The 113,058-nt window shown below is 72.8% G+C and carries 102 protein-coding genes and 1 riboswitch (1 of these 103 only partly in view); of the genes, 66 read left to right on the top strand and 36 right to left on the bottom strand.

Annotated elements, in window-relative coordinates; translation table 11 throughout:
- Positions 1-413: 413 nt before the first annotated feature.
- Positions 414-872, bottom strand: a complete 459-nt coding sequence (locus ACFZBT_RS25380; protein ID WP_391107451.1) for an ATP-binding protein — start codon at positions 870-872, stop codon at positions 414-416.
- Positions 873-1,085: 213 nt separating this feature from the next.
- On the opposite strand from ACFZBT_RS25380, the gene ACFZBT_RS25385 reads away from it, so the two are divergent.
- Both ACFZBT_RS25385 and ACFZBT_RS25390 read left to right on the top strand, forming a co-directional pair.
- Positions 1,086-1,946: a Scr1 family TA system antitoxin-like transcriptional regulator gene (locus ACFZBT_RS25385; protein WP_391107454.1), complete on the top strand. Its 861-nt coding sequence runs from the start codon at positions 1,086-1,088 to the stop codon at positions 1,944-1,946.
- A 9-nt stretch (positions 1,947-1,955) separates the two neighbouring features.
- A complete protein-coding gene (locus ACFZBT_RS25390) occupies positions 1,956-2,186 on the top strand; it encodes a DUF397 domain-containing protein (protein ID WP_382824689.1) in 231 nt (76 codons plus the stop codon).
- An 81-nt stretch (positions 2,187-2,267) separates the two neighbouring features.
- On the opposite strand, the gene ACFZBT_RS25395 is transcribed toward ACFZBT_RS25390, so the two are convergent.
- Positions 2,268-3,395, bottom strand: a complete 1,128-nt coding sequence (locus ACFZBT_RS25395) for an aminotransferase class I/II-fold pyridoxal phosphate-dependent enzyme (protein ID WP_391107459.1) — start codon at positions 3,393-3,395, stop codon at positions 2,268-2,270.
- Positions 3,396-3,546: 151 nt separating this feature from the next.
- On the opposite strand from ACFZBT_RS25395, the gene bioB reads away from it, so the two are divergent.
- The 6 genes from bioB to ACFZBT_RS25425 all read left to right on the top strand — a co-directional run bounded on the left by bioB (position 3,547) and on the right by ACFZBT_RS25425 (position 9,429).
- The gene (gene bioB / locus ACFZBT_RS25400) at positions 3,547-4,719 is read left to right on the top strand and encodes a biotin synthase BioB (protein WP_391107462.1); all 1,173 of its coding nucleotides are present in this window, start codon (positions 3,547-3,549) and stop codon (positions 4,717-4,719) included.
- Positions 4,712-6,007, top strand: coding sequence for an adenosylmethionine--8-amino-7-oxononanoate transaminase (locus ACFZBT_RS25405; RefSeq protein WP_391107465.1), 1,296 nt, complete (start codon positions 4,712-4,714; stop codon positions 6,005-6,007). The genes bioB and ACFZBT_RS25405 overlap by 8 nt, the downstream gene beginning before the upstream one ends.
- Position 6,008: 1 nt before the next feature.
- Positions 6,009-6,734, top strand: a complete 726-nt coding sequence (gene bioD / locus ACFZBT_RS25410; RefSeq protein WP_391107467.1) for a dethiobiotin synthase — start codon at positions 6,009-6,011, stop codon at positions 6,732-6,734.
- 54 nt (positions 6,735-6,788) lie between these two features.
- Positions 6,789-7,718: a class A beta-lactamase gene (gene bla / locus ACFZBT_RS25415; RefSeq protein ID WP_391107470.1), complete on the top strand. Its 930-nt coding sequence runs from the start codon at positions 6,789-6,791 to the stop codon at positions 7,716-7,718.
- Positions 7,719-7,729: 11 nt separating this feature from the next.
- Positions 7,730-8,659, top strand: a complete 930-nt coding sequence (locus ACFZBT_RS25420) for an endonuclease/exonuclease/phosphatase family protein (RefSeq protein ID WP_391107473.1) — start codon at positions 7,730-7,732, stop codon at positions 8,657-8,659.
- A gap of 95 nt (positions 8,660-8,754) precedes the next feature.
- The gene (locus ACFZBT_RS25425) at positions 8,755-9,429 is read left to right on the top strand and encodes a methyltransferase domain-containing protein (RefSeq protein WP_391107476.1); all 675 of its coding nucleotides are present in this window, start codon (positions 8,755-8,757) and stop codon (positions 9,427-9,429) included.
- Here the strand turns inward: ACFZBT_RS25425 and ACFZBT_RS25430 are convergent, their stop codons facing one another.
- Together ACFZBT_RS25430 and ACFZBT_RS25435 are read right to left on the bottom strand one after the other, a co-directional pair.
- Positions 9,430-9,804 carry a fic family toxin-antitoxin system, toxin component gene (locus ACFZBT_RS25430; protein ID WP_391107479.1) on the bottom strand — a complete coding sequence of 125 codons (375 nt, stop codon included), beginning with the start codon at positions 9,802-9,804 and terminating at the stop codon, positions 9,430-9,432.
- Positions 9,805-9,809: 5 nt separating this feature from the next.
- The gene (locus ACFZBT_RS25435) at positions 9,810-10,049 is read right to left on the bottom strand and encodes a toxin-antitoxin system HicB family antitoxin (RefSeq protein WP_184599608.1); all 240 of its coding nucleotides are present in this window, start codon (positions 10,047-10,049) and stop codon (positions 9,810-9,812) included.
- 122 nt (positions 10,050-10,171) lie between these two features.
- Here ACFZBT_RS25435 and ACFZBT_RS25440 point away from each other — a divergent pair, with 122 nt between their 5' ends.
- The 3 genes from ACFZBT_RS25440 to ACFZBT_RS25450 are packed head-to-tail and all read left to right on the top strand — an operon-like array spanning position 10,172 to position 14,528.
- Positions 10,172-11,011, top strand: a complete 840-nt coding sequence (locus ACFZBT_RS25440; protein WP_391107483.1) for an ATP-binding cassette domain-containing protein — start codon at positions 10,172-10,174, stop codon at positions 11,009-11,011.
- A gap of 3 nt (positions 11,012-11,014) precedes the next feature.
- A complete protein-coding gene (locus tag ACFZBT_RS25445; protein ID WP_391107486.1) occupies positions 11,015-13,582 on the top strand; it encodes an FtsX-like permease family protein in 2,568 nt (855 codons plus the stop codon).
- A gap of 46 nt (positions 13,583-13,628) precedes the next feature.
- Positions 13,629-14,528, top strand: coding sequence for a TIGR03621 family F420-dependent LLM class oxidoreductase (locus tag ACFZBT_RS25450; protein ID WP_391107489.1), 900 nt, complete (start codon positions 13,629-13,631; stop codon positions 14,526-14,528).
- On the opposite strand, the gene ACFZBT_RS25455 is transcribed toward ACFZBT_RS25450, so the two are convergent.
- Complete coding sequence (locus ACFZBT_RS25455; protein ID WP_391107492.1) at positions 14,525-15,085, bottom strand: dihydrofolate reductase family protein; 561 nt, start codon at positions 15,083-15,085, stop codon at positions 14,525-14,527. The two genes, ACFZBT_RS25450 and ACFZBT_RS25455, sit on opposite strands and share 4 nt — an antisense overlap.
- Positions 15,086-15,461: 376 nt before the next feature.
- Between ACFZBT_RS25455 and ACFZBT_RS25460 the strand changes: the two genes are divergently transcribed.
- The 21 genes from ACFZBT_RS25460 to ACFZBT_RS25560 all read left to right on the top strand — a co-directional run bounded on the left by ACFZBT_RS25460 (position 15,462) and on the right by ACFZBT_RS25560 (position 42,856).
- Entirely contained in the window at positions 15,462-16,940 is a 1,479-nt protein-coding gene (locus tag ACFZBT_RS25460) for an exopolysaccharide biosynthesis polyprenyl glycosylphosphotransferase (protein WP_391107495.1), read from the top strand.
- Between the two features lie 73 nt (positions 16,941-17,013).
- Positions 17,014-18,339 (top strand): nucleotide sugar dehydrogenase, encoded by a 1,326-nt coding sequence (locus ACFZBT_RS25465; protein WP_391107498.1) that lies wholly within the window; start codon positions 17,014-17,016, stop codon positions 18,337-18,339.
- Positions 18,329-19,594 (top strand): glycosyltransferase, encoded by a 1,266-nt coding sequence (locus ACFZBT_RS25470; protein ID WP_391107501.1) that lies wholly within the window; start codon positions 18,329-18,331, stop codon positions 19,592-19,594. Before ACFZBT_RS25465 ends, ACFZBT_RS25470 begins: the two co-directional genes overlap by 11 nt.
- A gap of 10 nt (positions 19,595-19,604) precedes the next feature.
- Complete coding sequence (locus tag ACFZBT_RS25475) at positions 19,605-20,969, top strand: Wzz/FepE/Etk N-terminal domain-containing protein (RefSeq protein WP_391107504.1); 1,365 nt, start codon at positions 19,605-19,607, stop codon at positions 20,967-20,969.
- Positions 20,966-22,492, top strand: a complete 1,527-nt coding sequence (locus tag ACFZBT_RS25480; RefSeq protein WP_391107507.1) for a Wzz/FepE/Etk N-terminal domain-containing protein — start codon at positions 20,966-20,968, stop codon at positions 22,490-22,492. Before ACFZBT_RS25475 ends, ACFZBT_RS25480 begins: the two co-directional genes overlap by 4 nt.
- Before the next feature lie 3 nt (positions 22,493-22,495).
- Positions 22,496-24,412: an asparagine synthase (glutamine-hydrolyzing) gene (gene asnB, locus ACFZBT_RS25485; RefSeq protein ID WP_391107510.1), complete on the top strand. Its 1,917-nt coding sequence runs from the start codon at positions 22,496-22,498 to the stop codon at positions 24,410-24,412.
- Positions 24,409-26,580 (top strand): Gfo/Idh/MocA family oxidoreductase, encoded by a 2,172-nt coding sequence (locus tag ACFZBT_RS25490; RefSeq protein ID WP_391107513.1) that lies wholly within the window; start codon positions 24,409-24,411, stop codon positions 26,578-26,580. The genes asnB (ACFZBT_RS25485) and ACFZBT_RS25490 overlap by 4 nt, the downstream gene beginning before the upstream one ends.
- Positions 26,577-28,532 carry a heparinase II/III family protein gene (locus tag ACFZBT_RS25495; protein ID WP_391107516.1) on the top strand — a complete coding sequence of 652 codons (1,956 nt, stop codon included), beginning with the start codon at positions 26,577-26,579 and terminating at the stop codon, positions 28,530-28,532. Before ACFZBT_RS25490 ends, ACFZBT_RS25495 begins: the two co-directional genes overlap by 4 nt.
- Positions 28,533-28,540: 8 nt before the next feature.
- The gene (locus ACFZBT_RS25500) at positions 28,541-30,079 is read left to right on the top strand and encodes a right-handed parallel beta-helix repeat-containing protein (protein ID WP_391107519.1); all 1,539 of its coding nucleotides are present in this window, start codon (positions 28,541-28,543) and stop codon (positions 30,077-30,079) included.
- 1 nt (position 30,080) lies between these two features.
- The gene (locus tag ACFZBT_RS25505; RefSeq protein WP_391107521.1) at positions 30,081-31,313 is read left to right on the top strand and encodes an O-antigen ligase domain-containing protein; all 1,233 of its coding nucleotides are present in this window, start codon (positions 30,081-30,083) and stop codon (positions 31,311-31,313) included.
- 2 nt (positions 31,314-31,315) lie between these two features.
- Positions 31,316-32,560: a glycosyltransferase gene (locus tag ACFZBT_RS25510; RefSeq protein WP_391107524.1), complete on the top strand. Its 1,245-nt coding sequence runs from the start codon at positions 31,316-31,318 to the stop codon at positions 32,558-32,560.
- Entirely contained in the window at positions 32,561-33,796 is a 1,236-nt protein-coding gene (locus tag ACFZBT_RS25515; protein WP_391107527.1) for a methyltransferase domain-containing protein, read from the top strand.
- Positions 33,793-34,587: a glucose-1-phosphate cytidylyltransferase gene (locus tag ACFZBT_RS25520; RefSeq protein ID WP_391107529.1), complete on the top strand. Its 795-nt coding sequence runs from the start codon at positions 33,793-33,795 to the stop codon at positions 34,585-34,587. Before ACFZBT_RS25515 ends, ACFZBT_RS25520 begins: the two co-directional genes overlap by 4 nt.
- Positions 34,584-35,231 (top strand): PIG-L family deacetylase, encoded by a 648-nt coding sequence (locus ACFZBT_RS25525; protein WP_391107532.1) that lies wholly within the window; start codon positions 34,584-34,586, stop codon positions 35,229-35,231. The genes ACFZBT_RS25520 and ACFZBT_RS25525 overlap by 4 nt, the downstream gene beginning before the upstream one ends.
- 3 nt (positions 35,232-35,234) lie before the next feature.
- Complete coding sequence (locus ACFZBT_RS25530) at positions 35,235-36,260, top strand: NAD-dependent epimerase/dehydratase family protein (RefSeq protein ID WP_391107535.1); 1,026 nt, start codon at positions 35,235-35,237, stop codon at positions 36,258-36,260.
- Positions 36,248-37,531 carry a DUF4910 domain-containing protein gene (locus ACFZBT_RS25535; RefSeq protein ID WP_391107538.1) on the top strand — a complete coding sequence of 428 codons (1,284 nt, stop codon included), beginning with the start codon at positions 36,248-36,250 and terminating at the stop codon, positions 37,529-37,531. Before ACFZBT_RS25530 ends, ACFZBT_RS25535 begins: the two co-directional genes overlap by 13 nt.
- Before the next feature lie 5 nt (positions 37,532-37,536).
- A complete protein-coding gene (locus tag ACFZBT_RS25540; RefSeq protein ID WP_391107874.1) occupies positions 37,537-38,826 on the top strand; it encodes a hypothetical protein in 1,290 nt (429 codons plus the stop codon).
- Positions 38,823-39,770: a glycosyltransferase gene (locus ACFZBT_RS25545; protein ID WP_391107541.1), complete on the top strand. Its 948-nt coding sequence runs from the start codon at positions 38,823-38,825 to the stop codon at positions 39,768-39,770. Before ACFZBT_RS25540 ends, ACFZBT_RS25545 begins: the two co-directional genes overlap by 4 nt.
- Positions 39,767-40,975, top strand: coding sequence for a polysaccharide pyruvyl transferase family protein (locus tag ACFZBT_RS25550; protein WP_391107544.1), 1,209 nt, complete (start codon positions 39,767-39,769; stop codon positions 40,973-40,975). The genes ACFZBT_RS25545 and ACFZBT_RS25550 overlap by 4 nt, the downstream gene beginning before the upstream one ends.
- Complete coding sequence (gene rfbC / locus ACFZBT_RS25555) at positions 40,972-41,523, top strand: dTDP-4-dehydrorhamnose 3,5-epimerase (RefSeq protein ID WP_391107547.1); 552 nt, start codon at positions 40,972-40,974, stop codon at positions 41,521-41,523. The genes ACFZBT_RS25550 and rfbC overlap by 4 nt, the downstream gene beginning before the upstream one ends.
- Before the next feature lie 7 nt (positions 41,524-41,530).
- On the top strand, positions 41,531-42,856 hold the full coding sequence (locus ACFZBT_RS25560) for a glutamate-1-semialdehyde 2,1-aminomutase (protein WP_391107550.1): 1,326 nt from the start codon (positions 41,531-41,533) through the stop codon (positions 42,854-42,856).
- A gap of 13 nt (positions 42,857-42,869) precedes the next feature.
- Here ACFZBT_RS25560 and ACFZBT_RS25565 read toward each other — a convergent pair whose 3' ends face one another.
- On the bottom strand, positions 42,870-43,532 hold the full coding sequence (locus ACFZBT_RS25565; protein WP_391107554.1) for a phosphatase PAP2 family protein: 663 nt from the start codon (positions 43,530-43,532) through the stop codon (positions 42,870-42,872).
- A gap of 159 nt (positions 43,533-43,691) precedes the next feature.
- Between ACFZBT_RS25565 and ACFZBT_RS25570 the strand changes: the two genes are divergently transcribed.
- Complete coding sequence (locus tag ACFZBT_RS25570) at positions 43,692-44,117, top strand: GNAT family N-acetyltransferase (protein ID WP_391107556.1); 426 nt, start codon at positions 43,692-43,694, stop codon at positions 44,115-44,117.
- A gap of 29 nt (positions 44,118-44,146) precedes the next feature.
- Here the strand turns inward: ACFZBT_RS25570 and ACFZBT_RS25575 are convergent, their stop codons facing one another.
- The 3 genes from ACFZBT_RS25575 to ACFZBT_RS25585 are packed head-to-tail and all read right to left on the bottom strand — an operon-like array spanning position 44,147 to position 46,338.
- Positions 44,147-44,692, bottom strand: a complete 546-nt coding sequence (locus ACFZBT_RS25575; protein WP_391107877.1) for a TetR/AcrR family transcriptional regulator C-terminal ligand-binding domain-containing protein — start codon at positions 44,690-44,692, stop codon at positions 44,147-44,149.
- A gap of 58 nt (positions 44,693-44,750) precedes the next feature.
- Positions 44,751-46,142, bottom strand: coding sequence for an amidase family protein (locus ACFZBT_RS25580; RefSeq protein ID WP_391107559.1), 1,392 nt, complete (start codon positions 46,140-46,142; stop codon positions 44,751-44,753).
- Entirely contained in the window at positions 46,129-46,338 is a 210-nt protein-coding gene (locus ACFZBT_RS25585) for a hypothetical protein (RefSeq protein WP_391107561.1), read from the bottom strand. Before ACFZBT_RS25585 ends, ACFZBT_RS25580 begins: the two co-directional genes overlap by 14 nt.
- Positions 46,339-46,459: 121 nt before the next feature.
- Here ACFZBT_RS25585 and ACFZBT_RS25590 point away from each other — a divergent pair, with 121 nt between their 5' ends.
- From ACFZBT_RS25590 to mug, 6 genes are all read left to right on the top strand, one after another.
- Positions 46,460-47,341 carry an MBL fold metallo-hydrolase gene (locus ACFZBT_RS25590; RefSeq protein WP_391107564.1) on the top strand — a complete coding sequence of 294 codons (882 nt, stop codon included), beginning with the start codon at positions 46,460-46,462 and terminating at the stop codon, positions 47,339-47,341.
- 156 nt (positions 47,342-47,497) lie between these two features.
- Positions 47,498-48,838, top strand: coding sequence for a CNNM domain-containing protein (locus ACFZBT_RS25595; RefSeq protein ID WP_391107567.1), 1,341 nt, complete (start codon positions 47,498-47,500; stop codon positions 48,836-48,838).
- Entirely contained in the window at positions 48,835-49,848 is a 1,014-nt protein-coding gene (locus ACFZBT_RS25600) for a CNNM domain-containing protein (protein ID WP_391107570.1), read from the top strand. Before ACFZBT_RS25595 ends, ACFZBT_RS25600 begins: the two co-directional genes overlap by 4 nt.
- A 60-nt stretch (positions 49,849-49,908) precedes the next feature.
- Complete coding sequence (locus ACFZBT_RS25605) at positions 49,909-50,682, top strand: GDSL-type esterase/lipase family protein (RefSeq protein ID WP_391107572.1); 774 nt, start codon at positions 49,909-49,911, stop codon at positions 50,680-50,682.
- Positions 50,683-50,788: 106 nt separating this feature from the next.
- Positions 50,789-52,231: an adenylosuccinate lyase gene (gene purB, locus ACFZBT_RS25610; protein WP_391107575.1), complete on the top strand. Its 1,443-nt coding sequence runs from the start codon at positions 50,789-50,791 to the stop codon at positions 52,229-52,231.
- Positions 52,232-52,239: 8 nt separating this feature from the next.
- Positions 52,240-52,785 (top strand): G/U mismatch-specific DNA glycosylase, encoded by a 546-nt coding sequence (gene mug / locus ACFZBT_RS25615; protein WP_391107578.1) that lies wholly within the window; start codon positions 52,240-52,242, stop codon positions 52,783-52,785.
- A 4-nt stretch (positions 52,786-52,789) separates the two neighbouring features.
- Here the strand turns inward: mug and ACFZBT_RS25620 are convergent, their stop codons facing one another.
- From ACFZBT_RS25620 to ACFZBT_RS25630, 3 genes are all read right to left on the bottom strand, one after another.
- Complete coding sequence (locus ACFZBT_RS25620; protein ID WP_391107581.1) at positions 52,790-53,221, bottom strand: hypothetical protein; 432 nt, start codon at positions 53,219-53,221, stop codon at positions 52,790-52,792.
- 68 nt (positions 53,222-53,289) lie between these two features.
- Complete coding sequence (locus tag ACFZBT_RS25625) at positions 53,290-54,018, bottom strand: ABC transporter permease (RefSeq protein WP_391107584.1); 729 nt, start codon at positions 54,016-54,018, stop codon at positions 53,290-53,292.
- A 3-nt stretch (positions 54,019-54,021) separates the two neighbouring features.
- Positions 54,022-54,942, bottom strand: coding sequence for an ATP-binding cassette domain-containing protein (locus ACFZBT_RS25630; RefSeq protein ID WP_391107587.1), 921 nt, complete (start codon positions 54,940-54,942; stop codon positions 54,022-54,024).
- Positions 54,943-55,050: 108 nt separating this feature from the next.
- On the opposite strand from ACFZBT_RS25630, the gene ACFZBT_RS25635 reads away from it, so the two are divergent.
- The 3 genes from ACFZBT_RS25635 (at position 55,051) to ACFZBT_RS25645 (ending at position 58,140) form a co-directional block, all read left to right on the top strand.
- Positions 55,051-56,226 carry a histidine kinase gene (locus ACFZBT_RS25635; protein WP_391107591.1) on the top strand — a complete coding sequence of 392 codons (1,176 nt, stop codon included), beginning with the start codon at positions 55,051-55,053 and terminating at the stop codon, positions 56,224-56,226.
- A 14-nt stretch (positions 56,227-56,240) separates the two neighbouring features.
- Positions 56,241-56,903 carry a response regulator gene (locus ACFZBT_RS25640; RefSeq protein WP_391107594.1) on the top strand — a complete coding sequence of 221 codons (663 nt, stop codon included), beginning with the start codon at positions 56,241-56,243 and terminating at the stop codon, positions 56,901-56,903.
- 88 nt (positions 56,904-56,991) lie between these two features.
- Positions 56,992-58,140 carry an ROK family protein gene (locus ACFZBT_RS25645; RefSeq protein ID WP_391107597.1) on the top strand — a complete coding sequence of 383 codons (1,149 nt, stop codon included), beginning with the start codon at positions 56,992-56,994 and terminating at the stop codon, positions 58,138-58,140.
- Between the two features lie 88 nt (positions 58,141-58,228).
- Here ACFZBT_RS25645 and ACFZBT_RS25650 read toward each other — a convergent pair whose 3' ends face one another.
- Together ACFZBT_RS25650 and sigJ are read right to left on the bottom strand one after the other, a co-directional pair.
- Positions 58,229-58,990, bottom strand: coding sequence for a UTRA domain-containing protein (locus tag ACFZBT_RS25650; RefSeq protein ID WP_391107601.1), 762 nt, complete (start codon positions 58,988-58,990; stop codon positions 58,229-58,231).
- A gap of 168 nt (positions 58,991-59,158) precedes the next feature.
- Positions 59,159-60,046, bottom strand: coding sequence for an RNA polymerase sigma factor SigJ (gene sigJ, locus ACFZBT_RS25655; RefSeq protein ID WP_391107604.1), 888 nt, complete (start codon positions 60,044-60,046; stop codon positions 59,159-59,161).
- Positions 60,047-60,156: 110 nt separating this feature from the next.
- Here sigJ and ACFZBT_RS25660 point away from each other — a divergent pair, with 110 nt between their 5' ends.
- The 5 genes from ACFZBT_RS25660 (at position 60,157) to ACFZBT_RS25680 (ending at position 66,334) form a co-directional block, all read left to right on the top strand.
- Positions 60,157-60,810 (top strand): NAD(P)-binding domain-containing protein, encoded by a 654-nt coding sequence (locus tag ACFZBT_RS25660; protein WP_391107607.1) that lies wholly within the window; start codon positions 60,157-60,159, stop codon positions 60,808-60,810.
- A gap of 107 nt (positions 60,811-60,917) precedes the next feature.
- Positions 60,918-61,748: an alpha/beta fold hydrolase gene (locus tag ACFZBT_RS25665; RefSeq protein WP_391107609.1), complete on the top strand. Its 831-nt coding sequence runs from the start codon at positions 60,918-60,920 to the stop codon at positions 61,746-61,748.
- A 48-nt stretch (positions 61,749-61,796) separates the two neighbouring features.
- Positions 61,797-63,236 (top strand): aminotransferase class I/II-fold pyridoxal phosphate-dependent enzyme, encoded by a 1,440-nt coding sequence (locus ACFZBT_RS25670; protein ID WP_391107612.1) that lies wholly within the window; start codon positions 61,797-61,799, stop codon positions 63,234-63,236.
- Positions 63,237-63,374: 138 nt separating this feature from the next.
- Positions 63,375-64,949, top strand: coding sequence for an alkaline phosphatase D family protein (locus ACFZBT_RS25675; protein WP_391107615.1), 1,575 nt, complete (start codon positions 63,375-63,377; stop codon positions 64,947-64,949).
- A 188-nt stretch (positions 64,950-65,137) separates the two neighbouring features.
- Positions 65,138-66,334, top strand: a complete 1,197-nt coding sequence (locus ACFZBT_RS25680) for a GNAT family N-acetyltransferase (protein ID WP_391107880.1) — start codon at positions 65,138-65,140, stop codon at positions 66,332-66,334.
- Here ACFZBT_RS25680 and ACFZBT_RS25685 read toward each other — a convergent pair.
- Positions 66,323-67,543, bottom strand: a complete 1,221-nt coding sequence (locus tag ACFZBT_RS25685) for a PLP-dependent transferase (protein ID WP_391107618.1) — start codon at positions 67,541-67,543, stop codon at positions 66,323-66,325. The genes ACFZBT_RS25680 and ACFZBT_RS25685 overlap by 12 nt on opposite strands.
- A gap of 59 nt (positions 67,544-67,602) precedes the next feature.
- On the opposite strand from ACFZBT_RS25685, the gene ACFZBT_RS25690 reads away from it, so the two are divergent.
- Positions 67,603-68,094: an AsnC family transcriptional regulator gene (locus tag ACFZBT_RS25690; protein ID WP_391107621.1), complete on the top strand. Its 492-nt coding sequence runs from the start codon at positions 67,603-67,605 to the stop codon at positions 68,092-68,094.
- A gap of 31 nt (positions 68,095-68,125) precedes the next feature.
- Positions 68,126-69,817: a DUF885 family protein gene (locus ACFZBT_RS25695; protein ID WP_391107624.1), complete on the top strand. Its 1,692-nt coding sequence runs from the start codon at positions 68,126-68,128 to the stop codon at positions 69,815-69,817.
- Positions 69,818-69,832: 15 nt separating this feature from the next.
- Here the strand turns inward: ACFZBT_RS25695 and ACFZBT_RS25700 are convergent, their stop codons facing one another.
- The 5 genes from ACFZBT_RS25700 to asnB (ACFZBT_RS25720) all read right to left on the bottom strand — a co-directional run bounded on the left by ACFZBT_RS25700 (position 69,833) and on the right by asnB (ACFZBT_RS25720) (position 77,795).
- On the bottom strand, positions 69,833-70,666 hold the full coding sequence (locus ACFZBT_RS25700; protein WP_391107627.1) for an SDR family oxidoreductase: 834 nt from the start codon (positions 70,664-70,666) through the stop codon (positions 69,833-69,835).
- 151 nt (positions 70,667-70,817) lie between these two features.
- Entirely contained in the window at positions 70,818-71,336 is a 519-nt protein-coding gene (locus ACFZBT_RS25705; RefSeq protein ID WP_391107630.1) for an Imm21 family immunity protein, read from the bottom strand.
- Between the two features lie 269 nt (positions 71,337-71,605).
- Positions 71,606-74,599 carry an AAA family ATPase gene (locus tag ACFZBT_RS25710; RefSeq protein WP_391107634.1) on the bottom strand — a complete coding sequence of 998 codons (2,994 nt, stop codon included), beginning with the start codon at positions 74,597-74,599 and terminating at the stop codon, positions 71,606-71,608.
- Complete coding sequence (locus ACFZBT_RS25715) at positions 74,596-75,759, bottom strand: exonuclease SbcCD subunit D C-terminal domain-containing protein (protein ID WP_391107636.1); 1,164 nt, start codon at positions 75,757-75,759, stop codon at positions 74,596-74,598. The genes ACFZBT_RS25710 and ACFZBT_RS25715 overlap by 4 nt, the downstream gene beginning before the upstream one ends.
- Before the next feature lie 182 nt (positions 75,760-75,941).
- Positions 75,942-77,795 (bottom strand): asparagine synthase (glutamine-hydrolyzing), encoded by a 1,854-nt coding sequence (gene asnB, locus ACFZBT_RS25720; protein ID WP_391107639.1) that lies wholly within the window; start codon positions 77,793-77,795, stop codon positions 75,942-75,944.
- Positions 77,796-78,488: 693 nt separating this feature from the next.
- On the opposite strand from asnB (ACFZBT_RS25720), the gene ACFZBT_RS25725 reads away from it, so the two are divergent.
- From ACFZBT_RS25725 to ACFZBT_RS25770, 10 genes are all read left to right on the top strand, one after another.
- Positions 78,489-79,586 carry a phenylacetate--CoA ligase family protein gene (locus ACFZBT_RS25725; RefSeq protein ID WP_391107642.1) on the top strand — a complete coding sequence of 366 codons (1,098 nt, stop codon included), beginning with the start codon at positions 78,489-78,491 and terminating at the stop codon, positions 79,584-79,586.
- Positions 79,583-81,355, top strand: a complete 1,773-nt coding sequence (locus tag ACFZBT_RS25730) for a prenyltransferase/squalene oxidase repeat-containing protein (RefSeq protein ID WP_391107645.1) — start codon at positions 79,583-79,585, stop codon at positions 81,353-81,355. The genes ACFZBT_RS25725 and ACFZBT_RS25730 overlap by 4 nt, the downstream gene beginning before the upstream one ends.
- A 20-nt stretch (positions 81,356-81,375) precedes the next feature.
- Complete coding sequence (locus tag ACFZBT_RS25735) at positions 81,376-81,810, top strand: hypothetical protein (protein WP_391107647.1); 435 nt, start codon at positions 81,376-81,378, stop codon at positions 81,808-81,810.
- Between the two features lie 64 nt (positions 81,811-81,874).
- Positions 81,875-82,174, top strand: coding sequence for an acyl carrier protein (locus ACFZBT_RS25740; RefSeq protein ID WP_391107650.1), 300 nt, complete (start codon positions 81,875-81,877; stop codon positions 82,172-82,174).
- A gap of 2 nt (positions 82,175-82,176) precedes the next feature.
- Positions 82,177-83,196 (top strand): acyl-CoA synthetase, encoded by a 1,020-nt coding sequence (locus ACFZBT_RS25745; RefSeq protein WP_391107653.1) that lies wholly within the window; start codon positions 82,177-82,179, stop codon positions 83,194-83,196.
- A complete protein-coding gene (locus ACFZBT_RS25750; protein ID WP_391107656.1) occupies positions 83,189-84,583 on the top strand; it encodes an amidase family protein in 1,395 nt (464 codons plus the stop codon). The genes ACFZBT_RS25745 and ACFZBT_RS25750 overlap by 8 nt, the downstream gene beginning before the upstream one ends.
- A 47-nt stretch (positions 84,584-84,630) precedes the next feature.
- Positions 84,631-86,202: an aromatic amino acid lyase gene (locus ACFZBT_RS25755; RefSeq protein ID WP_391107659.1), complete on the top strand. Its 1,572-nt coding sequence runs from the start codon at positions 84,631-84,633 to the stop codon at positions 86,200-86,202.
- 22 nt (positions 86,203-86,224) lie between these two features.
- On the top strand, positions 86,225-87,412 hold the full coding sequence (locus ACFZBT_RS25760) for a 3-deoxy-7-phosphoheptulonate synthase (RefSeq protein WP_391107662.1): 1,188 nt from the start codon (positions 86,225-86,227) through the stop codon (positions 87,410-87,412).
- 95 nt (positions 87,413-87,507) lie between these two features.
- Complete coding sequence (locus ACFZBT_RS25765; protein ID WP_391107665.1) at positions 87,508-88,500, top strand: aldo/keto reductase; 993 nt, start codon at positions 87,508-87,510, stop codon at positions 88,498-88,500.
- A gap of 161 nt (positions 88,501-88,661) precedes the next feature.
- Positions 88,662-89,405: an SDR family oxidoreductase gene (locus ACFZBT_RS25770; RefSeq protein ID WP_391107668.1), complete on the top strand. Its 744-nt coding sequence runs from the start codon at positions 88,662-88,664 to the stop codon at positions 89,403-89,405.
- 50 nt (positions 89,406-89,455) lie between these two features.
- On the opposite strand, the gene ACFZBT_RS25775 is transcribed toward ACFZBT_RS25770, so the two are convergent.
- The gene (locus ACFZBT_RS25775; RefSeq protein ID WP_391107671.1) at positions 89,456-90,031 is read right to left on the bottom strand and encodes a MarR family transcriptional regulator; all 576 of its coding nucleotides are present in this window, start codon (positions 90,029-90,031) and stop codon (positions 89,456-89,458) included.
- 93 nt (positions 90,032-90,124) lie between these two features.
- Between ACFZBT_RS25775 and ACFZBT_RS25780 the strand changes: the two genes are divergently transcribed.
- Complete coding sequence (locus ACFZBT_RS25780) at positions 90,125-91,747, top strand: MFS transporter (protein WP_391107674.1); 1,623 nt, start codon at positions 90,125-90,127, stop codon at positions 91,745-91,747.
- Between the two features lie 144 nt (positions 91,748-91,891).
- Here the strand turns inward: ACFZBT_RS25780 and ACFZBT_RS25785 are convergent, their stop codons facing one another.
- From ACFZBT_RS25785 to ACFZBT_RS25810, 6 genes are all read right to left on the bottom strand, one after another.
- The gene (locus ACFZBT_RS25785; RefSeq protein ID WP_391107677.1) at positions 91,892-92,518 is read right to left on the bottom strand and encodes a YigZ family protein; all 627 of its coding nucleotides are present in this window, start codon (positions 92,516-92,518) and stop codon (positions 91,892-91,894) included.
- Between the two features lie 48 nt (positions 92,519-92,566).
- Positions 92,567-93,112 (bottom strand): histidine phosphatase family protein, encoded by a 546-nt coding sequence (locus ACFZBT_RS25790; RefSeq protein ID WP_391107680.1) that lies wholly within the window; start codon positions 93,110-93,112, stop codon positions 92,567-92,569.
- A complete protein-coding gene (locus ACFZBT_RS25795; protein ID WP_391107682.1) occupies positions 93,109-93,861 on the bottom strand; it encodes a hypothetical protein in 753 nt (250 codons plus the stop codon). Before ACFZBT_RS25795 ends, ACFZBT_RS25790 begins: the two co-directional genes overlap by 4 nt.
- A gap of 112 nt (positions 93,862-93,973) precedes the next feature.
- The gene (locus ACFZBT_RS25800; RefSeq protein ID WP_391107685.1) at positions 93,974-94,789 is read right to left on the bottom strand and encodes an ATP-binding cassette domain-containing protein; all 816 of its coding nucleotides are present in this window, start codon (positions 94,787-94,789) and stop codon (positions 93,974-93,976) included.
- A complete protein-coding gene (locus ACFZBT_RS25805; RefSeq protein ID WP_391107883.1) occupies positions 94,786-95,751 on the bottom strand; it encodes an iron chelate uptake ABC transporter family permease subunit in 966 nt (321 codons plus the stop codon). The genes ACFZBT_RS25800 and ACFZBT_RS25805 overlap by 4 nt, the downstream gene beginning before the upstream one ends.
- Positions 95,752-95,795: 44 nt before the next feature.
- Positions 95,796-96,755, bottom strand: coding sequence for an ABC transporter substrate-binding protein (locus ACFZBT_RS25810; RefSeq protein WP_391107885.1), 960 nt, complete (start codon positions 96,753-96,755; stop codon positions 95,796-95,798).
- 126 nt (positions 96,756-96,881) lie between these two features.
- A riboswitch (cobalamin riboswitch) is annotated at positions 96,882-97,072 on the bottom strand.
- A gap of 81 nt (positions 97,073-97,153) precedes the next feature.
- Between ACFZBT_RS25810 and ACFZBT_RS25815 the strand changes: the two genes are divergently transcribed.
- Entirely contained in the window at positions 97,154-97,561 is a 408-nt protein-coding gene (locus ACFZBT_RS25815; RefSeq protein ID WP_382487129.1) for a CoA-binding protein, read from the top strand.
- A 36-nt stretch (positions 97,562-97,597) separates the two neighbouring features.
- On the top strand, positions 97,598-98,821 hold the full coding sequence (locus ACFZBT_RS25820; RefSeq protein ID WP_391107688.1) for a 4-hydroxybenzoate 3-monooxygenase: 1,224 nt from the start codon (positions 97,598-97,600) through the stop codon (positions 98,819-98,821).
- A 1-nt stretch (position 98,822) separates the two neighbouring features.
- On the opposite strand, the gene ACFZBT_RS25825 is transcribed toward ACFZBT_RS25820, so the two are convergent.
- Positions 98,823-99,182: a metalloregulator ArsR/SmtB family transcription factor gene (locus ACFZBT_RS25825; RefSeq protein ID WP_391107691.1), complete on the bottom strand. Its 360-nt coding sequence runs from the start codon at positions 99,180-99,182 to the stop codon at positions 98,823-98,825.
- A gap of 62 nt (positions 99,183-99,244) precedes the next feature.
- Here ACFZBT_RS25825 and ACFZBT_RS25830 point away from each other — a divergent pair, with 62 nt between their 5' ends.
- Entirely contained in the window at positions 99,245-100,279 is a 1,035-nt protein-coding gene (locus ACFZBT_RS25830; protein WP_391107693.1) for a cation diffusion facilitator family transporter, read from the top strand.
- A 1-nt stretch (position 100,280) separates the two neighbouring features.
- Here ACFZBT_RS25830 and ACFZBT_RS25835 read toward each other — a convergent pair whose 3' ends face one another.
- Together ACFZBT_RS25835 and ACFZBT_RS25840 are read right to left on the bottom strand one after the other, a co-directional pair.
- Positions 100,281-100,838, bottom strand: coding sequence for a YbaK/EbsC family protein (locus ACFZBT_RS25835; RefSeq protein ID WP_391107696.1), 558 nt, complete (start codon positions 100,836-100,838; stop codon positions 100,281-100,283).
- A gap of 42 nt (positions 100,839-100,880) precedes the next feature.
- Entirely contained in the window at positions 100,881-101,453 is a 573-nt protein-coding gene (locus ACFZBT_RS25840) for a cupin domain-containing protein (RefSeq protein WP_391107699.1), read from the bottom strand.
- Positions 101,454-101,550: 97 nt separating this feature from the next.
- On the opposite strand from ACFZBT_RS25840, the gene ACFZBT_RS25845 reads away from it, so the two are divergent.
- Entirely contained in the window at positions 101,551-102,408 is an 858-nt protein-coding gene (locus tag ACFZBT_RS25845; protein ID WP_391107702.1) for an EamA family transporter, read from the top strand.
- A 2-nt stretch (positions 102,409-102,410) separates the two neighbouring features.
- Here the strand turns inward: ACFZBT_RS25845 and ACFZBT_RS25850 are convergent, their stop codons facing one another.
- Positions 102,411-103,208, bottom strand: a complete 798-nt coding sequence (locus ACFZBT_RS25850; RefSeq protein WP_391107705.1) for a DapH/DapD/GlmU-related protein — start codon at positions 103,206-103,208, stop codon at positions 102,411-102,413.
- Positions 103,209-103,320: 112 nt separating this feature from the next.
- On the opposite strand from ACFZBT_RS25850, the gene ACFZBT_RS25855 reads away from it, so the two are divergent.
- Complete coding sequence (locus tag ACFZBT_RS25855; protein WP_391107888.1) at positions 103,321-103,848, top strand: DapH/DapD/GlmU-related protein; 528 nt, start codon at positions 103,321-103,323, stop codon at positions 103,846-103,848.
- Between the two features lie 53 nt (positions 103,849-103,901).
- Here the strand turns inward: ACFZBT_RS25855 and ACFZBT_RS25860 are convergent, their stop codons facing one another.
- The 4 genes from ACFZBT_RS25860 to ACFZBT_RS25875 form a co-directional block, all read right to left on the bottom strand.
- On the bottom strand, positions 103,902-104,540 hold the full coding sequence (locus ACFZBT_RS25860) for a VTT domain-containing protein (protein WP_391107708.1): 639 nt from the start codon (positions 104,538-104,540) through the stop codon (positions 103,902-103,904).
- A gap of 71 nt (positions 104,541-104,611) precedes the next feature.
- Positions 104,612-106,996: a phosphoketolase gene (locus ACFZBT_RS25865; protein ID WP_391107711.1), complete on the bottom strand. Its 2,385-nt coding sequence runs from the start codon at positions 106,994-106,996 to the stop codon at positions 104,612-104,614.
- A gap of 112 nt (positions 106,997-107,108) precedes the next feature.
- Positions 107,109-109,592: a glycoside hydrolase family 3 C-terminal domain-containing protein gene (locus tag ACFZBT_RS25870; protein ID WP_391107714.1), complete on the bottom strand. Its 2,484-nt coding sequence runs from the start codon at positions 109,590-109,592 to the stop codon at positions 107,109-107,111.
- Positions 109,593-109,680: 88 nt separating this feature from the next.
- On the bottom strand, positions 109,681-111,429 hold the full coding sequence (locus ACFZBT_RS25875) for a ricin-type beta-trefoil lectin domain protein (RefSeq protein WP_391107717.1): 1,749 nt from the start codon (positions 111,427-111,429) through the stop codon (positions 109,681-109,683).
- Between the two features lie 476 nt (positions 111,430-111,905).
- Here ACFZBT_RS25875 and galU point away from each other — a divergent pair, with 476 nt between their 5' ends.
- Positions 111,906-112,871, top strand: coding sequence for a UTP--glucose-1-phosphate uridylyltransferase GalU (galU, locus tag ACFZBT_RS25880; RefSeq protein ID WP_391107720.1), 966 nt, complete (start codon positions 111,906-111,908; stop codon positions 112,869-112,871).
- A 66-nt stretch (positions 112,872-112,937) separates the two neighbouring features.
- On the opposite strand, the gene ACFZBT_RS25885 is transcribed toward galU, so the two are convergent.
- Positions 112,938-113,058 carry the 3' end of a DUF4442 domain-containing protein gene (locus ACFZBT_RS25885; protein ID WP_391107723.1) on the bottom strand. The gene runs 332 nt beyond the window's last position, so the window shows 121 of its 453 coding nt (coding positions 333-453); its start codon lies beyond the right edge, outside the window; it ends in the stop codon at positions 112,938-112,940.

Genomic DNA, 113,058 nt, shown 5'->3' on the forward strand with positions numbered 1-113,058 from the left:
GCTGCGGAGACGGCCTCGGGCCGGGCTGGTGGGGCGGGGGGGGGGGGGGGGGGGGGGGGGGGGGGGGGGGGCGGGGGGGGGGGGGGGGGGGGGGCGCCGGGGGGGGGGGGGGGGGCGGCGGCCCCCCCCCCCCCCCCCCCCCACGCCGGGAGCGTGACTTCGTCGAGCTGCTCCGGGAACTGCGGGTCACTCAGACGGGCGTACAGATCCCGTCCAGCGGCTGCGCGGAACGGGAGCCCGCTGTCGAGGAGGCGGCGCCCCGGGACTTCGTAGGGATCCCCGCACCGCGTCGGGGAGGAGCCTCGCGCCGGGAGGCGTCGCTGCGGCGCCGGTGACAGGCCTGGCGGGGAGGGTGAGGCACGGACCTCTCGCAGCCGGTGAGTGGGCGCGCGCTCGGGGCCGGCGCGCCGAGGCTACGGCTCCTGCTGTCCCGCCGCCGTCATGGGCTGGGCCGGGACGGTCCACGGGAGTTCGACCGAGATGGTCTTGCCGCCCTCGCGGGTGGGGCGGATCCTGAGCCTGCCGCCGCATTCGGCGGTCAGCCAGCGGATGATGACCAGGCCGCGGCCGTTGTCCTGCTGGACCGCGGCGGGGAGCCGCCTGGGGAAACGCGGGTGACTGTCCGTGACACCGATACATAGCCGTTCGTCGCGGTCGAGCACGACGTCCACCGTGAAGGTGGGCGACTGCCCGAAGGTGTGCTGGACGGCGTTGGTGGCGAGCTCGGAGATGATGAGCCGGACGGTGTCGGACACCTCGGTGTCCGCCGGCAGGCCCCACTCCGCGAGCGTGTCCACCACGTAGACACGCGCTGCGGAGACCGAGGCGGGATCGCTCGGCAGAGTGACGGATGATTCCAAATGGTCTGCCATGGCGACGTCGTCCCTTTCCCGCGGGACCGCAGCCCGACACGGAGCGGACGGTTCGAGTACGGTCCCGGACTGGTGCTTCGCCGCCAGAGTGCCACCAGAACACCCGCGAAGGGCGGCGATCCACCAAGATATGCATATATCTGTCGCCCAAAGCGGTGAACTCTACGACGCGAGACCGTATTCGGGTGGCTCGGAAGGAGTAAGGAGAAGCGCATGCAGCACGGTCCCGCGGTGCGCCGCCGGAAACTGGGCGCCGAACTGCGCGCGCTGCGCACCTCGGCGGGTCTCACCAGCGGTGAGGCGGCCCGTCTTGTGGGCTGGCACCAGTCCAAGGTGAGCCGGATCGAGACGGGCACGAGCGGGGTGAAACCGGCCGATGTGCGGTTACTTCTCGACGCCTATGGTGTCGGCGACTCCCAACTCCGCGAGCTGCTCCTGGTGTTGGCGGAGTCCGACGACGGGAGCGGTCGGCACCACTGGTGGCACGCCTACCGCGGGGTGCTGCCGCCGACCTACCGGGACTTCATCAGCCTGGAGTCCCAGGCCACGGCGATGCGCACGCTGGAGACCACCGTCGTCCCGGGGCTGCTCCAGACGCCCGAGTACGCGCGTGCGGTGACGAAGGCCGCGGTGGAGGGGCTGTCGGAGGACCGGCTCGACACGCTGGTGGAGGTGCGGCTGGCCCGGCAGGACGTGCTGCGCGCGGATCCGCCGCTGGAACTGAGCGCCGTCCTGGACGAGGCCGTGCTGCGGCGGGAGGTGGGCGGGCCCGGGGTGATGGCCCGGCAGCTGGAACGGCTGGTCGAGGCGGCACGCCTGCCCCAAGTGCGGCTCCAGGTACTGCCGTTCGCCGCCGGGGCGCACATCGGGGTCACCGGCCCTTTCGTTGTTTTCTCATTTTCGAGCACTTCTGATCTGAACGTAGTTGTTCTCGACCACTTGACGAGTAGCCTCTACCTCGAACGGAAAGAAGACCTCCAGGCCTACACGGAGGCCTTCAACGCCCTTCAGATCCACGCCCTTTCGCCCGAGGACTCGTTGGATTACATCGCCGGGACAGCCGCCGGCGCGTAAGGAGGCACCATGCGTGCACTGCCTCGTCATGTCCCCTCAAGCATCGAGCTGCACGGTGTGCGGTGGCTGCGCAGCAGCTACAGCACCGGCGCGAACAACTGCGTCGAGACCGCGTGTCCGGACACCCCGCCCTGGGCCGGACTGCTCGCCGTGCGCGACTCCAAGGACCCGGCCGGGCCCGCGCTGCTCTTCTCGTCGAGGAGCTGGGCGGAGTTCACGGCAGCGGTCGACCACATCTGACCGAATCTGATCAGCCGGACATCGTTCAGTCCGGCATTGTTCAGACCGTCATCGTGCGGCGCCCGGCCGTGTCACGCCGACTCATGGCCGCGTCTCGCCGATCAGCCGTACAGCGCGTTCGATCTGTTCCCCGGTCAGGTCCGCGCGGGCGGTCAGCCTGAGTCGTGAGATGCCGTCGGGCACGGAAGGAGGACGGAAGCAGCCCACGGCCAGGCCCTCCGCGCGGCACCGGGCCGCCCAGCGCACGGCGTCCTCGGGAGAGGGCGCGCGCACCGAGACCACCGCGGCGTCCGGACGTACCGCTTCCAGACCCGTGGCGGTCAGGCGTGCGTGCAGTTCCCCCGCCACCGCACGGGCCCGTGCCGCCCGTTCCGGTTCGCGGCGCAGCAGTCGCAGGGCCGCGAGCGCCGCCCCCGCCGCCGCGGGGGCGAGTCCGGTGTCGAAGATGAACGTCCGCGCCGCGTTGACCAAGTGGTCGATCACCCGGGCGGGGCCGAGGACGGCTCCGCCCTGGCTGCCGAGCGACTTGGACAGTGTGACCGTGACGACGACGTCGACGGCGCCCGCGAGCCCCGCCGCGTGCGGGGCGCCTCGGCCGCCGTCGCCCAGGACGCCCAGGCCGTGGGCGTCGTCCACCACCAGCCCGGCCCCGTGCTCGCGGCAGGCCTCGGCGAGTGCCGCGAGCGGGGCCGCGTCGCCGTCGACCGAGAAGACCGTGTCGGACACCGTGATCGCCGCGCCCTCGTGCGCGGAGAGCGCCTTGCGCACGGCGTCCGGCTCGGCGTGCGCCACCACCTGGGTCGTGCCGCGCGCCAGCCGGCAGCCGTCGATGAGCGAGGCGTGGTTGCCCGCGTCGGAGACGATCAGAGAGCCATGCGGGGCCAGTGCGGTGACCGCCGCGAGGTTGGCCGCGTAGCCGGAGGAGAAGACGAGGGCCGCCTCGGCACCGCAGAATTCGGCCAGTTCCCGTTCCAGTTCCGCGTGCAGTTCGGTGCTGCCCGTGACGAGCCGGGAGCCGGTCGAACCGCCGCCCCAGACCCGCGCGGCACGGGCCGCGCCCTCGGTGACCTCGGGGTGCCGGGCCAGCCCCAGGTAGTCGTTGCTCGCCAGGTCGAGGAGCGGTGAGGCGGCCGGACGGGGGCGCAGAGTCCGTACGAGTCCGGCGCGGCGGCGCACCCGCGCCTGCTCGTCGATCCAGCCGAACGCCATGAGTGGTCCTCCGGGAGAATTTGTAGGCAGTGCACAGACACTAGCCGGACCACCAGCAGGTCAGTATGTGGCAATACCCACACCTCGAAGCGACTCTGTTGTACGAACTCTCCTTGGCCCGGAGCGGGTGCGTAGGACAGGATCGGCTCTCATGGACCTGCTGAACACGCTGGTGGACAAGGGGCTTCGGCGCGAGCTGCCGACCCGCGAAGAGGCACTGGCCGTCCTCGCGACGTCCGACGACGACCTGCTCGATGTGGTGGCCGCGGCCGGGAGGGTGCGCCGGCACTGGTTCGGCCGACGGGTGAAACTCAACTATCTCGTCAACCTGAAGTCCGGCCTGTGTCCCGAGGACTGCTCCTACTGTTCGCAGCGGCTCGGCTCGCAGGCGGGGATCCTGAAGTACACCTGGCTCAAACCCGACCAGGCCTCCGACGCGGCGGCGGCGGGTGTGGCCGGGGGCGCCAAGCGCGTGTGCCTGGTGGCGAGCGGGCGCGGTCCGACCGACCGGGACGTGGACCGGGTCTCCGACACGATCAAGGCGATCAAGGAGAACAACGAGGGCGTCGAGGTGTGCGCCTGTCTCGGGCTGCTCTCCGACGGGCAGGCCGAGCGGCTGCGCGAGGCGGGCGCCGACGCCTACAACCACAACCTCAACACGTCCGAGGCGACGTACGGGGAGATCACGACCACGCACACCTACGCCGACCGGGTGGACACGGTCGGCAAGGCGCACGCGGCGGGCCTGTCGGCCTGCTCCGGGCTGATCGCCGGCATGGGCGAGAGCGACGAGGACCTCGTGGACGTCGTCTACTCGCTCCGCGAGCTGGATCCGGACTCGGTTCCCGTCAACTTCCTGATCCCGGTCGAGGGCACCCCGCTGGCCAAGGAGTGGAACCTCACCCCGCAGCGCTGCCTCAGGATTCTGGCGATGGTGCGTTTCGTGTGCCCGGACGTCGAGGTGCGCATCGCGGGCGGGCGGGAGGTCCATCTGCGCTCGATGCAGCCGGTCGCCCTGCACCTGGCCAACTCGATCTTCCTCGGCGACTACCTGACCACCGAGGGCCAGGCGGGCAAGGCCGACCTGGAGATGATCGCGGACGCCGGCTTCGAGGTGGAGGGCACCGACCAGGTGACGCTGCCCGAGCACCGGTCCGGCGGCTGCCACGACGGCGGCGGGGTCTGCGGCTCCGAGAGTTCCGGAGGCTGCGGCTCCGACGCCGCCCCGGCGGCATCCGAGCCCCGTACGGCCGCCGATGCCCGGACCGACCTGGTCGCCGTCCGCCGCCGGGGCGCCGGAACGGACCTCGCGCCCAATGCCTGAGCGGACGGCGCCCGAGCTGACGGTGCCCGAGCTGCTGGAGCTCGACCGGCGGCATGTGTGGCATCCGTACGGCCCGATGCCCGGACGGCGGGAACCGCTCGTCGTGGAGTCGGCGAGCGGGGTGCGGATGCGGCTCGCCGACGGCTCGGGAGAGCTGGTCGACGGCATGTCCTCCTGGTGGTCGGCGATCCACGGCTACAACCACCCGGTGCTCAACGAGGCGGCACGAGGGCAACTGGAGCGGATGAGCCATGTGATGTTCGGCGGGCTCACCCACGAGCCCGCCGTGCGACTGGCGAAGCTCCTTGTCGACATGTCGCCCGACGGTCTCGAGCACGTCTTCCTGGCCGACTCCGGGTCCGTGTCGGTCGAGGTCGCGGTCAAGATGTGCCTGCAGTACTGGCGTTCGCTGGGGCGTCCCGGTAAACAGCGCCTGCTGACCTGGCGCGGCGGCTACCACGGGGACACCTGGCAGCCGATGTCGGTCTGCGATCCCGAGGGCGGGATGCACGATCTGTGGACCGGGGTGCTCCAGCGTCAGGTGTTCGCGGACGCGCCGCCCGCGGAGTACGACGAGGCGTACGCCGAGCACCTGCGCACGATGGTCGAGCGGCACGCCGACGAGCTGGCGGCGGTGATCGTCGAGCCGGTGGTGCAGGGCGCGGGCGGCATGCGGTTCCACTCCCCCGCCTATCTGCGGGTGCTGCGCGAGGCGTGCGACGCGCACGACGTGCTGCTGGTGTTCGACGAGATCGCGACCGGTTTCGGCCGTACGGGCGCGCTGTTCGCGGCCGAGCACGCGGCCGTGACGCCGGATGTGATGTGCGTGGGCAAGGCGCTGACCGGCGGTTATCTGACCATGGCGGCGACGCTGTGCACCGCTCGGGTGGCCGACGGCATCTCGCGGGGCGAGGTGCCGGTGCTCGCGCACGGCCCGACCTTCATGGGCAATCCGCTGGCCGCGTCCGTGGCCTGTGCCTCGATCGAGCTGCTGCTCGGCCAGGACTGGCTCGCGGAGGTCAAGCGGATCGAGGCGGGGCTGCGGGACGGGCTCTCGGCCGCCTCGGAGCTGCCCGGTGTGACGGAGGTGCGGGTCCTCGGCTCCATCGGGGTCGTACAGCTGGACCGCGCCGTGGACATGGACGCGGCCACGGAGGCGGCCGTACGCGAGGGTGTGTGGCTGCGGCCGTTCCGCGATCTGATCTACACGATGCCGCCGTACGTCACCGGCGACGCCGATGTCGCGCGGATCACGCGGGCGGTCTGCGCGGCGGCGCGGGAGGGATGACATGACGGTACTGGTGATCACGGGCACGGGCACGGAGGTCGGCAAGACGGTCGTGACCGCCGCCGTCGCCGCGACGGCGAGGGCGGCCGGCCGGCCGGTGGCCGTGCTGAAGGCCGCGCAGACGGGCGTACGGCCGGACGAGCCGGGCGACGCCGCCGAGGTCGCACGGCTCGCGGGCGCCGTGACGACGGCCGAACTCGCGCGCTATCCCGAGCCGTTGGCCCCGGCCACGGCCGCCCGCCGGGCCGGTAGCGCCCCGGTCCATCCGCACGAGATCGCGGAGGCCGCCGCCAAGCTGGCCACCGAGCACGACCTGGTGCTGGTCGAGGGGGCGGGCGGACTGCTCGTACGGTTCGACGCGGCAGGCGGCACCCTGGCGGACGCGGCCCGGCTGCTGTCGGCGCCGGTGCTGGTCGTGGCGCAGGCGGGGCTCGGTACGTTGAACACGACGGAGCTGACGGCGCGTGAACTGCGCTCCCGGGGGCTGGACCTGGCCGGGATCGTGATCGGGAGCTGGCCCCGGGACCCGGATCTCGCCGCGCGCTGCAATCTCGCGGACCTGCCGGACGTGGCCGGAGCGCCACTGCTGGGCTCCGTGCCCGCCGGGGCCGGAGCCCTCTCCCCCGCCGCCTTCCGGTCGGCCGCTCCGCACTGGCTGGCGCCCCGTCTGGACGGTACGTGGGACGCGGAGGCATTCCGGGTGCGGGAGGCGCCCGGGGCGTTCTGAGTGTCCGGAGGGGAGGGCGGTGGAACCGGCGCGGACGTGATCGCGTATTGAACCATGTACGTGATCGCCTCCGAAGGGACCACCTTGCACACGAACGGATTACGCCCGTCCCGCCGTACGGCTCTCGCGCTTGGCACGGCCGCGGCTCTCTCGCTGGGCGGCGGCACGGCCCAGGCGTCGACCGGCACCGCCGGTGTCACCGCGAGACTGCGGGAACTGGAGCAGGAGCACACCGCGCGGCTGGGCGTGTACGCCCGCAACCTGCGCACGGGCCGGACGGTGGCCTACCGGGCCGACGAGCGCTTCCCGATGGCCTCGTTGTTCAAGACACTCGCCGCCGCGGCCGTGCTGCGCGACCTCGACCGCGACGGAGAGTTCCTGGCCCGGCGCATCCACTACACCCAGGACTACGTCACGGCGTCGGAGTTCTCCCCCGTCACCGAGAAGCACGTGGCGACCGGGATGACAGTAGGCGAACTGTGCGACGCCACCATCCGCTTCAGCGACAACACCGCGGGCAATCTGCTGCTGAAGGAGCTGGGCGGACCGACCGCGATCACGCGCTTCGCCCGCTCGACCGGTGACCGCGTCACCCGGCTGGACCGCTGGGAGCCCAAGCTCAACTCCGCGGAGCCGTGGCGCGTCACCGACACGACCTCCCCGCGCGCCATCGGCCTGACCTACGCCCGGCTGGTGCTCGGCGACGTGCTGGAGCCCCGGGACAGGGCACGGCTCACGGACTGGCTGCTGCGCAACACCACGAGCCTGGAGAGGTTCCGCAAGGGTCTGCCGGCCGACTGGCTGCTCGCCGACAAGACGGGTGGCGGGCGGTACGGCAGCAACAACGACGTAGGCATCACCTGGCCGCCGGACGGCCCGCCGATCGTGATGTCCGTCCTGACCACACAGCCGGAGGAGGACGCTCCGGCCGACAACCCGCTGGTGGCCGCGGCGGCGGCGCTGCTGGCGGCAGAACTCGGTTAGGAGAGGCAAGGGTGAGGGGTCTGCGGTCCTGGGGCGCCTGGCTCGTCGCGGGTGCATTCGGTGTCGCCGGCCTGCTCGCCCTGCACTCCGCCGTTCCCAACGGGGTCGGACGGCTGGGAAGCCTCCTGGAGACGTTCTTGCCGTGGCTGGGCCTGGCCGTGCCTCTGCTCGGCTGCCTCGCCGCGCTCAAGCGGTCGAAGGCGGGGCTGCTCGCCTGCCTCTTGCCCGTGGCTGTCTGGTTCTGGATGTTCGGCGGGCTGTGGTTCTCCCCGCCCCCGGAGTCCCACGACCTGACGGTGGTTCAGCACAACGTGGCCGATGACAACGCCGACCACTCCGGCACCGCGCGGGCCCTGCTCGCCACGGGTGCGGAGCTGGTGGCCGTCGAGGAACTGACGCCTGCCGCACGGCCCGCGTACCAGGACGTCCTGGGCGCCTCCCGGCCGCACCGGGCGGTGCACGGCACGGTGGGTCTGTGGTCGGCCTGGCCCCTGTCGGACGTGCGGCCCGTGGACATCCGGCCCGAGGGCTTCCCGGAGAGCTGGCGGCGCGGGCTACGGGCCACGCTGTCCGCGCCCGGCGGAAAGGTCGCGGTGTACGTGGTCCATCTGCCGTCCGTCCGGCTGGGCCCGACGGGCCTGGCGTCGGCGGCCCGTGACGAGAGCGCGGCACTGCTCGGGGCCCGGATCGCGGACGATCCGGCCGGCCGGCTCCTGCTGGTGGGCGACCTCAACGGCACGGTGCAGGACCGGGGGCTCGGTCCGCTCACCTCTCAACTGAACGCCCCGCCGTCGGGGTTCGCGTTCAGCTGGCCGGCCTCCTTCCCGGTGGCGCGGATCGACCAGGTGCTGGGGAGAGGAGCCGAGGTGACGGAGGTGTCCGCCCTGGCCGCGACCGGAAGTGACCACCTTCCGGTGCTGGGACGGGTCCGTCTGGGCTAGTCGAGTCGGCGGCGGCAGGGGTGGGGCGGGGAAGCGCGGGGGACAATCCCGGTAGGTCCGCCCAGCCGGTGGGTCCGCCTAGCAGGGAGGTTCCCATGCCGCTCCGCTCCGGCAAGGTGCCGCGGGATGCCGTGCACCATCCGCTGTTCGCCCGCTACTACGCCCGGATCAGCGTCGCCGCCGAGACCCGGATGGGCATGGGCCGGGTGCGCGGGAGACTTCTCGACGGGCTGTCCGGGCGGGTGCTCGAGATCGGCGCGGGCAACGGGCTGAACTTCGCGCACTACCCGGGCACCGTCTCGGAGGTCGTGGCCATCGAGCCTGAGCGGCGGTTGCGGCAGCTGGCCGTGGAGGCCGCCCTGCGGGCCGAGGTGCCGGTGGATGTGGTGCCGGGTGCGGCCGAGGCGCTGCCGGTCAAGAGCGAGGGTTTCGACGCGGCGGTGGTGTCGCTGGTGCTGTGCAGTGTGCGGGACGTGCCCCGGGCGCTCGGGGAGCTCCGGCGGGTGCTGCGGCCGGGCGGTGAGGTGCGGTTCTTCGAGCACGGCCGGGGCGGCGGCCGGGTGATGACCTTCAGCCAGCGCGCGCTGGACCGGACGGTGTGGCCGGTGCTGAACGGGGGCTGCCATCTGTCACGGGAGCCGGTGCGGGCGCTGCGGGAAGCCGGATTCGAACTCGGCCCCTACCGGCAGGTGCTGATGCCGGAGCAGGGACCGACCCTGCCCGCCTCGTACTGCGTGCTGGGCACGGCATGGCGCCCGGTCGCCTCCTAGTCACAGGCTCCACTGGCGCAGCTCCTGCTCGATGTCCCGTACGGACGCCTCGCCGCTCTTGACCAGCTTGGCGAGGTCGCGGACCTGCTCGGGCGAGGTGACGACCTTGGCGCCGCTGGCGACCAGGTACGCGTAGGCGACGGCGGAGGCGAACAGGGCGTTGGAGCGTTCCAGCGCGGGGACGTGGATCAGGAGCTGGAGCAGCGCGGCGGCGCGGGCGTGCGGACTGTCGTAGACGGGGACGTCGAATATGGCGGCCTGGTGGCGGGCGACGGCGGCGACGAGGGCTCCCCAGTCGGTGACCTGGGGGTCTCCCGGAGTCTTGTGCTCGGCGAGCATCAGCAGCCAGGCGAGATCGATCTCGAGGTTGTTCAAGGGGATCAGTGACGACCTTCGCGCGTGCCCTCACGGTCGACGCCGAATTCGTCGGCGAAGACGGACTCGTACTGCTTCATGAAGTCGGCGGCGGCCTCCACGAAGGTGTGGCCCACCTCGCCGGTGTCCTGTCTGACCAGCTCTTCGATGTAGCGGTTGACGCTCATGCCGCGGGCCAGGGCGCGTTCGCGGGCGGCTCGGGCGGTGCCCTCGTCGACTCTCACGTTCAGCTGGGTCTTCGCCATACCTCGACGCTAGCGCGCGAGTGCTAGCACCGGCAAGGGCGGGACTCCGACTCACGGAGGATACCGAGTGTGGGCCGCGTCACATTACCCTCGGCACAAACGCCCACCAAGAGGAGGCGGCCTTGTCCACACCTGCTGCGGAGCACGCCCCGGGCCTGGCGTCGGCCGACGGGATCGCGGCCCGCGCCCGCGGTCTGACCAAGGCATACGGCTCGGGCGAGACGGCCGTGCTCGCGCTCGACTCGGTGGACGTGGATGTCGCGCGCGGGCGGTTCACCGCGGTGATGGGGCCGTCGGGCTCCGGGAAGTCCACGCTGATGCACTGCCTGGCGGGGCTCGACACCGTCTCGGCCGGCCAGGTGTGGCTCGGTGACACGGAGATCACGGGGCTGAAGGAGCGCGAGCTGACGCGGCTGCGCCGGGACCGGATCGGGTTCATGTTCCAGTCGTTCAACCTCATCCCGACCCTGAACGCGCTGGAGAACATCACCCTGCCCATGGACATCGCGGGCCGGAAGCCCGACGAGCAGTGGCTGGACCAGGTCATCGACACGCTGGGGCTGCGGGACCGGCTCAGGCACCGGCCGTCGCAGCTCTCCGGGGGGCAGCAGCAGCGCGTGGCCTGTGCGCGAGCCCTGGCCTCGCGGCCCGAGCTGATCTTCGCGGACGAGCCGACGGGCAACCTCGACTCGCGCGCCGGTCTGGAGGTGCTCGGCTTTCTGCGCGAGGCGGTGGACCAGCTGGGCCAGACGGTCGTCATGGTCACCCATGACCCGGGGGCCGCCGCCCACTCGGACCTGGTGCTCTTTCTCGGGGACGGGCGGATCGTCGACGAGATGCGGCGGCCCACGGCGGAGGCCGTGCTGGAACGAATGAAGAGGTTCGACTCGATCCGCACCCGGTTCGAGGACGCCCCGCCCGCCGCGGGCGTCGAGGGCTCCCCGTCCGCCGAGGAGAACTGAACCGTGCTCAAGGCGACCCTGAGAAGCTTCCTGGCGCACAAGGGGCGGCTGCTGCTCTCCGCACTCGCCGTCCTGCTGTCCGTCGCGTTCGTCGCGGGCAGCCTGATCTTCTCGGACACGGTCAGCCGTACGTTCGACCGGCTGTTCGCCTCCACCGCGGCCGATGTCACGGTCAGCCCGAAGGAGGATCTCGACGAGGCCGTGCCCTCCGGCCGGACGGCCACCCTGCCGGCCGCGCTCGCCGCCCGTGTGCGGCAGGTCGACGGGGTCGCGGCGGCCAGGGCCGAGGTGGACGTGGACGGCCTCACGGTCGCCGACGAGGACGACGAGCCGGTGGGCCCGACCACCGGGGCTCCCACGCTCGGCACCGCCTGGAACCCGACCGAGCGCAGCCCGGTGGAGCTGACCTCCGGTCACGCCCCGCGCGGACCGGCCCAGGCGCTGCTCGACTCGGAGACCGCCGGCCGCAAGGACGTACACATCGGTGACACCCTGACCGTGATCGCGCCGCCCGGGTCGTTCAAGGTCAGGGTCGTCGGCATCGTCACGTTCACCACCACCAACCCCGGCGCCGCCCTGGTCTTCTTCGACACCCGGACCGCGCAGACGAAGCTGCTGGGCAGCCCGGGGGGCGCCACCAGCATCTCCGTCGACGCCGCCGAGGGCGTCAGCGACGCGCAGCTCAAGCAGCGCGTGGCCGCCGCGCTGGGCGCGCACACCTACGACTTCAGGACGGCAGGCGAGCAGGCCGAGTCGGACGTCGAGCAGTTGGGCGGATTCCTCGACGTCATCAAGTACGTGATGGTCGGGTTCGCCGGGATCGCCGTGCTGGTGGGCGTGTTCCTGATCGTCAACACCTTCTCCATGCTCATCGCCCAGCGCACCCGCGAGCTGGGTTTGCTGCGCGCGCTCGGCGCCGACCGGCGCCAGGTCCGCCGCTCGGTGCTCGTCGAGGCCCTCCTGCTCGGCCTGGTCGGTTCCACGCTGGGGCTCGCGGCGGGCATCGGGCTGGCGGCGGGACTCATCGAGCTGATGGGCCTGCTCGGTATGAACATCGACGCCGGCGAGATGGTCATCGGCTGGGTGACGCCCGTGACGGCGTACGTCGTCGGGCTCGGGGTCACCTTCGTCGCCGCGTACCTCCCGGCGCGAAGGGCCGCGGGGGTCTCGCCGATGGCCGCGCTGTCGGACGCCGAGGTCGCGGGAGTGGGCCGGCCGCTGCGGGTGCGGGCGGTGGCGGGCGCGGTCGTCGGGGCGGCCGGGGCGGCGGCGCTCGCGGGGTGCGCGGCGTCCGAGCAGACCTCGTCGGCGGCGTCGCTGCTGGGGCTCGGTGTCGTGCTGACCCTGATCGCCACCGTGATCGCCGGTCCGCTGCTGGTGCGCCCGGTGATCCGGGTGCTCGGCGCGGCCTTCCCCGCGCTGTTCGGGTCGATCGGGCGGATGAGCCAGCGCAACGCCCTGCGCAATCCGCGCCGTACGGGGGCCACCGCGGCGGCCCTGATGGTGGGTCTCGCCCTGGTGGGCGGGATGTCGGTGGCGAGCGCCTCGATGACCAGGTCGTTCGACCAGCAGATCGACAAGACGCTGGGCGCCGACTTCGTGATCCAGAACACCAACTTCCTGCCGTTCCCGAAGGAGGTCACCGACGAGGTGCGCGGCACCGACGGCGTGGGCCTGGTCGTGCGGGGGCGCTTCACACCGGTCGCGGTGCGGCTCCCGGACGGCGACCGGGTGGAGACGACCGCGGCGGGCTACGATCCGCGGCTCGACGAGGTCGCCAACATCACCTACGCGCGAGGGGACTCGGCGGCGGCGCTGGCGGACGGGCGCCTGGCCATGGACCGGGACTTCGCGCGCGACCACGGCGTGCGGGTGGGCAGCACGGTCCCGGTGGAGTTCCAGGGGGGCCGCAAAGCCGAGCTGACCGTCGGGGCCCTCACCGACCAGGACTCCGCCGAGGGATTCGGCACCCAGGGCGGTCTCTACTTCGGCCTCGCCACCCTGGAGCGTTATGCGCCGGGCGGGCAGGACTCCGCGCTGTACGTCAACGCCGCCCCCGGCACGAGCGACGACGACCTGCGCGCGAACCTGGAGCGGACCCTGGATCCGTACCCGCAGGTGCAGGTGCGGGACCTGGCCGACTACAAGCAGCTGGTGCACGACCAGATCGCCGTCCTGCTGTATCTGGTGTACGCGCTGCTGGGGCTGGCGATCATCATCGCGGTGCTCGGCGTGGTCAACACCCTCGCCCTGTCGGTCGTCGAACGCACCCGGGAGATCGGGCTGCTGCGGGCGATCGGGCTGGCCCGGCGTCAGCTGCGGCGGATGATCCGGCTGGAGTCGGTGGTGATCGCGGTGTTCGGCGCGGTCCTGGGGCTCGCGCTGGGGCTGGTGTGGGGCGTGTGCACGCAGCAGGTGCTGGCGCTCCAGGGCATGACGGCCCTCGCGATCCCGTGGGGCACGATCGTCGCGGTGGTCGTCGGATCGGCGGTGGTGGGAGTGGTGGCGGCGCTGCTGCCGGCGTTGCGTGCATCCCGCATGAATGTACTGGCGGCCATCGCGCACGAATGATGGAATCGCGGCAGTCACTCAAGTCCCTTCTCGATGAGGAGAGTTCATGCCGCGACCGTTCCGTTTCGGAATCAACATGCTCACGGCCGCCCCCGGCGAGGAGTGGCGCGCCAAGTGCCGCCGGGCCGAGGAGCTCGGCTACGACGTGATCCTCGTCCCCGACCATCTGGGCATGCCGGCGCCGTTCCCGGCGCTGGTGGCGGCTGCCGAGGCGACCGAGCGGCCGAGGCTCGGCACCTTCACGCTCAACGCCGGTTTCTGGAACCCGGCGCTGCTGGCCCGTGAGGTGGCGACGACGGACGCGCTGACCGGCGGGCGTCTGGAGCTCGGGATAGGCACCGGCTACGCACGGGACGAGCACGAGTCGGCCGGGCTGCCGTTCGGCTCGCCGGGCGAGCGGGTGGACCATCTGCGGCACACCGTGGAGGAGTTGGAGCGCCTGCTGGCCTCCGAGGAGCACCAGCCGCGGGCGGCGCAGCGGCCGCGGGTGCCGCTGCTGGTCGGCGGGAACGGCGACCGTATGCTGCGGCTGGCCGCCGAGCACGCCGACATCGCGGCGTTCACCGGTGCGCGCACGGCGCCCGGCAGCACGACGGGGCAGTTGACACCGATCAGCGCGGACGATCTCGAGGAGCGCGTGGCACGGTATCTGAAGTTCGCGGAGGGCCGCGCGGAGCCGGCCGAGCTGAACCTGCTCGTGCAGGTGGTGATCGGCGCCGAGGACCGCGAGGCCGCCGTCCAGCCGTTGCTGGACCACCTGCCGGGCCTGACGGCGAATGAGGCACTGGACCTTCCCGTCACCCTGGTCGGCACGCTGGACGAGATCACCGCCCAGGTCCTGGCCCGGCGCGAGCGCTACGGCTTCACGTACCTGACCATCCTGGAGCCGTACATGGAGGCGTTCGCACCGGTCATCGAGCGGTTGCGCCGGGGTGAAGCCGGCTAGCGCGTCACGCGGTGGCGAAGGTAGACGACCTTCGAGCCGAAGGTGCGGGTCTCGACGAGTTCGAGATCCACCCGGCGCTCGTGCCGGGGAAAGTACGGGATGCCGCCGCCGACCAGCACCGGGTAGACCATGGTCCGGTACTCGTCGATCAGGCCCGCGGCGGCCGCCTCGGCGGCGAGCGTCGCGCCGCCGATCGCGATCTCGCCCTCCCCCGGCTCGGCCCGCAACCGCTCGATCTCCTCCGCCACGCCGCCCGAGGCCAGGCGGGCGTTGCCCCGCACCGTGGACAGCGTGGTGGAGAACACCACCTTGGGGAGCGGATTCCAGAGCGCGGCCCATTCGCGCCCCGCGTCATCGAGCGCGGGATCCTGGTCGGCGGTCTCCCAGTACAGCATCGTCTCGTACAGCCGCCGTCCCATCAGATGGACGCCGACGTCTCGGATCTCGTCGATCCAGAAGCGAAAGACCTCGTCGGGCAATCCCCAGTCGAAGTCGCCGTCCGGCCCGACGATGTAGCCGTCGAGTGACACGCTCATCGAATAGGTCACGCTGCGCATCAGCAGTCCTCCTCGGCGTCCGGTTCGACCGGCGGTCGCCGATCGATGTATCCACCCTCAAAGCTTGAACACAAATTGCACACACCCTCTCTCCATACTGGCCCCGATGGTCTAGATTGACCGTGCTTCAGCTGTTCGGGCACGAGGCGACCCTTAATGATCAATAGGTCCAGCGCTGCATAGAGCCGGTGGGACGGGCGAGTCCACTGCCGGGTGGGTTGTTCAGGCAGCCCTGCGAGCGCTGGAATGTCATGCGCACGACGAGGGAGGCGGGGGCCTCCCTGGGGGAGAACGGCGCGGGGGGCGGGGGCCTCCCGAAGGGGGGAGGAACAGTGTCGGGCGAGCACGTCGAGCCACTGGGGACCTGGGGGGTTCTGTGCGGCAAGGGGGATTAGCCAGCCCGTATCCGTCAGCGCGCGGGCCACTGACGGACGGGGCGATCGATCAGCCCGCGATCGACTGGGAGCAGCGGTACCGCCGTACCGTGATCACCGGCGATACCGCGGCCACCGCCTTCGTGGTGGCGGCGATCGGCAACTTCTTCGGGGCGCGGGACGCGGCCAACTGGCACGAGAAGTGGGGAATCCTCGCCTTCGGCACCGAACTGCTGGTGCTGGGGGCGCTGGCGGTGGGCCGGGCGTGGGCGCCGGCCGTGCTCGGCCAGGGCGCTGAGGAATTCCGCCGGCTCGGACGCTCCCTGTTCGCGGCGACCGTCGTCCTGGCACTGGGCGGCATCGCCCTCACCTCGCGCAACATCAAGCTCTGGATCTTCGTCGCGATCCCCGCGATCGCACTCGTCACCATGACGGCGCGGTATCTGCTGCGCCTCTGGCTCCACAAGCAGCGCAAGGAGGGCCGGTGCCTGAGACCGGTGCTCGCCGCCGGGAGCCCGGCCACCGTGCGCGACCTGATCACCCGGACCCGCAAGTTCCCGCACCTCGGCTGGCGGGTGGACGCGGTGTGCACGACGGACGGGCTCGGGCCGGACGGTGACCAGTTGGACGGAGTGCCGGTCGTCGGCCGGCTGGCGGACGTCGCGGGCCATGTCCGCCGCGACGGCTACCGGGTCGTCGCGGTCACACCGGACCCGCACTGGTCACCGGACCGGCTGCAGCGCCTGGCCTGGAACCTCGAGGGCAGCGACGCCGAGATGGTCGTGGCCCCCGTGCTGATGGAGGTGGCCGGACCGCGGCTGCACGTCGACGCGGTGCTCGGCATCCCGTTGCTGCGGGTCAGCATGCCGACCTTCACCGGCGGCCGCCGTGCGGTCAAGGGGGTCGTCGACCGAGTAGGCGCAACGTTTCTGCTGATGCTGTTCGCGCCGCTGATGGTGTGCGTCGCGCTGCTCGTGCTGATGGACAGCCGGGGCGGGGCGTTCTACCGCCAGCGCAGGGTCGGCAAGGACGGCCGCGAGTTCACCATTCTCAAGTTCCGCACCATGGTCGCGGGGGCGCACGCCGCCCGTGCCGAGCTGGCCGACCGCAACGAGGGCGCCGGCCTGCTGTTCAAGCTCCGCCGGGATCCACGGGTGACCCGGGTGGGGGCCGTGCTGCGCCGCTACTCGCTCGACGAGCTCCCGCAGCTGTTCAACGTGCTCACCGGATCGATGTCGCTCGTCGGGCCGCGGCCTCCGTTACCTGAGGAGTCCGCGGCGTACGGCCCGGACATCCGGCGGCGGCTGTTGGTCAAGCCCGGACTCACCGGCCTGTGGCAGATCAGCGGACGCAGCGACCTGTCGTGGGAGGAGGCGGTCCGGCTGGACCTGCGCTACGTGGAGGACTGGTCGCTCGCCCTGGACACAGTGATCTTGTGGAAGACGCTGCGTGCGGTGCTGCACGGGCAGGGGGCCTACTGATGCGCGGGGGTCGTCGTAGGGGCGGCGCACGGATCGCAGGCCGTCGGGGCCTGCCTGGGGGGAGGAACGCGTCATGAGAGTCAGCGTTTTCGGGCTCGGCTACGTGGGCTGCGTGTCGGCCGCGTGCCTGGCCAGCATGGGCCACGAGGTCATCGGGGTGGACGTGAACCAGGTGAAGGTCGACCTGGTCAACGACGGCAAGGCCCCGGTGGTGGAGGAACGGATCGGCGAACTCATCGCCGAGGTCGTGCGGACCGGGGCGTTACGCGCCACCGGCGACGTCCGCGAGGCGATCATGGACAGTGAGGTGTCGCTGGTCTGCGTGGGTACGCCGTCGGAGCCCAACGGGAGCCTGTGCACCACGTACTTGGAGCGGGTCACCGAGGAGATCGGCGCCGCGCTGGCCGAGCGGGCCGGGCAGGGGGGCCGGCACACCGTCGTGTTCCGCAGCACCATGCTCCCGGGCACCTGCCTGAACCTGCTGGTGCCGATCCTGGAGAAGTCCGTCGGCGGCACTGCCGGGGTGGACATCGGGGTCGCGGTCAACCCGGAGTTCCTGCGCGAGGGCACCAGTGTGCGGGACTTCTTCGACCCGCCCAAGACCGTCATCGGCGAGCTGGACCCGGCGAGCGGCGACGCCGTGACGGCACTGTACGAGGGCCTGCCCGGCGAGGTGTTCCGGGTGCCGGTTCCGGCGGCCGAGGCGATCAAGTACGCGGACAACGCGTTCCACGGCCTCAAGATCGGCTTCGCGAACGAGCTGGGCGCGGTGTGCCAGGCGCTCGGGGTGGACTCGCACCAGGTGATGGACGTGTTCCTGGCCGACCGCAAGCTGAACATCAGCCCCGCCTATCTGCGGCCCGGCTTCGCCTTCGGCGGCTCCTGCCTGCCCAAGGATTTGCGCAGCCTGGTCCACGCGGCGCGGCGGGCCGACGTCTCGGTGCCCATCCTCGCCCATGTGCTGCCCTCCAACTCCGACCATCTGCAGCGCGCGGTGGACCTGGTGGAGCGCACCGGCAGACGCCGGGTGGGCCTGTTCGGGCTGTCCTTCAAGCCCGGCACCGACGACCTCCGCGAGAGCCCGCTCGTCGAGCTGGCGGAGCGGCTCTTCGGCAAGGGGTACGACCTGAAGATCTACGACGCCAACGTGAGCCTGTCCCGGCTGATCGGCGCGAACCGCGAGTACATCGAGACCCGGCTGCCGCACCTCGCGCAGCTGCTCGCGGACTCGGTCGACGAGGTGCTGGAGCACGCCGAGGTGTGCCTCGTCGGGAGCAGCGATCCGGCCGTGGTCTCGGCGCTGCCCCATGGTGACGGCCCGGTGATCGTCGACCTCATCCGCCTTCCCGACGCCGAGGCGCGCCGGGCCGAACCGGGGTACGTGGGCCTTGCTTGGTGACACATCGTTCGATGACAGAGCAGGTGGCGACGGGGCGAACCGGCGTGCGCTGATCCTGGTGGAGAACCTGTCGGTGCCGTTCGACCGGCGCGTGTGGCAGGAGTGCACGACGCTGCGCGACGCGGGCTGGGAGGTGCACGTCATCTGCCCCCGGGGAAGCAAGCGGGACACCGAGCCGGAGGTGGTGATCGACGGGGTGCGGATCCACCGCTACCCGTTGCGCGCGGCCACCGGCGGCCCGGCCGGCTACGCGCGGGAGTACGGATCGGCCCTGTGGCACACGCTCCGGCTGGCCCGCAAGGTCGGCCCGGTCGACGTGGTCCACGCCTGCAACCCGCCCGACCTGCTGTTCCTGCCGGCACTGTGGATGAAGAGACGCGGCACGCGGTTCGTCTTCGACCAGCACGACCTGGTACCCGAGCTTTACCTCTCCCGGTTCGGCCGCGGCGAGGACCTCCTCTACCGCGCCGTGTGCGCGCTGGAACGGCTGACCTACCGGGCCGCGGACGTCGTGCTCGCCACGAACGAGAGCTACCGGGACGTCGCGGTGCGCCGCGGCGGGCGGCGGCCGGAGGACGTCTTCGTGGTGCGCAGCGCGCCCGCGACGGACCGTTTCCAACCGGTGCCGCCCGAGCCTGAGTTGAGGCGCGGCAAGCCTCATCTGCTGTGCTACCTGGGCGTCATGGGCCCTCAGGACGGTGTGGACTACGCCTTGCGGGCCCTGGCGAAGCTGCGCGACGAGTTCGGGCGGACCGACTGGCACGCGGTGTTCGTCGGCTCCGGCGACGCCTTCGACGCGATGGTGGAACTGTCCCGGCGGCTCGGGCTCTCGGAGCAGGTGGAGTTCACCGGCCGCATTCCGGACGCCGACCTGGTGCGCTGTCTGTCCACCGCGGACGTGTGCCTCTCCCCCGACCCGCGCAATCCGCTCAACGACGTGTCGACCATGAACAAGGTCCTGGAGTACATGGCGATGGGCCGGCCCATCGTCTCGTTCGACCTGAAGGAGGCGCGCGTCTCGGCCGGTGATGCCGCCGTCTACGCTCCGGCGAACGACGAGGCTGAGTTCGCCCGGCTCATCGCGCTGCTGCTGGACGACCCGGAGCAGCGGGCCCGGATGGGCAAGATCGGCCAGGAGCGGATCAGCGGGCCGCTCTCCTGGCGGAACTCGCAGGCGTCGCTGCTCGCCGCCTACGCCGCTGCCTGCCGCGACCGCGCTCCGGTGTCGCGGGCGACCCGTAACAGGCAGGGATGAGGCAGCACAGTTGAACGATGAAACGATACGCCTGGTCACGATCGGGCGGATTATCCGTCGGCGCGGGCGGCTTCTCCTCTTCCTCGCCGTCCTGGGCGCGCTCGTCGGCTACGGCACCTCCTTGCTGTTTCCCCCGCGCTATACGACGTCGGCGTCGGTACTGCTGCCGGGCGCGTGGGAGGAGCGCGAGCTGCTGACCCAGGCACAGATCGCGAGCAGTTCGGTGGTGGTCGACCGTGCGGCCGCCACACTCGACTGGGCCGGGGTCAGCGGCGGTGAGCTGCGGGACCGGGTGAGCGCCGAGGCCGCCGACGGGAACATCATCGAGATCTCGGGCACGGCCGACACCCCGGAGCGCGCGCAGCGGCTCTCCGACCAGGTGGCACAGCAGTTCGTCGCCTTCGCCGCGCGGATCGCGGGCGAGGACGGCGACTCCGAGGCGGCGGCGCGGCCCGAGGCACTGCGGCAGTTGGTGGTGCGGACCAGCCGCCGGATCACCGAGCTGGCCGACGCGGCCGACCCGGGGCGGACCGTGGAGAGCGTGCAGACCCGCACCGAGCTGGCGAAGCTGCGCACCACGCTGCAGGAGGCCGTGAAGAAGCTGGACGAGGCCGACCCGGCCGCCGGCAAGGCCAACATGGTGGTGATGGGGCCGGCGGCCCGCCCGGACGGCGAGGCACCGCCGACGAGGACGCAGCTCGTCGGCGGCGGAGCGCTGCTGTTCTTCCTGCTCGGTGTCATCGGCCATCTCACCGCCGCGCGGACGAGTCGCCGGCTGCGCGGCGAACCGGAGATCGCGGCGGCGCTGGGCTCGGCGCCGCTGGGTGCCGTCGACGTTCCCGCCGAACCGCCCGCGCACCGGCCGGAGGACGACGGCCCGCGGGCCCGGATCCGCCGGCTGCTGGGCGTCGACGCCCGGTGGGACCTGCCGAGTCCGCAGACGTCCGGCGACGAGGCCGGGAGGCGGCTCCGCTACCGGCGGGTGTGCGCCCGGTTGCGAGAGCAAGTGTCCTCCCCCCGACGGCTGTTGGTCGTGGTCCCGGAAGGCGACGAGATCGCCCACCGGGCCGCCGGGCTGCTGGCCGCCGAGGCCGAGGGCGATCCGCGGCTGAGGGTGGTGAGCGTGTCGGTGTCCCAGCCGATGGTGCCCGACCGTGGCCACGAGTCCGGCGCCCTGGTCGTGCTCAGCGCGGGCAGCCGGACCGCCGGGGAGCTGTCGGGCATCGCCGAGGCGTGCGCGGACGCCCGGCACGAGGTCGTGGGCAGCGTCCTCGCCGGCGCGGTCCGCGCCCGTCCCGCGCGGTCCGCCGGCCGTCCTCGGGATGCCGCGCCCGCGCTCGCGGCCGGCGACAACGCGGCAGGAGGTTCGGTGTGACGACGACCGGAACGACATCGGAGTCGTCGGCCCCCGCCCCGCTGCTGGACTTGCAGGCACTGGTCGTGGCGGTGCGCAGGCGCCGCCGCCTCTGGAGCTCCATGGCGCTGCTCGGGCTGCTCGTCGGCGCGGCGGTGGCGATCCTGCTGCCGCCACCGCCGACCGCGGTGACCAAGGTGCTGGTCGCGCATCAGGAGGACCAGCCGAACGACCCCGGAACGCTGATCCGCACCGACGTCGAACTGCTGCGGACCACGCGGATCGCCGGCCAGGCCCTGCGGTCCCTCGGGTCCCCGGAGAAGCCGGAGGACTTCATGCGGGACTACGCGGGGACCGGCCTGACCAACAACCTGCTGCGGATCGACGCGACAGGGGACAGCGACGCGGAAGCGGTGGCCCGTGCCGAGGCACTGGCCGACGCGTTCGTAGCGGACCATGTGAAGCGGATACGGGAAGCCGCGAACGCCGAGGCCAAGACCCTGCTCGACCAGCGTGACCGGATGCGGGACGAACTCGCCCAGGTCAACAAGACGATCGGGGACGGGCCGCCGGAGAGCGACCCGAAGGCGTCGGCGGACATGGAGTCGCTCTTCGCCCGCCGGGCCGAACTCACCTCGCGGATCACCGACTTCGGCCAGCGTGCCGCGGAGGCGCGCATCGGCACGCCCCAGCTCATCGCCGGCACGCGGATCGTGGACGCCCCGCACGCGGTGCGGCACTCCCTGCCCAGGACCGCCGCCACCAACGCCGCGATCGGTCTCGTCCTCGGGCTCGTCCTCGGACTCGCGGTGGCCGCGGTCGGCACGGTGGTGGCGGACCGCCCCGTGCTGCGCCGGGACATCGCGGCGAACCTCGGCGCCTCGGTCATCGCGGAGCTGCCCCGTACGGCGCGGGCCGGAATGTGGCAGCGCCGACGGACCAGGGCGGCACGCGAACGGCTCACCACGACCCTGGCCCGCACCGTACGGGGCTCCGCGGAACCGGTGTCGCTGCTGGAACTGGGCTGCGCGCGCGGCGCGAGCGCGATCGCCCTCGACCTCGCCGGGGCACTGGCGGCACAGGGGCCGGTGGCCGTCGTCGACGGTCTGCCCGGCCGGCGGCTCGCGGACCGTCGCCCCAAGCCGGGAGACCCGGCCGTGATCAGCGGCGAGGAGGCCGCGGCCGGGTCACATCAGGAACTCCTGCTCGGCGTCGGCTCGGTGGCGCCCGGCACGGCATGGACCGACCTCCGGTACCTCGGCACCCGGACCGTGCTCGTCGTCCGTGCCGGGCACGGCAGCGCGGCGTGGCTGCACACCGTGGCGCGGCAGCTCGCGGACCAGCGCATCCCGGTGCTCGGCGTGGTCCTGATCGACCCCGATCCGCGTGACCGGACCGACGGCACCCTGTGGAACGGCCCGTACACCACGCCGCGCGGCCACGACGAGCGGCCGGCCCGGCAGAACGGGACAACCCGGCGGCCGACGGAGCGGCTGCCGATGCGGGCGGCGGGCGTCCCGGACAGCGACCAGGAGGGACGGTAGGACATGTGTGGCATCGCAGGCACGTACCGATGGCCGGACGGGAAGATCGTGACCGACCGGCTCACCGACACCCTCGCACACCGCGGCCCGGACGGGGCGGGCCGGTACAGCCACCCCGCCGGTGACGGCGAGGTGCACCTCGGGCACCGTCGCCTCGCCATCATCGACCTGTCGGAGACCGGCGCCCAGCCGATGGTCTCGGGCGGCCTCGCCCTGACGTACAACGGCGAGCTGTACAACGCGCCCGAGCTGCGTGCCGAACTGGCGGCCACCGGGGTGCGCTTCCGCGGGACCTCCGACACCGAGGTGCTGCTGGAGGCCTGGCGGCGCTGGGGCACGGACTGTCTGCCCCGGCTGCGCGGTATGTTCGCCTTCGGGATCTTCGACGAACGGACCGGTGAACTGGTCCTCGCCCGGGACCAGTTGGGTATCAAGCCGCTGTTCCTGCTCCGGCGGGGTGAGGGCCTGGTGTTCGCCTCCGAACTCAAGGCGCTCGCCGCCGCCACCGGCGGGGCGCTGGAGGTCGACCACGCGGCGCTGGTGGCCTCGCTCCTCTACTACTGGGTCCCGGACTCACGGTGCGCGTTCCGCGAGGCGGAGAAGCTGCCGCCGGGGAGCTGGCTCAGGTGCCGGCCCGACGGACGGGTGGAGCGCGGCCGGTACTGGCGGCTGAAGGACGTCGCCGCCGAGGGCCGGGAGCGGGCCCGCGGCGGCGAACTGCCGGACCTGGCCGCCGTCGTCGAGGAGTCGACCCGGCGGCACATGCTCTCCGACGTACCCGTGGCGACCTTCCTCTCCGGCGGGCTCGACTCCAGCTATCTGACCGCCCTGGCGGCCCGTCACCAGCCCGGGATCTCCGCTTACACGATCGGGTTCCGCGCCGAGGACGCCAGGTTCGAGGCGATGCCCGACGACCTGCGCTATGCCCGGCGGGTGGCCGGGCGGTTCGGCGTCGACCTGCGGGAGATCGAGATCGCCCCGGACGTGCTCGATCTGCTGCCGCGGATGACGTACCACCTGGACGAGCCGATCGGTGATCCCGCCGCGATCAACACGTACCTGATCTGTACGGCCGCGCGGGAGGCCGGGGTCAAGGTGATGCTGTCGGGGATGGGCGCCGACGAGCTGTTCGCCGGGTACCGCAAGCATCTGGCCAATCTGCTCGCGCTGCGCTACCAGCGCGTACCGCGGCCCCTGCGGCGCGGGCTGTCCAGGGCCGTGGACCGGCTGCCGGTCGCCTCGGCCCGCCGGGGGTACCGGTCGGTGCGCTTCGCGAAGCGGTTCCTGTCCTTCGCCGAGCTGCCGGAGGAGACGGCGTTCCGGCGCAGCTACACCATGTACGACCAGGACGAGCTGCTCGCCCTGGTCGATCCGGACCTGGCCCCGGCGGTCGAGGACGTGCTGACCGAGCACGCGGACGTCTACGAGGACAACGACCTCGACGACTTCGTCAACCGCATGTGCCTGGGCGACGCCCGGATGTTCCTGCCGGGCCTGAACCTCACCTACACGGACCGCTCCAGCATGGCCGCTTCGACCGAGGTGCGGGTGCCGTATGTGGACGTCGACGTGGTCAGGGCGGCGTTCGCGGTGCCCGGTGACCGGAAGATCGTCGGGCGGCAGGGCAAGGCGGTCCTGAAGGAGGCGGCCACCTCGGTCCTGCCCCGGGAGATCGTGTACCGGCCCAAGGGCCTGTTCAGTGCCCCGCTGCGGGCGTGGATGAGCCGGGACCTCGCGCCGCTGGTGCGTGAGGTGGTGCACGACGGCGAGCTGGTGAGGTCCGGGCTGCTGCGCCGCGACGCGCTGCGGCGGATGGTCGCCCAGGACGCCGCCGGGCAGCGGGACTTCTCCAAGCATCTATGGCATGTGCTGACCCTCGAGTACTGGTATCGCGGCGCGACGTCTGGGGAGTTTGAGTGAAGCAGGTTGTGCAGAACTACAAGAGCGGCGAGCTCGCGCTGCTCGACGTGCCGGTGCCGGAGTGCAAGCCGGGCGGGGTGCTGGTGCGTACCGCGTACTCGCTGATCTCCACCGGCACGGAGGTCATGAAGGTGTCCGAGGCCGGCATGTCGATGCTGGGCAAGGCCCGCTCCCGCCCGGACCAGGTGGCCAAGGTCATGCAGAGCGTGGCCACCAACGGGGTGCCCGCCACCTACCGCAAGGTGGTGGGCAAGCTGGACTCCTACACGCCGCTGGGCTACTCGCTGTGCGGTGTGGTCGAGCGGGTCGGCGCCGGGGTCGACGATGTGAAGGCCGGGGACCTCGTGGCCTGCGCGGGCAACGAGCACGCGCTGCACGCCGAGCTGAACTGGGTGCCGAAGAACCTCTACGTCCCGGTGCCGGACGGCCTCGCACCGCGGCACGCGGCCTTCGGTACCGTCGGGTCGATCGCGATGCAGGGCGTCCGTCAGGGCGAGCCGCAGCTCGGCGAGGTGGCCCTGGTCATCGGCCTCGGGCTGATCGGGCAGCTGGTGGTGCAGCTCCTCACCGCCTCAGGGGTCCGCGTCGTCGGCGTCGACCCCGACCCGGTGCGCTGCGATCTCGCCGAGCGCATGGGCGCGGCGGCCTGCGGCGACCCCGAGTCGGCGGCCGTGGAAGCCGCCGTCGCCGAACTCACCGACGGTCACGGCGTGGACCAGGTGTATCTGGCCGCCGGCGGTGGCGGCAACCAGCCCGTCGAGCTGGCCGCGCGGCTCTGCCGGGACCGTGGCCGGGTCGTCGACATCGGCAAGTGCCGCCTGGACCTGCCGTGGAACGCGTACTACGAGAAGGAGCTCGACGTCCGGTTCTCCCGCAGTTACGGCCCCGGGCGCTACGACCCGGAGTACGAGCTGGAGGGCCGGGACTACCCGATCGGCTATGTGCGCTGGACCGAGCGGCGCAACCTGGCGTGCTTCCTCGATCTCGCCGCCCGCGGCCGGGTCGACGTGGAGCCCCTGGTCTCCCACGTCGCCGACTTCGATGACGCCGTGGAGACGTACCAGCGCCTGAAGGACGGCGGGTTGAAGGCCGTGGCCGTGCTGTTCCGGTACCCCGAACAGACGGTGGAGGCCGAGGCTCCGGCGGTGGCCGTTCCCCCGGTGAACGTGAAACGGAGTCCGGCCCGTGCCGCCGGGACGCCGGTGCGCCTGGCGTTCGTCGGCGCGGGGAACTACGCGACGTCCATGCTGCTGCCGCACCTGGCCGGGCGCGACGGCGTGGAGTTGTCCACGGTCGTCACCACCACGGCGCTGTCCGGGGCCAACGCGCAGCGGAAGTTCGGCTTCGCGGAGGCGACCACCGATCTCGACGCCGTGCTCGGCGACACGTCGGTCGACGCGGTGTTCGTGGTCACCCGGCACAGCTCGCACGCCGAACTCACCCGGAGGGCTCTGTTGGCAGGCAAGGCCGTGTTCGTGGAGAAGCCGCTGGCCCTCACCGAGGACGAACTGGCGAGTGTGCTCGCCGCGGTGGAGGAGTCCGGCAACGACCGGCTGCAGGTGGGCTTCAACCGCCGGTTCGCGCCGCTGCTGCAGGAGGCCAAGGCGCGTTTCGGCGCCCGGACCGGTCCGGCGAGCCTGCGCTACCTGGTCAACGCGGGCCGGCTGCAGCAGGGCAGCTGGTATCTCCGGCAGGGCACGGAGGGCTCGCGGTTCGAGGGCGAGGGCGGGCACTTCATCGACACGGCGAGCTGGCTGCTCGGGGCCGACCCGGTCTCGGTGTACGCGGTCGCCACGTCCGGCAACGACGACCCGCAGGTCGTGCTGCGCTACCCGGACGGGTCCACCGCCACCATCAGCTACGTCACCACCGGCGCGCCGGGCTTCCCGAAGGAGACGCTGGACCTCGTCGCGGACGGCAAGGTGCTGCGGCTCGACGACTTCGTCCGTGCCTCGGTCCACGGCCGCAAGAAGTGGGTCAGTTCACGGCTGCCCAGGGCCCGGGACAAGGGGCAGAACGCCGAGCTGGCCGCGTTCGTCAAGGCCGTGCGGACCGGCGGGCCGATGCCGGTGCCGCTGGAGTCGCTGGTCGCCACCACGTCGGCCACTCTCGCGGTGCGGGCCGGTCTGGCAGGCGGCGCGCCGGTGACCTTGGCGAGGACGCGATGACGGTGACCTCGGGGAGCGCGGGCTGGTACTTACGGCGGCTGTCCCGGATGGGACCACGGGAGGTCGGCGGCCGGGCGGGCGACGTGGTGCGCAGGCGGCTGTGGCGGTCGGCGCCGCCGGACTGCCCGAGCGTGACCGGCGCCCGGTTCACCGCCCTCCTGCCTCCCGGGACGATCGACTCGGTGCCGCCGGACGCCGCGAAGCGTCTCGTCGCCGAGGCGGACCGGCTGATGGCCGGGCACGCCACGTACTTCGGGGTGGACCGCGGCGACCTGACCGACCCGGACTGGTGCCACGACCCGAAGACCGGGCGCCGGGCTCCGTCGGTCTACGCCTTCGACGTGCCGTACCGCAGCGAGGACGCGGTCGGGGACATCAAGCAGATCTGGGAGCCGTCCCGGCATCAGTACCTCACCGTGCTCGCCGCCGCCTACGCGATCACCGGGGACGAGCGGTACGCCGAGCGCGTGGCCGCGCACCTGCGGTCCTGGTGGACGGCCAACCCGCCGCTGCGGGGCGTGCACTGGATCAGCGGCATCGAGCTGGGCATCCGGCTGCTGTCCTGGGTGTGGATCCGCCGGCTGCTCGACGCTTGGCCGGGCGCGGCCGGGCTGTTCGAGGGCAACCCGGTGGCGCTGAACCAGATCTGGCACCACCAGCGCTGGCTGGCCGCCTTCCCCAGCCGGGGGTCCTCGGCGAACAACCACGTCATCGCCGAGACCGCCGGGCAGTTCGCGGCGGCCTGCGCGTTCGGGTGGTTCCCCTCCTCGGAGCGCTGGCGGGCCGACGCGCTGCGGTCCCTGGAGCGGCGGCTGCGCGCCAACACCTTCCCCTCCGGCCTCAACCGCGAGCTGGCCACCGAGTACCACGGGCTGGTGCTGGAACTCGGCCTGGCCGCGGTGGCGGAGGCGGATGCCGCCGCCGTGCCGGTCCCCGCGACGATCCGGCTGGTGCTGCTGCGGATGACCGACGCGCTCGCGGCCGTCGTGGACAACCGGCTGCGGCCGCCGCGCCAAGGGGACGCGGACGACGGGCACGGACTGGTCGTGGACGGGGCGGGCACCGACCGCTGGGGCTCGCTGCTGGCCACCGGGGACGCCGTGTTCGGACGGCTCGCCTGGTGGCCGGCGGTGCCCGGCACCGATGTGCGCACCCCGCTCCTGGCCGCGCTCATCCGGCCGTACGCGAGGAAGGCGACCGCGCGCCCGGCGAGCCGGCCGGCCCATTTCGCCGACGCGGGCATGACCGTCCTGCGCGGCCCCGGGGAGATCTGGTGCCGCTGCGACGGCGGTCCGCACGGGTTCCTGTCCATCGCCGCGCACGCCCACGCCGACGCGCTGTCCGTGGAGGTCCGGCACGACGGGGTCGACGTGCTCGCCGACCCGGGGACGTACTGCTACCACGGGCAGCCCGAGTGGCGGCGGTACTTCCGGTCGACCCTCGGCCACAACACCCTGGAACTGGACGGCGGTGACCAGTCCGTCTCCGGCGGCCCGTTCCTGTGGACCCGGCAGGCCCGCAGCCGCGTCCTGGTCGCGGACACCGCCGGTGAGGGTGTGACCCGCTGGAGCGCCGAGCACGACGGCTACCAGGGCTCCGTGCACCGGCGCAGGGTGGAACTGACGTACGCGAGCCGGGAGTTGAGGGTGGTCGACGAGGTGCGCGGCCCGCGCCGGGCCGTGCGTCTGGCGTTCCACCTCGGCCCGGCGATCAGCGCTGACCTGGTGGAGAACCGGGCCGTGCTCAGCTGGAGCCGGGACGGCGAGGACCGCTCCGCGACGCTCGACCTGCCCGGGCAGCTGTCCTGGCGGGCGCGTCGCGGCGAGACCGATCCGCCACTGGGCTGGTACTCCCCCGGCTTCGGGCGCAAGGAGCCCTCCACCACGCTGGTCGGCACCGGCTTCGCCGACGGCGGGCCGGGGTTCACCACCGTCCTCGCGTTCCACGGCTAGGGGGTCACGTGGGGATCAAGTGGCGGCACCGGGCGTTACCGGCGGTTCCGCTGGCGCTGGCCCTGCTGGCGGCGACCGGCTGCGAGAGCACGCCGGGCGCGCGGCCGGAGCCGGCCGCCGCGCCGTCCACCTCCACGGCCACGGCCCCTTCCGTGGCCCGGGTGTGCGCCGAGCCCGAGGCCGGGCCGGCGAAGGCACCGGCGGGCGCGGTGACGGTCGACTCCACGGTGACCGGTGACCTGGCCGCGAAGACGAAGAGCAACCCGCCGAACACCACTTTCTGGCTCCGGCCGGGCAGGCACAGGCTCGAACCGGACCGCTACGCCCAGGTCATCCCCAAGAAGGGGAACCGTTATCTCGGCGCGCCGGGCGCGGTGCTCGACGGCCGGAAGACCAACCAGTACGCGTTCGGCGGCACCGCCCGCGACGTCACCATCCGGCACCTGACCGTGCGGGGCTTCGTCGCGCCGCACAACGAGGGCGTGGTCAACCATGACTCGGCCGACGGGTGGGTGATCGAGCACGCGACGATCCGGAACAACTCCGGCGCCGGGCTGATGGCCGGGGCCCGCCAGCGGGTCCGCGCCAGCTGCCTGCGCGACAACGGGCAGTACGGCATGAACGCGTACAAGGCCAAGGGCCGTATCAGCGGCCTGGTGGTCGAGGGCAACGAGATCACGGGCAACAACACCGACGACTGGGAGCGGCGGCGGGAAGGCTGCGGCTGCACCGGAGGCGTCAAGTTCTGGGCCGTCGACGGCGCCGACGTGCGCGGCAACTGGGTGCACGACAACCGCGGAGCCGGGTTGTGGGCGGACACCAACAACAACGACTTCCGCATCGAGGACAACGTGCTGGAGGCCAACGACGGTGCCGCGCTGATCTACGAGACCAGCTACAACGCGGTCATCCGGAAGAACACGATCCGGCGGAACAACCGGGTCGAGGGCCGCAGAGCCGCCGACCGAGGCGACAACTTCCCGTTCGCGACCGTCTACCTGTCCGAGTCCGGCGGCGAACCCCGCGTCCGGGCCCGCACGGACAAGATCGAGATCTACCGGAACGTGCTGGAGGACAACTGGTCCGGGATCACCCTGTGGGAGAACGCCGACCGGTTCTGCAACAGCCCGGCCAACACCTCGTCCGGTGACTGCACGCTGCTGGTGAAGGACACCGACCGCTGCGCGCGGCCGGGGATCGGCAGGGCACCGCTCTACGCCGACTGCCGGTGGAAGACCCAGCGGGTGGACATCCACCACAACCGCTTCGTGCTGGACCCGTCCGCCGTCGGGTGCACGGTGAAGTGCGACCGCATGGCGGTGCTGGCCAACTACGGCACCTATCCGGACTGGTCGCCCTACCAGGGCGAGCGGGTGGCGGAGGCGATCACCCGCGGGCAGCACAACCGCTGGCACGACAACGTCTACGTGGGGCCGTGGAAGTTCGTCGCCCACGACCCGAGCCGGGTGCTCGACTTCGGGCAGTGGCAGGGCACGCCGTACCGGCAGGACGCGGGCAGCACCTTCCGCGCACGGGACGGTGGGTGAGATGTCCACGTCGCATGTGCCGAGGATCGTCGGTACGGCCTGGGGGCTGCTGATCCTCAACACGCTCGGCTCCGCCGGGGCGAAGACCATCGTCCCGCTGCCGCGCTCCCTCATCCAGATGGTCACCATGGGCGCGCTGGTCGCCGCGTTCGCGCTGGCGCTCGCCGTCAATGTCCGGCTGCGCGTCCGGGCCAGTGCCTTCGTGTTCCTGCTCTCCCTGCTGCTGGTGGTGAGCGTGATCTCCAGCGCGAGCCTGGAGTCCGGGTTCGGCGCGCTGTTCCGCTGCGCCCGGCTGGCCCTCTTCGTCACCACGCTGTGGCTGCTCAGCCGCTGGTGGGACGGCGGCCTGACGTACGTCCGGCACCACATCCGGATGTACTTCGCGGTCCTCGGGTCGGTGGCCGCGGGCCTGGCCATCTCACCGGGGGCCGCGCTGCCCGAACTCTACGGCGGGCGGCTGGTCGGCGCGTTGTGGCCGCTCACCCCGCCGCAGATCGGACAGTACGCCGCGGTGATCATCGGGCTCACCGTGCTTCTCGTGCTGGGCCGCCGGACCGACAGGACCAGCGCGGCGGTGATCATCGTGCCGGCCCTCGTCCTGCTCGCGCTGACCCATACCCGCACGGCCACGCTCGGCCTGTTCGCCGGGCTGGCGCTGGCGATCGGCTCCCTGGTCCTGACCAGCGCCGCCGCCCGCCGGTTCTTCGCCTGGGCGGTGGTGTGCGCCGCCGTGGCCGCGGTGGGGTTCAGCTCCGCGCTGCAGGCGTGGTTCCTGCGCGGACAGAGCCAGGAGAACTTCACCAGCCTCACCGGCCGGGCCAAGGTCTGGAACGCCCTGCTGGCAGCCGACCGGACGACCTCGGAGCAGTGGTTCGGGGCGGGCCTGGGCGACAAGTCGTTCGGCGGGCTGCCGATCGACAACAGCTGGCTCGCGGTCTACCACGAGCAGGGTCTGGTCGGCGTCGCCTTGGTGGCGGCGGTCTTCGTCGTGCTGGGCGGCGTCGCGCTGCTGCGGCCGCCGTCACTGCCGAGGGCCTGCGCGATCTTCCTGATCAGCTACTGCGCGATCGCGTCGTACACCGAGGCCGGACTGGGCGACGCCTCGCCGTATCTGCTGCATCTGGCGGTGGCGGCCTCGCTGCTGGCCGCGCCTGCCGCGGCCACGCCCCTCCCGACGCCCGAACTCCCTGACCGACGTGTCCCGCGCTGGGCGCGGCGAACGGAGGTGATCTGACCATGCACGGCCTTCACGTGCTCGTAGTGCACAACCGCTACGCCTCGGCGCAGCCGAGCGGGGAGAACAAGGTCGTCGACCAGGAGGTGGCGCTGCTGCGCGAAGCCGGTCACCGGGTCGGGGTGTTCGAGCGGCGCAGCGACGACATCGCCGCCCGCTCCCTGCCCGGCAAGGCCGCGATACCGCTGCTGGTGCCGTGGAACCCGGCGGTCCGCGCGGAGCTCGCCGCCCGGCTCCGCTCCGAGCGCCCGGACGTGGTGCACGTCCACAACGTCTTCCCGCTGCTGTCGCCCGCGGTGCTGGCCGCCTGCGCCGACGCCGGCGTGCCCGCCGTCGCCACGCTGCACAACTACACCCAGGTCTGTCCGCCGGGCACGCTGCAGCGGGACGGCCGGCCGTGCACCGCGTGCGTCGGGTCGACGCCACTGCCCGCCGTCCGGCACGGCTGCTACCGGAACTCCCGGCTGGCCACGGTGCCGCTCGCGGTCAGTCTGTCGGTCAACCGGCGGCGGTGGTGGTCCGGCGTGGAGCGGTTCTTCTGCATCTCCGCGGCGCAGCGCGACGTCCTGGTGCGGGCCGGCATGCCGGCCGAGCGGCTGACGGTGAAGCACAACTTCGTGCCCGAACCGGGCACCTGCCGCGAGGGCGCCGGTGAGCATCTGCTCTGTCTCGGCCGGCTCGCGGAGGCCAAGGGCGTGCGGCTGCTCATGGCCGCGTGGGACGAGGTCGCGGCGAGCGGCGGTGTGGGCGTGCCGCTCGTGATCGCCGGCTCGGGGCCGCTGGAGCCGGAGGTGACCGCCTGGGCGGCGGGCCGGGACGACGTGCGCTACGTCGGCCTGTACGACACGGCCCAGTGCCAGAAGGCCATCGCGCGTGCCGTCGCCGTGGTGGCTCCCTCGACGTGGCTGGAGGCGTTCGGCCTGGTCGTCGTCGAGGCGATGGCCGCGGGGGTCCCGGTCGTCGCCGCCGGTCACGGGGCCTTCGTCGAACTCGTCGAGGACGAGGTGACCGGGCTGCTGCACCGGCCGGGCGACACCGCCTCGCTCGCGGACCGCCTGCGCCGGATCACGGCAGGGCAGGCCCGCAACCAGGAGATGGGCCGGGCGGCCCGGCGCCGGTACGAGCAGGGCTTCAGTCCGGCCGTCGGGCTGGAGCGACTGGTGGCGGGGTACCGCTCCGCGATCGCGGGGCGGGCGGAATCAAACGGGGACCGAATCGATGGGGACCGAATCAATGGGGGGCAGTAAATGACACGATGCAGACTCTGCGGCTCGGCGGCGCTGGAGAGCGTCGTCGACCTCGGGGCGACACCGCCCTGCGAGAGTTTTCTCGCCGCGGACCAGCTGGACCTGCCGGAACCGGCGTACCCGCTGCATCTGCGGGTCTGCACCGACTGCTGGCTGGCGCAGATCCCGCCGCTGATCACGCCGGAGGAGACGTTCAGCGAGTACGCGTACTTCTCGTCCTTCTCGACGTCCTGGGTGGAGCACGCGCGCACGTTCGTCACCGACGCGGTCCAGCGGCTGGACCTCGGCGCCGAAGCCTTCGTGGTCGAGGTCGCGAGCAACGACGGGTACCTGCTGAGGCATGTGGTGGACCACGGCGTCCGCTGCCTCGGCATCGAGCCGTCGGTGAACGTCGGCGCCGCGGCGCGGGACGCGGGTGTGCCCACGCTCACGGAGTTCCTGAGCCCGGACACCGGCGCGGCCGTCCGCGCCGAGCACGGCCCGGCGGACCTGGTCGTGGCCAACAACGTGTACGCGCACATCCCCGACGTGGTCGGGTTCACCAAAGGGCTGCGGGCCCTGGTCGCCGACGACGGCTGGGTCTCCGTCGAGGTGCAGCACCTGCTGACCCTGATCGAGGAGAACCAGTACGACACGATCTACCACGAGCACTTCCAGTACTACACGGTCGCGTCCGCGATCCGGGCCCTGGCGAGCGGCGGACTCGCACTCGTGGACGTCGAGTTGCTGCCCACGCACGGCGGTTCCATCCGGTTGTGGGCCCGGCCCGCGGAGGTGGCCGGGGAGCCGACCCCGCGGGTGGCCGACGTGCTGGCCCGGGAGAAGGCCGCCGGGCTCCAGGAGCTGTCCGGGTACACGGAGTTCTCCGCCCGGGTGGCCAAGGTGCGCCGGGACCTGCTGCGGTTCCTCATCGAGGCGGCCGAGCGCGGTGAGACGGTCGTCGGCTACGGCGCCCCGGGCAAGGGCAACACCCTCCTCAACCACTGCGGCATCCGGCCCGACCTGCTCGCGTACACGGTCGACCGCAACCCCTACAAGCACGGCAGGTTCACACCCGGCACCCGCGTTCCGATCCTGCCGCCCGAGCGGATAGCCGCCGACAAGCCGGACTGGGTGCTCGTCCTCCCGTGGAACCTGCGGGCCGAGCTGGTCGAGCAGCTGTCCTTCGTGGGCGAGTGGGGCGGCCGGCTGGTCTTTCCCATCCCGGAACTGAGCATTGTCGAGGTCAAGGCATGAAGGTCGTACTGTTCTGCGGCGGTTACGGGATGCGGATGCGGAGCGGTGCCGCGGACGACGTGCCCAAGCCGATGGCGATGGTCGGCCCCAGGCCGCTGATCTGGCACGTCATGCGCTACTACGCCCACTTCGGGCACAAGGAGTTCATCCTGTGCCTCGGGTACGGGGCCCATCACATCAAGGACTTCTTCCTCAACTACGAGGAGACGACCTCCAACGACTTCGTGCTGCGGGACGGGCGCACCGAGCTGCTGTCCACCGACATCGCCGACTGGACGATCACGTTCGCCCAGACCGGCATCGAGTCGCCGATCGGGGAGCGGCTGCGCCGAGTGCGGCACCACCTGGACGGCGACGAGATGTTCCTCGCCAACTACGCCGACGTGCTCACCGACGCCCCGCTGCCGGAGATGATCGACCGGTTCGCCCGCCGCGACGCCGGCGCGTCGATGATGGTGGTGCCGCCGCAGTCCTCGTTCCACTGCGTGGACCTGGGCGAGGACGGCCTGGTGGGAGGCATCACCGCGGTGAGCGACATGCCGCTGTGGGAGAACGGCGGCTACTTCGTGCTCCGTCAGGAGGTCTTCGACCACATCCCGGAGAACGGGGACCTGGTGGCCGACGGCTGCGCCCGGCTTGCCAAGCAGGGGCGGCTGGTGGCGCACCGGCACCGCGGCTTCTGGAAGCCGACCGACACCGTGAAGGAACGGGCCGCGCTCGACGAAGCGTATGCCCGCGGCGACCGCCCGTGGGCCGTGTGGGAGCGGGACAGCGTCGGAGCGGGGGCGTGATCCGGCTCGGGGCCGGGCCCCTGGACCGGATCGTCGCGGTGGGCGCGCACTGCGACGACATCGCCATCGGCGCGGGCGGCACGCTGCTGACGCTGTGCCTCGCGCGGCCGGGTGTCCGCGTCGACGCGCTGGTGCTCTCCGGCGGGGGCGGCGAGCGGGAGCAGGAGGAGCGGGCCGCGCTCGCCGCGTTCTGCCCCGGCGCCGATCTGCGGCTGACCGTGCTCAAGCTGCCGGACGGCCGGCTGCCCGCGCACTGGGAGGAGGCCAAGGCCGCGGTCGAGGAGCTGCGCGAGCGGACCGAGCCGGACCTGATCCTCGCACCGCGCACCGGGGACGCGCACCAGGACCACCGCGGCCTGGCGCGGTTGCTGCCCACCGCGTTCCGCGACCACCTCGTACTGGGCTACGAGATCGTCAAGTGGGACGGCGATCTCGGCCGTCCGACGGCGTACCAGCCGCTGTCCCCGGAGACCGCCGAACGGAAGGTCCGGCTGCTGCAGGAGCACTACCCCTCGCAGCGGCACCGGCCCTGGTACGACCGGGAGGCCTTCCTCGGTCTCGCACGGATCCGCGGCATCGAATGCCACGAGCGCTACGCCGAGGCGTTCGACGTCACCAAACTCACGCTCCATCTGGGGGGATGAACCATGCGCGTACTGCTGACCGGACATCAGGGCTACCTGGGCACCGTGATGGCCCCGGTCCTCACCGCCGCCGGGCACGAGGTCGTCGGCCTCGACGCCGGACTGTTCGCCGACTGCGTCCTGGGCCCGTCGCCCACGGACCCGTCGGGGCACCGCGTCGACCTGCGCGACGTCACGGCCGACCACGTGGCCGGGGTGGACGCCGTGATCCACCTCGCCGCGCTGTCCAACGACCCGCTGGGATCGCTGGCGCCGGAGCTCACCTACGACATCAACCACCACGCCTCCGTACGGCTGGCCCGGCTGGCCCGCGACGCCGGGGTGCGGCGCTTCCTGTACGCGTCCACCTGCTCGGTCTACGGCGCGGCGGGCGGTGACGAGCTGGTGGGCGAGGAGGCCCCGCTGCGCCCGGTGACGCCGTACGCGGAGTCCAAGGTGCGGGTGGAGGACGACCTGCACGCGCTGGCCGACGGCGACTTCACTCCGGTGTTCATGCGCAACGCCACCGCCTTCGGCTACTCCCCCAGGCTGCGCGCCGACATCGTGCTGAACAACCTGGTGGGCCACGCGCTGCTGTCCGGCGAGGTGCTCGTGCTCTCCGACGGCACCCCCTGGCGGCCGCTGGTGCACGCCGCCGACATCGCCCGTGCCTTCACGGCCGCCCTGACCGCGCCACGGGAAGCGGTGCACGACCGGGCGTTCAACATCGGCAGCGAGGCCAACAACGTCACGGTCGCCGAGATCGCCGAGCAGGTCGCCGAGGCGGTGTCCGGCTCGAAGGTGGTGATCACCGGGGAGAACGGCGCCGATCCACGGTCGTACCGGGTGGACTTCTCCCGGTTCCGCGCCGCGATCCCCGGCTTCGACTGTGAGTGGACGGTGAAGCGGGGCGCGCTCGAACTCGCCGACGCCTACCGCGAACACGGCCTCACCCAGGAGGACTTCGACCGGCGCTTCACCCGGCTCGCCGTGTTGCGCGCGGCGTCCGACGCGGGTGCCGTCGACGACACCCTGCGATGGCGCCGATGACCGCTGTCGGCGAGGAGATGCACGCCCTGGTGGAGCGGCTCTACCCGCTCTGCCGGAGCATCACCGGCGACGGGGTGCGCGCCACCCTGGAGATCGTCGGCGAGTACGTCCCGCTGCGGGTGCACGAGGTACCGACCGGGACGCAGGTGCTCGACTGGACGGTGCCGCAGGAGTGGAACATCCGGGACGCCTACATCGCGGACGCCGCCGGCGACCGGGTCGTCGACTTCGCCGCGTCCAGTCTGCACGTGCTCGGCTACAGCGTGCCGGTGTCGCGGACCATGCCGCTGTCCGAGCTGCGCGAACACCTGCACACCCTGCCGGACCATCCCGGTTGGGTGCCGTACCGCACCAGCTACTACAAGCCGGAATGGGGGTTCTGCCTGGCCCAGGAGACCCTGGACGCGCTGCCGGACGGCGACTACGAGGTGTGCGTCGACTCCACCCTCGCGGACGGCCACCTCACCTACGCCGAGCACGTGGCCCCCGGGCAGGTCTCCGACGAGGTGATCGTCTCCTGCCACGTCTGCCACCCGTCGCTGGCCAACGACAACCTGGCCGGCATCGCGGTGGCGACGTTCCTGGCCCGGGCGCTGGCGGAGCAGACGCCCTACTACACCTACCGGTTCATCTTCGCGCCCGGCACCATCGGGGCGATCACCTGGCTGGCCCGCAACGCGGAGCGGATCGAGCGGGTCAAGCACGGCCTCGTGCTGGCCTGCGCCGGGGACCCGGGGCAACTGACGTACAAGCAGAGCAGGCGCGGCGACGCGGAGATCGACCGGGTGCTGCGGCATGTGCTGACCGCCTCCGAACGCCCGCACCGCATCACCGAGTTCACGCCGTACGGCTACGACGAGCGGCAGTTCTGCTCGCCCGGGTTCGACCTCGGCGTGGGCTCGCTCAGCCGGACCCCGTACGCCGGCTACCCCGAGTACCACACGTCGGCGGACAACCCGGACTTCGTCTCCCCGGAGGCGATGGCGGACACCCTCGCCGTCTGCCGCGAGGCGTTCTCGGTGCTGGACCGCAACCGGCGGTACGTCAACCTCAGTCCCTACGGCGAACCACAGCTCGGCAGGCGCGGGCTGTACGACTCGCTCGGCGGGCGCAGCGACGCGAAGCAGGCCCAGCTGGCCATGCTCTGGGTGCTCAGCCTCTCCGACGGCGAGCACGGTCTGCTGGACGTCGCCGAGCGGTCCGGGCTGCCGTTCGACACCGTCGCCGCCGCGGCCGGCGCCCTGCACGGCGCCGGGCTGATCAAGGCATGACGCGGATGGCCACCGGCGAGGAGAAGGCGACGGCACCGGCGGGATCCCCCCGGCGGGCCTTCGCCGGCCGGCTGTCCTGGGGGCTGGCCGACCAGGCGGCCTCCAGCATCAGCAACTTCGCGGTGGGGATCTGTGTGGCGCGCTCGCTGGGGGTGACCGCGTTCGGTGTGTTCAGCCTCGCCTGGGTGACGTACGGCGTGGTGCTCAACGTCTCCCGCGGCTTGGCCACCGATCCGCTCGTGGTGCGCTTCAGCGGCGTGTCCGACGCGTCCTGGCGGGGTGCGGTGGCCCGGTCGTCGGGTACCGCCCTCGGCGTCGGTGCCGCCATCGGAGCTGCCTGTCTGGTGGCCGGTCTCGCGCTCGGCGGGCGCGTGGGGCCCGCGTTCGCCTGCCTCGGCGTCATGCTGCCGGGGCTGCTGCTCCAGGATGCCTGGCGGTACGCGTTCTTCGCCGCCGGCACCGGGCGGAAGGCGTTCGTCAACGACGTCGTGTGGGGCGTCGCGCTCGTCCCGGCCATGGTGGTGGCGGCCCGGGTGGGCAGCGTGGCCGCCTTCGTGCTCGCCTGGGGCGCGTCCGCCACGGTGGCCGCCGCGTACGGCTACGTCCAGTCCGGCATCCTGCCCCGGGTGAGCCGGGCCCGCGCGTGGCTGCGCGAGCAGCGCGACCTCGGCTACCGGTACCTGGTCGAGAACGTCAGCCTCAGCGGCGCGAGCCAGCTGCGGGCCTACGGGCTCGGCGCGATCGCCGGGGTGGGCGCGGTGGGCGCGGTGCGGGGCGCCGAGCTCCTGCTCGGGCCGTTCCTCGCCGTGCTGATGGGGCTGTCGCTGGTCACCGTCGCGGAGGCGGCACGGGTGCTGCGGCGGGCCCCGTACCGCCTCGGCCGGTTCTGCCTCCTGCTGGGGGGCGGGCAGGCCGTCGCCGCGCTGCTCTGGGGCGGGGCGCTGCTCCTGATGCCGGACCGGCTCGGCGAGTTCGTGCTCGGCGACGTCTGGCACTCCACCGCCCAGCTCATCGTGCCGGTCACCCTCGGCGTCGCGGGCGCCGGCCTCGGCACCGGCGCGGCGGCCGGGCTGCGCGCGCTCGCCGCGGCCCGGCGCAGCCTGCGCTGCCAGCTGTTCGCCTCCGCCTGCTATGTCGCCGGCGGGCTCGGCGGAGCGGCCCTGGCCGGCACGGTCGGCTCGGCCTGGGGCGTCGCCGCCGCGACCCTCGCCGGCTCGGCCGTGTGGTGGCTCCAGCTGCGGTCGGCCCTGCGCGAGCGCCTGAAGGAACCCATACCTGAAGTGAGGACGTCATGACCGCCCATCCCCGGCTGAGCATCGGCCTGCCCGTGTACAACGGCGAGGAGTACTTGGCCGAGTCGCTCGACGCCCTGCTCGGCCAGACCTACGAGGACTTCGAGCTGGTCGTCTCCGACAACGCCTCGACCGACGGGACCGAGGACATCTGCCGCAAGTACGCGGCACAGGACTCACGCATCCGGTACATCCGGCTGCTTCGGAACATCGGCGCCGCGCCGAACCACAACTACGTGTTCACCGAGTGCCGCGGCGAGCTCTTCAAGTGGGCCTCGCACGACGACCTCTACGCCCGGGACCTGCTGCGGCGCTGCGTTCAGGCGCTGGACGCGCGGCCGGACGTGGTCCTCGCGCACTCCGACCAGGCGGTCATCGACGGCGAAGGGAAGGTGACGGTCCCGTACGAGTACGGGCTCGCCACCGCCTCCCCGCACGCGCCGGAGCGCTTCCGCAGCTTCCTGTTCGAGCCCGGTGGCGACGACTTCTACGGGGTGATGCGGGCCGACATGCTGCGCCGGGTGAAGCCGCACGACAGCTATCACCACGCGGACCGCACGTTCGTCGCCCAGCTCGTCCTGCAGGGCCCCTTCCACCAGGTGCCGGAGCTGCTGTACTTCCGCCGCGACCACCCCACCCGCGCCGAGCGGGCGAACCCTTCCAAGCGTTCCCGGTGCGTCAACCTGGACCCGCGCCGGGCGGGCCCGCTGCACCCGACGCCCCGGCTGCTGGCCGAGTACGTTCTGGGCTTCGTCTCGGCGATCCAGCGGGCGCCGCTGTCCGCGGCCGACCGGCGCGCCTGTTACCGCCACCTGGCCGCGTGGATGACCAGCCGGGTGCGGCCGGGCGCCGGCGAGCGGGTCGAGGACCGCTCCCCGGTCGACCCGGCCGGGCTCACCCTCTCCATCGACGGCCTCGTCGCAGGGCGCGAGGGGCGGCGGACATGAGAACTCCACTACGCGTCGGGGTGTTCGGCCTGCTCGGCTCCGGCAACCTCGGCAACGACGGATCGCTCGAAGCTGTTCTCGGGTACCTCCGCGCCGAGCACCCGGACGCGGTCGTGGACGCGCTGTGCGGCGGACCCGAGGTCGTCACGGCCCGGTACGGGATCGCCGCGACGCGGCTGCACTGGTACCGCGGGGAGTACCGGACCGCGTCACGTGCGGGCGCGATCGTGGGCAAGGGACTGGGCAAACTCGTCGACGTCGTCCGCACCGCCGCCTGGGTCCGCCGGCACGACGTGGTGATCGTGCCGGGCATGGGCGTACTGGAGGCCACGCTGCCGCTGCGGCCGTGGGGCTTCCCGTACTCCCTGTTCCTGCTCTGCGCGACCGGCCGGCTGTTCGGCACCAGGGTCGCGCTGGTCGGCGTCGGCGCCGCCCCGATCCGCGACCGGGCGACCCGTGCCCTGGTGCGCCGGTCGGCGCGGCTGGCCGCCTACCGGTCGTACCGCGACACCCTGTCCCGCGACGCGATGCGGGAGATGGGCGTGGACACCGCGCGCGACGAGGTCCACCCGGATCTCGCGTTCGCCCTGCCGGCACCACCGGCGAGCGGGCCGTCAGGCCCGCCGGGCCTGGTCTGCGTCGGCGTCATGGACTTCCACGGCGGCAACGACGACCGCGGCCGTGCCGAGGAGATCCACCGTCGCTATCTCGACGGGACAACCCGCTTCGTACGGGCGCTGGTCGAGGACGGCAGGCCGGTGCGGCTGCTCACCGGTGACGCGTGCGACGCGCCGGTGGTCGCCGCGATCCTCGACGCGGTGGACTCGCCGCTGGTCACGGCCGCGGAGGCGGTTTCGCTGGCCGATCTGATGAAGGAGACGACGGCAGCCGACACCGTGGTGGCGACCCGGTATCACAACCTGGTCTGCGCGCTGAAGACCGGAACGCCGACCCTCGCCCTCACCTACGCGGCGAAGAGCGACGCCCTCATGGACCGGATGGGCCTCGCCGCGTACTGCCATCCGGCCCGTGAGGTAGACGCCGACCGGCTGCTGGAGCAGTTCCGCGCGCTGGAGAAGCGCTCGGCGGAGCTACGGCAGACCCTGGCGGAGCGGAACCAGGCCGCCGCCCGGCAACTCGCAGCCCACTTCACCGCCTTGACGGCAGCCCTGTTCTCGTCGTTCTCAGCGAAGGAGACTCCATGAAGGCGACCGAAGTCCCGGAGGTGGCGGGCGCGTTCCTCTTCGAGCCGACGCCGTACGCCGACGAACGCGGCTTCTTCTGCCGCACCTTCGACGCCGATGTGGTCCGCTCGGTGGGCCTCGACCCGGACGCCTTCGTCCAGGACAGCATGTCCCGCTCCGTCCGGGGCGTGCTGCGCGGCCTGCACCTGCGCTCCGGCAAGGGCGAGGCCAAGCTGGTGCGGTGCTCGTACGGGAGGATCTTCGACGTCGTCGTGGACCTGCGGGCGGACTCACCGACCTACCGCAACGTGGCCACCTTCGAGCTGTCCGGCGAGACGCAGACGACCCTGTACATCCCGGCGGGATGCGCGCACGGCTTCCAGGCGCTGACCGAGACCGCCGACACCTCGTACCGGATCGACCGCCCGCACGATCCCGCCGAGGACGTGACGATCGCCTTCGACGACCCGGAACTCGCGATCCGTTGGCCGCTGCCTGCCACATCGATGTCCCAGCGGGACCGGGAGGCGCCGAGCCTCGCCGAGGTCCTGAAGCAGAGAGAGAGCTGAAGTCGGCATGGACATTGAGGAGTTCCATCTCCCCCGGTCGCAGGCGGCGAACGAGCGGCTGCACGCAATGGTCCCCGGGGGCGCGCACACCTACGCCAAGGGCGACGACCAGTACCCCGAGAACCTGGCCCCGGTCATCAGCCACGGCCGCGGCGCCCACGTGTGGGACGTCGACGGCAACCGCTACGTCGAGTACGGCTCCGGCCTGCGGTCGGTCAGCCTCGGCCACGCCCACCCGCGCGTGACCGAGGCGGTGCGGCGGGAGATCGACCGCGGCGGCAACTTCGTACGGCCGTCCATCGTCGAGGTCGAGGCCGCGGAACGCTTCCTGGCCACGGTGCCGACGGCCGAGATGGTGAAGTTCGCGAAGAACGGATCCGACGCCACCACCGCCGCGGTACGCCTCGCCCGCGCCGCCACCGGTCGTGCCCGGGTGGCCCTCTGCGCCGACCATCCGTTCTTCTCCGTCGACGACTGGTTCATCGGCACCACGCCGATGGCCGCCGGCATTCCCGCGGCGACCACCGGCCTCACCGTGACGTTCCCTTACGGGGACCTGGCCGCCACGGAGGAACTGCTCAGCCGGTACCGGGACGAGGTCGCCTGCCTGATCCTCGAACCCGCCACCCACACCGAGCCGCCGCCCGGCTACCTCGCCGGACTGCGCGAACTCGCCGACCGGCACGGCTGCGTCCTGGTCTTCGACGAGATGATCACCGGCTTCCGCTGGTCCGAGGCGGGTGCCCAGGGCCTGTACGGCGTCGTCCCCGACCTCTCCACGTTCGGGAAGGCGCTGGGCAACGGGTTCGCCGTGTCCGCGCTGGCCGGGCGCCGCGAGCTGATGGAGCGGGGCGGGCTGCGGCACTCCGGCGAGCGGGTGTTCCTGCTGTCCACCACGCACGGCGCGGAAACCCACTCCCTGGCGGCCGCGATGGCCGTGCAGGCCACCTACGTCGAGGAAGGGATCACCGCCCGGCTGCACGCGCTCGGCGAGCGGTTGGCGGCCGGTGTCCGCGAGGCCGCGGCGAGCATGGGCGTCGGCGACCACGTCGTCGTCCGGGGCCGGGCCAGCAACCTGGTCTTCGCCACCCTCGACGAGAACCTGCAACCGTCGCAGGAGTACCGCACCCTGTTCCTGCGCCGGCTCCTCTCGGGCGGGGTGCTGGCCCCGTCGTTCGTGGTGAGCAGCGCGCTCGACGACGCCGACATCGATCACACCGTCGATGTGGTGGCCCAGGCGTGTGCGGTGTACCGGAAGGCACTGGACGCCGCCGACCCCACCCCCTGGCTGGCCGGACGAGCCGTGAAACCGGTGTTCCGCCGCTCGGTATGAACCTGACGCGACGTCAAGGACGGTCCCGGCGACCGGCGTCGGCCACCCGGTCGACCAGCCACGCGGTCGCCGGTACCACCGCCAGCGCGGTGCACCAGCCGCCGAGGACGTCGGTCGGGTAGTGCGCGCCGAGGGCGACCTGCGCCCAGCCCATGGCGGCGCCGGCGACGAGCGCCGCGGTGAGCACGAGCACCGTGCCGGCCGTCCGGCCGAGGCCGAGCCGGCCGACCGCGAGCAGCGCCGCCACGAGGGCGAGCGCGGTGAGGAAGGCGGTGTGCCCGCTCGGGTAGGACAGGCTGTCGGCGCCGTGAATGGTGCGTCCCACCAGGGGCTTGAGCAGCTTCGTCGTCCCCACGGTCAAGCCTGCGCCTGCGACGACGAACGCCGCCGCGCGAGGGTGGCGAAGCAGCAGGCAGCCCGTCACGGTGGCCACGACCAGCGCCGCCGCTCCCAGGGGCTCCCCCAGGAAGTCCGTGGCCAGAGCGAGGTACCGCCACGGCGGCCGCGCACCGTCGACCGCCGGCTGCATCCACCCGTCCACCGTGCCGGGCTCGCCGTGCCCGGCGTACAGGGCCCCGAGCGCGACGACCATCAGCGCGGCGAGGGCCGCGATCAGCCCGAGCCACACGCGCAGCGCCGGGGGCAGCACCGCGGGCACCGACCGATGGGCGGCCATGACTGCCGGGCGCCAACTCCCCACGAACGAGCCCCCCGTCGTGTCCGACTCGGCCCGCTCGGGCGCCGTCAGTCTCTGGTGGCCACCCTAACCAACAGGCGGTGTCCGGGTACTGAAACCCGATCGCCGGACAGGTCGGCGCTCTGCTTGGCTCGTCCCATGAGCGATCTTCACATCCGCTGCGCGACCCTCCCGGACATCGACACCGTGCTGCGGTTCTGGCGCGAAGCCGCGGAAGGAACCAGCATCAGCGACGACCACGACGGAGTGGCCCGCCTCATCACACGAGACCCCGAGGCCCTGCTCCTCGCCGAGCGCGACGGGCTCCTCACCGGCACCGTCATAGCCGGCTTCGACGGATGGCGCTGCTCCGCCTACCGGCTCGCCGTACATCCGGACCACCGCCGGCAGGGCATCGCCACCGCCCTCCTGGAGGCCGCCGAACAGCGCTTCGCCGCCCTGGGCGGGCGACGCGTCGACGCCATGGTCCTGGAGGCCAACGAACAGGCCCATCACACCTGGGCCGCGGCCGGCTACCACCGCGAGGACCACTGGCGGCGCTGGGTCAAGCCCCTCATCGGCTAGGGCGGGCCCCTCATCGGCTGGGGAGGGTCTCAGGCCGGGGCGAGGACCCCGGCCACCAGCCGCTGGGCGTAGGCGGCGTCGAGGCCGTCCGGGCGGAAGAGGATGCGGTACATCACGGGTGCGACGACCCGGTCGATCACCGTCTCGACGTCGGGTGTCCGCTCCCCGCGTCCGGCCGCGCGGGCGAGGACGAGGCCGATCTGCTCGGCGGCGTAGGCCGAGCACTGGCCGGCGTTGCCGCCGTCCGGGTCGCCGAGCAGGGCGTCGCGGATGTAGGCGCGGCCGGCGGGCGAGGCCATCTCGTCGAGGAACTGCTCGGCCCAGGCCGTCAGGTCGGCCGCCAGGGTGCCGTGGTCGCCGGGCGCGGTGTCGGGCCGCAGGCGCTCGACGGCCACGTCCGACAGCAGTGCCGTCAGGTCGCCCCAGCGGCGGTAGATCGTCGACGGTGTGACGCCCGCGCGCTGGGCGACCAGCGGCACCGTCAGGGCGTCACGGCCCAGCTCCGAGGCGAGTTCGCGCACGGCGGCGTGCACCGATGCCTGGACCCGGGCGCTGCGGCCGCCGGGGCGCACCATCTGTCTGCTCACGGCACCCACCTTAAAGCGAACCCTTTGCGTCTGGGGCGGTGCTCATTCAGGCCGCGGGCGCGAGCTCGCGGGCGGGCCGGGTCTGTTCGTAGGCGTGGCCGACCCGCAGGAGCAGCCTCTCCCCGAGCGGCCGGCCGAGGAGCTGCATACCGATCGGCAGACCCTCGGTGTCGTGGCCGACCGGTACGGACAGGGAGGGCACGCCGGTGATGTTGGCGGGGGCGGAGAGCCGCACAAACGCGTCCGAGACGCCCTCGACGGTGCCGTCGGCCCAGGTGATCGTCTCCTGGCCGGCCCGGACCGCGGTCGCGGGGAGGGTGGGGGCGGCGATCAGGTCGACGTCGCGCAGCATGCTCGCCCACTCCCGCCGCATGAGGGTGCGGGAGCGCTGGGCCCGCAAGTAGTCGCCGGCGGGCATCAGTTCCCCGGCCTCCAGGAGGATGCGGACGTCGGCCTGGTAGAGCTCGGGGACCGTGCGCAGGGTGCTCTCGTGGTAGGCGGTGGCCTCGGGCACCATCAGGCCCCACTGGGTGGCCTGGATGTAGCGGGTCATGGGGATCTCGACGTCGACGAGCCGGGCACCGAGATCCCGGAGCCGGTCGATCGCGTTCCGGACGGCGGCCTCCACCTCGGCGTCGACGTGGTCGAAGTACCAGGTGCGCGGCACGCCGATCCGCAGTCCGGTCAGGTCGGTGCCCTCGGTCGGCCGGTGGTCCGCCGGGGGTGTGGCCAGGGAGGCGGGGTCGCGGGGGTCGTGGCCGGCCAGGGCGTCGAGGACCAGGCCCGCGTCCTCGACGGTGCGGGTGATCGGGCCGACGTGGTCCAGGGACCAGGACAGCGGGGTGACACCGTGGCGCGGGACGAGGCCGTAGGTCGGCTTGAGGCCGACGACCCCGTTGAGCGCGGCGGGGACGCGGATGGATCCGCCGGTGTCGGTGCCCAGTGCGAAGGTGGCGGTGCCCGCGGCGACGGCGACCGCCGATCCGCCGCTGGAGCCGCCGGCGACCCGGTCGAGGGCCCAGGCGTTGCCGGTCTGCGGGGTGGTCAGCCCGTAGGCGAACTCGTGGGTGTGGGTCTTGCCGACCAGGACGGCTCCGGCCGCCGACAGACGGGCGGCGACGGTGCTGTCGGTGCGCGCGCGGTGGCCGGCCCTGACCCGGGAACTGGCCGACGTCGCCAGTCCGGCCGCGTCGATCAGGTCCTTCAGCCCCATCGGGACGCCGTGCAGCGGACCGCGGTACCGGCCGGCCGCGATGTCCTGCTCGGCTTCGAGCGCGGCCCGGCGGGCGCGCTCGGCGGTGACGGTGACATAGGCCCCGAGCCGCGGCTCCATCTCTTCGACGCGCTCCAGCACGGAGTCGGCAAGCTCGACGGGGGACAGCCGCCGCGCCCGGATCAGGTCGGCGGCGGCGCCGAGGGTCAGTTCATACGGCTGCATCGTGGGCCTCCTGTGCGGCGCGATAGGCGGGGGCGGGCGGTGTGTCGCCGAAGTCGAGTTCGCGCAGGACGGCGACCACGGAGTGGATGTGGTCGGCGGTGGCAGCGACCGCGGCGTGCCGGTCGGCCGGCAGGGCGAGCCCGGCGCGGTGGGCCCAGCGGGCTGCTTCCGGGGGTGTGAGTTCGGTGCGGGCCATGGGCTCCCCATGTGAGCGATAAAAGCTAACTGTTTGCGTTAAGTCGACCGTAGGTCCTACGGTCGACTTAACGCAAACCGATTGCTTTAACAGATCGCTTCAAGCGCTCGAGGAGAGACCGATGACCACATGGACCGTGGGCGACCTCACCGTCCACCGCATCGACGAGGTCCTTCTGCCGCCCGCCACCGGACCGTGGCTGCTGCCCGACGCCACACCGGACGTCGTGGCGCGACTGGACTGGCTGCGCCCCCACTTCGCGGACGACGACGGCGTCCTGCGCCTGGACAGCCACAGCTTCGCGTTCACCGCCGGCGGGCTGCGCGTCCTGGTGGACACGGGCATCGGCAACGGCAAACAGCGGGCCAATCCCGCCTGGCACCGCCTCGACACCGACTACCTGCGACGCCTCACCGCCGCCGGCTTCCCCCCGGACTCGGTGGACTTGGTGATCCTCACCCATCTGCACGCCGACCACGTCGGCTGGAACACCCGGGAGGTGAACGGCGCCTGGGTGCCCACCTTCCCGCACGCCCGCTACCTGACCTCCCGCGTCGAGCGGGAGTTCTGGGCCGGGTATGCCATGGACGAGGCCCGCTCGCAGATGTTCCGCGACTCCGTGATCCCGGTGGAGGAGGCGGGGCGGCTCGACCTCGTCGACGTCCCCGCCGAGGGTGCCGAAGTCGCCCCGGGCCTGCGCCTGATCCCGACCCCGGGGCACACCCCCGGCCACCTCGCCGTGGAACTGACCAGTCGTGGACGTAGGGCGCTGATCACCGGCGACTGCGTCCACCACCCCGTCCAGCTCGCCCGCCCCGGCATCGGCGCCTGTGTCGACATCGACCCCGGACAGTCCGAGGTCTCGCGCCGGGGACTGCTGGACTCCCTGGCCGGTACGGACACCCTCCTCCTGGGCACCCACTTCGCCCCGCCCACCGCCGGCCGGGTCGTCGCCCACGAGGGCGCCTACCGGCTCGCGCCCGCCCCCGCCGACTCACCCTGAGCACCCCCGCGGAAGGACTTTGCCCATCCTTTAACCTTGGATGGCCACTCGGTTCTGCATGAAAGGTTGTGAGCGTCCGCCCATGGGCGAGCCTCCCCGTGCGCGACACCGCGCGTTCCGCCCCGTCCTGGAGAACCATGGAACGGGGGTGAACCGATGACCGAAGTGCTCCTCCTCCTGGCGGCGATCCTGCTCTCGCTCGCCTGCGGCGCCTTCGTGGCGGCCGAGTTCTCCCTCACCACGGTCGAGCGCGCCGAACTGGAGCGGGCGGTGGAGCGCGGCGAGCGGGGCGCGCAGGGAGCGCTGAAGGCCGTACGGAGTCTGACGTTCCAGCTGTCCGGGGCGCAGCTCGGCATCACCGTCACGAACCTGGTCGTCGGCATGCTCGCCGAGCCGTCGATCGCCGCGCTGATCGCCGGGCCGCTGGAGGACGCCGGTGTCTCGCGCTCGGCGTCGCACAGCCTCGCACTGGTGCTCGGCACGGCCGCCTCGACGGTGTTCCTGATGGTCGTCGGCGAGCTGGTTCCGAAGAACTGGGCGATCTCCTCGCCGCTGACCGTCGCCAAGACCGTGGGCAACGCCCAGCGCTGGTTCAGCGCCGCGTTCCGGCCCTTCATCACCCACCTCAACAACACGGCGAACCGGGTGGTGCGCCGGATCGGCGTGGAGCCCGCCGAGGAGCTGGCGTCGGCGCGGGGGCCGCAGGAGCTGGCGGCGCTGGCCCGTCACTCGGCCAAGGAGGGCGCCCTGGAGGCCGACACCGCCGAGCTGTTCGTGCGGACGCTGAACCTCGCCGACCTGACCGCGGAGAACGTGATGACGCCCCGGGTGCAGGTCGTCGCCCTAGAGGTGCAGGCGACCCTGGAGGACGTGGCGAACGCGACCCGGGCGACCGGGCTGTCGCGGTTCCCCGTCTATCGCGGCACCCTCGACTCCGTCGTCGGGACCGCGCATGTCAAGGACGTACTGGCGGTACCGGCCGAGCGCCGGACCCGGATCTATGTCTCCGAGTTGATGCGCGAACCACTGCTGGTCCCGGAGACACTCACCGTCGACCGGCTCCTGGACCGGCTCTCCGGCAAGCGCACGATGGCCGTCGTGATCGACGAGTACGGCGGTACGGCGGGCGTGGCCACCCTGGAGGACATCGTCGAGGAGGTCGTCGGCGAGGTGCGCGACGAGCACGACCCGCACGAGCTGCCGGACCTCGCCCCGGCCGGCACGGACGAGGCCGGGCATGCCCTGTACTCGGCCGACGGCTCCGCGCGCGTGGACCACCTGGAGCGGGTCGGGCTGCGGGCGCCGGAGGGTCCGTACGAGACGCTGGCCGGGCTGGTGGCGACGGTGCTGGGCCGGATACCGGCCGCCGGTGACACCCTCGAGGTCGCCGGCTGGCGGATGGAGGTCCTGGACGCGACGGGCCGCCGGGCGGCGCGGGTCCGGCTGCGGGCGCCCCTCGACGACGAGAAGCCCGACGAGAAGGGAGCGGAGCTGTGACCGCGGTACAACTGCTGATCGGTCTGGCGACGCTCGTCGTCAACGCCTTCTTCGTCGGTGCCGAGTTCGCGCTGATCTCGGTGCGCCGCAGCCAGATCGAGCCCTACGCCGACCGGGGTGACCGGCGCGCCAAGAGCGTGCTGTGGGGCCTGGAGCACGTGTCGGCGCTGATGGCCGCCGCGCAGCTCGGCATCACGCTGTGCACGCTGGTGCTGGGTGTGGTGGCCGAGCCCGCGATCGCGCATCTGCTGGAGCCGGTGTTCCACGCGGTGGGCGTGCCCGAGGGCGCGGGGCACGCGGTCTCCTTCGTGATCGCGCTGTCCCTGGCCACGTATCTGCACATGCTGCTCGGCGAGATGGTGCCGAAGAACATCGCGCTCGCCGAGCCGGTGCGCAGCGCGCTGGCGCTCGGCCCGCCCCTGGTCGCGCTGTCCCGGGCACTGCGCCCGGTGATCTTCACGATCAACGCCTTCGCCAACACGCTGCTGAAGCTGCTGCGCGTGGAGGCCCGGGACGAGGTCGCCGCCTCCTACTCGGACGCCGAGATAGCGCAGATCGTGAAGGACTCCAGCCAGGCCGGCCTCATCGACGACCGCGCCCAGGAGCGGCTGCACGACGCGCTGGAGCTGGGCCGCCGCCCCGTGCGCGACGTGGTGCTGCCGCTGGAGAGGGTGGTGTACGCGAGCGTGGGCGTCACCCCGGACGAGCTGGAGCAGCTGACGGCGGAGTCCGGGTTCTCCCGGTTCCCGGTGGTGGACGAGGGGCGGCGGATCGTCGGCTATCTGCATGTGAAGGACGCCCTGGACGCCGTGGGGCGCGATGTGCCGTTCCGGCTGCGGGACATGCGGCCCATCGCGCGCGTGCGGGAGCACACACCACTGGACGACGTCCTCACCGCGATGCGCGGCAGCCGCACGCATCTCGCGGCGGTCCTCGGTGAGGACGGACGGCTGGCCGGTCTCGTGACCATGGAGGACGTGCTGCGGGAGCTGTTCGGCCAGCGCACGTGAGGGGGCTCTCGCCGGCTGACCGACTGCTGGGTATGTGCACGGGATATCATTTTCGCCGCCATGCACACGAATCCCACGTACAGCAGCCTCGTCGCGGTCGGCGACTCCTTCACCGAGGGCATGTCGGACCTGCTGCCCGACGGCACCTACCGCGGCTGGGCCGACCTGCTCGCCGCACGGATGGCGGCCGGCGCACCCGGCTTCCGCTACGCCAACCTCGCGGTGCGCGGCAAGCTGATCCAGCAGATCGTCGACGAGCAGGTGGACGTGGCGGCGGCCATGAAGCCCGATGTGATCACCCTGGTCGGCGGGCTCAACGACACGTTGCGGCCCAAGTGCGACATGGGCCGGGTGCGCGCCCTCCTGGAGGAGGCCGTGGAGCGGCTGGCCCCGTCGTGCGAGCAGCTCGTGCTGATGCGCAGCCCGGGCAGGCGGGGTCCCGTCCTTGAGCGGTTCCGGCCGCGCATGGAGGAGCTGTTCGCCTGCGTCGACGAGCTCGCCGACCGGCACGGCGCGCTCGTCGTCGACCTCTACGGCGCCCCCTCGCTCGGCGATCCCCGGCTGTGGGACGTGGACCGGCTGCATCTGACGGCCGAAGGCCACCGCCGGGTCGCCGAGGCCGTGTGGCAGACGCTCGGCTACGAGCCCGAGGACACCGAGTGGCGCACGCCGATGCCGACGACGCTGCCGCCGGGCTGGGTCATGCGCCGCGCGGCGGACGTCCGTTTCGCCCGGCAGTACCTGCTGCCCTGGATAGGCCGCCGTCTGACGGGCCGCTCCTCGGGCGACGGCCTGCCGCCCAAGCGCCCGGAGCTGCTGCCGTACGAGCTGTAGGTCCCGCCACACCGCCCCTGCGCCCACGGCACCGCGGATCTCTCGTAGGTTCCGACGAAAAGGCCGGTGCGCCGGCCTGCACGAAGCGCCAGTAGAATCCGTCCACGTGACTTCCGCTCCCGCCAAGCCCCGCATCCCGAACGTCCTCGCCGGACGGTACGCCTCCGCCGAGCTCGCCACGCTCTGGTCCCCCGAGCAGAAGGTGAAGCTGGAGCGTCAGCTCTGGCTCGCCGTGCTGCGCGCCCAGAAGGACCTCGGGATCGAGGTGCCGGACGCGGCGCTCGCCGACTACGAGCGTGTTCTCGACACCGTCGACCTGGCCTCCATCGCCGAGCGCGAGAAGGTCACACGGCACGACGTGAAGGCGCGCATCGAGGAGTTCAACGACCTCGCCGGGCACGAGCACGTGCACAAGGGCATGACCTCCCGCGACCTCACCGAGAACGTCGAGCAGCTGCAGGTCCGGCTCTCGCTGGAGCTGATGCGCGACCGCACGGTCGCCGTCCTGGCACGGCTGGGCAAGCTGGCGGGCGAGTACGGCGAGCTGGTCATGGCCGGCCGCTCGCACAACGTCGCCGCGCAGGCCACCACCCTCGGCAAGCGCTTCGCGACCGCCGCTGACGAGCTGCTCGTGGCCTACGGCCGCGTCGAGGAGCTGCTGGGCCGCTACCCGCTGCGCGGCATCAAGGGCCCGGTCGGCACCGCGCAGGACATGCTGGACCTGCTGGGCGGGGACGCCGCGAAGCTCGCGGAGCTGGAGCAGCGGATCGCCACGCACCTGGGCTTCTCGCAGGCGTTCACCTCGGTCGGCCAGGTCTACCCGCGCTCCCTGGACTACGAGGTCGTGACGACGCTGGTGCAGCTGGCGGCGGCGCCGTCGTCGCTGGCGAAGACGGTCCGGCTGATGGCCGGGCACGAGCTGGTCACCGAGGGCTTCAAGCCGGGCCAGGTCGGCTCCTCGGCGATGCCGCACAAGATGAACACCCGCTCCTGCGAGCGCGTCAACGGCCTGATGGTGATCCTGCGCGGCTACGCCTCGATGACGGGCGAGCTGGCGGGCGACCAGTGGAACGAGGGCGACGTGTCCTGCTCGGTGGTGCGCCGGGTCGCGCTGCCGGACGCGTTCTTCGCGCTGGACGGACTGCTGGAGACGTTCCTGACGGTGCTGGACGAGTTCGGCGCGTTCCCGGCGGTCGTGGCCCGTGAGCTGGACCGGTACCTGCCGTTCCTCGCCACCACCAAGGTGCTGATGGGTGCCGTGCGCGCGGGCGTGGGCCGGGAGCTCGCGCACGAGGCGATCAAGGAGAACGCCGTCGCCTCCGCGCTGGCGATGCGCGAGCAGGGCGCCGAGCGCAACGAGCTGCTCGACAAGCTGGCCGCCGACGCGCGCGTTCCGCTCGACCGCGCCCAGCTCGACGCGCTGATGGCCGACAAGCTGTCCTTCACGGGTGCCGCGGGCGACCAGGTCGCCACCGTGGTCGCCCGGGTCGAGGAGATCGTGAAGCAGCACCCCCAGGCCGCGGGCTACACGCCCGGCGCGATTCTCTGACGCGCCGCATGGCGCGCTTCACGCCCGAGGAGTTGGAGGCCGCTCGCGACCGGGTCGTACCGGACGTGGTCGCGGACGGTCTGCGGGTGCTGTTCTGCGGGATCAACCCGGGGCTGATGACGGCCGCCACGGGCCATCACTTCGCCCGCCCCGGCAACCGCTTCTGGCCGGTACTGCACCGGTCCGGTTTCACCCCCCGGCTGCTGAAACCCTCCGAACAACGGGAGTTGCTCTCGTACGGGCTCGGCATCACCAACGTGGTGGAGCGGCCGACCGCCCGGGCCGACGAGCTGAGCGCCGAGGAGTACCGGGAGGGCGGGCGGCTGCTCGCCCTGAAGGCGGAGCGGCTGCGCCCGGGCTGGCTGGCGGTGGTGGGGGTGACCGCGTACCGTGCCGCGTTCGACGACCGGAAGGCTCAGGTCGGTCCGCAGTCGCGGGCGTTCGGGGACACACGTGTGTGGGTGCTGCCCAACCCGAGCGGGCTGAACGCGCACTGGACGGCCGAGACCATGGCGGAGGAGTTCGGACGGCTGCGGGAAGCCACGGAGGCCTGACCGGTCACGGCGGGTCCGTCTCCGTGATCACGGCCAGCAACCGCACGTCGTGGGAGGGGTCCTGGTCCGCGACCGCCACGACGACCCAGCGGCCGGTGCCCTCCACCTCCCACACGTGCGCCACTCCGGCCCACGCGCTCAGCTCGGCCCAGGGCCGGGGTATCTCCTCCCGCTCGGTGCGCAGGAGGACGGTCTGCAGGTTGTAGGGGTCCGTGTCACCCCAGCGCGAGGCCAGCAGTTCGTAGACGGCGTCACGGTCCTTCTCGAACTGGTCGATCGTCACGGCCCGGGTCGCGGGGTCGCCGTAGGGCCCGCTCTCTAACACCGCCACGTGGTACCCGGGTCCTGACGCGCCGACGTCCGACGGGCCGTGCTCCGCCGGAAAGGGGCGGTAGCACAGCTCGTCGACGAGGGCGATGTGCTGTGCGATGCTCATGGGTCCAGTAAACCCGCACCCACTGACACTTCGGGCGACACATGGCGGGGCATCAACGCCGTTGCCGGTCAGGCGTCCCGGCGGCGCACGCTCCACGCTCCCGCGAGCAGTGCGGCGGCCGTCCACAGCGCGGTCACCGCGAGCCCCGGCCACGGACCGAGGGAAGACCCCTCGTGCGTCCCCCGAAGGACCAACTGTCCCGCCTTGTCGGGCAGGAAGTCGGCGACCGTGCCCGTCGCGTCGCCGATCACGAACGACACGATCAGGATGAACGGGATCAGCAGGGACAGAGTGGCCATGCCACTGCGCAGCAGGGCGGCCAGCCCGGCGGCGAACAGGGCCATCAGCATCAGGTAGACGCCGCAGCCCACGACGCCCCGCACCTGCTCGCCGACACTGAGACCGTCGGCTGCCGGTCCGAGCGCCGCCCGCGCCACGAGGAGAGCGGCTAGCGCCGTCACCAGCCCCACCAGTAGGGCCGGTACGGCGATGACTATCGCCTTCGCCGCGAACCACCGGCCGCGCTGCGGAACCGCGGCCAGCGAGAGCCGGAGCGCCCCCGGGTGGAACTCCGACGAGACGGCCACGGCCCCGAAGGCGATGGCCGCGATCTGGCCGGGCAGGACCCCGGACAGGGCCGTGAACAGCGGATCGAACCCCGGCTCCGACGTGTCGGAGACACCGGCGATCGCGGAGAACGCCGTGGTCGCGGCGAACAGGGCCAGCAGGGCTCCCGGGAGCGAGCGGAGCGTACGGATCTTCAGCCACTCGGAGCGGAGGACGGGGGTGAGTTCCATGGTTCAGGCCTCCTGGGGCTGTGCGGTGAACTCGGTCTCGGCGGAGGTGAGGTCGAAGTAGGCCTGCTCCAAGGTGCCTTCCTCGGCCGCGAGTTCCAGGACAGGTACACCCGCGGCCGAGGTGATGCGGCCGATGTCGTCCACGCGTGCGTGGTGCACGGTCCAGTGGCCGTCCACGTGCTCCTCGGCATCGTGGCCGTGCCGGGCTAGGGCGCTCTTGAGCCCGGTGGGGTCGCTCGTGCGGATGCGTACGCGAGGCCGCACGCGTGCGTGGATGAAGTCCCGCATCGGGGTGTCGGCCAACAGCCGTCCCCGGCCGAGGACGACGAGGTGGTCCGCGAAGGACGCGGTCTCGTTCATCAGATGGCTGGAGACCAGGACCGTCCGCCCCTCCCCCGCGAGCCGTCGCAGCAACTGCCGGATCCACACGATGCCTTCGGGATCGAGGCCGTTGGACGGCTCGTCCAGCATGACCACCTCGGGGTCGCCCAGCAGGGCGGCGGCGATGCCGAGTCGCTGGCGCATGCCCAGGGAGTACGTCCGCACACGGCGCCGCGCCACCGAGGCCAAGCCCGTCTCCTCCAGTACCTCGTCGACGCGGCGGTCCGGAACGCGGTTGCTCACGGCCAGGACACGGAGGTGGTCGCGGGCGGTACGGGAGCCGTGGGCGGCCTGCGCGTCGAGCAGGGCGCCGACGTGGCGCAGGGGTTCGCGCAGGGCCGGGTAGGCACGGCCGCCGATGGTGGCGGTTCCGGCGGTCGGACGATCGAGGCCGAGCACCAGCCGCATGGTGGTGGACTTCCCGGCGCCGTTGGGGCCGAGGAAGCCGGTGACGCGGCCGGGCAGCACGCGGAACGTGAGGTCGTCGACGGCGCGCTTGGTGCCGAACTCCTTGGTGAGGGACTGGACGTCGATGCTGGTCATGGCAGCAGCCTGGCCGGTGGTGCGGGGTGCAGGCCTCCCCCGGCGGTGGAGATCGCCTCCCCCGTGCGGGGGAGGTCCCTTGTCAGTGGCGGCTGGCACGATGACGCAATGGTCCGCAGGCTGCGCCCGCTCACGCGGGCGGTGACGTACAAGCGGTGGCTGCACATCGTGGTGGCCATCGTGTGGCCGTCGTTGTGGCTGTTCGTCGAGGAGGCGTGGTGGACGCAGGTCACGGCCGCCGTGCTGCTCGGACTCGCGGGCCTGGTGCCCGTCACGCGGGTCGTGGAGGGATTCCAGGCCAGGCTGCTGCTGATCGACCACCGGCAGGACGGTGAGAGCCCGGAGATCGTGGCCACCCCATCGGCCACGTGGGCCGATCGAGGGCGGACGGTGTTGTGGCTGGAGGCACGGCTGGTCTTCGGCTGGGTGGTGGCCCACCTCTCCCTCCAGCTCCCCTTTCTCGCGGTCGACTTGCTGACGACAGGGCTCGGTCTCGAGCCCCTCGCTGACGGATTCGTGACCGTCGAGGAGAACCACTGGTGGCACGCCCCACTCGCGCTCGTGCCTTTGATCTTGTGCCCCGTGGTCGTGGTGTGGTCGGGTCACTTCGTCACCGCGCTGGCCGGGCGGCTCCTCGGGCCGTCGCCCGCCGAACAAATGGCGGCGCTGGAGGAACGCACCGAACAGTTGCTGGAACGCACGCGCATCGCCCGCGAGTTGCACGACTCCATCGGGCACGCGCTCACGGTCGCCGTTGTGCAGGCGGGGGCGGCCCGGGCGGCCGGCGACCCGGAGTTCACGGACCGGGCGCTGAGCGCCATCGAGGAGACCGGCCGCGCAGCCCTGGAGGACCTGGAGCGTGTGCTGGGCGTCCTGCGCGAGTCCCGGAAGCCCGTGAGCAGCAGACCGACGCTGGCGGACGCCGACCGCCTGCTGGATTCGGCGCGCGCATCCGGGGCGAAGGTCGACGCCGAGGTGACGGGGCCCGTGGACACCGTGCCGGGGCCGGTGTCGCGGGAGGGCTACCGGATCCTCCAGGAAGCCCTGACCAACGTGCTGCGGCACGCGGGTGCCGTTCCGACCCTGGTCCGCGTCCAGGTCAGCGACGGCACCCTCGTCCTCGCGATACGCAACCCGCTGCCCGAGCCGATGTCCGGCCCCGGCCCCGGACGCGGCAGCGGTCTGCGCGGCATACGTGAGCGCGCCGCCCTGCTCGGCGGACGGGCCACCACCGGCCCCGACCAAGGCGACTGGCAGGTCCATGTCGAACTGCCGCTGAGTTGATCTACGCTGTCCGAATGCCGGTCACCGTTCTCCTCGTCGACGACGAACCCCTCGTACGCGCGGGACTGCGGGCCGTGCTGGAAGCACAGCCCGACATCGAGGTCGTCGGGGAGGCCGCGGACGGGGCCGCGGTGATCCCGCTCGTGCGGCGGCTGCGGCCCGATGTGGTCGCCATGGATGTGCGGATGCCGCTGCTGGACGGTATCGAGGCCACCCGGGCGCTGCTGCGGACCGTCGACGAGCCGCCGCGGATCCTGGTGGTGACGACCTTCGAGAACGACGAGTACGTGTACGAGGCGCTGCGCGCCGGGGCCGACGGTTTTCTGCTCAAGCGGGCCAGGCCGGCCGAGATCGTGCACGCGGTGCGGCTGATCGCCGAGGGCGATTCGCTGCTGTTCCCGGCCTCGGTGCGGCAGCTCGCCGCCGAGTACGGCGACGACGGCGGGAACCGCGCGGCGCGGGCCCTGATGGAGCGGGCCCAGCTCACCGAGCGCGAGGCCGAGGTGCTGCGGCTGATGGCGCGGGGTCTGTCGAACGCGGAGATCGCCGCCCGGCTGGTCGTCGGGACGGAGACCGTGAAGTCGCATGTCAGCGCGGTGCTTGCCAAGTTGGGAGCGAGGGACCGGACCCAGGCGGTGATCGCCGCGTACGAGTCGGGGTTCGTGACGCCCGGCTGATCGGGGAGGGCCGGTGCGGGACCCTCGCCGGGGCGCGCCGCGCCGAGTACGATCCGGCCAACACGCGCGCGACCTGGGAGGACGGACGGTGGGGCGGCTGACCGGCGGGGATCCCTCGCTGCTGCGAAGGATCAACTCCGCGGTGGTGCTGCACGCGCTGCGTGCCACGGACTGCGCGACGCTGACCGAGATCACCCGGGTGACGGGACTGTCCCGGCCGACCGTCGAGGGCGTCGTCGAGGGGCTCATCGAGGCCGGACTCGTCGTCGAGAAGGCGGCCGAGGAGGGTGCCGCCCGGCGGCAGGGGCGCCCGGCGCGGCGCTTCCGGTTCCGCGCGGAGGCCGGCCATCTGCTGGGGCTGGAGATCGGACCACACCGAGTGGCCGCGCTGCTGGCCGATCTGGACGGCCGGGTGATCGGCTCCCAGGCCAAGGACGTGGCCGAGACGGCGGGGGCCGACGAGCGGCTGGAGCGGCTGCGCGGGGCGGTCGCCGAGCTGCTGCGCCGGGCCGGTGTCGCACGGGGCTCGCTGCGCGCCGTGGGCGTGGCGACGCCCGGGATCGTCGAGGCGGACGGCACGGTACGGCTGGGCACCGCGCTGCCGGGGTGGACGGGGCTGCGGTTGGGCGAGCGGCTGAGCCGGTCCTTCAAGTGCCCGGTCCTGGTCGAGAACGACGCCAACACGGCTGCCGTCGCCGAGCACTGGAAGGGCGCGGCCACCGAGTCGGACGACGTGGTGTTCGTGCTCGCGGGACTCAGCCCGGGCGCCGGTTCGCTGATCGGGGGGCGGCTGCACCGCGGCTACGGCGGGGCGGCCGGCGAGATCGGCGCCCTGCATCTCCTGGGCCGGGAGGTCACCCCGGAGACCCTCCTCTCCACCACCGACGAACCCCTGCACCCACTCGACGAGCAGGCGGTCGCCGAGGTCTTCGCACAGGCCCGCGAGGGCGACCAGCGGGCCCGCGCGGCCGTCGACCGCTTCATCCAGCGCCTGGTCCACGACGTGGCGGCCCTCGTCCTCGCCCTCGACCCGGAACTGGTCGTCATCGGCGGCTGGGCGGCGGGCCTGGACGGCGTCCTGGACCCCCTCCGCCAGGAACTGTCCCGCTACTGCCTCCGCCCCCCACAGGTCACCCTCTCCCGCCTCGGAGACGCGGCAGTGGCGACCGGCGCCCTGCGCCTGGCATTGGACCACGTGGAGGAACAACTCTTCGCGGTGGAGCAACGTCCCCGTTAGGCAACGCCCCCTCAGGGGCGCGGGTAACTGCGCGAACAGCCACGACGCGCCCGCGGTCCCCCACTCACCGCCCCCCACGGCGCCAGGGTCAGGACGCCTGCCGCTGAGGCCCGTCGTGAATCTCCACCCCACCCGAGTCACCGAAGGTCAACCGGCACGTGTCAGCACGATAGGTCGCAACCGACAGCGCGGCTGTACGCCCCTCGGACACGAAACGAGTCGTGACAACAAGGACGGGCGCCCCAGGCAGCCGATCCAACTCCTTCGCATCATCGGCCCCGGCGGAGCCGAGCTCCACCGCGTTCTCCTGCCGCCCCAGCTCCAGCCGCTGCAACTCCCGCAGCACCGCACGCGCACGTGCCGCTCCGGACGGCGCGTCTATGCCGGAGAGCTCGGGCACCGAGGACTCGGGGATGTAGAGCAGTTCCGCGGCCACCGGCCGGCCGTTCGACACACGGGAGCGGCGCACGACGTGGACGGCCTCGTCACGGCCGGTCTCCAGCGCCTCGGCGACAGCCGCCGACGGCACCGCCGACACGCAGTCGACGGGCTGCCAGGCGTCCTCGGACCCGCCGGGCCAGGTGTGCGGGCCGGTACCGAGGGAGACACCCACGCGCGGCGGGGCGACGGTCGTGCCGACACCGCGGCGGCGCTGCAGCCTGCCTTCCAGTTCGAGCTGCTCCAGGGCCTGGCGGAGTGTGGCGCGGGCGACGCCGAAACGGGCCGCGAGATCGCGCTCGTTGGGCAGGATCTCCCCCACCGAGAACTCCGAGTCGAGCGCTTCACTGAGCACGGTCTTGAGATGCCAGTACTTCGGTTCCGGCACCGATTCCAGCTGCGTGGTCCCCACCCTGTCCTCCGCGTTCGCCGTGGTCGGCGGCGTTTTGGCGCCCTTGTTTTTTAAAGGTTGTTTCACTTCTCTGCGACCATAGGACGGCCCTGATCCTTGGTCAAGACCAATGGCCGGGAACGTTCACGGGGCGTTCATGCGAGGCCTGCGGGACTGCGACGGCACCCGCTACCCGGCCGCCAGCGACCGCAGCTTGTCGGGGTTGCGGACGATGTAGACCGCTTGGACCCGCCCGTCGGCGACGTCGAGCTGGAAGACGGAGTCGGGCTTGTCACCGGACAGGACCAGCATGGCCGGTCCGCCGTTGAGCTCCAGGAAACGCACGGAGAAGTCCGGGACGTCGCCCTTCCGCGCGGCGCCGACGAGGAAGCGGCCCACCTTGTCCGCCGTCCGGACGACCCGCAGCGGGGCCCGCGCCTTGCCGCCGCTGTCGCCGACGAGACGGACGTCCGGGGCGAGCAGCGCCATCAGCCCTTCGAGGTCGCCGTCGGCCGCCGCGGCGAGGAACCGTTCGGTGAGGTCACGGCGCTGGGCGGGGTCGACCTCGTAGCGGGGCCGGCGCTCCTCGACGTGCTTGCGGGCCCGTCCGGCCAGCTGGCGCACCGCCGCCTCACCGCGGTCGAGCATGGCGGCGATGTCGGCGTACGGGAAGCCGAAGGCCTCGCGCAGCACGAACACGGCCCGCTCCAGCGGTGACAGCGACTCCAGCACGACGAGGACGGCGAGGGAGACGGAGTCGGCGAGCACGGCACGCTCGGCGGTGTCCGGCACGGTGTCGCCGAAGTCGGTGACGTACGGCTCGGGCAACCAGGGGCCCACGTACGTCTCCCCGCGGGACTTGATCTGGCGCAGCCGGTCGATGGCGAGGCGGGTCGTGATCCGTACGAGGTAGCCGCGCGGTTCTCGCACGTCGCCGCGGTCGCTGCCCGACCAGCGCAGCCAGGCCTCCTGGACCACGTCCTCCGCGTCGGCCACGCGGCCCAGCATGCGGTAGGCGACGCCCAGCAGGACGGGGCGGTGTGCTTCGAAGACGTCGGTCGCGGTCTCGGTGGTCACGGCTCCATCCCAGCCCACAGGTGCGGCCCTGTCCAGGCGGAATCACCCCTTCCCGGACACAATGGGCGACAGGACGCCGGTGATCGCCGGCAGGGGTTCCGGAGGTGGCGATGCGGTACGCGGTGCTGGGCACGGGAGACGTCGGGCGCACCCTCGGCGCCCGGCTGGTGGAGCTGGGGCACGAGGTACGGCTCGGCTCCCGGACGAGGGACAACCCGGCCGCCGTGGAGTGGGCCTCCGCCGCGGGTGCCGGGGCGGACGCGGGGACGTTCGCCGAGGCGGCGGCGTTCGGCGAGGTCGTGGTGAACGCGGTCGGCGGGCGGGTCGCGCTCGCGGCGCTGGACGCGGTGAGGCCGGAGGACCTCGACGGGAAGATCCTCGTGGACGTCTCCAACCCGCTGGGGTTCGAGGAGGGCGAGCTGCGGCTGTCCCCCGTCGAGTCGGACAGCGTGGGCGAGCAGATCCAGCGGGCTTTCCCGAACGCGCGCGTGGTGAAGACGCTCAACACCGTCAACTGCCGGGTGATGGTGGACCCCGGGCGGGTGCCGGGCGAGCACAACGTGTTCGTCTGCGGGGACCACGCGCGCGCCAAGGAACAGGTGACGACCCTGCTCGGGGAGTTCGGCTGGCCGCGGGAGCGGGTGCTCGACCTCGGTGGCATCCGGGCGGCGCGCGCCGTGGAGATGTGGCTGCCGCTGTGGGTCGGCCTGATGCAGAAGTTCGGGCACGCGGACTTCAACCTGGAGCTGCGCCGGGCCCGTTGAGCGGGCCGGGGCCGTGAAGGTGGCGACAACTCGGGGCTACCCGTCGGTAGCAATTGCTGACAAGCTGTCTACAGCGTCCGTCAGCGAGTACAGCCGAGGAGCACCCCATGTCCGCCACCGTCTCCTTCAAAGTCGCCTCCGCGCACGGCGAGCAGCACGTCACCCTGTCCTACACGCGCCGGGGCAGCGGCGCCCCGTTGCTCCTGCTGCACGGCATCGGTCACCACCGGCAGGTGTGGGACCCGGTGATCCCGGCGCTGGCGGCCGAGCGCGATGTGATCGCCGTGGACCTGCCCGGGTGCGGCGAGTCGCCGGCGCTGCCGGACGGCATGGCGCACGACCTGCCGACGATGAACACCGTCCTCGTGGCGCTGTGCGAGGCGCTGGAGATCGAACGGCCGCATGTGGCGGGCAACTCGCTGGGCGGCCTGCTGGCCCTGGACCTGGCCCGGGCGCGGCTCGTCCGCTCCGTCACCGCGCTGTCCCCCGCCGGGTTCTGGAACGAGGCCGAGCGCCGCTACGCCTTCGCGGTGCTGATGGCCATGCGGCAGATCGCCCAGCGGATGCCGCTGCCCGTCGTCGAGCGGCTGGCCCGTCCGGCGGTCGGCCGTGCGCTGCTGACCAGCACGATCTACGCCCGCCCGGGCCGTCGTTCGCCCGAGGCCGTGGTCGCCGAGACGCTGGCGCTGGCCGGGGCGCAGGGCTTCTCCGAGACCCTCCGCTCCGGCGGGACCGTGCAGTTCAGCGACGACATCGTGGGCACCCCGGTCACCGTGGCCTGGGGCAGCCGCGACCGGCTCCTCATCCCCCGCCAGGGCGTGCGGGCCAAGGGCGTCATCCCCGGCGCCCGGCTGGTACGGCTGCCGGGCTGCGGCCACGTCCCGATGAACGACGACCCGGCACTGGTCGCCAGGGTCGTCCTCGACGGCAGCCGCTGACCCGTACCGGGGCTCGCGCGGGGCGAGGAGCCTCTAGGGTCTCCCTTCATGAAGCCACCACAGAGCGCTCCGGACGGAGGTGCCGCGTCCGCGGCCTGGGAGCTGCTGCTCCCCGCCGCCGCGGCACCGGCACGCGCGCGTGGCCGGTCCCTCCAGGCGGCGCTGCGCGAGGCGGTCCGCTCGGGCCGGCTGGCGCCGGGCACGCGGCTGCCGTCCAGCCGGGACCTCGCGGCGGACCTGGGGGTGTCGCGGGGGCTGGTCACGGAGGCGTACGAACAGCTGACGGCCGAGGGCTATCTGCGCAGCGGCCGGGGCGCCGGAACCTGGGTGGGCGCTGCCGCACGGGCCGCCCGGCCGCGGGCGCGCGACCTCGCCCCGCGCTCCCCCGGTGCCCGCGCGGACTTCGTGCCCGGCACGCCCGACCTGTCGCTGTTCCCGCGCTCCGCGTGGGCCGCCGCGCAGCGCGACGTGCTGGCGGAACTGCCGCACCAGGACCTGGGGTACCCCGATCCGCGCGGGCTGCCCCGGCTGCGTACCGCGCTGGCCGGACTGCTCGCCCGGCGGCGGGGCGTGGTGGCCGACCCGGAGCGGATCGTGGTGGTCTCCGGGGTCGCCCAGGCGACGACCCTGCTCGGTTTCGCGCTGCACGCGCGCGGGGTGCGCACCGTCGGCGTGGAGGACCCCGGCAGTCCTCAGCACGACGCGCTGTACACCTCGGCCGGGGTCACCGCCGTGCCTCTGCCCGTGGACGGCGAGGGGATCGCCCTGGAACCGCTGCGGGCGTCGGGCGTGCGAGCCGTGGTGACGACTCCGGCCCATCAGTTCCCCACCGGCATCGCCTACTCGGCCGACCGCCGGGCCGGACTGCTGGACTGGGCACGCGAGGTGGACGGCATCGTCCTGGAGGACGACTACGACGGCGACTTCCGCTACGACCGCGCCCCCGTCGGAGCGCTCCAGGGCCTCGACCCGGACCATGTCGCCTACACGGGCTCCGTCAGCAAGTCCCTCGCCCCCGGGCTGCGGCTGGGCTGGCTGCTGGTGCCCGAGTCCTGGGCGGAGGAGATCGTCGAACGCAAGCGCACCATGGACCTCGGCCACCCGGCCCTCGACCAGGCCCTGTTCGCCCGGTTCCTGGAACGCGGCGACTACGACCGCCAGCTGCGCCGCTGCCAGCGCGCCTACCGCGAGCGGCGTGACGCGCTGGTCGGCGCCCTGGACGAGCACTTCCCCGGCTCGGAGGTGTCCGGGATCGCGGCGGGCCTGCATGTGATCGCCACGCTGCCGGAGCGGTACGGCCCCGAGGAGCGGTTCCTCGCGCGCGTGGCGGAGGCCGGGGTGGCCGTGCGCCCGCTGTCGTCCTGCACCCACCCGCGGGCCGAGAGCGCCGAGACGAAGAAGGTGCGGCTCGTCCTGGGCTACGCCCATGTGCCGCCCGCCCGGATCGCCGAGGGCGTACGTCTGATGGCGGAGGCGGCCATCGGGTGACTCCGGCGGGCTCGCCCGTGCGTGCCGGTTCCCCCGCCCCTGCGGTCAGTTGTTCACTTGGGGTTCGTGTGTGCGCTGCGGCGTGCCAGTAGTTGTGGCTCTGCACACTGGCCGGATCCCGTCCCTGGAGGCGTATCCATGTCACACCGTCCGTTCCCCGGGCGCCGTAGCGTCCTGCGGGGCTCCCTCGCCGCGTCGGCGGCCCTGTCCCTGCCCACCGCCCTCGGAGCGGCGCCGGCCTTCGCCCGATCCGGGCGCCCGAAGGCGGGGTGGGGGGTGCAGGCGGGAGACGTGACCTGCGACTCCGGGCTGGTGTGGGTGCGGTCCGACCGGCCCGCCCGGATGATCGTCGAGACGTCGGCGACCGAGTCGTTCCGCAACCCCCGCAGATGGCACGGCCCGCTGCTGGGCCCGGGCACGGACTTCACCGGCACGACCCCGCTGCGCGGGCTGCCGTCCGGCGAGCAGATCCACTACCGGGTGCTGCTCGCCGACCCGGACGACCCGCGCCGCACCGGCGAGCCGGTCACCGGCAGCTTCCGCACCGCGTCCGACAAACGCCGCGACGGGGTGCGGTTCGTCTGGTCCGGCGACCTGGCCGGGCAGGGCTGGGGCATCAACCCGGACCTCGGCGGCTACCGGATCTACGAGGCGATGGGCGCCCTGGACCCGGACTTCTTTCTGTGCAGCGGCGACAACATCTACGCCGACGGCCCGCTCACCGAGACCGTGGCCCTGCCCGACGGACGGACCTGGCGGAACATCACCACCGAGGAGAAGGCGAAGGTCGCCGAGACCCTGGCGGAGTTCCGCGGCAACTTCCGCTACAACCTCCTGGACGAGAACCTGCGCGCCTTCAACGCCCGGGTCCCGTCCATCATCCAGTGGGACGACCACGAGGTCACCAACAACTGGTACCCGGGCGAGATCCTCGGCGACACCCGGTACACCGAGAAGAACGTCGACGTGCTCGCCTCCCGCGCCCGCCAGGCGTTCTCGGAGTACTTCCCCATCTCGACGCTGCGCCGCCCGAGCGGCCGGGTCCACCGCGTGCAGCACCACGGCCCGCTGCTGGACGTCTTCGTCCTGGACATGCGCACCTACCGCAACGCCAACTCCACGGACGACCAGCCCACGGACGCGCAGGGCATCCTCGGCCGCGAGCAGCTGGAGTGGCTGAAGCGCGAGCTGTCCCGCTCCCGGGCGGTGTGGAAGGTGATCGCCTCGGACATGCCGATCGGCCTGGTCGTGCCGGACACCGGTGACGGCAAGCCGAACATCGAGGCGGTCGCACAGGGCGACCCCGGCAAGCCACTGGGCCGCGAACTGCAGCTTGCCGAACTGCTGCGGTTCATCAAGCACCGGCGGATCACGGGCACGGTGTGGCTGACGGCCGATGTGCACTACACCTCGGCGCAGCACTACCAGCCGTCGAAGGCCGCCTTCACCGACTTCGAGCCCTTCTGGGAGTTCGTGTCGGGGCCGCTCAACGCCGGTGCGTTCCCGGCGAACACGCTCGACGGCACCTTCGGTCCTGACCGCGTGTTCATCAAGGCCCCGACGACGGCCAACGTCTCGCCCGCCGGCGGTTATCAGTTCTTCGGCGAGGTCGACATCGACGGCGGCAGCGGCGAGCTGACGGTCCGTCTGCGCGAGCAGGACGGCACCGTGCTGTTCACACAGGTGCTCCAGCCGGGCCGGGTCGGCCAGTAGGTTCCACTGGGTCCGGCAAGTACAGAGCGCAACGTTTGAAGCCTCGATAAAGGGGGCAAACTGCGCCCTTTACTCGCCAGACACAAAGAGTTCGCGATCACGCAACACCGTTCCGTCACAGTGGGTGCATGACGCGAAAAGTGACTGAAGCAACGCACTCGAACGACAACTGCCGCCCCGCCACCCCGATGCGGCGGTTCACCACGGCGTTCCGGGCCTGGCGGACACGACGCCACGAAAACGCGCCGCCGACGGACCATACGGAGTCCCCGGCACCGGAGCCGGTGCCGGGGGCCAGCACGCTGTGGCGGATGCGGACCACGGTGCGGGACGAGCCGGGGTCGCTGGCGGCGCTGTGCACGGCCCTCGCCGGGCAGCGCGTGGACATCCTGAGCCTGCAGACCCACCCGCTGGCCGACGGCACGGTGGACGAGTTCCTGCTGCGGGCCCCGGGCGAGCTGCCGGCGTCCGGGATCGCCACGGCCGTCCGGACCGCCGGCGGCACCGACACCTGGCTCGAACGGGCCGACGCCCACGACCTGGTGGACGCGCCGACCCGGGTCCTGGGGCTCGCCGCCCGCACCGCTTTGGACGCCGCGGAACTGCCGCTGGCCCTGCGCCAGTTGCTGGGCCGCTGCACGATCCGCTCCCAGCCCGCACCGGCCGGCGGAGACCGGGCGCCCGGCGGCGTACCGGTCGAGGGCGCTCTCGACGGCACCGTGCTGCGCCTGCGCGCACCGGAAGGCGGAGTGATCACCGTGGAGCGGCCGTACCTGCCGTTCACCCCGACCGAGTTCGCCCGGGCCAGGGCCCTGGTGGAACTGGACGCCCGGCTCGGCCCGCGCCTCCCGCGCGGCCGGGACGTGCTCACCCTCGCCGAAGGCGCCGACATCACCGTGCGCCGGGCCGACACCCGTGATCTGGAGCCGGCCCGGGCGATGCACGACCGGTGCTCGGACCGCACACTGAGGCTTCGCTACCACGGACCGGTCGGCGATGCCGACCGGTATCTGAACCACCTGCTCAGTCCCCGCTTCGGCCGCACGCTAGCCGTCCAGACCGCGTCGGGGCGGGTGGTCGGGCTCGGGCATCTGCTGTGGGACGGGGACGAGACGGAGGTCGCGCTGATCGTCGAGGATGCCTGGCAGCGGCGGGGTGTGGGTGCCGAGTTGCTGCGCAGGCTGGTGGCGATGGCGGTGGATGCCGGGTGCGGGAGTGTGTATGCCGTGACGCAGGCGTCCAACACGGGCATGGTCGCGGCGATGCGAGGGCTTGAGCTGCCGCTCGACTATCAGGTCGAGGAAGGCACGCTGGTCATCACGGCCCGGCTGGGTGAGCCGGTCGCATCGAGCGCGGGTGAGCTGGGGAGTGCCTCAGCGCCGTAGGGGCGTACGTCCGTCGGCGAGTGCGGGTTCGCTGTGGCTGGTCGCGCAGTTCCCCGCGCCCCTGAGGAGCGCTCCCTCCAGGTCCGTCCAGAGGTCCTCCACGTCCTCCAGGCCCACCGACATCCTCAGCAAGCTGTCGCTCACCCCGGCGTCCTGTCGGTCGTCCGCGTCCACGATGCGGTGGCTGATGGACGCCGGGTGCTGGATGAGGGTGTCGACGCTGCCGAGGCTGACGGCGGGGGTGATCAGGCGGACGCCGGCGATGACCTCGTGGGGATCGCCGTGCACCTCGAAGGAGACCATCGCGCCGCCGATGCGCGGGTAGTGCACCCGGGCTACTCGCGGGTCGGCGGCGAGGCGGCGGACGAGTTCGGCGGCGTTGGCGGAGGCGGCCCGGACCCGCACGGGGAGGGTGGACAGCCCGCGCAGCAGCAGATAGCCGGCCAGCGGGTGCAGCACGCCGCCCGTGGCGAACCGCACCTGGCGCAGCCTGCCCGCGAACTCCTCGTCGCAGGCGATCACGCCCGCCAGCACATCCCCGTGTCCGCCGAGGTACTTGGTGGCGCTGTGCAGCACCAGCCGCGCGCCCTGCTCGGCGGGGCGCTGGAGGACCGGTGTGGCGAAGGTGTTGTCCACGAGCAGCGGCACCGAACCGCAGGCATGTGCGAGGGCCCGCAGGTCGACCTCGGCGAGCGTGGGGTTGGCCGGGGACTCCACCAGGACCAGCCCGGTGTCCGGGCGCAGCGCGTCGGCGATTCTGGCCGGGTCGGTCCAGGTCACCTCGGAGCCCAGCAGCCCGGCGGTCAGCAGATGGTCGCTGCAGCCGTAGAGGGGACGTACGGCCACCACGTGCCGCAGCCCCATCGAGGCGCGTACGAGCAGGGTGGCGCTCAGGGCGGCCATGCCGCTGGCGAACGCGACCGCCGCCTCGGTGCCCTCCAGACGGGCCAGCGCGGTCTCGAAGCGGGCGACGGTCGGGTTGCCCAGCCGTCCGTAGACGGGCGGGCCGTCCGGCTCCGAGCCCGTGGCGGCGAACGCGTCGATCCGGGCCGCCTCGCCGCGGCTGTCGTACGACGGGTAGGTGGTGGACAGGTCGATCGGCGGGGCGTGCAGCCCCTGCCGGGCGAGGTCGTCCCGGCCGGCGTGCACGGCCTCGGTGGCGAGGGCCCTCGGTGCGGTACCCGTGTTCATGTCCATGCCGATATCCATGAGGGGAGAGTGAACACTGACCGGTTCTGCACGGAAGAACACCGTGTTATGTTCGGCCGATGGCCGAATCTGTCGTACTGGACCCGGTGGATCTCCACCTTCTGCGGCTCTTGCAGAACGACGCCCGGGCGACGTACCGGGATCTCGCCGCGCAGGTCGGCGTGGCGCCGTCGACGTGTCTGGACCGGGTGACGCGGCTGCGCCGCTCGGGCGTGATCCTCGGGCACCGGCTGGAACTCGATCCGGCCAAGCTGGGGCGGGGCCTGGAGGCCCTGCTGTCGGTGCAGGTCAGGCCGCACCGGAGGGAGCTGGTGGGGCCGTTCGTGGAGCGGATCCGGGCACTGCCGGAGTCGCGGACCGTGTTCCACCTGACCGGCCCGGACGACTACCTCGTCCATGTCGCGGTCGCCGACATGACCGACCTCCAGCGGCTCGTGCTGGACGAGTTCACCTCGCGGCGGGAGGTGGCACGGGTGGAGACCCGGCTGATCTTCCAGCAGTGGGAGTGCGGGCCGCTGCTGCCGCCTTCGCCCTCGGCTCAATCCGCGTGACGTGCGCGGTCCCTCGTACGAGGATGGCCGCATGTCTGAGATCAAGAGCCCGCTGCCCCGAGAGGTCGCCGACGCCTACGTCGACGAGCTCGTCGCCCTCGACCCGATCACCGGCACGTTCCTCGGCGACAAGGAGAGTTCGAGCAGGCTGCCCGACACCTCGCCGACGGGGCAGGAGGCACTCGCGGAGCTGGCGCGGCGGACGCTGGCCCGGCTGGACGAGGCCGAGCGGCTGCCCGGCGCGGACAGTGACATCGAGCGCCGGTGCGCGCGGCTGCTGCGCGAGCGGCTGGGCGCCGAACTCGCGGTGCACGAGGCCGACGAGAGCCTGCGCTCCGTCAGCAATCTGAGCTCCGTCGCGCACGCGGTGCGGCAGGTGTTCACCGTGACGCCCGCGCAGACCGAGGAGGACTGGGCGGCGATCGCCGAGCGGCTGCGCGGCGTCCCGGCCGCGCTGGAGGGCTACCGGGAGTCCCTGGCCCTCGGCCTGGAGCGCAAGCTGTACGCCGGGCCGCGCGCCACCGCCACCTTCGTGACGCAGCTCGGCGAGTGGGCCGACGCGGACGGCGAGGGTCACGGCTGGTTCGAGCAGTACGCGGCGGCCGGCCCCGAGGCCCTGCGGTCCGAGCTGGACACCGCCGCCCGCTCGGCCACCGAGGCGGTCGCGCGGCTGCGCGACTGGATGCGGGACGTGTACGCGCCGGCGATCGAGGGCGCGCCGGACGTGGTGGGCCGGGAGCGGTACGCGCGCTGGGTGCGCTACTTCAACGGCACGGACCTGGACCTGGACGAGGCGTACGCCTACGGCTGGTCCGAGTACCACCGCCTCCTCGGCGAGATGAAGAGCGAGGCCGAGAAGATCCTGCCGGGCGCCGGCACGCCGTGGGAGGCGCTGGCCCACCTCGACGCGCAGGGCACGCACATCGAGGGCGTAGACGAGGTCCGCGACTGGCTGCAGAGCCTCATGGACGAGGCGATGGACGCGCTCGACGGCACCCACTTCGACCTGGCCGAGCGGGTGCGCCGGGTGGAGTCGCGCATCGCCCCTCCGGGCAGCGCCGCGGCCCCCTACTACACGCCGCCGTCGGACGACTTCTCCCGTCCGGGCTGCACCTGGCTGCCCACCATGGGCGAGACGCGCTTCCCGGTCTACGACCTGGTGTCGACCTGGTACCACGAGGGCGTGCCCGGCCACCACCTCCAGCTGGCCCAGTGGAAGCACGTGGCGCAGAACCTCTCCCGCTACCAGGCGAGCGTCGGAATGGTGAGCGCCAACGCCGAGGGCTGGGCGCTGTACGCGGAGCGGCTGATGGACGAACTGGGCTTCCTGACCGACCCGGAGCGCCGGCTCGGTTACCTGGACGCCCAGATGATGCGGGCGGTGCGCGTCATCATCGACATCGGCATGCACCTGGAGCTGACGATCCCTGACGACTCGCCCTTCCACCCCGGGGAGCGCTGGACGCCCGAGCTGGCGCAGGAGTTCTTCGGCTCGCACAGCAGCCGCCCCGCGGACTTCGTGGAGAGCGAACTGACGCGGTATCTGTCCATGCCGGGCCAGGCCATCGGCTACAAGCTCGGCGAGCGGGCCTGGCTGCTGGGCCGCGAGAAGGCCCGCGCCCGGCACGGCGACGCCTTCGACCCGAAGGCCTGGCACATGGCCGCCCTCTCCCAGGGCTCGCTGGGCCTGGACGACCTGGTGGACGAGTTGTCGGCCCTCTGATGGAGAGCCCTCGGCTCAGCGCCGGAATCCGCCTTCGGAGTTGATGACCTCACCGGTGATCCAGCCCGCCTCGTCCGTCGCGAGCCAGGCGATGAGGCGGGCCGGGTCGTCGGGCCTCCCCCACTGTCCGGCGGGGAAGGCGGACGCCACGGCCTCGTACACCTCCCCGGTCAGGTAACCGGTGTCGACAGGACCTGGGTTGACGGTGTTCACCGTGATTCCCTGCTCGACGAGGGCGGTCGACAGGGAGCGGGTGATGGAGGCGAGGGCACCCTTCTGCAGGGCGTAGGCGATCTCGCCGGGCATGCCGTTCGCGATGTCCTGTCCTGAGGTCATCATCACGACGCGGCCTCCGGGGCCGGGTGGCCGCGTCCGGGCGTGTGCCTGGGCGAGCAGCAGGACCGAGCGGGTGTCGACCGTCCAGTGCGTGTCCAGCATCGCCGCGTCGATCTCGTCCAGGGAGCCGTCGAATCCGCTCTGCGCGTGGTTGGCCACGAGGATGTCGAGCCGCCCGCCGAGCGCCTCGGCGGCCCTGCCGATCAGTTCGGCGGGCACGGCCGGGTCGGCCAGATCACCGGGCCCGGCGACGACCCGGGCTTCGGGGTCACCGAGCGCGCCGCGCACGGATTCCAGCACGTCCTCGGGCCGGTCGGCGCCCCAGGGCATGCCCGCGTCGTGCGGCACATGGTGATGCAGATAGACACTCGCCCCGTAGGCGGCGAGCCGCCGCGCCACGGCATGCCCGATGCCGGCGCGCCGACTGGCACCGGTCACCAGGGCGGTACGGCCACGCAGGGGCAGGGGGTCACGGCGCAGTTCTTCGGGATCGGGGTGAGGAAGTCGAGGCATACGGATCATCGTGGCCGGGCATCTCGATCGACGCACACGATTATCGCCCCTCTCTCAGGGGCGAGGGGCTGTGCTGATATGCGGCTCCGCCGTGTGGGCGCGACCGGCCACGGACAACCCGCACACGCCGGCCGGTCGGCAACCCCCACGGTCATCTGGGCGCAAGGAGCCGCAGCTGGACCAACCCCAGCCACGTCTCGGGCCCCGGCCGCACCCGAGCCGCCCGAACCGCGTACTTCCCCGGCTCCAGAACCACCCGCACACGGTCGCTCCCCACCGGCTCGCCTCCAGGCCAGGCCGCGTCGAACAGCAGCACCGGCCCAGGCACCTGCCAGCTGACCTCCGGTTCCCACCGCGCCCTCGCGACAGCATCCGGCACACTCGCCAGCAACTCGCCCTCGGAGTCGCCCGCACACCACCGCACGAACACGCCCTGGTCGGGCAGATAGGCCGTCGAGGCGGGCTCGTCGCCCAGCACCAGCGCCGTGCAGTCGCCGACCGGCAGCAGCCCGACGTGTCCGTCCACCTCACAGGCCCGGTCGTAGTCGGACGCCGTCTCCTCACCGTCCGCACCCGCCCAGAACGGCAGAACCGTCTCGGGCACCGCTATCAGCGGTCCGCCGCCCGACTCCACCCACTCCACCGCGCCCGGCTCCGCGTATCGCACCATGAGGCAAGAACCTACAACGCCAACCCACGCCGCCGGGCCGGGGGTTGGGGCCATCCCACAAATCCCCCTAAGGGGTCCTTTCACTATGAGCGTCCGATCAGAGCACGTGGTCTGGTGCCGTGCATCGCGAGGCGCCGGAGAGCCCTGGACGGGGGTGCCCCCGCTGGAGCGCAGCCGAGAGTGGGGGGAGGAGCTACCTGGGCTTTTCGGAAACGCGGCGAGGTGCGGTGCCAGGCCGCGCGACCCGGGCGCGCATAGTGAAAGGACCCCTAAGTCCCGCGCTGCCGCAGCACCGATCCGGACCGGCCCTTCACGACCTCCAACTGTGCGTGGATCCGCCGTCGCAGGTCGGCCACATGGCTGACGATGCCGACGCTGCGGTCGCGTTCGCGCAGGGAGTCGAGGACGTCGAGGACCTCGTCGAGGGTCTGGTCGTCGAGGCTGCCGAAGCCCTCGTCGATGAAGAGGGTGTCCAGCCGCACGCCGCCCGCCTCGTCCGTGACGACGTCCGCGAGGCCGAGGGCGAGGGCGAGCGAGGCGAAGAACGTCTCGCCGCCCGACAGCGTCGCCGTGTCCCGTTCGCGGCCGGTCCACGCGTCGACGACATGCAGTCCGAGCCCGCTGCGCCCGCGCCCGGTGCGGTCGTCGGAGTGGACGAGGGTGTAGCGGCCGGACGACATGCGCCGCAGCCGTACGGTCGCGGCGGCGGCGACCTGTTCCAGCCGGGCCGCGAGGACGTACGACTCCAGGCGCATCCGGCGTTCGTTGTCCGCCGAGGTGCCGGCGGTGAGGCCTGCCATACGGGCGATCCGGTCGTACTCCTCGCGCAGCGGCGCCAATCGGCGTGCCGACGCGGTCGCCCGTGCGGACAGCCGGTCGAGTTCGGCGCAGCGCCGGGCGGCGGCGTCGTGTGCGGAGGCGGCGTCGCGGGTCCGCCGGTCCGCGGCGGAGGCGGCGCGTTCCGCGCTCTCCAGGTCGGCGGGCCGCTGCCGGGCGGCGGCCGCGGTGTCGGCCTCGGCGAGGACGGCCCGGGCGGCGGCCTCCTCGGTCTGCCAGGCGTCGAGCCGCCGTTGCAGTTCGCGGTGGACGGCGTCGTCGAGGAGCGCGTCGGCCGCGGCCTGCGGGGTCTCGAAGCCTGCGCGGAAGGCGGCGTCGGCGAGCCGGGCGTCGGCGTCCTTGAGCCGCTGGGCGCTGTCCTCGGCGGCGCGGGCCGTGTCGGCCGCTTCCGTGAGCAGCGCGGTCCGACGCTCCAGTTGCGCGGCTCGCGCGGCGACGCTGTCCAGGGCGCCCCTCGCCCGCTCCAGTTCCTCCTCCAGTCCGGCTCGTTCCCGGTCCAGCCGCTCCCGGTGTCCGACCCGGGCGGCGGTCCGCACGGCGGCCTCCTGCCGGGCGGCGACGCGCCGTTCCTGCTCCTGCCCGGCCTGCCGCAGCCGTTCCCGCGCGGAGTGCAGTTCGGCGGCGGCACGGCGGGCCTGCTCGTACTGGGCCTCCAACTCCTCTGCCGCATCGGAGAGTTGCCCGGTGGGTGTGTCACCGGCCTCGGCGGTGGCCGCCGCCAGCGCCTCCCGTACGTCGCCCAGCCGCCGTTCGTCCGCGGTGCGCTGTTCGTCTGCCCGCTGGTAGGCGGTCAGGGCGTCTTCCTCGGCCTCGCGGTCGACGTGCGCGGCGCCCTTGCGGGCGGGGGCGGGGTGCTCGGTGGCACCGCAGACGGCGCAGGGCTCGCCGTCGGCGAGGTGAGCGGCCAGTTCCGCGGCGATGCCGGTCAGGCGCTGTTCCTTGAGGTCGAGCCAGTGCTGCTTGGCCCGCAGCATCCGCTCCTGTGCGTCCCGGGCCCGGACGACGGCCTCGTCGGTGTCCTGGGTGAGCCTGTCGCGCCGCCGGGCCGCCTCGAGACGCTGCCGCGCGGACTCGCGCCGTACGGCGAGCTGTTCGGCGAGGGAGGCGGCCTGCTGCGCGGAGTCCACCCGGTTCTGGAGAGTGGCGCGGGTCTCCTCCCAGCCGTCGAGCCAGTCCTCCGCCTCCCGCAGGACGTCGGAGTCGGCACGCTCCTGGCGGTCCAGGCCGGCGCGTTCGTCGAGGAGTTCGGCCAGCCTTCGCTCGGCGCGGCGGGCCGAGTCCAGCCCGCCAAGTTCCTCGGCGGCCCGGCGCGCGGCCGTGGCGAGTCCGGCCGCGCCCGCGTCGGCGAAGCTCTCGGGCAGCAGGGCACGCGCGCGCGCCTCGGCGTCGGCGGCCCGCCGGTGTTCGGCGTCGGCGGACTCCCGCAGGTCCAGGGCGGGCGCGACCTTCTCGGCCTTGCGGGAGCGCTCCATGGTCGCCTGCGCCTCCCGGTAGGCCTCGGCGCCCTCCTCCAGCCGCGTCGTCCGTTCCTGAGCGTCCGCGAACCGCTGCTGCAGCCGGGCGAGTTCGCGTACGTCGTCCAGGGCGCGGCCGGCGGCGGCCCGCGCGGACTCGGCGGCGTAGAGCGTGCACTCGGCGACGGTGAGCTGTTCCCGGGCGGTGCCGCGGGCGACGGCGGCGGCACCCAGCACGGCCTCGGCCAGCCCGGGTTCGCCGGGATCAAGCTCCGGCAGCTCCATGGCGTCGCCCGCGGCCTGCTGCATGCGGTGGGCGTCGGCCAGCAGTTCGGCGTCCCCGTCCCGCACCCGGGCCTCGGTGGCCCGGCGGCGCTCGGCGAGGCGCTTCTCGACGTCGGCGAAGCGACGGGTGTCGAAGAGGCGGCCGAGCAGTTTGCCCCGGGCCTCGGCGTCGGCGCGCAGGAACCGGGCGAAGTCGCCCTGCGGCAGCAGCACGACCTGGCAGAACTGCTCCCGGCTCATGCCGAGCAGCTGGGTGACCTCCTCGCCGATCTCCTGGTGGGAGCGGCTGAGGTCCTTCCAGGCCGCGGCTGTCGCGTCGTACTCGCGGAGCCAGGTCTGGGCCTTGTCGAGTGTGGTGCCGGTACCGCGTTTCTTGGGGCGTTCCCAGGGCGGCTGGCGGGTGACCTCCAGCCGGCGTCCGGCGACGGTGAGTTCGAGGGCGACCTCGGTGCGGGTCGCGGGTGCGGCGTGGTCGCTGCGCAGGGTCGCGCCCTGGCCGCCGCCCTGCCGTGCGCCCGGCACCGAGCCGTACAGGGCGTAGCACACGGCGTCGAGGACGGACGTCTTTCCGGCGCCGGTCGGTCCGTGCAGCAGGAACAGCCCGGCCGTCGACAGCTGGTCGAAGTCGACGGTCTGGGTGCCGCCGAAGGGGCCGAAGGCGGTGACCGTGAGCCGGTGGAGCCTCACCGGGCCACCTCCCGTACGGTCTCGTCGGCGCGGACCGCGTCGAACGCGTCCCGCAGCACGCCCTGTTCGTGCGGGTCGGGTCCGGCGCCGCGCACATGGGCGACGAAGTCCTCCGCGATCTGCTGGTCGCTGCGGCCCGCGAGGCGCCGGGCGTACGACACGTCGGGGTCGTCCGCGGTGCGGTCGGGGTCGAAGACGAGGCTGAGCGTGTGCGGGAAGCGCTCGGTGAGCCGGGCCATCGGCTCGGCCGGGCGGACCGGGTCGGTGAGCGTGGCCTCGACCCAGGACTCTTCGTGCCGTGCCAGCTCCGGATCGGCGAGCAGGTCCTCCAGCGCGCCCCGGATCCGGGCCAGGGGGCGTGGCACGGGGCAGTCGAGGCGCTCGGCGCCGACCGCCCCGTCGGCGTCCAGGTCGACGAGCCACATGCTCTTGCGGTGCCGGGCCTCGGAGAACGAGTAGGGCAGCGGGGAACCGGAGTAGCGGACGCGCTCGGTGAGGGTCTGGCTGCCGTGCAGGTGCCCGAGGGCCACGTAGTCGACGCCGTCGAAGACACCGGCGGGTACGGCGGCGACACCGCCGACGGTGATGTCCCGCTCGCTGTCGCTGGGCTCTCCGCCGGTGACGAAGGCGTGCGCGAGGACGACGGAGCGGGTGCCGGGCGCACGGGCGGCGAGGTCGGCGCGCACGCGGTCCATGGCGGCGGCGAGCACGGCCTCGTGCCCGGCCTTCTCCACGCCGAACTCGTCCTTCACCAGGGCCGGTTCGAGATACGGCAGCCCGTAGAAGGCGACGTCGCCGTGGGCGTCGGCCAGCACCACCGGGGTCCCGGCGGCCGACGGCTCGGTCCGCAGATGGATTCCGGCCCGCCCGATCAGGCCCGCCCCGACCCCCAGACGGCGGGCCGAGTCATGGTTCCCGGAGATCATCACGGTCGGCACGCCGAGGTCGGCGAGCCGGTGCAGGGCGTCGTCGAACAGCTCGACCGCGGCGAGCGGCGGAACCGCCCGGTCGTAGACATCCCCGGACACGACCACCGCGTCCACGGAGCGCTCCCGCACGGTCCCGACGAGGTGGCCGATGAACGCGGCCTGGGCGTCGAGCATGTTCACCCGGTGGAACGACCGGCCGAGGTGCCAGTCGGAGGTGTGCAGCAGCCTCAAGACGCCGCTCCGACCCGCATGTCTCTCCCTGCCACCGCTCCACAGCCAGCGCGAACCGGTACGGCTCGCTGTCAGGCCCACCACGCTAACGCGTGCGGGCACCTGATCCACCACGAACCTCGGTCCGCCCCTGCCTTCGGCGGCGATTCAGCGGACATATCCACATCTGTGCCGTAGCGCCGTCATTCCGGCGCGATGTCGTACTCGCGCATCCACCTGTCGAGGTACAGGGCGGTCTCCAGGCCGTTGCGGCGCAGCTGTGTGTCGTAGTGGCCCTGGGGGAGCTCGAGCATGCGGGCGAGTTCGCCGGCGTCGACGATGTCGAAGGCGGGAGAGGAACGGTCGGCGAGCAGCGCCTGGGTCCGGGCCCGAAGGTCCTTCTCGTAGAGCTGGTCGGCGGTGGTCGGGTAGGGGCTCTTGCGTCGCTCCAGCACGGACCTGGGCACGATGTCGCGGGTGGCCCGCTTGAGGAGGCCCTTGGGGTCGCCGTCGGGTGTCTTGAGGTCCCAGGGCGCGTTGTGCACGTACTCGACGAGCCGGTGGTCGCAGAAGGGCACGCGGACCTCCAGACCGGCGGCCATGCTGAGCCGGTCCTTGCGGTCGAGCAGCGCGGGCAGCCAGCGGGTGAGGTGGAGGTGGCTGATCTCACGCATGCGGCGCTCCGACGGGGAGTCGCCGGGCAGGTGCTCGACCTCGGCGAGGGCCTCGTGGTAGCGGTCCGCGCGGTACTGCTCGAAGCGGGTGGCCGCCCGGAAGGCCGGGGAGAGCAGCCCGGGTGTGATCAGCTGCATACGGCTGAGCCAGGGGAACGCCGCCGCCTCGATGACGGCCGGGTCGTGGAACCACGCGTAGCCGCCGAAGACCTCGTCGGCCGACTCTCCGGACAGGGCGACGGTGGAGTGCTCGCGTATCCCCCGGAACAGCAGGTGCAGGGAGGTGTCCACATCGCCGAAGGTGTACGGCAGGTCATGGGCGCGCAGGACCGCGTCGCGGTTGGTGTCCCGGGTGAGTTCGCCGGCGGAGAGCTCGATGAGCCGGTGGTCGGTGCCGATGTGCCGTGCGGCTTCGAGGGCGTAGGGGGAGTCGCGCTCCGGCCGGAAGTCGCTGGCTCGGAAGTCGGCTTCGCTGCCGGTGAAGTCCACCGCGAAGGAACGCACGGGCGGTTCGCCGGCACGGGCCTGCACCCGGGCGGCCAGCGCGGTGAGCACGGTGGAGTCCAGTCCGCCGGAGAGCAGGGTGCACAGCGGTACGTCGGTGACCATCTGGCGGGACACGGTGTCCTCCAGCAGGGCCCGCACGGTGTCCGCCGTGGCGTCGGCGTCGTCCTCGTGCGGCTGCCGCCCCAGGCTCCAGTACCTCTCGGTCCGCAGCCCCTCGCGGTCGTGGACGGCGAAGCAGCCCGGGGGCACCTCCTGGATGTCCCGGTAGGGGGTGACGCCCGGCGACTTGATCAGGCCGAGGAGGTCGGCGAGTCCCTGACTGTCGAGTCGGGCGCGGAAGCGCGGGTGGGCGAGGACCGCCTTGGGTTCGGAGCCGAACAGCACACCGCCCCCGAGCCGTGCGACGTAGAGGGGCTTGATGCCGAGACGGTCGCGCACCAGGAGCAGACGTCGGTGCCGCTCGTCCCACAGCGCGAAGGCGAACATGCCGTTGAGGCGCCGGACGAAGTCCTGGCCCCACTGGAGGTAGGCATGCAGGACGACTTCAGTGTCCGAGCGGGTGCGGAAGGTGTGGCCGAACCCGCGGAGTTCCTCGCGGAGTTCACGGAAGTTGTACACCTCACCGCTGTAACTGAGCACCACCGCCGGCCTGTCCCCGGCTGGCCTGTCCGGATCGACGGGCGCCATCATGGGCTGCTTGCCGCCGTCCAGGTCGATGATCGCCAGCCGGCGGTGACCGAGGACCGCGTGCGGGCCGACGTGAACCCCGGCGGCGTCCGGTCCTCGACAGGCCATGGTCCGCACCATCCTTTCGACGCCGTCCACCTCCCCCGTGAGGTCGAGTCCTGCGTCGGCCCAGCCTGCGATTCCGCACATGAGAAAGCTCCAACCGGATTCGGATGAGGGTTGCGGACTGCCGAGTAAAACGGCGTGCGGCATGCGCTCCAACTGGGCGCGAAACCCGCTGTTCGGGTTCGATTAACCGCGACTTCAAAACGATGCCGGTTTCACATCGGCACTCATCGAGACTAGGCGGGAAAACCAACTCGGGCAACGTACCGAGCAGTAGGCGCATTGCCCCATCAGCGAGGTCGTCGATTTTCGGTCGGGGATGGCGAGTTGAGGCCCCCGGAGGCGGTTGCACGGCTCACCTTTAGTGCTATACGTTCGCTGTGGGTCGGGCTCCCGGCCCCTACGCCACGCCCTGAGCTGTGGCTTCCCGACCCTCGCAGGGCGACCCGTCGAGACCGACGTCACGGGCGCGTACAGCCCTTCCTTCTTCCCGGCTGTGCGCAGGCGACAAGCGATGAATTGAGCGAGGTTTGTGTGATCCTGCACACCGACGAACGCCAGACAATACTTCGTGAGGCACAGGCCGAGATTAGGGAGAATCAAGGCCGCATCCCGGCCGAGAACTTCTATACGGAAAAGCTCTCCGCAGCCTGGCAACGCGCGCGCGGAACAAAGGCTTACGGCGCAGGCGAGGACAGCGGCGATATCGGGGAGTTCTCCCTCGATCGATTCCGGAACCTGCCCGTGACGCCGCGTGAGTCACTCAAGGCGCGGCCCTTGGACTTCGCGGCCGTCTCGCCGACCGAGGCCTCGAAGTACTACGAGACCACCGGCACCACGGGGCAGCCGACGCCCACCCCGCGCCGGGCCGAGGACACCATCTGGAACACCGTCTCGGTGGCCGAGGCATGGCGCCCGCTGCTCGGCTCCGAGGAGCGCGTGGTGATCCTGCTGCCGTCCGACATCGTGCCGGTGGCGGATCTGGTCGCCGGGGTCTGCGAGTACCTCGACCACGCGCACATCCGGGCCTATCCGTTCGCCACCGGCATCACCGACTGGGACCGGCTGGAGTCGATGTGGCGGACCTACCGGCCCACCACGGTGTTCGTCGCCCCCGGCGTGGCCCTCCAGTTCACCCGGCTGCTGGCGCAGCGCGGGCAGTTGGACGAGCTCGGCTCCTCGGTCGAGCGGCTGATGCTGCTCGGAGAGGTCAACACCGAGCCCTTCCGCTCCCGGCTGGGCCGGTGGTGGAACGCCGATGTCCACGACGCCAGTTACGGCAGCACGGAGACCGGCACGCTGGCCGCCGCCTGCGCGCGGGGCCGCCAGCACCTGCTGCCGGCCGCCACCTACTTCGAGCTCGCCACGCCCGCGGGCGTCGTCCCGCTGCACGACCGGGGCGGGCACGAGCGGGGACGGCTCGTCGTCACCCCGCTCAACGCACACGCCAGGCCGCTGCTGCGGCTCGACACCGGCGACGAGGTGTCCGTGACGACGGACTGCCCGTGCGGCAGCGCGGCGCCCGGGATCACCGTCCACGGCCGCTCCAGCGACGGCCTGCGCGTACGCGGCACACCGCTGTCCGTCCGTGCCGTCGAGGAGGTCGTCTACGGCGTCACCGACGCCACCGGCTACCTGCTGGAGGTGGACAGCGAGGGCACCTACGCGCGGCTGCTCCTGGAGCGCGGCATCGGCGCCGGGCGGGACGGCGAGCCCGAGGAGTGCCGGCGCGTCCAGGCCCGGTCCGAGGAGTTGCTGGGGCTGCGCTGGGACGGAGTGGTCTTCGTCAACTCCCTGCCCGCCAACACCAAGAGCGGCGCCTCGCAGAAGAGCTGGAAGCGGTCCAACATCAGGGAAGTGGAGGTCGCGCGATGACCGCCACCGCGACGACGACCTCCCCCCGCGCGCCGCAGGGCCGGGGGGTGCCCGGGGGCGAACCCGACCTGTGGTGCACCTACGCGGCCGTGCGGACGCTGGGCTGGCTGGACCGCACGGACACGATCACCGACCCGGACGGCACGGCCGCCTACCTGACCGGCCGGCGCAACGCCGACGGCGGTTACGCCTGGAGCCGGGGCATGCTCTCCGACGCCTGGGCCACCTTCTACTGCACCCAGGCGCTGCGCGACATGGGCCGCCCGGTGCCCGGCACCGAGGCCACCGCCCGCTGGCTGGAGCGCACCTGGTCCGGCGACGCCTACGCGATGCTCCCGGGGCAGGCCCCGGACGTGTGGGCCACCCACTTCTCCGCCCGCACGGCCGTCGAACTGTGCGGCGGCCCGGTGCCCGACCGCGCCCGGCTGCTGGACTGGCTGAGCCGGCTCCAGTGCGCCGGGGGCGGGCTGAGCTGGTCTCCCGAGGACGCCCGGCGCGGCAAGGCCGACGTACGGGCCTGCTACTACGGGGTGATGGCCTGGCGGGCCGCCACGGACAACGGGGCCCGGGGAGCGCCGCCCTGGGACGAGGAGGCGCTCACCGCCTGGCTGCGCGCCCGCCAGGGCGACGAGGGCGGCTTCCGGTTCGCGCCCGCCGCCGAGGTGCCCTGCCTGTGGGCCACGTACCGGGCCGTGGGCGCGCTCGCGGCGCTCGGCCGGGCGCCGCGTGATCCCGACGGCTGCCAGGAGTGGGTCATGCGCCGCCGCGGTCCCTCCGGCGCCTTCGTCCGCTGGGAGGGGTACGACGTCGAGGACGTGTGGGCCTCCTTCTGCGCCGTGGGCACGCTCAAGGCGCTCGGCACGCCGCTCGCCCCCGTCGCCGACGCCGTCACCGCCCGCATCGCCGAACTGGGCGTCGCCGGGGGCGGCTACACCTACCGGGAGCCCCCGGCCGCGGCCGACGCCCTGTCCACGGCCGCCGCCGTTCTCTCGTCCGGCCCCGCGTCCCCGCGCCCGGACGAGGTGCGCTGGCTTGAGGGCTGCCAACTGCCCAACGAGGGCGGCGTGATGTACATGCCGGGCCGGGGCAGTGAGGTGCGCTGCACCCTGTGGGCCCTCGCGGCCGGAGCGTTCACCGAGGACCGGGCGGCCCGGCACCGGATCGCCGACTGGCTGGCCGATCTCCAGAACGCCGACGGCGGGTTCGGCTACTGGGAGGGGCGCGGATCCGACCTGGTGTCCACGGCCGCCGCGGTGGAGACGGCGGCGCTGCTCGGCGGACCGGACGGGCTCGGCCTCGACCTGACGGGCGTCCTCGCCTTCGTCGACTCCTGCCGTACCCACGACGGGGAGCCGTTCGCGCACGGCAACGTGCCGGGCGCCGACCCGGGCCTGCGCCCGGCCCTGCAGGCCCAGCGCGTCCGGCTGCTCCTCGGCCCCGGCCTCGCCCCGCCCGCCGAGGCCCGCGAGGCCGTCGGCGTCCTGCTCGCCCGCCATCGCGTCCGGGGCGGCGGCTACGCGGGCGAGGGCAACCGGGTCCCCGACCTGCTGTCCACCTACGAGGCGGTGCTGGCGGCCGACCGGGCCGGGATCGCCCTCGACACCGGGCACCTCCGCGCGTTCACCGACCGGGTGCGCGGCGCCGACGGCACCGCGTGGAGCCCATTGGCCCCCGGCGGCGGAGGGCCGCTCGCCGACTGTCTCGGCACCCTGCTGGCCCGGCGCCTGGCCGCGAACCCCGGCGCGCTGCCGGCCCTGGCCCTGTCCTGAACCGCCGAACGGGAGAACTCGTGCCCACGATCACCATCCGTACCCCCGAACTGCCCGTACCCCGCCGTCGCGCCGTCGCGCTGCGCCTCACCCGCTGGCTCACCGCCCAGGGCGTCCGGGCCGGTCACGTCGTCGTGCGTTTTGAACCCACCGAGGAGAGCACGGTCTTCTCCGGCGGCATGCCGGTCGAGGCCCTGCCGTACGACGGGGACGCCGACGCCCCCGGCCCGCGCCACGCGTCGGTGACGTGCTGTGTGGGCCCCGACCGTGACGACGCCTTCCGCGACGGGCTCGCCCGGTGCGTCACCGAGGCGCTCGGTACCGATGCCCGAACTCCTTTCTGCTACCTGGAGTTCCGGCCCACCTCGCCCTCCGATGTCTACCTCGGCGCCGGCGAGGGACTGCGCCGGGCCGACGGCACCGCCGTGGGGCCCGCGCCGGCCGCCGCGGTCTGACCCCACGGGCTCCCCAGTCTCACTACTCGATTTTCCCCATGCGCCACCAGCAAGGAGTACGACCATGACCACGGCCCTCCCCTCCCCCGAAGAGATCCACGACCGGACCCGGACCGTCCTGGCCACCCGCATCGGCGACGCCTTCACCGACGTTCCCTCCGACGCCGAACTCCAGTCGGCGCTCGGTGAGCGCTACGACAGCCTCACCGCCATGGAGTGCATCTCCGCCATCGAGAGCGAGTTCGGCATCGAGGTGGACTTCGTCGCCGACGACGTCCGGTTCTGGTTCTCCAGCGTGGAGCGGATGGTGCGCTTCACCCACGAGCGCCTGGAGGACACGGCGGCCCTCGGGCTCGGGAGCTGACCGTGCCGGACATCGCCTTCGCCACCTCCGGCAGCACCGGCCCGCCCGTGACCTGGCTGCGCACGGAGGCCCAGTTACAGGCCGAGGCGGCACTGGTGCACGACGTCGTGCTGGGTTCCGCCCGGTTCGGCCGCATCGTGTCGTACGCGCCTCCCGGCCACCTCTACGGCAGGCTCTACGGGCACGAACTGCCCCGGCTCGAGGACGTCCCGGTGACCGGGCTGTGGGACGAGCCTCTCACCGTGCCCCCGCTCGACGACGGCGTTCCCACCCTGCTGGTCTGTCTGCCCTCCACCTGGCAGCTGCTCGCCCGGCACACGGCGGCCCTGGCACGGCACGGCCGGGTGACGGCCCTGCACAGCACCGGCCCGGCCACACCGGCGGCCCACCAGGTCGCCGAACGCCTTTCGGACACCGGCTTCCGGGCGCACGAGCTGCTCGGCTCCACCGAGACCGGGGCCGTCGCCCACCGCCCCGTCGCCGGCGAACACACGGGAGGCCTGCCCTGGCGCCTGCTGCCCGACGTGGAGGTGCTGCCCGGCGGGATCGCGGACGGCGACGGAAGGGTCCAGCGCCTGAGGGTCGCCGGTCCCCGGCTGGCCCGCCGTACAGGCGCCGAAACGCCCCCGGACGACTGGGAGTTGCCCGATCTCGTCGCGCCGGTGACGCCGCGCACCTTCCACCATGTGGGGCGGGCGTCCCGGCTGGTCAAGGTGAACGGGGTGCGCTGCGACCTGACCCGCGTGGAGGAGTTGGCGCGGGACCGCTGCCCCGGCCTGGACCTCGTCTGCGCGCCCGTCAGCGACCCGGTCCGGGGAGAGCACTACGAGGTGTTCTACGCCGGACCCGGACCGGTCGACCCGGCGGCCCTGCGCCGGCGGCTGGGCCGGCTTCCCTCGGGGCTGCCCGCCCCACGGGCCGTGCATCGCGTGCCCCGTATCCCCCGCAGCGCCACCGGCAAGGTCCTCACCGCCGAGCTCACCGCCACCGCACGCCCCGCCCAGGAGGCCGAGCATGTCTGACGCCCCCACACCGCAGGACGCCATCACCGCCTACGCCCACCGGGCGCACTGGAACTCACCCCCCGAGGCGCCGCGGCCCGGCACGCCGATGGCGCTCCCGCTGCCGGAGCGGGTGACGGCCCGCTCCCGGGGCACGCTGACCGCCGAGGAGTGGCGCACCGCGGAGGCCGACTGGTCCGACCGGGCCGATGCCCGCTACCGGGCGACCGTCCAGCGCGCCCCGCTCGGCACGGACGCGGCACCCGTGCGCGTGGGGGTCAAGGACACCGTGGACGTGGCCGGCTTCCCCACCCGGCTGGGCCTGCGCGGCCACCGGCACCACGCCCGGGTCTCGACCCCCGCGATCGCCGCCCTGCCGCCCGGACTCGCGGCCGTGACCGCCAAGGTCGTCACCACCGAACTCAACATCGGGGTGGGGTCGGAGTGCGTCAACCCCTGCGTTCCGCACATCGACCCGGGCGGTTCCAGCACCGGTACCGCCGTGTCGGTGGCCGCCGGCATCTGCGACCTCGGTCTCGGCACGGACGTGCTGGGCTCGGTGCGCTGGCCCGCCGGGCAGTGCGCGACGGTGGGACTGCGGATGACGCAGCGCGCCTCCCTGCTGGAGGGGGTCTTCCCGCTCTCCCCTCCCATGGACGCGCTCGGCTGGGTCACCCGCAGCGCGGCGGACCTGGCGTACCTGTGGCCACTCCTCGGACTCGACCGGCTCGGCGCCCAGCGCCCGGCCGGCGAGGGCCCGTACCGGATCGGTGTCGTCGCGAACGCCGAAGGGCCCGAGGGCACCTGCGGGCCCGTCATGCGCGGGGCGCTGGAGACGGCCTGCGGACAGCTGGAGGCGAGCGGTCAGCGGCTCGGTCCGGTGCGGGTCGACGACCTGTGGGCGCTGCGCGGACCCGCCTGGGAGCTGTGCGCGCGGCAGGCCTGGGACGCCTACCAGGTGTGGCGGCCCTGGGTGCCCGCCGACCTGCACGAGACCACCCGGGGCGCGCTGGAGGTGGGCGCGAAGGTCCAGGACGACCGCTACGCCTGGATCCTGGAGCGCCTGGCGCACACCCGCGCCACGGTCGAGGCCGGCTTCGACACCGCGGGCGTCGACGCCTGGCTGCTGCCGCTGGACCCGGCCGCCCCGCCGGACCTGGCCGCCGCGGACGCCCGAGTGTCGACCATCCCGGCCCCTCAGGACCCCGACTACGACCTGCGGGTGGCCTACACGCCACTGGCCAGCTTCGCCGGACTGCCCGCGCTCACCCTGCCGGTCGCCCGGGACGAGCGCGGCGCCCCGCTGTGCGTCCAGCTCATCGCCCGCCGCGACCACGAACCGCTGCTGATCCGGCTGGCCGCGCTGCTGGAGGAGGCGGTCGGCCCGCTCGGCTTCCGGCCGAGCTGAGGCGGCGGGCCCGCACATCCGCCCCACCAGGACGACGGAAGGCAGTCATGTCCCTCCCCCGCCCATCCGACGCCGAACGGTCGCCCGACACCTTCGTGCGCGACCTGCTGGACCGCACCACCGCCCCGCTGGAGGCGACAGCCGCCGAACAGGCCCGTATGGCGGCGGCCCACCGCACCCTGGCCGGCCTCGACGGGTCCCGGCACGTCTACGGAGTCACCCACGGTTTTGGACCGCTGGTGGACCATCCCGCCGACCCGGACCCGGCCCGCCAGGGAACGGACCTCATCTCCCACCTCGCCACCGGGCAGGGGGACCCGCTGCCGCCCGAGGTGACCCGCACCATGGTCTGGCTGCGGCTGCGCGGCATGGCCCTGGGGCACTCCGCCGTCGCGCCGGAGACATGGCGGCGCCTCGCCGGCCTGGTGAACGCGGGGTTCGTCCCCGTGGTGCCGAGCGAGGGCAGCCTGAGCGCGAGCGGCGACCTGGTGCCGCTGGCCCACGCCGCGCTGGCGTTCGCCGCGGACGGCGCCGGCCAGGCATGGTGCCGGGGCCCCGGGGGCGAGTGGCGGCGCGAGGAGGCGCCTGCCGCGCTGGCCGCCCTGGGCCTGCCGCCCGTCGTGTGGGAGGCCCGGTCCGCGCTCGCCTTCGTCAACGGCAGCAGTGCCTGCCTGGCCCGCGCCCTGCACACCCACCGGGAGATCGGCGCGCTCACCCGGGCCGCCGCGGTGGTCAGCGGCCGTACGGCGGCATTGCTCGGCGCCTCGGGCGAACCCTACGAGGACGCCCTGCAGCGGGTGCGCAACCAGCCCGGGCAGCGCACGGCCGCCGCGTGGATCCGGGCCGAACGCATCGCCTCGGGCGCCGGGACCGGCACGGCCCCCGGCCCGGACCGGCCGCTTCAGGAGCGCTATTCACTGCGGTGCGCCCCACAGGTCCTGGGCGCCGTCCTGGACCAACTGGACCTCCAGGGCTCGGTCCTGGCCGACGAGGCCGAGGGGTGCAGCGACAACCCCGTGCTCGTCGACGGCACCCTGCTGCACGGCGGCAACTTCCACGCCGCGCCCGTGGCGTTCGTCTCCGAGACGCACGCCGGCTGTGTCCACCAGGTGGCCTATCTGCTGGAGCGGCAGCTGGCCCTGGTGCTGGACCCGGCCGCCAACGGCGGTCTGCCGCCGCTGCTGACGCCACGGCCCGGCGCCGGGAGCGGCTTCGCCGGAGTGCAGATCGCCGCGAGTTCCCATCTGAGCCGGCTGCGCCAGCTGGGCCATCCGGCGTCCTTCACGGCCGTACCGACCAATCTGCACAACCAGGACCAGGTCCCGCTCGCCCTCAACAGCGCCAATGCGCTGGCCCAGATGACCGAACGGGCCTGGTGGATCCTCGGCTCGCTGCTCCTCGCCGTCAACCAGCTCGCCCATCTGACGGGGCACCAGGAGCGGGATGAGGGGCGGCTGTGGCGGGAGCTGCGGGCTGAGTTTCCGCCCCTGGACCGGGACCGTCCGCTCGCGCGGGAGATCGCCCGGGCGGCCGGTCGGGCCCGGGACCGTTTCCTGCCGCTCGCCGTCACCGACCCCGACGCCACCGCCGCGGAGGCCCCTCGCACCGCGGCGGTGTGACGCCCACTTCCATGGAGGAACCATGACCGCCACGCGCCTGCTGTTGCCGGCCCGTGCCCTTCAGCAGCCCGAATGGGCCTCGCTCGACGAACTCAAGGACGTCCTGCTCTCCCTGGAGGCCAAGCCTCCGCTGGTGGACGCCACCGCCTGTGCCGACCTCACCGCCGAACTCGGTCGGGCCGCCCGCGGCGAGGCCTTCGTGCTGCAGGCCGGAGAGTGCGCCGAGCGGTTCTCCGACGCCGACCCCGAGACCGTCCTCGCCAAGACGGACGAACTGCACAGGCTGGCCGACGAGTTCACCGACGCCACTGGTCTGCCCGCCGTCCGGATGGGGCGGATCGCCGGGCAGTACGCCAAGCCGCGCTCCAGCCCGACCGAGACCCTGCCCGACGGCACCGTGCTGCCCGTCTACCGCGGAGACGCCGTCAACGCCCCCGAGCCCAGCCAGGCGGCGCGCACCGCGCTCCCGTCCCGGCTGCTGCTGGCCCACCGCAACGCCGGCACCACCCTGAGCACCCTGCTCGAACGGGACATGGGCCTGGCCGGGCGGACGGCGTCGCAGCGCACCTACGCGGGCCACGAGGCGCTGCTGCTGGAGTACGAGCAGGCCCTGGTGCGCCCCGACGGGGCCGGGGGGCGCTACGGCTCCTCGGGCCACTTCCTGTGGGTCGGCGACCGGACGCGTCAGCCCGACCACCAGCACGTGCAGTTCGCGGCATCGATCAGCAACCCGGTCGGCGTCAAGATCGGCCCCAAGGCCTCGCTGGAGGACGTCCGCACGTTGGTGCGGATGCTCGGCGATCCGCGCCGCCCCGGCAGGCTCTCCCTGATCGTGCGCATGGGCCGGGACCACATCGTCCCGAAGCTGACCTCCCTGCTGGGGGCGCTCGGCGACGAGGCCGCCGGCGTGGCCTGGATCTGCGACCCGATGCACGGCAACACCCGGGTCAACGGCGCCGGGCAGAAGAGCCGCGTGGTCGGAGACGTCGTGGCGGAGATCGAGGGCTTCGTGTCGGCGCTGCACGCGCACGGCCTGCGTCCGGCCGGTCTGATGCTGGAGACGGCCCACGGCCCTGTCACCGAGTGCGTCGACACGGCGGCGGAGCTGGCCTCGGCCACTCCCCTGCCCCGCTACGAGTCGGCCTGCGATCCGAGGCTGAGTCCGCACCAGGCCGGCGAGGTGGTGACCCGTACGGCGGCACTGCTGTGAGGCGGCGCGCCACCGCGCCCGCCCGCGCGCCGCCGGGGCTTCTCGGCGGCACCCGAATCCGAGAGAAGAACCAGACCCAAGAAGGGGAACAGCACATGGAGTTCCGCCGGCTCGGCCACAGCGGCCTCGTGATCAGCGAGATCGCCTACGGCAACTGGATCACCCACGGTGCCCAGATCGACGAGGAGGCCGCGCACGCCTGTGTGCGCGCCGCGCTCGACGCGGGCATCACCACGTTCGACACGGCCGACGTGTATTCCGAGACCCGCGCCGAGACCGTGCTCGGCAAGGCGCTCGCCGGTCAGCGGCGTGAGGGCCTCGTACTCGCCACCAAGGTGTGCCACCCGGTGGGCCCGGGGCCCAACGACCGCGGTCTGTCCCGCAAGCACGTTGTCGAGGGCTGCGAGGGGTCGCTGCGCCGGCTCGGCACCGACTATGTGGACCTCTACTACGCGCACCGCTACGACCCGGCCGTTCCGCTCGAGGAGACCATGCTCGCGTTCGCGGACCTGGTCCGCTCCGGCAAGGTCCTCTACATCGGGGTGAGCGAGTGGACCGCCGAGCAGATCAGCCGCGCCGCCGGCCTCGCCAGGGAACTGCGCGTCCCTCTGGTGGCCAGCCAGCCGCAGTACTCCATGCTGTGGCGGGTCATCGAGTCACAGGTCGTGCCCGCGTGCGAGCGGGAGGGACTCGGCCAGGTCGTCTGGTCGCCGCTGGCCCAGGGCATCCTGAGCGGCAAGTACCTGCCCGGCGCCGCGGCACCCGCGGGTTCCCGGGCCGACGCCGAGGCCGGCAAGGGCTTCGTCGACATGCTGGTCGGTCACTGGATGAACGACGAGGGGGCGCTGCGGGCCGTCCAGGAGCTGGGGCCGGTCGCCTCCGACCTCGGGCTGACGATGAGCCAGCTCGCCGTCGCCTGGGTCCTGAACAACCCCTCCGTCTCGGCGGCCATCATCGGCGCGAGCCGTCCCGAGCAGGTCAAGGAGAACGCCGCGGCTTCCGGTGTGCGCCTGGAGCAGGCTGTGCTGGACCGTATCGACGAGATCCTCGCGGCGTACATCGTGCGGGACCCGGCGAGGACGGGCTGACCACTGCCGCGGGGCCGCCCGGGCGGCCGGGCGGCGAACGGGCGACGCGGACGGGGGCCGACAGCACGGGAGAGAGGAGCGTGAACGGCGTGGACGACACGGGCGGTCCGGGCGGCGCACAGGGGGTTGGCCGTCCCGGGGCCTCCGGAAGGGCGGTGATCGTGACCGGCGGCAGCCGGGGGCTCGGGCGAGAGACCACGCTCCGGCTCGCCGCGCAGGGGTGCGATCTCGCCGTGTGCGGCCGCGACGCCGCCTCGCTGAAGGATGTGGCCGAGGAGGTGCGCGCCCGGCACGGGCGCACCCTCCACACGGAGCATCTTGACGTGCTCGACGAGTCCGCCCTCACGGCGTTCGTACGGGAGTCGGCCGCCCGGCTCGGCCGGGTGGACGGCCTCGTGACCGTCGCGGGCGGCGCGCGCGGCGCGGACCTCCGCGAAACGGCGGCGTCCGACTGGGACCTGACGTGCCGGCTGAACGTCACCCATCCGGCGATCGCCTTGCGCGAGGCGGCCGACCAGCTGGCCGGGACCGGGGGCAGTGCCGTGCTGGTCTCCTCCGTCTCCGGCTGGAAGCCCGCCCCGCCCGCGCAGTACGCGGCGGCCAAGGCCGCGCAGATCCACATGGCCGCCTCCCTCGCCCGTGAGCTGGGGCCGCGAGGGGTCCGGGTCAACTGCGTGTCGCCCGGCTCGATGCTGATCGAGGGCAAGGGCTGGGCCAGGCTCCGGGACGAGGACCCACGGGCCTATCGCGCGTTCGAGAAGGAGTTCCCCGGTGGCCGTCTGGTCGATCCGCGGGATGTCGCCGAGGTGATCGCCTTCCTGCTGTCGGACGGGGCTCGGGCCGTCAACGGCGCGAACATCCCGGTGGACGGCGGCCAGAACGCGCCGAGCGCCTACGGCTACTGAGCCGGTCCCGGCCGGGAACAGGGCGATGTTCCCGGCCGGGACGCCCTGGCTCAGCCGTCGAGGCCCTCGTGCCCCACATGGGAGACCCCCCGCACATCCAGTTCGTCCTGCACGTCGTCGAGCAGCTCGCGCAGCAGCTCGGCGAGTGCTTCGCGCCGCTGCGGGCCCAGGCGTTCCAGGAGCTGTGCCTCGCGGGCGAGTACCCGGTCCACGGTGCGCTCGACCAGTTCGTGTCCGGCCGGGGTCAGTTCGACCAGGACCGCGCGGCTGCGGCCGGGGGCGGGGCGGCGGGTGACCAGTTCGTCGCGTTCGGCGCGGGCGACCCGCTGTGAGATGGCCCCCGCGGTGACCAGGGAGTGCGCGGCGAGGTCCCGGGTGCTCAGGGTGTAGGGCGGACCGCTGCGGCGCAACACGCTGAGCAGATCCAGGGTGGCCGGGTCGACCCCTGCCTCGGCGAGCACCTTCCGGCGGTCGTCGCCGAAGTGCTTGGCGAGCTGCCAGATCCTCGTGACCACGCCGATGGAGCCCACCGGAGTCTGGGGCCGCTCGCGGCTCCAGGCGGCCGCGATGGCGTCCGCCGGGTCGTCTCCCGCCGGCCGGCGATCGCTTTCCTCTGATGCCCTCATGAGCTCACCCTCCACACTGACCTGCTACATTTAGATCTGAATTTAGCACTAAACATGCGCGCTGCGGCGCACCGTCGAAAACCGAGTGGTGATATGCGCACAGAGACACGGAAAGCGAGTCCGAAGGCCGGAGCCGCCACCGCGACCGGCCCTCCCCGGGCCACCGCGCGGGACTGGGCGGGACTCACGGTGGTCCTGCTCGCGATGTTCATGAGCCAGATCGACATGTTCATCGTGAACGTCGCGGCTCCGGGGATCCAGGCGGACCTGAACGCCGGGTTCGGCCAACTCCAGTTCGTCATCGACGGTTACGTGATCGCCTACGCAGCGGGCATGGTAACCGGCGGCAGGCTCGGCGACCGGATCGGCCGCAAGCGCACCTTCCAGTACGGGGTGGCCGCCTTCACCCTGACCTCCCTGCTGTGCGCGCTCGCGCCCAGCCCGGCCACGCTGATCGCGGCCCGGGTCCTGCAGGGTCTGTCGGCCGCCGTGATGACACCGCAGGTGCTCTCCCTCATCCGGGCCGTCTTCGTGCACGAGCGCGACCGGGCCCGGGCCGTCGGGGCCTACGGTGCCTCCATCGGCGCGGGCGTCATCGCCGGCCTCGTCGGCGGCGGCCTGCTGCTCGACCTCGACGTGGCCGGTCTGGGCTGGCGCATGATCTTCTTGATCAACGTGCCGATCGGCGCGGCGATCCTGTGCGCGGCCGTACCCGCCGTCACCGAGAGCCGCAGCGCCGACCTGCCGCGACTGGACATCGCGGGCGCCGTCTTCACCGCCGTGCTGCTGCCGCTCGTGCTCATCCCGCTGATCCTCGGCGGTGAGCACGGCTGGCCTTGGTGGACGTACGGCTGCTTCGCGCTCAGCGCGGCCGGTGCCGTGGCCTTCCTTCGCTGGGAGCGCCGGACGGAGGACCGGGGCAACGACCCGCTGCTGCCGAGCCGGCTGCTGCGGGCCAAGGGCTTCCCGCTGAGCATGGGCACCGTGCTGCTGTTCTTCTCCGGCAACGCCGGCCTGTTCCTGGTCCTCACCTACCACCTCCAGTCGGGCCTCCGGCTGACGCCGCTGGCCGCGAGCATGGTCTTCGTGCCGCTCGGCCTCGGCTTCATCGCCGCCTCGACGGCCTGCCGCAGGCTCGCCGCCCGGTTCGGCATCGGGGTGTCGGTGGCGGGAGGCCTCGTCATGGCGGTCTCGCTCGCGGCCGTGCCCGCCGCCACCGGCCTGGACGGCACCAGCCAGGCGATCGGGCTCGCCGCGGTGATGGGGGTCTCCGGATTCGGGCAGGGCCTGGTCGTCGCACCCCTGGTGGACACCGTCCTCTCCCGGGTCCACCCGGACGACGCCGGCGCCGGATCGGGTGTGCTGAACACCGTGACCCAGGCGGGCATGGCCCTCGGTGTAGCGGTCATCGGGGCCCTGTACCGCGGCTTCCTGGGTTCCAATCCACAAGCGCCGGGTCCGGACACCGGCATCGCCGACTTCGCGGAGGCCTTCGACCTCACCGCGTACGTCCTCGCGGCACTCGCGGTGGGCACCGCGCTGCTCGCCGTGCGGCTGGGCCGCGTCCCCGCCGGCGCACAAGCCGCGGCGGGGACGGATGCCGAGGGCGTCCGGGTCCGGGACGACCGCCCAGCCGTGCTTCCGGACGAGCCCGAGGGCGCTGACGGGCGGGGCGGCGACAGCGACGCGGGCCGCGTCCGCCGCACGGACCGGTAGCCCACCCGCGGCAGGCGGCCCGGCGTTCACCGCACCGTCCCTCGCCGGTCCGGCCGAGGCGGCGGAGCGCGTCCCCGGGCGCGACGGCCCGGCGGTGCTCCGCGGGCCGTCGCGCCGGCCGCCGGGCCGGCGGCCGGCCGCGCGTCAGGCGTCGCCGTACGCCTCCCCGCCCGGTTCGAACCCGGCGGTCCCGGCGGTCGTGTCGGCGAGCCAGGTCCGGAAGGCGTCCACCTCGGCGTCCGGGAGGGCGAGTTCGATCGTGACCGCCTCGCCGTAACGCACGTCCCGCACCTCGCGGCCGGTGGTGCGCAGGTCGTTCTCCACTTTGCCCGCCCGCTGGTGGTCGACGGTGACGGTGGCCAGGCGGAACCTGCGGCGGGTGCGGGTGCCGAGGGTGTCCAGGGCCTCGCCGACCGCTCCGCCGTAGGCCCGGATGAGGCCGCCGGCGCCGAGCTTGACCCCGCCGAAGTAGCGGGTGACGACGGCGACGACGTACCGCATGTCGCGGCGCAGCAGCATCTGGAGCATGGGGACGCCGGCGGTGCCGCCGGGTTCGCCGTCGTCGCTCGCCTTCTGGACCGAGGCGTCGGCGCCGATGACGTAGGCCCAGCAGTTGTGGTTGGCGCCGGTGTGCTCCTTGCGGACCGCGGCGATGAAGTCCTGGGCCTCCTGCTCGGTGGCGGCCGGGGCGAGGGCGCACAGGAAGCGGGAGCGGTTGACCTCGGTCTCGTGCACGCCCGCGCGGGCGACCGTGCGGTATTCGTCCTGCATCCGGCCAGCCTATGCGGGCGCCCGGCAGCGGCCCGGACCGGTCCGCGGCTACTTCTCCTTCCGGCCCCGGGGCACGATCACGGACGTGAGCAGCGCGGTGCCAGGGGTGAGGGACCGCCAGGTCGTGCCTCGCCAGGACAGGACGGCGATCGCCGAGGTGGGGAACTTCGTGCGGACCCGCTCCAGGGTGTCGTCGAGGCCGTCGGCGGCGAGCGCCAGGACCAGTTCCTCCAGTCCGGGGTTGTGCCCGATCAGCAGCAGTGTCTCCACCTCCGCGGGCACCTCGTGCACGACGGCCAGCAGGCCGGAGGGGCCCGCGGCGTACAGCCGCCGGTCGTGGCGTACCGGCGGGGGTGTTCCCCACTGGCCGGCGGCCAGGTCCCAGGTCCGGCGCGCGCGTACGGCGGTGGAGCACAGCGCGAGGTCCGGCAGGCAGTCGGCCTCGGCCAGGGCGCGCCCGGCAGCGGGGGCGTCCCGGCGGCCTCGCGGGGCGAGGTGGCGTTCGTGGTCGGCGACGTCCACGGGCCAGGCGGACTTGGCGTGCCGCATGACGACCAGGCGGCGCAGTGGGCCGGTTCCGGCGCGCTCGATCATGACGGGGATCCCAGGTCGCGGGTGAGGTCGAGGCCGAGGAGCCGGTCGGCGTACGCGTACGTCTCGAAGCGCGCGCCGTCGGGCAGCTCCGGGTCGGTCTCGACGTGGTGCAGGACGTCCAGTACCCGGGACATGTCCAGATCATCCTCCCAGGCGTCGCGCAATCGCCCGCGCACCTCGTCGGGGACGGGCCGCGAGGGCCGCCGGGCCCAGCGGGCGACCGCACCGCGCCAGTGGGCGAGGGTGCCCCGGGCCTCGTCGAACGCGGCCGCGTCCAGCCGGGCGGGGGCGCTGTGGTGCCGGGCGAGGAGGGCGAGACGCAGGACACCGGGGTCGATGCCGGTGCCGTCCGGTGTGCCCGGGTTGCCGGGATGCGCGGGGGCACCGTCGATGTGCGCGGGGGCGACATCGATCCGCACACCACCGGTCGCCACCCCGCCCTCGACGGCCACATGGACGACCTGGGCCTCGCCCAGCCCGGCACTCACGTCGGGGCTGTCCTCGAACGGCCGGATGCCGAGGGCGGTGGCCTCCGCCCGCAGCTCGGCCTGTCGGCGTCCTCCGGTCAGCAGCGCCCACACCGGGGTGCCGCCGAGTTCCAGGGCCCGGACGAGCAGGTCCGCGACGAGCAGCACCCGCAGGTTCGTGGTGTCGGAGCCGGGCGCGTGCACCTCGACACGCGTCAGGCCCCGGCGGGCCGGGGCGGCGTCGACCGGCTCGCCGGTACGGGCGTCGATGATGCGCAGCACGAGCCGAGCGTAGGCGTGCGGGCGGGCACACGCAGGCAGGTTTGGCGATTTCCGGCCACCGTGGCGGGAATCGCCCCACCAATGGCGTGCCCGCCACGCGGGCCGAACGGCCTCAGGCCAGCGTGCCCAGGAACCGCACGTGAGGCCGCTGTTCGGGCCCTTCACGGCTGACGGCGGCCCGCACCCCGTACACCTCCGCGATGAGCTCTTCGGTCAGGACGTCCCCCGGGGCGCCGCCCGCGACGACCGTCCCCCCGCGCAGGACGACGACCCGGTCGCAGTACATCGCCGCGAGGTTGAGGTCGTGCAGCGCGACGACGGTGGTGACCGGCAGGCCGGTCACCAGGGCGAGCAGGTCCAGCTGGTGGTGGATGTCGAGGTGGTTGGTGGGCTCGTCCAGGAGGAGCTCCCGGGGTTCCTGCGCGAGCGCGCGGGCGATCTGCACCCGCTGGCGTTCGCCGCCCGAGAGGGTGTGCCAGGGCTGGCAGGCCCGGGCGGCGAGGCCGGTGCGCTCCAGGGCGGCGTGGATCGCCCGCTCGTCGTCCGCCGAGGCGGGTGTCCAGGCCCGGCGGTGCGGGATCCGGCCCAGCCGTACGACGTCCAGCACCGTCAGCTCGACCTGGGTGTCGGCCTGTTGCTCGACCGTGGCGAGGCGGCGGGCGACGGTACGGCGGGGCAGATCGCCCAGCGGGGTGCCGTCGAGGGTGACGATTCCGGCGGTGGGTGTGAGCAGCCCGGCGAGCAGCCGCAGCAGTGTGGACTTGCCGGAGCCGTTGGGGCCGAGGACTCCGACGGTGGAGCCGGGTTCGGGCGCGAGGACGACGCCGTCGAGGATGAGGCGCCCGTCGGTACGGCGGCTGACCCGGTCCGCCCGGAGCCCGGCAGCCCGCACCGGCGTTTCCGTCTCGCTGACGTGTGTCCCGGTCACCGCACCCTCCGCGTCCGGTAGAGCACCGCCACGAACGCCGGCACCCCGATCAGCGATGTCACGACCCCCACGGGCACCTCCTGCGGATCCAGGACCGTCCGGGCCAGGGTGTCGACCCAGACCAGGAACACCGCGCCGGCGAGGGCGGTGACCGGCAGCAGCCGGGCGTGCCCGGGTCCGGCCAGGGCCCGGGCGGCGTGCGGCAGGACCAGCCCGACGAAGCCGATCGCCCCGGCCGAGCTGACCAGGGCGGCCGTGAGCAGGGCGGTGACGCACAGCAGCACCAGGCGGGTGCGGGCCACCGACACCCCGAGCGCGGCCGCCGCGTCCTGCCCGAAGGCGAAGGCGTCGAGCGTACGGGCGTACGACAGGCACACCACCAGCGCCACGGCCAGGACGGCGAAGCACAGCCACACGTCGGTCCAGCCGGCCCCGCCGAGCGAGCCCAGGAGCCAGAACAGCACGCCCCGGGTCGTCTCGGCGTCGGCGGCGGTCAGCACCACGAAGGAGGTGAGGGCGGAGAAGAGCTGCATGGCGGCGACGCCCGCGAGGACGACCCGGTCGGTGGTGTCGCCGAGGGTGTGGCTGAGCAGCAGGACCAGCGCGAAGGAGACCAGTGCGCCGAGGAACGCGCCGGCGGACACCGAGACGACACCGCCGCCCACGCCCAGCACGACGATGACGACCGCGCCGGTGGAGGCGCCCGAGGACACCCCGAGCACGAACGGGTCGGCGAGGGGGTTGCGCAGCAGCGACTGCATCACGGCCCCGCACACGGCGAGGCCGGCCCCGCACACGGCCGCGAGCAGGGTGCGCGGCAGCCGCAGCTGCCAGACGATGCCGTCCCGGATCGGCGTCAGGTCGGAGCTGCCCATCCCGAGGTGGGAGGCGACGACGGACCAGACGTCCCCGACCCGGATGTCGGCCGGTCCGATGGTGATCGCCAGGGCCACGGAGACCATCAGCAGCAGGGCGCCCGCGACACCGAGCGCCGGTCCGCGCACGGTCACTTCACGAGCCCGAACTCACGCAGTCCGGCCGCGACCTTCTCCACACCCTCGACCGTGCGGATGGTCGGGTTCATGGCCTGCCCGCTGAGCAGCACGTACCGCTTGTTCTTGACTGCGTCCATGTTCTTGGTGGCCGGATTGGACTCCAGGAAGGCGATCTTGCGCTTCGCCGACTCGGCGGTCTCCGAGTCGCGGGTCAGATCGCCGATGACGAGGACGTCGGGGTTGCGGTCGGCGACCGTCTCCCAGTTGACCTGCGGCCACTCCTCGTGCGTGTCGTCGAAGACGTTCTTGGCACCGAGGGCGCGGGTCAAGATGCCGGGCGCTCCGCAGCAGCCGGCCAGGTAGGGCGATTCGGAGTTGGCGAACCAGTACATCAGGGAGACGTCGGAGGCGTCGACGCCCCGCGTGGCCTTCTTCATCCGCTGCTGGAGGGAGGCCACGAGCTTGTCGCCGCGGTCCTTCACTCCGAACACGGTCGCGAGGTCCCGCACCTCGCCGTAGACGGCGTCGATGTCCAGCGGCTTGTCGCGCTTGCCGTCGCCGCCGCCCGAGTTGTCCTTGCCGGCGCAGTCGGACGGGGAGACATACGTGGGCACGCCGAGCTTCTCGAACTGCTCGCGGGTGGCGACGCCGCCCTTGCCGAGGGTGGAGACGAAGGACGCGGCGACGAAGTCGGGCTCGGAGTCCAGGACCCGTTCGAAGGAGGGGTTGTTCTCGGCGATGCGCGGCACCTTGGCGTTGGCCCTCTCCAGCCCCTTCATCACGGGGTCGGTCCAGGTGGCCGTGCCCGCTATCCGGTCGGCGAGACGGAGGGAGAGCAGGATCTCGGTGGTGCCCTGGTTGAGGGAGACGGCGTGCTTGGGCGCCTTGTCGACTCGAACCTTCCGGCCGCAGTTGTCGAGCGTGACGGCGGCCTTCGTGGTGGTGGGCTTCGAGTCCCCGCAGCCGGTCATGAGCAGGGAGCAGGCCGCGAGCAGGACGGCGGCACGGGCGGGTCGGGCGAGGGGCAAGGAAACCAGTCCTCAGACGTCGAGGGCCCGATCGCGGAGCCCGGTCGTACGGTGCTCCCCCACCGCCGGCCGGCCGCGGGGGCCGCCAGCAGGTCTTCGGACTCGGGTTCACCCGGTGCGGGGCGCCTTCCCGAACGCCATGCGTGCCGTTCAGTGGCCGAGACCCCGCCCGTCCCCCTCACCGCTGCGCGTCAGTTCCGGATTCGCACCGGATTCCCTGACCCACGTACATGGGTTCGACTGGCCTCGGCAAGCTATCACGGCGGGCATCGGGGAATCACCGCGCGCCCCGCGTCGTTGCCCGGACAGCAGCTCTTCCGCGACTCCCGAGGAGGCCGCCGGTGTACGGCGACGACGCAACGGTCCGCAGGATCCTCACCGAGCTCGGCGACACCTGGGCCGTGGTGGGCCTGTCGTCGAACCGGCAGCGCGCGGCGTACGGCGTCGCCGCCGTGCTCCAGCGGTACGGCAAGCGTGTCGTGCCCGTGCACCCCAAGGCGGAGACCGTGCACGGCGAGCAGGGGTACGCGAGTCTGGCGGACATCCCCTTCGACGTGGACGTGGTGGACGTGTTCGTGAACAGCGACCTCGCCGGAGCGGTCGCGGACGAGGCGGTCGCCAAGGGCGCGGGGGCGGTGTGGTTCCAGCTCGGCGTCGTCGACGCGGCGGCGTACGACCGCACCCGGGCCGCCGGCCTGGAGATGGTGATGGACCGCTGCCCGGCGATCGAGATCCCGCGGGTCGGGTGAGGGTCACGCCCGTCGCGCCCCCTCCATAATGAGCGCATGACCCACGCCTTGCCGCCCGCGGACACAGGCTCCCCCGGACGTTTCCCGGTCGTCGTCGTGGGCGCCGGTCCCGCCGGGCTGACCGTCGGCAACATCCTGCGGGCCGCCTCCGTGGACTGCCTGGTGCTGGAGACCGAGACCCGGGAGTTCATCGAACAGCGGCCCCGGGCCGGGGTCATCGAGGAGTGGGCCGTACGCGGCCTGGAGAAGCGGGGCCTCGCCCGGAACCTGCTGGACCGCGCGGAGCTGCACACCGCGTGCGAGTTCCGCTTCGAGGGGGAGCGGTACCGGTTCCACTACGGCGATATGACGGGCAGTCACCACTTCGTCTACCCGCAGCCGTTGCTGGTGACGGACCTGGTGCGCGAGTACGCCGACGTGCGCGGCGGGGAGATCCGCTTCGGGGTCCGGGACGTGGAGCTGCACGACCTCGACACCGACCGGCCCTCCGTGTCGTACACGTGCCCGGAGACGGGTGAACGGCACGTCGTGGACTGCGACTTCGTGGCCGGCTGCGACGGGGCGCGCGGGGTGACGCGGGCCTCACTGCCGCCCGAGCGGGTCCGGATCGCGCGGCACGACTACGGCATCGGCTGGCTGGCGCTGCTCGCCGAGGCCCCGCCGTCCGCCGACTGCGTCCTGTTCGGCTGTCACGAGAACGGCTTCGCGGGCCAGATGCCCCGCAGCCCGGAGGTGACCCGCTACTACCTCCAGTGCCCGCCGGGCGACGACCCGGAGAACTGGCCGCACGAGCGGGTCTGGGCGGAGCTGCGGCAGCGGCTCGGGGCGGCCGGTGTGCCGCCGCTGACGGAGGGGCGGCTGATCGAGAAGCGCGTGCTGGACATGCACGACTACGTGGTCGAGCCGATGGTGCACGGCCGGCTCCACCTCGCGGGCGACGCGGCGCATCTGGTCGCCCCCATCGCGGCCAAGGGCATGAACCTCGCCCTGCACGACGCCTTCCTGCTCGGCGACGCCCTGGTGGCCCGCCTGACCACGGGCGACGAGAGCGGTCTGGCCGGTTACGGGCAGTCCTGCCTGCGGCGCGTGTGGGACTACCAGGAGTTCTCGCAGTGGCTTTCCGAGGTGTACCACGGAACGGCGGCGGGCGACCCCTTCCGCGCGGGCACCGCGCTCGCCCGGCTGCGCCGCCTGTTCACCTCGCCCGTGGCGGCCGCGGCCTTCGCCGAGCAATACCTGGGGACGGCGGCGCGGTACTGACTCATTCGTGCGGGGGACGGTCGCTGAGCCGGTGGTCGGCCACGTTCAGCGCCTCGTCCACCAGTCGGCGCAGATGGCCGTCGCTGAGTGAGTAGATCACCCGGCGCCCGTCTTTACGTGTGTTCACCAGGCCCGCGAGGCGCAACCGCGCCAGGTGCTGGCTGACGGCGGGCCGGGCCGCCCCGCATTCCTCCGTGAGAGTCGTGACGTCGGCTTCCGACCTCGTCAGTGCGTGCAGCAGGGCGAGCCGGGTCCGGTCCCCCAGGAGGGCGAGGAGTTCGGCGGCGAGCGCGAACTGTTCCTCGCCGGGGCTGCGCGGGTGCGCATCGTGCGCAGGTGACAGGTGCATGCGTGCGCTCATACGCACATAATGGCCCTGTGGGCGTGTGCACGTCCACTCCCGCGCACCGGAAGGGGACCCACGTGAGCGACCGGCACGAGCACTCCCACCCTCACCAGCACCAGCACCAGCACGGCCTGCGCCACCGGCTGTCCCACCTCCTCACTCCCCACTCCCACGAGACGACCGACAAGGTCGACTCCGCCCTGGAGTCCTCGGCCCGCGGGATGCGGGCGCTCTGGGTCTCGCTCGCGGTGCTCGGTGTGACGGCCCTGGCCCAGGCGCTCGTGGTAGCCGTCTCCGGCTCGGTGGCGCTGCTCGGGGACACGGTGCACAACACCGCGGACGCGCTGACCGCCGTACCGCTCGGGATCGCCTTCGTGCTGGGCCGGCGGGCGGCCACCCGCCGCTTCACCTACGGCTACGGGCGGGCCGAGGACCTGGCGGGGCTCGTGATCGTGCTGACGATCGCCGCGTCCGCGGCCTTCGCGGGGTGGACCGCGATCGACCGCCTCCTCGATCCGCGCCCGGTCCAGCACGTCCCGGCGGTCGCCGTGGCGGCCCTCGTCGGGTTCGCGGGCAACGAGTGGGTGGCCCGCTACCGCATCCGTGTGGGCCGCGCGATCGGCTCGGCCGCGCTGGTCGCCGACGGACTGCACGCCCGCACCGACGGCTTCACCTCCCTGGCCGTGCTGCTGGGCGCCGGCGGCTCGGCCCTGGGGTGGCAGCTGGCCGACCCGATCGTGGGGCTGGCGATCACGGCGGCGATCGCGCTGGTGCTGCGGGACGCGGCGCGGGAGGTGTTCCGGCGGGTGATGGACGCGGTCGACCCGGCCCTGGTGGACCGGGCCGAGGCCGCCCTGACCGAGGTCCCCGGGGTGCGGGCGGTGGGCGAACTGCGGCTGCGCTGGATCGGGCACCGGCTGCGCGCCGAGGTCGCGGTGGTGGTGGACGGCGCCGTGACGGTGCGCGAGGCCCACCGCATCGCCGTCGACGCCGAGCACGCGCTGCTGCACGCCGTGCCCCGCCTCACCGCCGCCCTGGTCCACGCCGACCCGGCACCGGTCCCGGGCGAGGCGGACCCGCATCTGCCCCTGGCCCACCACACGGCGGCGTAGCTCAGGAGACTCCGAGCCCCTCCAGCACCACGGCCCCCGGCAGTTCCGCGAACGCCTTGCCCGGGACCAGCAGCTTGCCGCGCCGCCGGCCGCTGCCGACCAGCACATACGGCAGGTCGACGACGGCCGCGTCCACCAGCACGGGCCAGCCGTCCGGCAGTCCGAGCGGGGTGATGCCGCCGTACTCCATGCCGGTCTCGCCGGTCGCCGTGTCCATGCTGGCGAACGAGGCCTTGCGGGCGCCCAGTTGACGGCGTACGACGCCGTTCACGTCGACCCTGGTGGTGGACAGTACGACGCACGCGGCGAACGTGGTCTCGCCGGCGCGCTTGCCCGCCACCACCACGCAGTTCGCGGACCGCTCCAGCAGGTCCCGGCCGTAGTGCTCCACGAAGACGGCGGTGTCGGCCCACTCCGGGTCGGTGTCGACGTAGAGGATCTGGTCGGCGGGGACACTGCCCGGCCAGTGACATACGGCGTCGGCGACCGGGCCGGTGAGTTCGTCGAGGCAGGCGGGGGCGGGACGGGCGTCGTCGAAGCGTCCGATGGGTGCGCGCATGACCGCACGCTAACAACCGCGGACCGCCACCGGCCGGGCGTCTCAGGACACGGGCGGCACCGAGACGGCCATGACCATCTCCATGGGCGCGTCCCCGGTGTTGCCGTACGTGTGCGGGACGTTGGCCTCGAAGTGGACGCTCGCACCGGCGGGCACGCGGTGCTCGACGCCGTCGACGGTGAGCGTCAGCTCCCCCGCCGTGACGTGGAGCAGTTCGGTCGTGCCGGCGGGGTGCGGGTCCGAGGGGCTGCTCTCGCCGGGCATGAGCCGCCAGTCCCACATCTCCAGCGGGCCGGGCGCCTCGGTGCCCGCGAGCAGCCGGTTGTAGCTGCCGGCCTCGGTGTGCCACAGCCGTACGGTCTGGTCGGCGGGGACGATGTGGACGTTCGGGCCCTTCTCGTAGTCGAGCAGGGTGGTGATGCTGACGCCGAGCGCGTCGCCGATCTTGACGACGGTGCCGAGGCTGGGGTTGGTGCGGGCCTGCTCGATCTGGATGAGCATGCCGCGACTGACGCCCGCCCGGGCGGCGAGCACGTCCAGGGTGAAGCCGCGTACCGCGCGCCAGTGCTTGACGCTGCGCGCCAGGGACTGGGTCAGCAGCTCGAGGTCCGACACATTCCGTCCAATATTTTGTATTCCGAAGTGCAGTCGATTGCACTATCGTGTGGTTGACCTGATCGTTCACTGAACTGTACTGCGAGGCTTCCGGACCATGACAGCGCTCTTCGCCCTGGCCACCAGCCTGCTGTGGGGACTGGCCGACTTCGGCGGCGGACTACTGACCCGGCGCACGCCCGCGCTGACGGTGGTCGTGGTCTCGCAGTCGATCGCGGTGGTCGTGCTCGGCGCGGTGGTGGTGGCGACCGGCGGCTGGAGTGAGGCGGGGCCGCAGCTGTGGTTCGCCGTGGCGGCCGGGCTCGTCGGGCCGGTGGCGATGCTCGCCTTCTACAAGGCGCTCGCGCTGGGCCCGATGGGCGTGGTCTCACCGCTGGGTTCGATCGGCGTGGCCGTGCCGGTCGGCGTGGGCCTGGTGCTGGGCGAGCGGCCCGGTCTGCTCCAGTTCGTCGGCATCCTGGTCGCCGTCGCCGGTGTCTGTCTCGCCGGCGGTCCCCAGTTCCGGGGCGCGCCCGTGCAGCGCCAGGCCATCGCCCTGACCCTCCTCGCGGCGTTCGGATTCGGCGCGGTGATGGCCCTGATCGCGGAGGCGTCGACCACGCTCACCGGGCTCTTCCTCGCGCTGTTCGTGCAGCGGGTGACGAACGTGACCGCCGGCGGGCTCGCGCTGCTGGTGTCGGTGCGGCGCGGCTCGCCGGCCCTCCCCGCGGGCGGCTTCCCCTGGCGCTCCCTGCCCGCGCTCGCCTTCGTCGGCCTCGCGGACGTCGCCGCCAACGGCACCTACTCGATCGCCGCACAGCACGGCCCGGTCACCGTCGCCGCCGTACTGGCCTCGCTCTACCCGGTGGTGACGGCGGTGGCCGCGCGTGGGCTGCTCCGGGAACGTCTGCGGGCGGTGCAGGCCGCCGGAGCGGGACTGGCCCTGGTGGGTACGGTCCTCCTGGCCTCGGGCTGAGGTCAGGACCCCGGCGTCGGCTCCGCGAGGTCGGCCGCCGTCCCCTCGTCCAGCTCGGCCAGCCGGGCCGCCGTCTCCTCGTCCAGGCCCGACAGCGCGCGCAACTGCTCGGGCGTGACGCCCTCCGGTATCGGCACGGGCGGCGGGGTGCGCAGCGGCGGCTGCCAGCCGTCGGCGGGGGTCCAGCGGCGTACGACGCGGGCCGGCGCGCCCGCCACCACGGCGTGGTCGGGCACCGCGCCCCGGACGACCGCGCCCGCGGCCACCACCACGTTCCGCCCGATCCGGGCGCCCGGCAGGATCACCGCGCCGGTGCCGATCCAGCAGCCGGGCCCGATCTCCACCGGCTCCATCCGCGGCCACTGCCTCCCGATGGGCTCGTGCGGATCGTCGTAGGAGTGGTTCGTGGACGTGACGTAGACGTACGGGCCGAAGTAGCAGTCGCTGCCGATGGTGACCGTCGTGTCCGCGATGACATGGCTGCCGCGGCCCAGGACGACGCCGTCGCCGACGCGCAGGATCGGGTCGGGGCCGAGGTCGAGGTCGGGCATCAGGCCCGCCGTGAGGGTGACCTGCTCGCCGATGATGCAGTGGGAGCCGAGGTGGATCCAGGGTTCGCCGAAGAGGGTGCCGAGCGGGAAGGCGAGTCTGGTACCTGTTCCGATGGCTCCGAAGCGGTGGCGCCCGGGGTGCTCGGCCGTGACGGAGCCCGTGCGCTGCGCCCAGGCCCAGCCCGCGTGGACGGCGCGCTGCGCTAGGCCCCGCCGCCAGGATGAGAACGTGTTCTTGCGCTTCGGCACGGGGTCACGGTACTCAGCGGTAGCTCCACGCGCGGCGTCGGAGGCCTGTGATCTTCGCCCCACCGGTTGTCGTACGGTGTGCGGGTTGTCGACGGTGGTGATGGAGGCGGACATGGGTCAGCGGGCGATGATCACGGGGATCGGTGGCAGGGAGCCGCAGGTCGATCCCGAGGCGTTCGTGGCGCCGACGGCTTCGGTGATCGGGGGCGTGACGCTGGGTGCGGGGGCGAGTGTCTGGTACGGGGCCGTGCTGCGGGGCGACGTCGAGTCGATCTCCGTCGGGGCCGACAGCAACGTCCAGGACAACTGCACGCTCCATGCCGACCCGGGGTTTCCCGTGGCGGTGGGTGAGCGGGTGTCCATCGGGCACAACGCGGTGGTGCACGGGGCGACCGTCGAGGACGACTGTCTGATCGGCATGGGGGCGACCGTGCTGAACGGGGCCGTGATCGGGGCCGGGTCCCTGGTCGCCGCACAGGCGCTGGTGCCGCAGGGGATGGTCGTGCCGCCCGGCTCCCTCGTCGCCGGGGTGCCGGCCAAGGTCAAGCGACCGTTGACGGAAGAGGAGAAGCAGGGGGTGACCCTCAACGGCACGATGTACGCCGAGTTGGCGAAGGCGCATCGGGATGTGCACGCGTAGGTCGACCGGCGGGTGCGGCGCGGTGGGGGCTGATCGCGCAGTTCCCCGCGCCCCTAAAGAACCTGCGGCTGCGCCGCTTCCCGGTTCTCGCCCGCCTTCTTCGCCTTGCGCTTGAGCACCAGCATGGACGTGACGCCGACCAGCACCGCCGCCACCAGGCCCAGCCACGAGAACCGCTTCAACCAGGACTCGGCGACGATGCCGACGTAGTAGATGACCGCTGTCGTGCCGCCGGCCCAGACGATGCCGCCGAGGACGTTGGCGACGAGGAACTTCCAGTAGGGCATGCGGAGCACGCCGGCGAGGGGGCCCGCGAAGATGCGGAGGAGGGCGACGAAGCGGCCGAAGAAGACCGCCCACATGCCCCACTTCTCGAAGGAGCGCTCGGCGGTGGCGATGTGGCCCTCGCTGAAGTGCCTGGGGAACTTGTTGCCCAGCCAGGCCAGCAGGGGCCGGCCGCCCTTGCGGCCGATGGCATAACCGATGGAGTCGCCGATGATCGCGCCGGCCGTGGCGCAGGCGCCGAGGACGACGGGGTCGATGTCGCCGTGCTGGGAGGCGAGCAGCGCGGAGGAGACCAGGATGATCTCGCCCGGCAGCGGGATGCCCAGGCTTTCCAGGCCGATGACCACACCCACCAGTGCGTAGACGGCGACGGCGGGTACGGTTTCGAGCCACTCCTGGACGTGCAACGCGGGTTCCTTTCCCTGAGCTTCCCTGCGGGCACGGGAAGCCTACCGGGTTGCAGGACGTGCTCCGCGGCTCAGGCGTTCCACGTCCATTCGGCGACTTCGGGCAGGTCGGTGCCGTGCTCGCGGATCCAGACGTGGTGGCGGGTGCGGGCGTCGGCCATCCGCTGGCGTACGGCCGTGGCGCGCACCGCGAGGCCCGGGACGCGGTCGATGACGTCCATCACCAGGCGGTAGCGGTCGAGGTCGTTGCGGACGACCATGTCGAACGGCGTGGTCGTGGTGCCGGACTCCTTGTAGCCGCGCACGTGCAGGTTCGGGTGCCCGGCGCGGCGGTAGGCGAGGCGGTGGATCAGCCACGGGTAGCCGTGGTACGCGAAGATCACCGGCTTGTCGGTGGTGAACAGGCCGTCGTACTCGAAGTCGCTCATGCCGTGCGGATGCTCCCCCTGCGGCAGCAGCCGGGCCAGGTCCACGACGTTGACGACGCGGACCGCCAGGTCGGGCAGGTGCCGGCGGAGCAGGTGCGCGGCGGCCAGTACCTCCTGGGTGGGGACGTCACCGGCGCAGGCGAGGACGACGTCGGGCTCGGAGCCGTCCTCCGTTCCCGCCCACTCCCAGATGCCGGCGCCGCGGGCGCAGTGCACCCGGGCCTCGTCCATCGACAGCCAGTCGAAGCAGGGCTGCTTGCCGGCCACGATCACGTTGACGTAGTCGCGGCTGCGCAGGGCGTGGTCCGCGACGGACAGCAGGGTGTTGGCGTCCGGCGGGAGGTAGACCCGGACGACCTCGGGGCTCTTGTTGAGGACGTGGTCGACGAAGCCGGGATCCTGGTGGGAGAAGCCGTTGTGGTCCTGGCGCCACACGTGCGAGGTCAGCAGGTAGTTGAGGGAGGCGATGGGGGCCCGCCACGGCAGTCGGCGGGAGGTGCGCAGCCACTTGATGTGCTGGTTGACCATCGAGTCGACGATGTGCACGAACGCCTCGTAGCAGGAGAACAGTCCGTGCCGGCCGGTGAGCAGATAGCCCTCCAGCCAGCCCTGGCAGAGGTGTTCGGAGAGGATCTCCATCACCCGGCCGTGCGGGTCCAGGTGCTCGTCGACGGGCAGTGTCCCGGCCTGCCAGGTCTTGCCGCTGGCCTCGAAGACGGCCTGGAGCCGGTTGGAGGCGGTCTCGTCCGGGCCGACCAGGCGGAAGTCCCGGCGGTCGGCGGTGTCCCGCATCACCTGCGCGAGGAGGTCGCCCAGGACCCGGGTGGGCTCGTGCGTCGTGGTGCCCGGTTTGTCGACCGGGACGGCGAAGTCGTCCAGGGACGGGACCGGCAGGTCGCGGAGCAGCAGTCCGCCGTTGGCATGCGGGGTGGCGCCGAGCCGCCTGGTGCCCTCGGGGACGCAGTCGAGGACGTCCGCGACCGGGCGGCCCTCGGCGTCGAACAGTTCCTCGGGCCGGTACGAGCGCAGCCAGGCCTCCAGCTGCCGCAGGTGATCCGGGTTGTCGCGAACGCCGGCCAGCGGCACCTGGTGGGAGCGCCAGGTCCCTTCGACCGGCTCGCCGTCGACCTCGGCCGGTCCTGTCCAGCCCTTCGGGGTGCGCAGCACGATCACCGGCCACCGGGGGCGCTCGGTGGCGCCCTCCTCGCGGGCGGCGCGCTGGGCGTCGGCGATCCGGTCGAGCGCGGTGTCCATCGCCTCGGCCATCGCGCGGTGGACGGCGGCCGGATCGTCGCCGGCGACGTGGAGCGGCTCGTGGCCGTAGCCGCGCAGGAGCGCGTCGAGTTCCGTCTGCGGGAGGCGGGACAGCACGGTCGGGTTGGCGATCTTGTAGCCGTTGAGGTGGAGGATCGGCAGGACGGCACCGTCGTGGACGGGGTCCAGGAACTTGTCGGCGTGCCAGGAGCCGGCGAGCGGGCCGGTCTCCGCCTCGCCGTCGCCGATCACGCAGGCGACCAGCAGCCCCGGGTTGTCGAGGGCGGCGCCGTAGGCGTGGGCGAGGGAGTAGCCGAGTTCGCCGCCCTCGTGGATCGAGCCGGGGACCTCCGGGGCGACGTGGCTGGGCACGCCGCCGGGGAACGAGAACTGCCGCATCAGCAGCTCCATGCCCGGCGCGTCCCGCGTCGCGTCCGGGTACTTCTCGCCGTAGCTGCCTTCCAGCCAGGAGTTGGCGAGGACCGACGGGCCGCCGTGTCCGGGCCCCCAGACGCACAGGGCATCCAGGTCGCGTGCCTTGATGACCCGGTTGAGGTGCGTGTACACGAGGTTGAGCCCGGGTGAGGTGCCCCAGTGCCCCAGCAGGCGGGGCTTGATGTGCTCGGGCCGCAGCGGCTCGGTCAGCAGGGGGTTCGCCAGCAGATAGATCTGACCGGCCGCCAGGTAGTTCGCGGCCCGCCAGTGGGCTTCCAGCCTGCGCAGTTCCTCGTCGGTCGGTGCGGTCCTGCTGTCCTGGCGCGGGGCCTCGGGCATGAGTGACTCCCTGGGTTTCTGCGACGGCCTCAGGAGGAGTACCAGTCTGTTCCGGTTCGATGCCAGGCGCCCGTCGGCCATGCCGCGGGGGCCGCTCGCGACCCGTGGTGTTTCAGCCGCCCACCCGTACGCTCGTCCGCAGCCGCGCGTCCCGTGACGACGCCCCGATCCACAGGGTGCGCGGGCCGGTACCGAGCACCCAGCCGTGGACCTTCGGGTCCCAGGAGGACAGGGTGCGCGGCTCGACGTGTACGGTCACGCGCCGCTGTTCCCCCGCCCGCAGGGAGAGCCTGCGGTACCCGGCCAGTACGCGGACCGGCTGGTCGAGCCGGAGGTCCGGGGCGGGTCCCGCGTACACCTGCGGTACGGCCACGCCGTCGCGCGGGCCGGTGTTGCGGACGGTGAAGGCGATGTCGAGGCCGTCGGCCGTCCAGCGCGCTTCCGGGTCCGCGTAGGCGAAGGTCGTGTACGACAGTCCGTGGCCGAAGGGGAACAGCGGCGGCACGTCCTCGGCGTCGTACCAGCGGTGGCCGACGTGGACGCCCTCCGTGTACTGCTCGGTGCCGTCCACCCCGGGGTAGCGGCGGGGGTCCCCGGCGACGGGGTGGTGGTCGTCGTCGGCGGGGAAGCTCTGGGTGAGGCGGCCGCCGGGATCGCGGTCACCGAACAGGACGGCGGCGGTGGCGGCGGCGCCCTCCTGGCCCGGGTAGTACATCTGCAGCACGGCCCCGGTGCGCTGCAGCCACGGCATCGAGGTGGCGGACGAGGTGTTGAGGACGACGGTGGTGCGCGGGTTGGCCGCCGTCACGGCCTCGATGAGCCGATCCTGGTTGCCGGGGAGGGCGATGGTCGTACGGTCCCGGCCCTCGATGGCGTCCTCGTAGGCGAACAGGACGACGTCCCGGGCGGAGCGGGCGGCCCGCACGGCCTCCGCGACGTCCTGGGCGCGGGTCGCGGAGGTGATGCGGCGCAGCCGCAACAGCTGGCCGGTGTCTCCGCCCTGTGCGGTGACCGACAGCCGGTGCGGTCCCCCGGCCGGCTTCCAGGTCTTGCGGCGCACGGACAGGCCGTCGGCCGCGTGGGTGAGCAGGCCGCCCATGAAGTACTCGTCCCAGCCGGGCACCAGGGGGAAGAGTTCCTCGCCGTCGAGGAGGACCTTCGGGCGGAGCGGGGGCGTGCCGGAGTAGTGGAGGACGAACGTCCAGTCGTCGCCGGCTTCGGCGTCGGGCACCGTGAGGGTGCCGTCGTACGTCCAGGTCCGGCCGGCGTCGACGCGCTGCGCCTCGGTGTCGAAGGCGGGGTCGAGCGCGCTCGCCGGGAGGGGCTTGCCGAAGGCGTCCTCGCCGAGTGCGTAGGTCACCCGTGCGGCGCGCGACCGGATGACGTCGAGGGGACTGTCGGCGCGCTCGGGCACGACGTGGGCGCTGCCGCCGCCGCTGACCAGGGGCCGGGCGCCGGTCGGCCCGATCACCGCCACGCTCCCGCCCTCGGCGAGGGGCAGGGTGCCGTGCGCGTTGCGCAGCAGGGTGGCGCCCGCCTCGGCGACCTCGCGCGCGACGGCCGCTCCGGCCTTCGCGTCGCGGTCCGGGCGTTGCGGGACGGTGCCGCCGAGCAGCCCGAAGCGGTCCAGGACGGTCAGGACGCGGCGTACGGCCCGGTCGACGTACCGTTCGGGCACGCCGCCGTCGCGCACGGCCGAGGCGAGGGGGGTACCGAAGTGGGTGCCGTCGGGCATCTCCATGTCGAGGCCCGCCATGAGGGCCTCGCGCGTGCTGTGCGCGGCGGACCAGTCGGTCATCACCCAGCCGGTGAAGCCCCAGCGCTCGCGCAGGACGCGAGTGAGCAGTTCCGCGTTCTCGCAGGCGAAGGTGCCGTTGACCTTGTTGTACGCGCCCATCACCGCGCCGGTACCGGCCGCGACGGCCGCTTCGAAGCCGCGCAGCTCGGTCTCGTGCAGGGTCCGTTCGTCGACGCGCACATCGACGGAGGTACGGTCGCGCTCCTGGTTGTTGAGCGCGAAGTGCTTGACGGTCGCGATGAGTCCCTCGCCCTGGATGCCCTCGATCTCGGCGGCGACCAGGTGGGCGGAGAGCAGCGGGTCCTCGCTGAAGGTCTCGAAGTTGCGGCCTGCGTACGGGGTGCGGATGAGATTGACCATGGGGGACAGCAGCACGTCCTGGCCGAGCGCGCGGCCCTCGCGTCCGATGACCTGGCCGTAGCGCCTGGCCAGGTCGGGGTCGAAGGCGGAGGCCAGCAGGACGGGGGCGGGCAGGGCGGTGGCGTGCCGCGTGACGCGGACACCCGCCGGGCCGTCGGCGAGACGCAGCGGCGGGATGCCGAGCCGTGCCACTCCGGGGACGTAGCCCGCCTGGCCGAGGGGGCGCGGGTCGGTGGCGCCGTGCAGCAGGGAGATCTTCTCGTCGAGGGTGAGCCGGGCGAGCAACGCCTCGACCCGGGCGCCCGGGCCGCGTCCGTCCCGCGCGTGAGCACGGGACGCCGGGGCGAACCCGCCGGTGGCCGCGGCGACCACGGCAACCGCTCCACCGAGCAGACGAAGGGCGGACCGCCGGGTGAACCGGGAGACGGAGTCGGTCATGAACGCACTATGCGCCCGTTCCGCCTTCGCCCTTCGCCGGACACCCGGTCAGGTCGGGTGAACCTCTCCTCCCGCATCGGGGCCGGGGTCACCCGGCCGGGTGAGCGGGCCGGTGCGCCAGGCCGTACGGAAGCGTCACGGCGTGCAGCGTCAGCGCGGTCCTCGCCACGCCGGCGGTCGCCCGTGCCGGCACGTCGGGGGCGGCCGTGTCCTCCGGGACCGCGCCCGGCTCGGGTTCGTCGCAGCAGTCCACCTGGGCGAGCCGTGGCTCGTAGCGGTCCGGCGGGGGCTGCTGCCCGGAGTCGGCCCGTGGGGACTCGGGCGGGCGTGCCGAGGGCGCATCGGCGTAGGGCCGCTTCTCCTCCTGGGCGTTATCCCGGGGTACGGCCCTGGAGTCCTGGGCCCGCTTCTTCCGGGACTCCCCCGCCTCCTCGCGGGCCACCGCCGGTTCCAGCGCCCAGCGTTGCGCCCGGGTTCCGTCGCGCCCGGCGACGATCACGTGCCGGTCCTTTCCGGGGGCGACGGCCAGTCCCCTGCCGCCGCGCGGCAGGAGTTCACCGCGCACGGTCAGGTCGTAGCGCACGACCCCGGCGGGTACGAGACACCCGGTCAGGCCGACCGGCTTCCCCGCGGTGCCGGAGACGAGACAGAGCGTCGGGTCGGCGGCGCTGCGCAGCAGGCCGTCGTCCTGGTACGACCACTGCGGAGACCCGTCGGAGCAGGCGGTCAGCGCGATACGGGCGTCGGCCCGGACCCGGCCGCCCCGGACGTCGAGGCACAGTCCGGCGTCGAGGTTGCGCAACCGCCCACGGGCCACTTCGGCGGGGTTGCCCGCGGACGCGGCCGACGGCACGCCGTCGGCTGAAGACGACTCCCGGGACGACGTCCCCGTGCCGCCCGGGTCCACCGAATGGCCGCTGACCGCTCCCCACGTGACCTCGGGTCCGGGGGTACCGCCCTCCTCCGACCAGCCCCGGGCCGCGAGCAGGGTCGCGAGCAGCACGAGGGAGGTCAGCCCGACCGCGGCGGCCAGCGCCTTCGTATGCTTCCTCGGAGCCCCGGCCCGGCCGCCCGCCGGCAGGGCGTGGGCCCGCAGGCGGTGGCGGCCACCGGCCGGGTGCGCCGGAAGGGCGTGCGGGCCTCCGTCGCGGCCCGGCCGCGATGCGAGGTAGCGGCGGGCGCCCCAGCCGAGCACGGTCTCGACGAGCAGATCCTCCAGACCGCCCTCGAAATGGCTGAGTTGCTCGGCGGCGTGACGGCAGTAGCGGCAGACCATGAGATGCCGTTGCACATCCGGCAGCAGCGCCCCGCCGCGGCGCATCGGAACGTCCAGCAAGCGGTTGTAGTACCGGCATTCCCGCGTCGGCGCGAGTTCCCGGTGCGCCCGTACGCAGCCCGCCCGGAATTGCTCGCGCGCCTGCTCCAGAGCGGCCGACGCCGTACGGGGGTCCACCCCCAGCAGACCGGCCGGTACGGATATGGGCTCGGCCTCGACCTCCGTGTGCCAGAGCAGGCATTGGGAAGCCGCGGGAAGGGCCCTGAACGCGCGTTCCGCGAGCCGCCGCCTTTCGGCTGTCGTGGACCGGGCGGCGCGCAGCCCCCGGGCACCGACTGGTTTGCGGAGTTCGGGCAGCACGACGGAAATGCCGTCGTCGGCGGCCCACTCCCCGACCGTGTCCCGCACGGCCGCGAGCAGGCGCGGGCGCAGCGCACCGACGCCCGGCCCGGCGAGTTCCCGGCGGAAAGCGGCCGCGGCCGCCATGGACGCCGAATCCGCCGAGGACGCCAGACAGATCACGGCGTACTCGTAGACGGACCGCCAGTGCCGCGAGAGCAACAGTGCGACGGCGCGCGGGCCTTCACCTGGTTCGCCGACCCGGGCGAGAAGATCACGGTCGGACTCCGCGGGCCCCGATCCGGGTCGCGGCGCGTACGGCGGGCGTGGGGGGTACGGGGATTGCACTGAACCATTTCCTTCCAGCCGCAGGACGGCATGCGAATTGCGCGTCCGTCGGAAAGCAGGTGCGTGATTGGTGCATACCTAGCCGCGTGAGCTGCGGACTTGGGTGTGAGGCGGCTCACTTTCGCACATGCGACTCACAGGTAACAAGGCGTTCGGATGGCCCGAGTTCAAAACGCCGGCAATTCGGATATGTTACCGGCGGTATCCGCACCGGCATTCGAAATTCGCATCGTCCCAGGCCCCAAGTTGTGTGCACACAAAGGCGGTTGGTCCACGAAATCTCCAACTCCACAGCGGACTCCCATGTGGCTCTCGGCCCGCTCTCATCTCCGCGGGTCAGCATGGGCCGCATGATCGACCCCCACGCTTCCGCCCCGGTCACCCCCGCCCGAACCACCCGCACCGTCCGCAAGGCGGTCGTCCCGGCCGCCGGCCTCGGTACCCGCTTCCTGCCCGCCACGAAGGCGACACCCAAGGAGATGCTGCCGGTCGTCGACAAGCCGGCCATTCAGTACGTCGTCGAGGAGGCGGCAGCGGCGGGACTCGACGACGTCCTGATGGTCACCGGCCGGCACAAGCGGGCCATCGAGGACCACTTCGACCACGCCTTCGAACTGGAGCAGGCCCTCGCCGCCAAGGGCGACACCGTACGGCTGGACGCGGTGCGCGACCCCGCTCAGCTGGCGAGCATCCACCACATCCGGCAGGGCGACCCGCTCGGCCTCGGTCACGCCGTACTGTGCGCCCGCCGCCATGTCGGCGACCAGCCCTTCGCGGTCCTCCTCGGCGACGACCTGATCGACCCGCGCGAGACGCTGCTCAGCCGGATGCTCGACGTACGCGACCGCCGTCTCGGCAGCGTGGTGGCCTTGCTGGAGGTCCCGCCGGAGCACATCCACCTCTACGGCTGCGCCGCCGTCGAACCGACCGGCGAGGAGGACGTCGTCCGCGTCACGGGCCTCGTCGAGAAGCCGGCCCGGCAGGACGCGCCGAGCCGCTACGCGGTCATCGGGCGCTATGTCCTCGACCCGGCCGTCTTCGGCGTCCTGGAGCGCACTCCGCCGGGCCGGGGCGGGGAGATCCAGCTGACCGACGCCCTCCAGGAGCTGGCCGCGGGCGGCACGGTGCACGGAGTCGTCTTCAAGGGCCTGCGCTACGACACCGGGGACAAGGCGGACTACCTGCGCACGGTGGTCCGGCTGGCCTGCGACCGGCCCGACCTGGGGCCGGAGTTCACGGCATGGCTCAAGGGGTTCGTCGCGGAGCTGGACGGCGCGCTCCCGGCATCCCCCGCGCGGCGGCACATCGCGGCCTGAGGCAACGCGAAGGCCCCGGCCCGGGGTTCACCCCTCGGCCGGGGCCTCAGCCGCGCGACATCGTGCTCAGCTGTTGGGGCGCAGCGTCCAGACGACCGTCATCTCACCGGTCACGGCACCATCGGCGCGCTGGATGGCGATGGTCACGGGAAACTCGGGGCGCCCGCCCGCGTCCAGTTCGGCGACG

This window comes from Streptomyces sp. NPDC008137, from assembly GCF_042957035.1.
Classification (GTDB): Bacteria; Actinomycetota; Actinomycetes; order Streptomycetales; family Streptomycetaceae; genus Streptomyces.

Coding starts and splice junctions, on each gene's coding strand:
- ACFZBT_RS25380 (WP_391107451.1), bottom strand. CDS start 872: ATGGCAGACCATTTGGAATCATCCGTCACTCTGCCGAGCGATCCCGCC.
- ACFZBT_RS25385 (WP_391107454.1), top strand. CDS start 1,086: ATGCAGCACGGTCCCGCGGTGCGCCGCCGGAAACTGGGCGCCGAACTG.
- ACFZBT_RS25390 (WP_382824689.1), top strand. CDS start 1,956: ATGCGTGCACTGCCTCGTCATGTCCCCTCAAGCATCGAGCTGCACGGT.
- ACFZBT_RS25395 (WP_391107459.1), bottom strand. CDS start 3,395: ATGGCGTTCGGCTGGATCGACGAGCAGGCGCGGGTGCGCCGCCGCGCC.
- bioB (WP_391107462.1), top strand. CDS start 3,547: ATGGACCTGCTGAACACGCTGGTGGACAAGGGGCTTCGGCGCGAGCTG.
- ACFZBT_RS25405 (WP_391107465.1), top strand. CDS start 4,712: ATGCCTGAGCGGACGGCGCCCGAGCTGACGGTGCCCGAGCTGCTGGAG.
- bioD (WP_391107467.1), top strand. CDS start 6,009: ATGACGGTACTGGTGATCACGGGCACGGGCACGGAGGTCGGCAAGACG.
- bla (WP_391107470.1), top strand. CDS start 6,789: ATGTACGTGATCGCCTCCGAAGGGACCACCTTGCACACGAACGGATTA.
- ACFZBT_RS25425 (WP_391107476.1), top strand. CDS start 8,755: ATGCCGCTCCGCTCCGGCAAGGTGCCGCGGGATGCCGTGCACCATCCG.
- ACFZBT_RS25435 (WP_184599608.1), bottom strand. CDS start 10,049: ATGGCGAAGACCCAGCTGAACGTGAGAGTCGACGAGGGCACCGCCCGA.
- ACFZBT_RS25450 (WP_391107489.1), top strand. CDS start 13,629: ATGCCGCGACCGTTCCGTTTCGGAATCAACATGCTCACGGCCGCCCCC.
- ACFZBT_RS25455 (WP_391107492.1), bottom strand. CDS start 15,085: ATGCGCAGCGTGACCTATTCGATGAGCGTGTCACTCGACGGCTACATC.
- ACFZBT_RS25465 (WP_391107498.1), top strand. CDS start 17,014: ATGAGAGTCAGCGTTTTCGGGCTCGGCTACGTGGGCTGCGTGTCGGCC.
- asnB (WP_391107510.1), top strand. CDS start 22,496: ATGTGTGGCATCGCAGGCACGTACCGATGGCCGGACGGGAAGATCGTG.
- ACFZBT_RS25495 (WP_391107516.1), top strand. CDS start 26,577: ATGACGGTGACCTCGGGGAGCGCGGGCTGGTACTTACGGCGGCTGTCC.
- ACFZBT_RS25505 (WP_391107521.1), top strand. CDS start 30,081: ATGTCCACGTCGCATGTGCCGAGGATCGTCGGTACGGCCTGGGGGCTG.
- ACFZBT_RS25510 (WP_391107524.1), top strand. CDS start 31,316: ATGCACGGCCTTCACGTGCTCGTAGTGCACAACCGCTACGCCTCGGCG.
- ACFZBT_RS25515 (WP_391107527.1), top strand. CDS start 32,561: ATGACACGATGCAGACTCTGCGGCTCGGCGGCGCTGGAGAGCGTCGTC.
- ACFZBT_RS25520 (WP_391107529.1), top strand. CDS start 33,793: ATGAAGGTCGTACTGTTCTGCGGCGGTTACGGGATGCGGATGCGGAGC.
- ACFZBT_RS25530 (WP_391107535.1), top strand. CDS start 35,235: ATGCGCGTACTGCTGACCGGACATCAGGGCTACCTGGGCACCGTGATG.
- ACFZBT_RS25535 (WP_391107538.1), top strand. CDS start 36,248: ATGGCGCCGATGACCGCTGTCGGCGAGGAGATGCACGCCCTGGTGGAG.
- ACFZBT_RS25540 (WP_391107874.1), top strand. CDS start 37,537: ATGGCCACCGGCGAGGAGAAGGCGACGGCACCGGCGGGATCCCCCCGG.
- ACFZBT_RS25545 (WP_391107541.1), top strand. CDS start 38,823: ATGACCGCCCATCCCCGGCTGAGCATCGGCCTGCCCGTGTACAACGGC.
- ACFZBT_RS25550 (WP_391107544.1), top strand. CDS start 39,767: ATGAGAACTCCACTACGCGTCGGGGTGTTCGGCCTGCTCGGCTCCGGC.
- rfbC (WP_391107547.1), top strand. CDS start 40,972: ATGAAGGCGACCGAAGTCCCGGAGGTGGCGGGCGCGTTCCTCTTCGAG.
- ACFZBT_RS25560 (WP_391107550.1), top strand. CDS start 41,531: ATGGACATTGAGGAGTTCCATCTCCCCCGGTCGCAGGCGGCGAACGAG.
- ACFZBT_RS25565 (WP_391107554.1), bottom strand. CDS start 43,532: ATGGCCGCCCATCGGTCGGTGCCCGCGGTGCTGCCCCCGGCGCTGCGC.
- ACFZBT_RS25570 (WP_391107556.1), top strand. CDS start 43,692: ATGAGCGATCTTCACATCCGCTGCGCGACCCTCCCGGACATCGACACC.
- ACFZBT_RS25575 (WP_391107877.1), bottom strand. CDS start 44,692: ATGGTGCGCCCCGGCGGCCGCAGCGCCCGGGTCCAGGCATCGGTGCAC.
- ACFZBT_RS25580 (WP_391107559.1), bottom strand. CDS start 46,142: ATGCAGCCGTATGAACTGACCCTCGGCGCCGCCGCCGACCTGATCCGG.
- ACFZBT_RS25585 (WP_391107561.1), bottom strand. CDS start 46,338: ATGGCCCGCACCGAACTCACACCCCCGGAAGCAGCCCGCTGGGCCCAC.
- ACFZBT_RS25590 (WP_391107564.1), top strand. CDS start 46,460: ATGACCACATGGACCGTGGGCGACCTCACCGTCCACCGCATCGACGAG.
- ACFZBT_RS25595 (WP_391107567.1), top strand. CDS start 47,498: ATGACCGAAGTGCTCCTCCTCCTGGCGGCGATCCTGCTCTCGCTCGCC.
- ACFZBT_RS25605 (WP_391107572.1), top strand. CDS start 49,909: ATGCACACGAATCCCACGTACAGCAGCCTCGTCGCGGTCGGCGACTCC.
- mug (WP_391107578.1), top strand. CDS start 52,240: ATGGCGCGCTTCACGCCCGAGGAGTTGGAGGCCGCTCGCGACCGGGTC.
- ACFZBT_RS25620 (WP_391107581.1), bottom strand. CDS start 53,221: ATGAGCATCGCACAGCACATCGCCCTCGTCGACGAGCTGTGCTACCGC.
- ACFZBT_RS25625 (WP_391107584.1), bottom strand. CDS start 54,018: ATGGAACTCACCCCCGTCCTCCGCTCCGAGTGGCTGAAGATCCGTACG.
- ACFZBT_RS25630 (WP_391107587.1), bottom strand. CDS start 54,942: ATGACCAGCATCGACGTCCAGTCCCTCACCAAGGAGTTCGGCACCAAG.
- ACFZBT_RS25635 (WP_391107591.1), top strand. CDS start 55,051: ATGGTCCGCAGGCTGCGCCCGCTCACGCGGGCGGTGACGTACAAGCGG.
- ACFZBT_RS25640 (WP_391107594.1), top strand. CDS start 56,241: ATGCCGGTCACCGTTCTCCTCGTCGACGACGAACCCCTCGTACGCGCG.
- ACFZBT_RS25660 (WP_391107607.1), top strand. CDS start 60,157: ATGCGGTACGCGGTGCTGGGCACGGGAGACGTCGGGCGCACCCTCGGC.
- ACFZBT_RS25665 (WP_391107609.1), top strand. CDS start 60,918: ATGTCCGCCACCGTCTCCTTCAAAGTCGCCTCCGCGCACGGCGAGCAG.
- ACFZBT_RS25670 (WP_391107612.1), top strand. CDS start 61,797: ATGAAGCCACCACAGAGCGCTCCGGACGGAGGTGCCGCGTCCGCGGCC.
- ACFZBT_RS25675 (WP_391107615.1), top strand. CDS start 63,375: ATGTCACACCGTCCGTTCCCCGGGCGCCGTAGCGTCCTGCGGGGCTCC.
- ACFZBT_RS25680 (WP_391107880.1), top strand. CDS start 65,138: ATGCGGCGGTTCACCACGGCGTTCCGGGCCTGGCGGACACGACGCCAC.
- ACFZBT_RS25685 (WP_391107618.1), bottom strand. CDS start 67,543: ATGGATATCGGCATGGACATGAACACGGGTACCGCACCGAGGGCCCTC.
- ACFZBT_RS25690 (WP_391107621.1), top strand. CDS start 67,603: ATGGCCGAATCTGTCGTACTGGACCCGGTGGATCTCCACCTTCTGCGG.
- ACFZBT_RS25695 (WP_391107624.1), top strand. CDS start 68,126: ATGTCTGAGATCAAGAGCCCGCTGCCCCGAGAGGTCGCCGACGCCTAC.
- ACFZBT_RS25700 (WP_391107627.1), bottom strand. CDS start 70,666: ATGCCTCGACTTCCTCACCCCGATCCCGAAGAACTGCGCCGTGACCCC.
- ACFZBT_RS25705 (WP_391107630.1), bottom strand. CDS start 71,336: ATGGTGCGATACGCGGAGCCGGGCGCGGTGGAGTGGGTGGAGTCGGGC.
- asnB (WP_391107639.1), bottom strand. CDS start 77,795: ATGTGCGGAATCGCAGGCTGGGCCGACGCAGGACTCGACCTCACGGGG.
- ACFZBT_RS25730 (WP_391107645.1), top strand. CDS start 79,583: ATGACCGCCACCGCGACGACGACCTCCCCCCGCGCGCCGCAGGGCCGG.
- ACFZBT_RS25740 (WP_391107650.1), top strand. CDS start 81,875: ATGACCACGGCCCTCCCCTCCCCCGAAGAGATCCACGACCGGACCCGG.
- ACFZBT_RS25750 (WP_391107656.1), top strand. CDS start 83,189: ATGTCTGACGCCCCCACACCGCAGGACGCCATCACCGCCTACGCCCAC.
- ACFZBT_RS25755 (WP_391107659.1), top strand. CDS start 84,631: ATGTCCCTCCCCCGCCCATCCGACGCCGAACGGTCGCCCGACACCTTC.
- ACFZBT_RS25760 (WP_391107662.1), top strand. CDS start 86,225: ATGACCGCCACGCGCCTGCTGTTGCCGGCCCGTGCCCTTCAGCAGCCC.
- ACFZBT_RS25765 (WP_391107665.1), top strand. CDS start 87,508: ATGGAGTTCCGCCGGCTCGGCCACAGCGGCCTCGTGATCAGCGAGATC.
- ACFZBT_RS25775 (WP_391107671.1), bottom strand. CDS start 90,031: ATGAGGGCATCAGAGGAAAGCGATCGCCGGCCGGCGGGAGACGACCCG.
- ACFZBT_RS25780 (WP_391107674.1), top strand. CDS start 90,125: ATGCGCACAGAGACACGGAAAGCGAGTCCGAAGGCCGGAGCCGCCACC.
- ACFZBT_RS25785 (WP_391107677.1), bottom strand. CDS start 92,518: ATGCAGGACGAATACCGCACGGTCGCCCGCGCGGGCGTGCACGAGACC.
- ACFZBT_RS25790 (WP_391107680.1), bottom strand. CDS start 93,112: ATGATCGAGCGCGCCGGAACCGGCCCACTGCGCCGCCTGGTCGTCATG.
- ACFZBT_RS25805 (WP_391107883.1), bottom strand. CDS start 95,751: ATGGTCTCCGTGGCCCTGGCGATCACCATCGGACCGGCCGACATCCGG.
- ACFZBT_RS25810 (WP_391107885.1), bottom strand. CDS start 96,755: ATGACCGGCTGCGGGGACTCGAAGCCCACCACCACGAAGGCCGCCGTC.
- ACFZBT_RS25820 (WP_391107688.1), top strand. CDS start 97,598: ATGACCCACGCCTTGCCGCCCGCGGACACAGGCTCCCCCGGACGTTTC.
- ACFZBT_RS25825 (WP_391107691.1), bottom strand. CDS start 99,182: ATGAGCGCACGCATGCACCTGTCACCTGCGCACGATGCGCACCCGCGC.
- ACFZBT_RS25835 (WP_391107696.1), bottom strand. CDS start 100,838: ATGCGCGCACCCATCGGACGCTTCGACGACGCCCGTCCCGCCCCCGCC.
- ACFZBT_RS25845 (WP_391107702.1), top strand. CDS start 101,551: ATGACAGCGCTCTTCGCCCTGGCCACCAGCCTGCTGTGGGGACTGGCC.
- ACFZBT_RS25855 (WP_391107888.1), top strand. CDS start 103,321: ATGGGTCAGCGGGCGATGATCACGGGGATCGGTGGCAGGGAGCCGCAG.
- ACFZBT_RS25865 (WP_391107711.1), bottom strand. CDS start 106,996: ATGCCCGAGGCCCCGCGCCAGGACAGCAGGACCGCACCGACCGACGAG.
- ACFZBT_RS25870 (WP_391107714.1), bottom strand. CDS start 109,592: ATGACCGACTCCGTCTCCCGGTTCACCCGGCGGTCCGCCCTTCGTCTG.
- galU (WP_391107720.1), top strand. CDS start 111,906: ATGATCGACCCCCACGCTTCCGCCCCGGTCACCCCCGCCCGAACCACC.